This window comes from Bradyrhizobium sp. JR4.3 (assembly GCF_040547695.1).
Lineage (GTDB): Bacteria > Pseudomonadota > Alphaproteobacteria > Rhizobiales > Xanthobacteraceae > Bradyrhizobium > Bradyrhizobium canariense.
This window is the reverse complement of record NZ_JBEPQF010000013.1, coordinates 1-113,431: the sequence shown is the minus strand read 5'-3', so window position 1 is coordinate 113,431 and position 113,431 is coordinate 1. Positions and strand designations below refer to the sequence as shown.

Sequence of the window (113,431 nt, the reverse complement as noted above, 5' to 3'; positions counted from 1 at the left end):
CGTTATTGCAACGGAGATTGGCTCGCTGCGCGTGTCCATCGCACTGATTCGTCAAGCACAGGCGGGCGACGCACTGTTGCCGGACGTCATTCCCCTTGCCAGCGGCGAGGTCATCCTCACAGCGGACAGGTTATGGGCTCCGGCACAGGTCACCGGTGACACACTGGTCCTGCGGGGGCCGTTCCGCCTGCAACCCCACCCTCTAAAGCGGGCACATATGATGACAAAACGCCAAGCGCAGCAACTGATCCCTCCCTCAGAAGCCGACATCGACAGTGTTGAGATCACGCTTGTGTTCGAATGCGGCCGCTGGTCTATCCCGTTGGGCACGTTGAGAAGCATCAACGAAGGGCATGTGTTCGAACTTGGTCGCCGCTTTGACAGCCCGGTCGACATTCTTGCCAATGGCCAATTGATCGGCTGCGGCGATGTCGTTCGGGTCGGTGAAGGACTGGCCATCAGGTTGCGTGGCAGGTTGGCGGTCAATGATTGACTTTCCACCAAGTATCGTTGCGCTTCTTGCGGTCACGGTGGGCCTCGGCCTTCTGGCTTTGGCAGTCGTCACAACAACGGCGTTCATAAAGGTTTCCGTCGTTCTCTTCCTGGTTCGCAACGCGCTCGGCACCCAATCCATACCCCCGAACATCGTTCTGTATGGCGCTGCATTGATCCTCACCGTATTCATTAGCGCGCCAGTGTTTGAGCAGACCTACAACCGCGTCACCGAGCGGCAACTTCGCTACGAAACGCTCGATGACTGGGTGACCGCCGCCAAGGAAGGCAGCGAACCACTACGCGCTCATCTGAAGAAATTCACCAACGAGGAGCAGCGTACATTCTTCCTGTCGTCGACAGAACGGGTCTGGTCTGAGGAGATGCGCGGCAACGTTACGGCTAATGATTTTGCTATTCTTGTACCCTCGTTTCTGATCTCGGAGTTAAAGCGTGCGTTTGAAATCGGCTTCCTTCTTTATCTTCCATTCATCACGATCGATCTGATTGTAACGACGATCTTGATGGCCATGGGCATGTCCATGGTCTCACCAACACTAATATCTGTTCCTTTCAAGCTCTTTCTATTCGTCACGATCGATGGCTGGTCGCTGCTCATGCACGGATTAGTTTTAAGTTACGCAACGCCAGGAGGTTAAGGTGGACGAAGCCAACATACTCACTCACCTCAGCCGATCGCTTGTCCTATTCATGATCTGGGTTCTGCCACCGCTCCTCTCAGCCCTCGTGGCCGGACTTGGCGTTGGCATCATCCAGGCGGCAACGCAGGTCCAGGATCAAACCTTACCGCTCACCGTGAAGCTCGCCGTCGTCGTCGCCGTGCTAGTTCTATTTTCTCCAGTGCTGAGCGCCCCGCTTATTGAACAAGCCCAGCATATTTTCGCTGAGTTCCCCACTCTTACAGCGAAGTATTAGCGAGTGGAAGGCAGGGCAAAGTCTCTGCGATAGTACCGCCATCTGCCGTCGATGGGGGCGAACCCAGCCGATTATTTGCGGCATTCTCGACTTCTAACATCAGGGCAGGGCGAGCGGGCCTGTTCCATTGGCCGAAGCAAGCGACTAGCAGATCTCAAATGCATGGTTTGTCACCCACCGAGACGCAAACACTGATCCAGACTGCTATGGACTTCGTTGTTGCGGCCGGCCTAGGTGCAGCCCGCACTCTAGGCATCACCTTAGTGCTTCCCGTATTTACGCGACTGCACATTAGCGGGATGATCCGCGGTAGCTTGGCGCTCGTGATCGGACTGCCATGCTTGGCGCATATCAAGGATGGCCTGCAGACGCTAGATCCAGGCACCCGTACGATCGTCGTCGCGTTCATTGGTCTCAAGGAGATATTCATCGGCCTGCTGATCGGCATCTTGCTCGGTATACCACTATGGAGCATCCAGGCGGTTGGTGAGATCATAGACACCCAGCGAGGTGTTTCGAGCCAGGTGGACGATCCTGCGACCCACAGCCAAGTCTCGGCGACAGGTCTTTTTCTCGGGACCGCTGCGGTTACGATTTTCGTTGTGTCTGGAGGTCTGCAAACGATGGTCAGATGCCTCTATGAGAGTTATCTGATCTGGCCCATATATCAGCTACTTCCTACGCTGACGCTGCAAGGGGCAACGGAATTTGTAGCGCTCCTCGACCATATCATGCATACGACCCTGCTGGTTTCTGGGCCTGTCACGGCCCTACTGCTCCTGATCGAGATATCCCTTATGTTGCTCGGGCGCTTTGCGCCACAAATCAAGCTCAACGATCACTGCCTAACCATCAAGAATGTCGCTTTTGGCATCATCATGATCAGTTACACCGTCTATCTCATCGAATACATGGGCGCGGAGATCATCCAGTTCAACGGCGTGCTGGAGTGGCTTGCGAAGTTCTTGAAATGAACGGCGCGAGCGAGGAGAAGAAGCTTCCACCAACCCCCAAGAAGCTACGGGACGCGCGTAAGAAAGGACAGAGTCCGCGCAGCGCCGACTTTGTCACCGGCGTCAGCGTTTGCGCAGGTTTCGGCTGCCTATACGTTAGAGCGGGCCAGATTGAAAACGGCTGGCAAGAATCGGTACGGCTGGTCAATAAGCTGCAGGCGCAGCCCTTCAATAGTGCGGTCCGGCAGGCGCTGGTCGGATTGATCGAAATTTCTATTGCGGCAGTTGCCCCAATCATCGGAGCGGTGGTGATTGCGGCTATCTTGGCCAGTGTCCTGGCTAGCGGCGGGCCGACATTTTCTATGGAGCCGTTGCAACCAGGCCTTGAGAAGTTGGATCCCGTCAAGGGGCTGAAAAAGATTATCTCTCAGCGATCACTTGTGGAGCTCGGCAAGTCACTAATCAAAGTATTGCTTCTCGGTGGAACCCTTCTTCTTGTTGTGGTCGCAAGTTGGAAAGCGCTTGTGTACTTGCCCGTCTGCGGTTTGGCTTGCTTCGGGTTTGTCTTTAACCAGCTCAAAGTTCTGATCGAGATTGCGGCCGGCGCTTTTCTGATCGGCGGTTTGATTGATCTACTACTTCAGCGCTGGCTGTTCTTGCGCGATATGCGCATGACGCAGAGCGAAGCGAAGCGCGAGTCCAAGGAACAGGAGGGCAATCCTCACATCAAGAATGAACACCGTCGGCACCGGCGCGAGTCGGCGAACGAGTCGCCGCTCGGTACTCATCGGGCCACATTGATCCTGACCGGCCCCGCAATGTTGATTGGGCTGCGCTATGTTCGTGGTGAGACTGGTGTTCCGGTCTTGGTCTGTCGCGGTGAGGGCGAACTTGCTTCACGTTTGCTTGGTCAGGCGCGGGCGCTGCATCTCAGCATTGTCCAGGACGATATGTTGACGCGTCAGCTGATCCGAAAGGCAGCGTTGGGGAAGGCCGTTCCGATCGACTGCTTCGAGAGGGTTGCAAAAGCGCTCTTTGCCGTAGGCCTGGTCTAGCTTCGCGCGCAGGCCCCAAATTGCACTACCGGATCTGCAAACGGCGCGATCACGAAGGAAAGCGAACATTGTTTGTAGGGTCGTCTGCTTGTCGCTGACCGACTGACCAGAATATCAGCCAACATAGCGCCGTATGCTGCTTAGGATTGATGAGCCGCTCATGAACCTTCCGATAGAACTCTGTTCTGAGTTCCATGTTCCAAGTTTCCGTGGTCAGTCGGCGTGATGGTCCTGCGGGCCGGAGAGGGGAGTACCGCACGATCGCCACTGGTTGGCACGACAGCTTCATTGCCCAGCAAGTCGCCGGGATCGTTGACCATGACTCCCAGGTTGTTCTGGATGGAGCAGCCAAGCGTTGGATTGAAAGAATTGTCGTCTACCGAAGGGCCAACGATCGAAAGCGGTGGACAGATGGCAGGATGTGCTTCGTAGATAGTCGCCTCGATCCTTACCCCGAAATGGGCAGGCAGACTGATGACGGAATCGGAGAGGCGGATATTCCAAGGGGTAACACCCATCGCGCGGGCATCATGGGCCACCTGCGCAATCAGCCTGGGCGAGCCCGTGACATCGAGATGGACTGCATCCCACCGACCGCGACTGGCGCTCGCAATGAAGTCCCGCAGACGAGATCTCTCGACGCGACGAACGCCCTGTAGCAGCAAGACGCTTGTCTTCTGCTCTATCCGGATCGTTCGTTCAGCGCGCCCAGAATAGATCGCAGAACCGTTTGTGCATCCACCTACGCTCGCCGAAATAGCGATCAAGCAATACAGATGTCGCAAGCTCATACGCTATCCTCATTCGATGATAAAGTTGGCGCCGCCATTAGCGCCTGGTTGTGCCTTGGGAGCATCACGGCCTCGCGGCGAACTTGCCAACGTGTTTGTTAAAGTGCGCCCGGCATCCGAGGGTGGTCCGATGCGGTCAGTGGGCGCGCTCATCTTGCCAGGAGTCGATCCTGGTCGCACGATGTAGGGCGTGACAATAATTACCAGCTCCGTCTCGTCCTTCTGAAATGAGGAAGAACGAAACAGCGCACCCAGGATCGGCACATCGCTCAACCAAGGAAAACGGCCAATGTCGGTGCTGAAATTGCGCCGGATAAGCCCTCCGATTGCAAAGCTTTGACCGCTGGCAAGCTCGACGACCGTACTGGCACGCCGCGTGGAAAGACCGGGTATAGACGTTCCATTGACGCTGACTTCGCCTACTTTCGACAGCTCGCTAACCTCAGGCTTCACGTGAAGATTGATCTGGTTGTTGCTGAGAACCGTCGGGACGAACTCTAGGCTAATCCCAAATTGGCGGAATTGGACTGAGACCTGCCGATTGTCCTGCATGACCGGAATCGGGAATTCGCCGCCTGCCAGGAAACTTGCTGATTCGCCGGACATGGCGGTAAGGTTTGGTTCAGCCAGTACATACGCGAGGTTCTCGTTAGCGAGTACGTCTAGAACAGCACTGACGTTCGCACCGCCAATGCCGTATCCGACGCTTGCCGAGCCGGCTCCACGGGTGGCGCTGGCACCACCAGCTTTGCCACTTTTAAAGCCGAAAACGAAAGGGCCGGTTTGACCCGAGGCAGAGAGGTTAATGCCAAGCTCCTTCATGGCGGTGCGCGAAACCTCGGCGACTCGCACACTAAGATTGACCTGAAGTGAACCGGCAACCTGGATCTTGTTGACGACCAGCGCATCCGCACCGAGAAACTGCTCCGTGATCTTCTTGGCGCTGTCGACGAGATCGGGATTTGGTGCTGTTCCGCTAAGAATCGCGCCGCGCGGCGTATAGCTAACTTGGATCGGATAGTCCCCGAGCTGCGCCTTCAGCGCGGCACGCAGATCCTCTATAGGTTGGGTGACGACAACGCGAAGCTCGGCTAGCGCCTCGCCATTATCGTTCAAAGCGAACAAGCTGGTCCGCCCCGAGTGTTTTCCAAACACGAAGATGGTTGTGTTTGACGGCGCCTGATAGTCCGCGATCGTCGGGTCGGCAACAAAGATGCTCGCAGCTGGCGCTGGGAGATGAATTGTTTTGCCCTGCGAGGAGGAAAGATTCAGAGTTCCCTGAAGGCTATCAGCAGTCGCGCGTGGCGTCCCCACAGTACCACCCCGCTTTACCTGAGCTGTGGCGGCAAAAGGAGCTAGTAGAGCGACCATGCATAGCGCATAAAAAATGCAGGGAAGCGCGGCAGATGTGACGGCGCTCGGCCCTCCGCGGCTGCCATGATGAGTGTTAGGGGCGAACTTCAAGGGAGCCTTCGCTTTCAGGTTCAATCGATTGCGCAGCGGGGACCTGCGCCAGTTCAAGTGCATAACCGACGCCGCGCACAGTTGTGATCCGTAGCGTCGCGCCGGACCGGCTCAAATGTGTGCGTAAGCGGTAAATCCCAACTTCTAGGGCGTTGGTCGAGACCTCGTCGTCGAACGCATAGAGGCCCTCCTCCAGTGACGCTCGTGGTACGGTGCGGCCAGCGCGGCTGAGCAGATGTTCAAGAATGCACAGTTCGCGCCGGGCGATCCTTAGTTGCCGATCATCAATTGAAGCTTGCCGGCCGATAGAATCGAAATGTAGATTTCCGAACGTAAGGACGGGCGCTGTCATTTGCGGCGATCGTCGCAAAATGGCTCGCATACGAGCGACGAGTTCATCGATAGATACTGGCTTGGGCAGGAAATCGTCCGCGCCGCCGTTGAAGATCGCGATTCGCCTGCCCAGATCGTTCAACTTGCTCACTATTATGGCGGGTATCGAACATCCCTCGCGTCTCAACTGCTTCAGCCAGTCCAAGCCATCTCCATCGGGCAAAACCAGTTCGAGCAAGACAATTTGATAGCTGGCGCAAGCAAGGGCAGTCTCCGCCTCGTCAAGAATGCGGACGACATCCACGGCAAAACCGCAAACCAACAGCGCTTCCTTTACAGCGCGCGCAAAATCCGCATCACGATCAACCACGAGAATTCGCATTCTATCGCCCTTCGCACATCTGTCCCAAAAGCCGAGCGCATTACGGCCGTAAATGAGGTCTGGCCGATCTCAAGAGCTCGCCTTTCGTCTGACCGTCCGAAGCCCGGACCAATAGCGGAGATCATGGTCGCCACCGACGAGTGTCACCCGAGCTTGTTCAGCCTGTTGGCGACTGCGGCGTCTCGCCCGGGGTCGCACACATTGTCGGCGACGCTCAAGATGCCCTTCCGGCTGGAAGAGCGCCTGAATCGTTTCTGGACATCGAGGGCCATAGCAGAACGCTGGCGCATCCGTATGCCCGCAGTTACCGCGGTCATTGACCCGCTGAGGACATTATCGATACTGCCGCTCTCCGAGCCTGAAGCAAAAGCGCACGAGACAATGGCAGGATTTCTGCCTGAATAGACACGAGGATTCGGCATTTGAAGCTCCCAAAATCGATTGGTTTGCGTCGGTCTTGCTGTGCTCTCGATCTGATGCACCGCCAAGTGACCCCAATGCAAGTTGCCTGAAGGTAGATTGGGCCTCTGAAGGCCAATGAGCCAATAGATACTGGTGCGAACGACCGATCTGGCTCGGACGGGAGGAAGCCTCCCTCCCGACCCGATGAGATAAACTAGCGAGTTCCAGCAGTCGCTTTATTCAGTCATGTCTGACGTCCCCGATGCAGCAGTCAGGCTGTTGTCCAGAAATGTGGCCGTGGAAACAATAGGAAGTGAATCAGTAATCGATTCGGCCGCATGTTGGCTTTGTCATCCATCTGGTTTGAGCGGTTGCGGCGCGTGCAATTCATCTCTCGGCGCAAACGGCATGGTATCGAAGTTGCGCTAGGCGCGGCAGGGGCGGACGGAGACAGTCCGCCTTGCTCTCGGTCCGCCCGGAGTTTCCGGTTGCAACTGGGCAGCGGCGAATCGTACGCCCTGTTGCACAAGAGATCTTTCCGACAGGCCCTCGGCAGGAGGGATGCTCGCAAAGCGTCACGCAGTCGAGCGGCGCGATGTTATAGCCTTCAGACATTCGCTATTATTGCCTAACTGTCAGCAAGGGTTGAGGCGACCGATGCCGCGACTGGTCGCAAAGCCTACACTCTGACGTTAGGTGCGATTCAAGTGGCTTTGACAGTGATTGATCGAATACCAACTCCCTTGCGGGGGCACCGAACTGCGACGAGCCAACCCGGGCGAGTCCATCGACTGGCACACGGTGGTCGACCTAGTCAGCTCGTGCTCCAAAACTACGCCCCGCGCACGAGCAATCAGGCAACATCTTTCTTTGCGTTTTGGGCAAGCCATTGCGTGCTCGACAGTGCGATAGATCGATTCGGCTCAGACGTCGCAGTTAACAGCCACACTATAGCCCGTTGGGTATCCACGTCTTGCTGCCGCCAACTGGTCCTTGAGTTGGCCTGCGACGGACTGACGAACGCTTTGCGCATGATTTTCCTGGATGCTCCTTCCAACAGCGATTGCACTGTCGGCCTTCAGGGTAAAATCAACAAATCCATTTTTTTATGGACCGCATCCAACTGCCGAATAGATTATGGAGCGGCGCATCGCGCATGCTGAGGGTCACGAACGAAGCGATCCATAAACATGAGCCGACTATTTCAAAGACATTTGCGAACCTCGCACATCAGAAACAACAAATGTAGGTCGGGCTGACCGGTGCTCTGATGTGTTCAAAGCATGCGAAATAGAACTCGAGCGATCGCGATAGAGCTGATCGGGGGCAAGAGGCGACATATTCAGCTTTGTCATCAAGCTCTGATGCGCGGGTTGATAATAGCAGCTTGAACTGTGGCGTCTCATGCATGGCTTCGCCGGGGAGGTCGGTTTCCGGTAATTTCGGCAACGTCGGCGCGATATCCCCGCTCGTCCTTCTCGATCAACACGGCTTTAAACAACTCGAACTCCTTTTCACGATTTTCTTCTGGGTCTGCCCTTCGGCCCGTCCGGACGCGGCAGGCCGGCGATAAAGCCGACGATGAAAGTATCGAGCGGAAGCCGTTCTTGACGAGGCGGGCCCACATCACTGCTCCCTTCCAGCCGATCCAGAAGAACTCCGCCAACCCATCGCAGTCCGCGCCCGCGCCGATCTCGCCGGCATCGCGTGCGAGTTCTTCATCTGCCGCTCTCTTCGGCGATCGGGCTGGTGGGAATTCTCTGCTCGATTGCTTAATTCTCTATGCTGCCGATGCTTGATGCTTAGCGCCATCTCCCTGCGAGTAGCGCCATATGGCAGGAGCGCGATCGCGAGCGCTACCGCTGCATCGCTATTGGCCGGTACTGCATTCAGGAAATCCGCCGGACCGCCACCCGCTTACGTAGCCACTCAACTGCCACAGCGTTCATGCTCGCCAATTGCCAGCGGGTTCGATAAAATGCGCGCCCACTGGCGATGCGGACAACCCCTGGCGAACGGTGAATTGTCTACGTGGTAGAAGCCGGCTGGGCCGGAGGAACTCCAGCCCAGCCAACTCGACTCAACCACCGCATAGAGTTCAGGTCTAGCGCGTAAGCTTAACGAAGCCTCCTTGTTCTAGCTCGGCGTTATAAAGCTTGTTGTCGAGCGAAATGATTGTTGGGTGGTCTGCGGTAGGCATGAGCCCATGTTCCCGCAGCTTTTCAATAAGCGCCAACGGGGCCCATTGCTCCGGGGGGGGCACACCATCATGCCGGGTCTCAACGAAAAACGCTCCGAAATCTGGCGCGCCCGTCGACCCGAGTCGCGGCATTTGAGCTTCCGGTGGGTTATGAATGAGGCGTACGCCGCTCTCAGACGCATCCCATGCGGCCATATAGAGATGACCCCGGATCTCGTAGCTCATCGTCGGCTGCTCCGAGTCGGGCAGGAGACCGTGGTGGGTCAGTTTCTCGATCATTCGGAGCGGAGCGGCTTGGGAGCCGTGCGAAAATATTTCGGGAACGGCCCATGAGACATCATATACCGTGTTGTCTGGCTCGGCAGATGAGGATGGCCCGGCTTCATTGATCACTCGACTAAATAGGTCATGATCTTCTTGGGTCCACTCGTAGGCACTTGGGGACCATCCTGGAGACCCAGCACCGTCGATCCGGTTGAAATCCATACAGCTCTCCTATTGGTTTCAGAACGTGGGCTCAAATCCGCCAGAGCTTTCCCTTGGCTTGTCACCAGTTGCCCCATCGGCGGCAACCGCCGTCAAGAGACCACGTTCTCATCTTAGGGAGCCTAGCTGTCAGTAAGCTGACCAGTTTCGGGACACAGCTGTACCCGCGCCCGCGTTCCCAATTCAAATGCGATGCCTCGAACGCCACCCTCGTTGAGGGGCTCTTTACCTTTATCGCTCCCTTGTGACTCGACACCGCGCCTGTCGCGGTCGGGCTGCCTTGAAGAAAGATGTCGTTTTGGCGGGCCATCCTGTTTCTGCATACTGACGCGGGGGAATTCCAAGGCTCCTCGGCGGATTTCCTGTCTATCTTCTGGACTCCGGGAATGAGATCAATAGAGCGGCTCGATTGGGTTCGGCGATGTTGACACGACGGGTGGTGGAATTGCCCTAATCATCATTCCTGACGGTCGCATTTAACAGAAACAGCTCCGCGAGATAATGATAAAGTGCTGTCAGCTCGACCGGTGGGGCAAAAGCCTGCGCCATCAGTGCCGTCGAGGCGTTTGTTGGTCTCGATGTACTGCGCCGACGCGCAGACATTGCCCTTGGTCCGGCGGGGCAGCGCAACGTTGCTGGCGAAGAAGGTAGCCAATGCCTCCGGCGTCATCGGCACATCGCTTTGGACAACTCGGTGAGGCAAGGACGAGATAGGGAATAAGGCTGCGGGCACGCTACCTAAGGCCGAGGCCAATGAGGATCGTCTCCGCGTCGTTCGCATTGAGCGGGGTCGTCTTCATCGGTCATCTCCGGCCTCACCACGTTCCTGGCATTACGTGATCGACAACGGCGTGTCACCCGCCATCTCAAGCAGATCGAGCACCCAGCCATTGGCAATTCTTATCCACCCGCGCCACAGCGTGTCGTGCCCCGATCCGACCGCCGACTCTTCGAGATCCTTCTTCGGCACGTAAGTCGACAGGCCAGCTTCGGGCTAGCGGCAATCTTCACTTTCATAAGATCAACTCTGGTCGGAAGGACATTTCCCGCAGGACTGCGAGCGACCAGCGCGCAAGCGCGCCACGATGCCGAACAGCGCGCGCAAGAGCTGATCGATCTCCAATCCTGGTTTCACACGCATTCGAAAAGCGGACCGTGCTCCACAGGCTCGTCGCCGGCACATTCATCGCGCAGCACATGCGATGCTTCCATTGAGCCGGAGCTGCAACCTGACTCGAGCCTATGCCAATTCCGAATCTATATCGCTCGCGTGTGACATCAGGAGCACGCCCGCGTGTGGCGGGCGCTCCCATTGCAGTGCTACTTTCGCCCCGGTGCATGCGGCTAAGAAGTTGGCCACTTTCGGGCCAAGCCGCACCCGGTGCGACTCCCGCTAGTCGGTCCCCGGGCCTAATTTTAGCCGGTCGAAGTACCAACCAAACTCATCCGGAGACGAATCCGTTTCGATGTATTCTTCGCCCGAATTTTCCTCGAAGCTTCCTTCGTTTTCGTCATCGCTACTCTCAGCTTTGGAGAGATATAGCCGAGGCTTGTCCGCCCGCTGCCATTTTCCCTGCTCGTTCAGCGTCCACTTGTCGGGGTGCTGCGTGGGGTCAAGCACATATTGATTGTCACCCACGTGAACAAAACCCATCTGCTGTAGACGGGCCTTCGCCTCATCCGAGGCAGGACGCGACATGACCAACGTCCGTTTGCCATCAAGCCGAAGTTGATGTTCCAGCAGAATATCGCCTGCGTTCTCGACGAGCGGATGAGTAACCCGGAGACCGACAACGGACGAAATGTGTTTTCGCCCAGGAAAGTGCTGGTTCCACGCCTCTCCTCCCATGCGACGTCGCCCTTCGGTTTTTAGAAGCCCGACACTCTTGTCACCCAACTGATAGCTGAAATATCGCGCCTGGTCCGAATCCTCTACGTTGGATGCGAGTCTGGCGACCATCGCTGTGCGCCCAGCTTTTTTCGGACACGCAATCCGAGTACTCTTGCGGACTATCGACTGCGTGCTTGAGGTCGCGACCATAGAAATTCCCGAGTTCTCGCCTGAATGCCCCCCTGTCAATCTCATCGATGGGAGGTTCGGAAACGAGGGAGTACGGCCTTGTCGCCCCCGAGGACGAACCAGCCGCCGCGTCTGCAAGCGGTTGCGTAAAACTGCCGGCATCTGCTGATAACTCCGATTCATCGACCTCGCTCGCGCTTGGAAATTGGCTGGATGAACCAGTGATTCTGCTATACATGCGGTAGCTCTCCTATCGTAAAAGTTGGACCGTACTGGCCTACGCGAGACCTGCGGACGGTGATAGGCGCGAGAGCTGACAAAAGGCTGACGCACAGGGGGCCCTCACCCTCGCCCCACGGTGCTCACGCTTTGCAAGGCGAGGTGCAACTCATTTCCCCGCGGCTGGCCTTTCCAAGCTTACGCTGTGTGCCCCGAAAGGGCGTGTGTCACCAGTGGAGGAAGAATCCACGCGGATAATTGTAGATAGGTCTGGTAGCTGACGAGCAGGGTGGCTGGGTAACTGGTTGCACTGAAGCCTCGTGACAAAGGTCGCCTTGGGCAGCTGAGCAAGCCAGCGGGCCATAACATGAGTGAAGCCTGAGCAGGCCTCGAAAGTGAAGATGCGGATGCCGACCCGCCAGCGTAGCGGGGAAGGCAGCACGGGTGGGCACCCACCTGATCCGCCGGGGTAATGGGCATGGCACGCTGGCAGGGTGATGCAAACAACGGGGTCAACCCGTTTAGGCGAGGATAGCCGCTCAACGTCGCGAAAGGCGGTGGCCTCGGGAGTCGGACGGGGTCATAGTAGCGAGGAAGCCGGGAAAGAGCTATCGCCGAAAGTTGGTGACGGCGGGAATCGGGAAGGCGGCATATCGTGGGGGTGCTTAACGCCTCCACTTCTCCACCAAAGGAGCGATATGCCGTGCCACAGGATAACGTTATCAAGCTGATTCAGCCAGGATTCTTCGACGATCAACTCACCGAAATCCTACGCAATGGAGCGCGTGCGCTGCTTGCCAAGGTGGTCGAGGCCGAGGTCGCGGACTTCCTCGACAGGCATGCAGATCTGGAGACTGGGGACGGCGAGCAGCGGGTGGTCCGCCACGGCACCTGCCGCAGCCCGAAGTGATGACCCGTATCGGTCCGGTCGCCGTCCGCCAGCCGCGTGTGCGTGATCGCGAAGCCGCCGCCACCAATCCGGGCCGAATCCGGTTCTCTCCGTCGATCCTGCCGCCATACATGCGCCGCTCGAAATCGATTGAGAAGCTGCTGCCGATCCTGTACCTGAAGGGTATCTCGACCGGCGACTTCTCGGAAGCGCTGGCTGCGCTGCTCGGCAAGGATGCTGCCGGGTTGTCGGCCTCCGCCATCGGTCGCCTGAAGGACGGTTGGCTCGATGAACACACCGCGTGGCAGAAGCGCGATCTGTCGGCGAAGCGCTACGTCTACATCTGGGCCGACGGCATCCATCTCGAACCCGCCTCGAGGACGAAAAGTAGTGCATCCTGGTGCTGATCGGCGCGACGGCCGGTAGGCCGCAAGGAACTGGTCGGCTTCACCGATGGATGAGTCAAGGCTAGTCCTCAAGGGTTTGGCCCTGTCGCCCTCCCGAATCCGCCAGGTTTGCTGAACAGCCTGTCACGACTCCGTCCCACTGCGCCGCGCTCGTTTTCCCGGTCCTCTCGCTCGGAAGATGCGGGAGGGAGCCATCGCCGCGCTGAATGTGTCCCCTCAAAGAGATCCATACTCCTTATGGGACCGACCAGATCACTCAGTCTGCGATGAGACGTTATCGTGTTTAAGACGCTTAGTTTTTCGATAAGCTGACGGGAGCTATCGCCGGAAATTGGGGACGGCGGGAATCGCAACGGCGGCACATCGTGGTGGTGAGGGGCGCATTGCGCCACCTGAAATGTTCCTGAATGCTAGGCCGTTGCCTCACGAAATTATCTCCCCGGTGGGATGGGACTGCGGGGCGATAACGAGGCAACTGGGTATGTGACTCGAAGAGACAGCCGCTGTGGGGCTGCGCTAAAGTGAGGCGAGCCCCGCGGAGAACGCGCGCATTCTTGACGAGTTTGTGGTTGTGACGGGCTTCCATCGAAAGCATGCAATGCGCTTACTCCGAGGCGAAACGGGGCATCGGTTCGTCGCCCCGGTCGCCGGATTTGTCACGGGCCGTGGAAAACTGCCCCCTCAGCGTCACGAGGAATTGCTCCTCCTCGGATAGCCGAGGAGAGAGTGAATGAACGAGGAATGAATCACGGAAGGCTCGTCGTGGATTGATCCTGAAGCGGATTGCGCGGCAGCTGGGCTGCCGCGCCATCACACGGTGAAGGACGACGTGGTGGCCGGCGGGGTAAAGGCGTTCAAGTGCCCGAGCGAAGCGGCTCGATGGTCTCGAAGGTTGGCTGCGCGAGCTTGACGCCACCGTGTTTGAACGGTGGTGCTAGCGCGTCGGCGCAGCCAACAACGTCTCCGGTCAAGGTGTCGAGCATCATTCTGCCCGGTTTCATCGACCCCCCAGCCGCGATGGCTGCCCGGCAGGAATTCAACCGGTATAATGGCAGGATTCCGCGGAATACGACCGCTTGCTGAACAAACCGCAGTATGCGGCCATGCCAATCATGGCCTGCGAAGCGGAGATCAAGGCTTGCCGGTGGAGCGACGTCCTCGATCAGGCGAGGGCGATCCTCGAGCAGGCATCTAGGATGTAACCGGTGTGAGGTCCAACGTTTGCGGTGATCAGCGGGCGCGCGTAGCGGATCGGCATCTAGTGCTGGCGGATGGCCTCGACGGGCGGCGGAATATCGGCGTAGGCGCGCCGCGTCTCGCGGCCGCTTTGTGGTGCTCCGAGCAGCGGCTGTCCCTGATCGTCGGCACAGTGCAGCAGAATAGGCAGAAGCAGGCCGTGATTGACAGTTGCTGGCGTCCAGCAATGGCGCCAACGCCGACAGTTTGAGCCGCATCGCGGCATAGAAATCCTGACAACAAGGACGCGGATCGACGTTGCCATTGGCTTTGCGGCGGTGCATCGGCTCGAACTGGCGATGCGTGGTCGAAAGGATTTGGCTGATCTGGTTATGGCGCAGCGCAACGGCGGAGATCGCGGCGAACTCCGGGGTGCCACCGTGGTTGAAAGCATCGGCATCAATGGAGCAGCGGCCAGATCCAATCGAGCGGGCTCATGACATCGGTCCGGCCACGATCGCGGCGACGTGACCGTCGAGCATGGGAAGACTTGTGGCGGCAGGATGCTGATCGACGCGAGCCCGGAGCCATCGTTCGAGCAACGCAATCGACATCGCGACGGCGGTCATCGACGATGCTTTATGGCGAGTGGGCTTACGCAGCGGCCTGCGCAGCGCGCTGGCGGGCCGCCTTGCAGTTCCAGGCGAGCAGCCCGTGCAGCCGATGGTTCTTGGTTCCCGCGGAGGCGATGGGCTCCAGCACGTCAGTCAGGTAGACCTGCGGGTCGAGCTCATAGAGCTTTGCTGTGTTCACGATCGACTCCAGGGCCGCCCAGCTCTCGACGCCACCTTCGCTGCAAAGGGCGTGCGTGCCCGAGAGAATGAGGATGAGCGGCTGCGTGCCATAGCTGCGAAGCTGCGAGTGCTTGCGTCCTGGTATTGACTACCACAAAAACACGCGTTCGTACACCTCCCAAGCCTGGTAGGAGAGCTTCGCTCGCTTTGCCATTATTCTTCATCGACAGGAGCCGAACCAAGGTCGACCCAACTTCGAGCAACATGATTTCAGAGCTCTCGAACCCGAGCCATGGACTTGCGACATACATTGTTAGTGCGCCGCCCAAGCTCGTTGTGTTTCGAGCGAGCTTCCCAGCGAACTCTAAGAACGCACTCAGCTGAGCAAGCAAAATTGCAGGCCAATGTCCGCGAGACAACCATGATACCATTTTCGGCAGAGAACGCTTGCGAGAGTGCTGATATCCCGCTGAGGCGCCTTGATGTAAGCGAGCCCAAGCGCTTTAAGGATGATACCGTTTGGCCTTGTTTCGAGCGGCTGCGAAGGGAAGATCCCGTCCATTATTGCGAAGACAGCCCATACGGACCATATTGGTCGATAACAAAATACCGCGACATCATAGCCGTGGACTCAAATCACACAACATTCTCATCAGAGCGAAGCGTCACAATTGTCGACCCGCCGGAGAAGTATTGGACCCCCAGTTTCATCAAAATGAGTCCTCCTCTCCATGCTCAGCAGCGTAAGACTATCAGTCCGATAGCGGCATCGGAGAACCTGGCGAATCTTGAAGGCTTGATCCGCTCGCGGGTTCAGAAGATCTTGGACGCTTTGCCGCGCAATGATACCTTCAACTGGGTCGACAGGGTCTCGATCGAGTTGACGACCCAAATGCTGGCCACGCTGTTCGATTTTCCATTTCAGGATCGACGGTTGCTGACCTACTGGTCGGACGTAGCTGCCTTGACGCCACAAATGGGCGACCAGATCGACAGCTGGGAAAAGCGAAAGGTGGTGCTGTCGGAGTGCCTGGACTATTTCACACGACTCTGGAGCGAACGGGTCAATTGCGAGCCGCGCGCTGACCTGATCTCGATGATGGCGCATTCGCCGGCGACGCGAAACATGGAGCCGCGCGAGTTCCTGGGGAACCTCATTCTGCTGATTGTTGGAGGCAACGATACTACGCGCAACTCAATCAGTGGTGGCGTCTTGTTCATGAGCCAAAATCCGTCCGAACTGCGAAAACTCCGAGATGATGCTTCGCTACTGCCCGGTGCGGTATCCGAGATTATACGATACCAAACGCCTATCGCGCACATGCGCCGGACGGCTGTGGACGATTTGGCGATAGGCCACAAGCAAATCAGGCGAGGCGATAAAGTTGTGATGTGGTATATCTCTGGCAACCGAGACGACGAAGTCATTGCGAACCCCAACAGCTTCATCATTGATCGAGAAAATGTACGACAACATCTCTCATTTGGATTTGGGATTCACCGTTGCGTGGGTAGGCATCTCGCAGAGCTGCAGCTGAAAATCCTGTGGGAGGAGATGCTGAACCGATCTCTGGAGGTAAAGGTGGTCGGCGAACCGGAGCGAGTTGAATCTAATTTTGTGCACGGTTATTCCGCACTGCCGGTGCAGATTCCAGGTTAGTCTCGGTTGCCAGCGACATTCAACACTGGTCGTGCGGAACCGGCGGTTAGGATCACGGCCTGGTGGAGACCAGTTGTCTGGGTAAGTTGCCCGGCGTTGCGTTACTGGCTTGTGGTTTTTTCGAAGAGTGCGGACAGGGCCAAGCGTCATTATCCGGTCCAAGACCCTGGCCGGCCGTTCCGATACGTCACGCCGCCGCTTGTCGCATCGTTGTTACTGGAGAGCGGGTAAGTCGAGCGCTGCCAACGGTGAAGCTGATCGCGGCGGGCGGGATCTGCGACGGCGTCGACCTCGCCAAGGCCATCCGCCTGGCCGCGGACATTGCCGGGCAAGGCGGCCGGCGTGCTGCGCGGCGACGGTGTTCACCGCGCGGTTGTCGCGCATTTCGAGATCGTCATCGGCCACTTGGCCGTCGCCTGCTTCTGCACCGGCTCGGCTGATCTGGCGGCCTTGCGTCAGGCGCGGTTGTTGCCCTTGGCGCATCTGCCCGCCGGTTGATGCCGACGTCGCCCGCACGTGGCGGCAGGCGCCTAGCAGGCTGCTGAAATATCTACGCTAAAGATAGACTGCTAATCCACCTTGGCGAAACGGTTCGATGCGCGGGAGCGACTGTTCATGGAGCAGCTGTTCACGATGAAGCGGTTGGAGGATTTCGTTCCAGCCCATCATCCACTGCACCCGATGTTCGGCTGTCAAGATCCGGGGCCGATCTTCGAAGATGTCTTCGGCAAAGCGCTCGCACCGGCCTTGCAGATCCAAATGCCGCGAACGCACATCTCAACAAGGACAGATCATCATTCGCCTTGGCGCTTCAATCTTGACCAATCTAGCTAGTCGCTGTTTGCCAGTAACTGGACAGTCATTGAGTTGAGCAAGGGGTCGGGGTTGATATAGTGCAGCAATGTACAAGTCGTCCGCGTAACAGGTTCGCGCCATTCGACGGTACGTCCAATTTCAGGGAGGAAAACCTGTGCTTCGGTGAGCAGTGCCGCGGAGCGTGATAGTAACGCAGCCGGTTGCATGGCGGTGTCTTTCGAAATGAGTCTGTTGCAGGGTGGACGGGAAGTTATTGCCTAGGTCAAGAGGATGAACATAGCGCTTGCGCATGGGCAAGTTCGTCCTACCAAAACAGTGCGAAGACCTCGTCTGGCGTGTGACTCAATTCTCCTCAGTGATGAGGAGATCGCAGACCTGACACATCGCCGCTGTTGCGCAACGCGCCCGGAGCGGCTCTCCCAGACCACTGTGGAACGTCAGCCAACGATCGGAGCTGCTGCCGAGAACAGATTCTGGTTGATGTTGCATGCCGAATACCTGCAAATGACGTTTCAACTATCTCGACTTGACGGCCGCTGTTCAACGCATCCAGCACGATCGGGCCGGTGGCGCGGACAAGGCCTAACAATCAAAAGACCTTCAGCTCAAAGCAGACAGCTCAACGGCCAAACCTGCAGAGGATCAAATTTTGGACGCCGGTCCCCGGCTCACGCCCAGATCGGCGCCATGGCCGATTCCCGTGTTTGTGAGCTCGTTCCGGTGATATTCGCCGACAGAAATATCGCGGCGGCGTAGACAGTATAGCTGTTGCCCCCCTGGTTCCACGTCAGTTTCATCTCTCGGAGAGAAATTCCCGTACAAGGTCGCGCCTCTTCCAGAAATACGCGTGCCACGAGCGCCGGGCCATAGCGATTAGGGGTCCTGCGATGCTGGCTGAAATTCCTGCCGTAGATACTGGCGAGGGCCGCGACAACTCGCCGCCCAATACCGGCGTCACAAACGTTTAGGTCCGTGCGATCAAAATCAGATCAGTACGGCACAACATGCCGAGAGCGGTAGAAGGGCTTGCGGCCGCAGCTCGTGCTTAGAACGGATAATTCATTCCTGCGCGCAATGTCTTCAGACGATCTGTGTCGATGCATCTGTTCAACGCAAGTCCGGTTTCTTATTTGATGCTGATCGAGATCAAGAAGTCCATGCGACAACAACTGTAAGGTTGATGAGTTGCAAGCTGGCGTCTGGTCGGTCCTGACGGTTGCTGTGTGGCGACAAGGAACACTCGATTGTAAGGCAGTCTTCGATGCGATCTAGGAGCTCTTTTTTGGGGGCCACAACAATTTCGCTCCTCCCAAGCAGTGCAGTCCATTCGGCAGGAGACAGTCTTGTCTTTCCTGGCTGGTGGGACGCGGGTTCTCTTCGTCGCATTCTTCAACCCTTTTCAGGGCGCGCGCGGTCAATCCGGCTGCGCAGGCCAGGCCGTCCTCGATGCCGCCAGGGTATCTGCTGGAATCATCGTTCTCTCCGCCCTTGTTGTTGTCCTCGATGCCATCGTCGACCGCGCCGAAAACCGGCTCGTGGTCTGGCGGCCCTCGCCTGCCCACGAACCCTGGTAACGCTCTCCCAACAGCCACGGAGGTTCGCATGCACGTTTTGGCACGAATGATGCTGGTCATGGCGCTAACCGCTTGCTGGGTCATTTCGGCGCAAGCCGCCGAGCCCGAGACGGCCAAATTGAGGATCGCCGTGGGGTCACAGATCCTCAACTGTATGCCTCTCGAGCTTGGCGTAAAGCTTGGGTCGTCTCGGGGCGATGGCCTTGACGTTACCGTCGAGAGCTTCCAAGCCGTTGGCTCAAAGACTCTGCAGGCGCTGGTCGGCAGCTCGATGGACGGGACGATCGGCTTCTACGATCACGCCATTCAGATGCAGGCGCAGGGCCGGCGCTCGGAAAACCTCTGGAGCTCGCTACCTCCGACAAAATTTGGACCCAAGTCGTTGCTGCGCGTGCCTGACCTATGTGGGCAGGACAATGGTTGATGACATCGACAAGGCTCTTGACTGGGAGGGCAACCGGCTTGACTGCGCATCATGCGAGCATCTTGCACTGAGCGGAATCGGCGGATGCCGGCTCAAGCACGCCTGCGTCAACGACCGTTGTCCCCGCGGTATCGAGAGGTTCTTCGAGTGCAATCCGGATCTCGCCGACGGCCATCTCAGCCATCCGCATTTTGAGGTAAGGGCAATCGCGGCGAAGTTTGCGAGTGTCTTTCTGCTGCAGTCGCTGATCGATGATCCCAATGAAAAGGTGCAATGGAATGCGATGCTTCGCCTGCCTAGACGCTGCGTGTTGCAACTACGGAAGCATCCGAATCCCGAGCTGAGGAAGCGGGTGGCGAGCCTGCTCGAGGGTGAAGAATTGCTGCCCATGGCCTCAGACGAATATTACTATGTTCGCCTTGTCGTCGCGAGCCGGATCGAGCCTATGCTGCTCCTCCGAATGGTGGACGACGAGGAAGCCGAGGTCCGCCGTGTTGTGGCGCAGCGCATTCCCAACGAATGGTTGCTCCGCATGATCGACGATCGTGAGGCGTCGGTAAGACTGGAGATAGCCCGACGACTACCTATGCAGCTTGTGTCGCTGCTGCTGCATGATCCTGACTGGCGCATCCGCCTCGAGGTCGCAAGCCGTGCGCCAGCGCCTCAGATCTATAGCCTCGTCAATGACCCGTATAGTCTCGTGCGCGAAGTCGCGAGCTCGCGGATTGCAGGAGACCGCCGCTGAGCTCGATACCGCGCCGGCTGACGCCGACGGCCGATTAACCTGCCGCGATATGCCTATTGCCTCGTGCCGAGGATCTTGCGCGGATCGCCGCGGCGTTTTCGGAAGATGTAGAGATCGCCAACGTGCGGATCGCGGTTCAGAATCTCCTGAACTGTAAGAGCCAGGCTTCGTCTGGCGGGACGCATGTCGGTGTGGCCAGCGGCGATCCAAGCCGTGACGCCGCTCGGAATCCGGATCATCGTCGCCGCAGCAGCTCAAGAACTCACTGCAGCGCCTCAACGTCCCCGTCACGGTCAAGTCGAACGCGACAGCCGCCGCCGAAGCTCGATCTCCATGACTCCAGCCCTTGCACGCTGCGCAGGTGGGGAACAGGACGATTGTGGCGCGTCGCTTGAGATCGGACGTGATCTCGACGGGAACGAGAGCTGGCATGGAATCGCCGCCCAGCCGACCCTGGCGCGCTTGTCGACTTCAAGTGAACAGCAGGCTGTGAGCCAGCCCGTGCCGGCGCGCGCGACGCCGCAGACCTTGCGACTTCGACAAGGTGAACCTTCTCATCGTAACTCGCTCGCCATCGTCGTCAACGCTCGGCGCCCAACCCAATGACCTGTTAAATATCGCCCTCCATGCGCAACCGCTCGTGCAAACGAGCAATCTCCGCCGCGCGGTCCGTCAAGGGCAGCGTCGCCTGCGTCGTGGGGCGCCGCGCCGCCGCGGTCCGGCCCACGTCGTTCTCACCCAGCGCTATAACACGGAGTCGCGCAGGCCAAGTTCCCTCCACGATGCGATCGAGTGGCCGCCCGATGCGACCAGATGGATGGCTTGCCGGTTGTAGTCGTCCGGAAACGAGCGGAGTTGACGTGCTTCCATCTGACATCTCGTGGCTCCGAGCCCACTACAGCTGTGCAACAATTCGAGGAGGTTCACTAGGTCAAGGCTCTAAGAGCGTGACTGTATCAAGGACAGGCTCAGCGCAGGTTCTGTTTCGCAGCCTGGCAGCCGGTTGCCCGTCCTCAGGGTAAAGAATCGCGTGTACCCTTTGGGCGCAGGAAACAGCAGCTTCGGGGCCCCTGAATTCGTCGGTTCTCTTCTATCTTCCTGTATCTCCGCAACTAGCCTAGCACTACTTTGGCAGAATGTTGATTTTGTCGCGTTTTATAGGATTCCCGAATCGATTTTTCAATGATTCATGGGTGGTCGGCTCTTGGAGGGCTGACCATGGTTGGATGGGAAGACGAACTTGAACGCTGGCTGATGCCGTTCTTGGACGGGCTGGGTCATAAGACCCGGCAGCGGATGTGTCCTCTGTATGTTGCTGGTTTGATCGGTCCTGGCGATCGCAAGAGCGTTCAGCCGATGGCGGAACGCCTTGCCACGAGCAACTACGACCAGTTGCACCATTTCATTGCGGACGGTGTCTGGGACGCGATGCCGCTGGAGACAGAACTGCTCAACCAGGCGGATCGACTTGTCGGCGGCAGGGATGCGGTGCTGGTTATTGATGACACCTCACTGCCGAAGAAGGGTGAGCGCTCGGTCGGTGTTGCAGCTCAATACGCGTCGGCTCTCGGTAAAACGGCCAATTGCCAAATGCCGGTGTCTTTAACGCTTGCGCGCGGCGAAGTGCCAGTGATGGTCGCGTTACGTCTCTTTCTGCCTGACAGTTGGACAAGCGACGTGTCTCGTTTGAAGCGCGCTCGCGTGCCAGTCGAACACCGAACGCCACGGTCCAAGCCGGAGATTGCTTTGGCCGAGATTGACCGCGCGATGGCAGCCAACGTGCGCTTTGGATGTGTGCTGGCGGATGCAGGATGCGGACTTAGCGCACCGTTTCGACAGGGGCTAACAGAGCGCGGGCTGGTCTGGGCTGTTGGCATCCCGCGGCACCTGAAAGTGTATCCGGTCGATGTGAAGCTCATTTGGCCGATTACCAAAGTCCGCGGAAAACCACGAAAGCACCACGTGCCAGATACCTTATCGACTGCGGCAGAACAAATGCTGGCCAGCGCCAAATGGAAAACCGTGAGTTGGCGTAGCGGGACGAAAGGTCGGCTCAAAGCCCGATTTGCTGCTCTCCGTGTCCGGACTGCCGACGGCCCTCCGCAGCGGATATGGGATAAAGGTCAGCAGCATCTCCCAGGAGACGAAGCCTGGCTCATTGGCGAGCAACGTGCCTCTGGGGAGAAGAAATACTATCTCGCCAATCTTCCGGCGGCGACGGATCTGCGCACGCTGGCCGCAACGATCAAGGCACGGTGGATTTGTGAGCAGGCGCATCAGCAGTTGAAGGAGGAGCTTGGACTTGATCACTTCGAAGGGCGATCATGGCAAGGTCTTCATCGCCACGCCCTGATGACAATGATTGCCTACGCCTTCCTGCAACATCATCGCCTCGCATACGCGGGGCGGAAAAAAAAGAATCAACGGGCCTCCGCCTCAACCAACCATGCCCGCCGTACGTCACGCCATCGTCGATCTCATCCTTCGGCCGCCGTCTCAGCAGTGCCCATATTGCCGAAAGCAAATCCTTGAAAAACAGTGGCGCAAACACATTCTGCCAAAGTAGTGCTAGGGTCCAGACTCAATTGAGCCAATATGCGACGAGAGCAGCGAGATGAACAGCGGCCAAAAAATTACGGGCGAGCTTGTCATATCGCGTGGCGATGCGCCGGAAGTCCTTGAGCCTGCAAAAGCAGCGTTCGATGACATTTCGGCCTTTGTAGGCGCGTTTGTTGAAGCGATGGATGACGACACGGTTGGATTTATTGGGGATTACGGGCTTGGCGACGCGCCGAATGATTTCGCCGCGAAGCTTGTCGCCGTCATACCCTTTGTCGGCGAGGAGCGCGCTCATGGGTAGCGCGAGTGCCACGAGATCGGGAGCCGCAGCGATATCGGCATCCTGGCCTGGAGTCAGATGCAGGACGACCGGCCGGCAGAGCGGATCGCTCAGCGCACGGATTGTTGTCGTACGGCCTCCGCGCGAGCGGCCGATTGCTTGATTGTGCTCCCCCTTTTCCGCCGGAGGCACACCGGTGAGTATTAATCTTGGTCTAGTCGAGCGACAGCACGAAGCCGTCTTCGCCAGGCTTGGCCAGCGCTTCGAAGATTGCGCACCATCGTCCTCGCTTGGCCCAGCGATTGAAGCGATTGTAGTCGTCGTGTCAGGGCCGTATTCAAGTGGACAATCACGCCATCGTGCACCCGATTGCAGCTTGTGAATGATGCCGCTGACGATGCATCGGTCAAGTTGCATTGCGATGGATGACCTGACGGAGCTGCTGCCCCTGGTGGCGGCTGGTATCGACACCCAGTCTTTTGCCTGCCGGTTCATGGAGCGCCCGAGGTGAACTCAGAACTGGATGAAAGTTGGGACAAGTCAGCGATAGCGTATGGACAGCTGCTCCTGGTTGAGTTGGTTCTCCAAGCGGGCATCGAACGGACGATCCTTGATCTGTATCTCTCGATCGGTTTCGAAATCGCCGGCTGGGACCATGTTGTTTGCTATGCGGTATCCGCAAGTGCGAAAGGGGACACGACGCCCGACTCGAAGGCGAGATGGTAGCTTTTGCGGGTATCGAGCCGCAAATTCGCCTCCTCGATCTTGTCTTCTTGAAGGAAGCCTACGCCGCGTACGCGGCCCCAATAGAGGTCGTGAGACGGAAGGACATATCCGCCAGGCTCCGTGATCGTTCCGAGACGCGCAAGAAACTGGACCGGTTAGTCGCGACCGACGGTAGCCGATCGACTTCGCAGCTTGCTCAACAACCGTCGCAACAGCGGCAATCTAACCTAATCTGATCACGCTTTAGTGTGGGCGCTCCAGGAGCCTCATACTGTGCGGTTATGAGTCGCCACTGGCCGCGCCAGATGAGCATCGAATGCGGACGCTACGGTCCTGACGAGAAACTCGGCGCCTTTCCTGACGAACAGTCGCTCGCCGCCGTCCATCGTCACTGCGCCGTCTGCAATGAGGCGATCGAGCCGCGAGCGATCGACAACGGCCGACTTCGGATCACGGCCATGCGATCGAGCGATCTTCGACAGGTCGAGGGCCATGTCACACATCAGTCGCTCGATCAGATCGGCTCGGAAGCGATCGTCACCCGTGAAGGCATACCCCTTGAGGGTGGCGGGCCGGTCCTCGGCGATGCGCGCCAGGTAATCACGGGTTACCACGACATTCTGTGCAAATCCTTGCGGCATCCTGCCGATGGCGCTTGCCCCTAGCCCGATGATCGTTTCGGGGGTGTCGTCGGTGTAACCCTGGAAGTTCCGACGCAGCCGCCCTTCGCGCTTCGCCGTGGCAAGATTGTCGCGGGGGAGGGCGAAGTGGTCGAAACCAATGCGCACGTAGCCCGCGTCGACCAGGGCTTCTGCAATCAATTCCGACTGAAGATGGCGCTCGACTGTTTGGGGGAGGGCGTGTTCGTCGATCTTGCGCTGATGCTTCTTGAAGGAGGGCATATGCACGTAACCGAACACCCACAAGCGATCCGGCCGGAGTTCGATGCATTTGGCGACCGTGTCTAGGCACGATTGCATGGTCTGAAGCGGCAGACCGCAGATAAGATTGAAGTTGAGCCGGCCCACGCCGGCTCGCCGCAGGCGCTCAACGCACGTGGCGGTCTGCTCGAATGTCTGCACGCGGTTGATTGCGCGCTGCACAACAGGATCGAAGCTCTGTACCCCCAGGCTCGCGCGATTGACTCCGCTGTAGCCCAAACCCGCCGCGATCGGCTCGGTCAGGGTACGCGGATCGATCTCCACGGCGATTTCGGCATCGGGCAACACGAAATACGAGAAGCGGAGCGCGCCGATGAGATCGGCGAAGGTTTCGGGCGTCATGATCGTCGGCGTGCCGCCGCCGAAATTTATGTGCGAGATAGGAAGGCGGTGGCCGATAGTTTCCGCGATTAGGTGCGCCTCCGCTCGCAGACCGGATGTATAGACTGCGATGGGGTTGTCTTTCTTGGTGACCGAGGTGTGGCAACCGCAGTACCAGCACATAGACCGGCAGAACGGAACGTGCACATAGATCGAGGCCGGCTGGCGGGGCGGCAGGGATCCGAGCCACATCCGGTAATCAGGTTCGCCGATCGCTGGCGAAAAGTGCGGCGCGGTCGGATAGCTTGTGTAGCGGGGAAGCCTCTCGTGACCGTACGATTGCGCCAGATCCGATCTCATCTGTTTCTCCTTCAACTGCCGGATGGTCTAACGACTTCGCTGAGGAGGCACGTTGCGCTGGCGCAATCCGTTGCTCGTTTTGGGCCTCAACTCCGCCCGCAGCAGTTGGCGCCCCGTTTTGGCAGCTCTGATCCTCTTGGCCGGAAACGGGGCCCGTGGCTTTGATTGGGACAAAAAGGCCGGCCGAAAGACGTTCGACGGCCAAGTCGCGGAGGAGAAACGTCGGCCGGGTGAAAGCGATCAGACGCCGAGATTGTGCAGGCGCTGGCGCTTGCGATCCTGGTTATCCTGGCGCTCGGCATGTCCGTGGTGGACACCATTCATCATGCCGCACGCTTCTTTCGAGGCGGGATCATGCTGCTTACCTTGCTGCTGGTCGGCCGCGTCTTGGAGCAGAACATGCGGCGGCGGAGGCGCGCGGTCGCGGCAATCTCGCCGTGCTGAAAGCGGAGACAGTAGCCAAATTCGTCGGGCCCGTTGAGATCTCGCAGGTGCCGGCGGCGATCCAGCGACATCGTGCTCTTGCGGCCGCCCGGCGAGCGCTGCTCCGTCGACGGCACCGTGATCGACGGGCGCTCTGAGACCGACCAGAGCCTGATCACCGGCGCGGCTCTACGCGCCAGTGGTGCATGCGACCGTGCTCCTCGTGCAGGCAGTGGCCTCGGCACGATATTCGTGTCCAGAGTGCTGCTCAATTCGGGCGACGTGATCGAGCGCCTCACTGAAGTCGATCATCTCATCTTGAACAAGATCGGCACGCTCACGCCGCCGGATCTCGACGTGACGAATGCAGCCGATATTCCCGCTGGCGTATTTGCGCTCGCCGGACGCCTGGCGCTATCGAGCCATCATCCGGTGGCCGCCGCAATAGTGCCGGCCGCCGGCCTCAAACCGCCGATTATCGGTATGGATGAGGAAGCCGGGCAGGGCGTGCGCGTCATGGTCGACGGCGCTGATCTCGGCCTCTGTGCGAGACAATGGGTGCCGAAAGGGCAGTAAGGGAACCGCACAGTGACAGCCCTCTCTTGATGGCGAAATTCGCGACGGCCGCCATCATATGCAGGTTCGGGTCTATTTCGATGATCCGACTCCGGGCAGATTGTTTATCACGCAAATGTCTTGCGCTTCATGGAACGCGGCAGAACGAACTACTTGCGCCTGCTCGGAACGAATCAGCGAGCGCTACTTAAAGAAACCAAGAATGATGCGCCCGGCTTTGCCTTCGTTGTGAGCTCCATGACAATCGATTTTGTACCACCGGCGGTCTTGGACCTTCTTGACTCGTCACAGTTCCGCAAGAGGTGAGGGGCGCGTCGATTGCCTTGCTGCAGGAATGCAGGCGCGGCGACGATCTCCTTCGTCGCGGCGCGGGTACGCGTGGCGTTCGACTCAGCCGGAAAGGCGCCGCGCATTCCGAAGTCGCTGCAGCTCGCTATGGAAAGGCTTCGATGAATCTGCTGCCTCGTTTACGCGTTTCCTTCCAGCGCCCCAATGTAATCAGGTCATTGGCTTCTGTTGCGACATCGTCAAACCAGTGCTCCCTGCGGCACGCTACAAACGTACAACCCCCCGGCCCGGAGCCCTCGTAAGGCAGCCATCGCTATCAGATAAGCGTCAGGGCCCTTGGCCCAGGGAATGCAAATTTCGGAACAGCTACGTTCACTAGGGTCTGTTTGGATTCAGGATTCTCATTCTGGCTTGGTTATGATTCAAGCTTGGGATGGACCGATTCGTTTTGACTGACGCCCAATGGGCGAAGATGGAGCCGCTTTGTCTTGGCAAGCCGGGTGATCCCGGCCGGAGCGGCAATAACAACCGGCTGTTTGTCGAAGCCGTGCTGTGGATTGCCCGCACGGGCAGTCCGTGGCGCGATCTGCCGCGCGCCTTCGGCAACTGGATAACCGTGTACACGCGCTTTCGCGACTGGGCGAAGGCGGGCGTCTGGAAGCGCATGTTTGATGCGGTCTCAGACGAGCCGGACATGGGTACGCCATGGTCGATGCCACCATCGTCAAGGTCCACCGCCACGGACAGGGCGCAAAAGGGGGACGCAAAACCAGGCCATCGGCCGCTCAAAAGGCGGAATGACCACCAAAATCCTGGCACTGACCGACGCGCTCGGCAATCTCGTGCGCTTCGTGCTGCTGCCAGGACAGCGCTTTGACACGGTCGGCGTCCCGCCACTGATCGAAGGGCTGACCTTCGATGCGCTGATTGCAGACAAGGCCTTCGACAGCAACGCCATCATCGCCGACCTCGACGCACGCGGCGCCAAGATCGTCATCTCTCAGCACCCGCGGCGCGCAAAACCTCTCGCCATCGACGCCGAAATCTACAAATGGCGACATCTGATCGAAAACTTCTTCTGCAAGCTCAAGGAATTCAAGCGGATCGCCATGCGAGCCGACAAAACTGACATCAGCTTCGAAGCAATGATCAATCTCACCGCCGCCGTGATAAATTCAAGATGAATCCAAACAGACCCTAGGAAGGTTCCCGAGTAGTTCTAGTCCAAGATAGTGCAGCAATCCTTTTGGGGTGCGGATCATCCAGTCCGACGAGCCCGCCAGCTTTAAAGCTTGCTGACCACCGCGCGCAAACGGTGTGGTCGAGCCGATCCACGCGATGCCGCTGGTTCTAACGGCTGCCGAGGAACGCGACGTGTGGATGCGCCGTGGAATGAAGCCAAAGCTTGCTCGCCCAAATGGCAGCACACGGCCCCAATCCCGTTTCGTCAAGCCAGAACGTCGGGAAAAGACTTTCCGAAGAAGGGCAACTTGTTTCCAAAAACAGGAACGGACTGCGGACGAGAGCCGAAGCGGAGTGGTCGAGCTGATCCATCCCGAGACGATCAAGTGATCCTTTGCGTATGCGAGGAATGGGGGCGACTGGATGCGCGGACTTGCGGCGATGCGAAGGTGCTGGCGTCCGCTCGCGGAGCGACAAGGAAGACGGTCCAGCCGATCATAGGGGTCAGTGAGCAACTGCAAAACGATTGCCACTTCTCGCCGAGAGCACGAGCGGCAATCTAAACTCATTTCGCACAGCCTGATTTCAGCACCTTAGGAGATTGCTCCGAAGAACGACACAGCCGTGTTCGACGCAATGCGTCGTGATCCGATCGGAGAGACGGAATGAGGCCGGCCGACTGGCACGCGCGAGGCGATAAGACGCAACGGTCCTAGATCTCGATGCTAGCTCGCTCGCTTACTGTCCCCAGGAGTGGATCAATGCCGGCGGGTATGTTGTGCCCCGTCAACGGCGAAATCGTCACCCTCTCGCTTCAAGCCAGGAATGTCCGGGTCGTCCCCGAAACAGCCGCTCGGGCGACAACGCCCCAGCCACCGGGTCTATGTCGGCCGTGTGATCGGGGCCGCCTGGTCCAAGCGCTCCAACGAGGGTCGCGATTATCTGGGTCTCAAGCTCGACGATCCGAGCTGCACCGCTCCGATTTTCGCCAACCTCTTCGTCGACGAGGAAGGTGATGGCTTCAGCCTGATCGGGTCCCGCCCCGCCGTCGCAACGGCGACTGACCCGATCCACAATGCCTCGCCCGGCTGGTCCGGGCGGGGCATGACCTTGCTCAGGAGCCGGGCGCGATACATCGCATGGTGTCGCCGCAATTTCAGCAGACGGAGAGGGCGATTTTGTGCTCCTCATCCGGGCAATCCTGAACGCCGGCGTACTGGAGGACGGTCTGATCAGACCGGTGGAAGAACCGCTCAGGGTGGGCCGCTCTCGCCCGTCCTCGGTAATTTCGTGCTCGACGATCTCGACAAGGAGTTGACACGTCGAGGCCATCGGTTCTCCCTGCTATGCAGGGAACTGCAACATCTATGTTCGCAGTCATCGCAGCGACAATGGCAGAACCGGCACAAGCGATTCATGGAGCTTCGCCGCCTCGGCATCGCGAAGTTCCCGCATCGATTGCCGCCGGTTCGCCGGCGGGGCTCTGGCGAATGTCCGGGCACCGGCGGTCCAGCACGCCCTGCGCAACCACTTCTTTGACGCTCGCGGTCTCTCCGAATATTGGTTTCTCGGCCAGCTTAATTCAGTCGAACCGCCGCGGTACGGACCCGTGTATGCCAGGTAGTGTGGGAAGGGTCGCGTCGCGAGACGTCCCGCTATCCCGATCAATTAAAGCGCAATTACGGGCTAACCCGTCGGGGCTCTGGCGGCAGCGTCGCACCACGACTATACGAACTTCGTAGGACGGACGCACTGATTCCCCAAGGGGCATTAGTTACGAGATACCGAGGGCGCCTCGTCGTGCTTGAAGTGTCGCTTTCGGATCTTGTAAATCACCAACCAGATCACGCCGACCGCGATCGGCACGAAGACTGCGGTTAGGAGCGAGGGCTTTACTCGCAGTCCGATATCGTGCGCGCCCTCGGCAAGATAGTTAAACAGACTGACCACGTAATATCCAATCGCCCCGACCGACAATCCTTCGACCGTGCATTGCAGCCGAAGTTGCTGCCTCGTGCGTTCGTTTATAGCCTGCAACAGGTCATGATTCTGTTGTTCGATCTCGACGTCGACACGGGTTCGCAACAGATCGGCGGCACGCGCTAGCTTCACCGACAGAGCTGCCTGGCGATCCTCCACGGTCACGCAGGTTCGCATCGCCGGCGCCATGCGGCGCGCCAGAAACGACGACCAGCTCGGATAGCCCGACACATCAGTACCTTCAATGATGGATAGTCGCGATTGGACCAGCTCGTTATAGGCCCTGCTGGCGCCGAAGCGAAACAGGCTACCGGTCGCGCCTCTTTCGAAGGAGGCGGCCAACGCGGTCAGCTCGGCAAGCAGATGGTTGTTGAATTGCAGCCCCTCACCGCTTTGCATTTTTTCGAGAGCTTCAACAAGACGGCGGTCGATGCGATCAACAGACGGTGCAAGCTCGAGGGCCGCTGACAGGCCAAGCAGCGCCAACGGACGGTAGGTCTCGATTTCCAGGAGCCGTTGCACCAGCGCTCCGAGATCGTGCGACGTCAATCCGAGGTCGCAGACGAGGATTTTCGTGAAGCCGTTTTCGTCCACGTGGAAGTCTGAGGCGGCAACGCCTGCACCGCTCTTTGTGGCAACCATGGCCAGGCTATTCTTGTCAAAAATCTGTTCGGCGCGCTTGGTCGGCGAGGCGCCTTGCTCCACTTCTAACCTGATCGCGACCAGCAATTGACCCGTCTGCCGCAACGCGCGGATCAGCGATCGGACGGTATCATCAACCTTCTCGAATGGGTGAGCGGCAGGACCATTTCCGTTAGTCCAGATCCAGGTGAATGTTGTAAATTCCGAATGCTGCTCCCAACGTAGCATAGCGGGCCCGATGACAATCTGATGATGTTTCGCCAATTGCTCAGGCGGCGGAAGATTGCGCTCCAGGCAGAAATCGATAAATCGGCAGCGATCGCTTGCGGCCGCCTCGCCTTGCGCAAGAACAGCGAAGTGGATCACGCTGAATGGCGAAACAAGCTGCGTGAAAGGGCGCGCGTGCACTTCGCCGAGCACGGCGGCGCGTTGCGGATGCGGCTTGAAGGTTCGCAGATCAAGTTCATCGATCATCTATTCACGCCTCGCTTCAGATTGAGGAAGCAACCGTCAGCCTTGACGCGAGAGGCATTGGCGGTGCTGGAAAACGGTGCGCGCGGCAAGGCGCCGATCAAGTCATGTCGACGACCGATGCCGAGGCCGCCTTCAGATTCGGGAAGAGGTCTTGCGGGAGCAGGATCAGGCCGAGCAGATTGAGGCGGAACAGCCTCGTCCAGGCTTCGACTAACGCCGTCAACGACGTCTGTCGGGTACGGTCCGGTGTCTATGGCGAAATGCCGGCATTGTGGATCAATGCGTGTAGCTGTGCGCCAGCAAGCCGTTCCGCGACCTCGGCAGTTGCGTGCGGCACCGTCCGACGACTGCCTAGATCGACGTGGACATGGTTGTCTGTCTCCGAATCCGACGGACATCGCCCGCCACCAAAGGGTTGCCCCGTGCAAATAAGGATGCGCCGGCGCTCTTCTGCAAACAGCTTTTCGATGACATGACCGATGCCGCGCGAGGGGGCGGCAAGCGGTGGCGTCTTCCGTTGTCCCAGCGGGGTGCAAACAGGCGACCTCCGGTGCGGCAACCGCATTGTCGATTGACAGATCGAGGCCCAAACACGACTCCCATCCTGTTGCCGCCGCTAAACTTTCTGGCGCGGAGAGCCGTTGCAGGATTTGGGCCAGCACTGTAGAAGGAGCGCGCTCGCGTCTTTCTTTGCGCAACGTGGCTTTCCGAGAGAGTCGGAGGCGCGTTTCAGACATGAAGCGCGCTTGTATTCTGACAGAATGCGCACGTGGCGCAGGCCACAGGAAATTGCCTGTTTCGGCAAGATGATCGCCTGCCCGGCCGCTGCCATTGTCTGAGCGGCCACGCTGTGGCCGGATTTGTCGATGCAGAGCCGGGAGAGTGACCGCGCCCGGACCCGCGGAGGAAGGTTTGCCGATGGGCTGATAACGTCACATCGAGTGAGGATGACTGGATCACGGACCCGGAGCGCTCGCCGTCCTCTCTATGACGCACACTTCCATCGAAGTCGCCGTTCGGTGCACTCGATCCGAACAGAGCTGACATCAACGAAACCGCGGCGATAGCGCCGAGAAGCCGGCCCAACGGATTCAGTGGTGATTGGCTCTTTGTGCTGACAGGCGCAGATTTCCGCTAGCGATCACTGTCTCGGCCACACGCTCCGCTCACGAGAGTCCCCGGCCGTAGCTGTGATCCGCCGTTATTTGGTTGATCACTCACCAGGATCGACACGTATCTGGCCGTTCAAGAAAAGCGATTGCGGGCTTTCATGACCGGGCTGGGGGACGATGTCACGGCGGACTGCCGTTTTGAGCTCGTGCCGCCACCAAATTGTCCGACCAAGGGACCGGCGTTGCGCGATCGGCTGCGCGCGGCGTCACAGGCCGGCGTGCAAATCCTGATTATCGGCCGCTTCATAAGATGAGCACGCTGGTGCAGACTGCTGCCATCGATACAACATTCCTGCGCGTCGTGTTCAGCATTCCGCGGCGAGGGTCCTCTCTTCATTTCGCCTCGATCGCTCCGGGCGACTCGTGTTTGGCAGTGTTGGTGCGCTTGTGGGGATGGGGCAATCTATAATGCCCTCATTCGCCAGAAGATCGCGGGTATCAAAAAATCGCGAGGATGTTGCGGTCAAGGGTGACGACGATTTTTCCCGCGTAGAGGTCGGAAAACGAGACGACTTGTGTCTCCGTAAAATCAGAGCCTCCCTCGACGTTCGGAAGCACGGATCTTGGCAACGATGCTTTCCGCGCGGTTCACCTCCTCATTCACCTCAAGCGCCCGGAATTGCCTTGCCATGGCGACAGCCATTCTTTTCATGCCCGATCGCGGCCAGCGATACCGGCCGGCCGGCGACGGGCGCAGGTCGATATCGACCGACAAAACGCGGCAGATCGCGCACGAATAGATTGATCGCAGTCCCGCCTTTGGGAGCAAAATCGTTTAACGCCGCACCGAATGGCAAGGTCTCGATCAGCAGCGCAACCAGAGCTGGTCCCGGTTGCCTGAACAGATTCTCCGGGTTGATAAGTGGAGCTTCTGCCGGGTTAGGCCGCCAAGCGGAATGACTGCTGGTTGAAGATCTCAACCGATCGAGTGGCGCGCCCCGCTAGCGTGCTCGCCAGCAACGCCATCGCCACAAGCATGGACGTGCCGAATTTAGGGTGATGAATCTGGCCGGTTGCCTTTAGGGACCCTACAAGGATTAGCAGGCGGCTAGCTCTTCAAGCTTACGTATCTTAGCGACTTCGTCGCAAAATGCGGGGACATGCCAGACGAACGAGATCGCAGTTGCCGACCTTACCGACGTGAAATCGGCGGGGGATTCAACTACTGCGGCCCCGCCGTTCGATTCCAGCTTGCGAATGGCTTGGAAAGAGGGCGCATCTCAAACGGACCGGCCGATCTTAAAGGGAGGCGAGTTCGTCGTCGCGCTGACGTTGGAATTTGTCGGTCAGCGGGCACCATCCGGCTTCTCGCGCGCCTCCTAGTGGCGCAGCGCGGCTCGCTGATGCGCATTCGCAAGACGATCCTCAGCGGCACGAAGGTCGCGATGCGTGCCTGAAATCCGACGCCGACGCAAACCACGTCAGGTTACACACAGTGGATGCTACTGGGCGTGTGGATGTTCTTCAAAGTTTTGTCATGTAGCTTAACGTGCGTGGACAGCTGGAACGGTGATTGCTATTCGGGCGAAGCGACGACAAGGTCGCGTAACAGTGGAAACAATCATGGCGCTATGCATGGATTCCCCGGCTCCTTCGCTCAAGGTCGAGAACTGGCTTCGTGGCGAGCCCCTCACGAACTTCCAGCCCGGTAAACTGTACATCGTCGAATTTTGGGCAACTTGGTGCGGCCCATGTGTGGCGGCGATGCCTCATCTGATAAAGCTGCAAGCAAAATACAAAGACGAGGGGCTTGAGGTCGTCGGAGTCGCAGCCCGTGAAATAGCACCAACGCCGGATGAGGCCCGCACCAAGTTGGACGCATGGTTGACTGAAAAAGTCCCAAATCTGAACTATCGAATCGGGTTCGATAGTACAGGCGAAATGAACAAGCTTTGGATGGATGCGAGTTCTTCTGTTGGGATTCCGACATCGTTCGTCGTCGACCGCGACGGCCACATTGCCGCTATCGGTCATCCAGCGATCGATATCGACGCCGCCTTGCCGAAAATTATCGACGGCACTTGGCGCAGCAGCTATCAAGCTAAAGCTGCGGATGCGAAACGGATCGCGGCAGTTCAGCGCTTTGCGCGCGAACTCCCAATCCTCGAGACAATTCAACCGGCAATGGAAGCGAAGGAGTGGCCGGCAGCGCTCTCGGCGGTCGAGAAGGGCATTGCCGCCGTGCCGGACAGTCTCCTGTTCCGCGAGATTCATGCGGATCTGTTGCTTCACAAAATGCGCGACACGGCGAACGGCTTCCAGGTCTTACGCCAACAGGTTCGAGATGCGCTTGAGAAACAGTCAGATGCTGTGCGTCGGCTGATCGCCGTGATGGAACAACTCTTTGGTCCGGAGAACGATATGGCCCACCTTCCGCGTGCGGAACGCTTTGCGATCGGCAGGGATGTGTCGGAACATATCCGCAATCCAGGGCAACCCAGCGATGGCCTCAACTTCTATTCTCATGGGGCGCTCGCTCAGTATTACTACGAGAGTGGTGACAAGCAACGCGCGATCGAGGTAATCGAGCGGGAAATGACATGGCTAGCCGATCCGAAAGTGCCGGACGCTATGAAAAAGGATTATATGCCGCAGTTGCTCCAAACCTTGGCCAACTACAGGGGCGAGAAGGTTTGTTGATTTCGCAGGAAGAGTCGGCTGGAGCTCCCAAAGTGAAACCGCAGGAGGAGACATGAAGGGGGATGTTAATCGGAGATGCACGATCGCGGCTATGTAAGCGCCTTCGAAGTCGCGACCAGTAGAATCCTTCAGGGCGATTGCGACATGCAAGTCACAAGGAAAGCCTAGCCATAACGAGCGATGCGACGCCCTGCGGTCCTTCTTTGCTGGGTGTCTAGTTAGTCGTTCATGGAGAACCGTCCAAGCGGTTGATCAAGAATCGATTTCCCGAGCGAGATTGGCTTTGAGATTGCAAGCTTTCGGGCTTTGACTGCACGAAAGCTTGCAATTTCATCTTTGAGGATTCCGTCGAATCGCAAGGCGAGATCCCCTGATTGCATCGGAGGGAGCGACGCAACCAGGGAACGATACGACGGCGCAACCCAAGAATGTGATGCCGATGAGCTGCGCCAGTCCTATGCCAGCGTGGGCAAGTTCGCGCTGATCAAGCACCAGCGCTACGCCCACGCCAAACAGTTCAAGCGCGACAACAGGCCCTTGAAGAAACTCAAGACCTATCTCGGCCACATCATCCGCGACATTGGCCGCAAACTCGGCGGCAACGCCGACTTGCTCGGTGTGGTCGTGTTGGAGCGCATGCTGGCGCGGGCGCGACAAGTGCTTGAGCAGAAGCGGCACCAGCGTGGCCCAAAGCTCTACTCGCTGCACGCGCCGGAGGTGGAGCGATCGGCAAGGGCAAGGCGCACCGGCCTTATGAGAGTTCGGTGTCAAAGTCTCGGTCGCCACCACGCTGGCGCAGGCCCGCGACGGGCAGTTCGTGACCCATGTGAAGGCGCTACCCGGCAACCCCTATGACGCCCACACACTTGCAACCGCATCCCAGAGATGGAAGCGCTGATCGGCAACACTATCGAGCGCGCTCTCCTCGACAAGGGCCATCGCGGCAACCGCCCGATTACAAGTTCAGGTTGTTGTCTCAGGACAGAAGCGGCGGGTGACGCCACAGATCAAGCGCGAGCTGCGACGGCGCTCCGCCGTCGAGCCGGTCATCGGCCACTTCAAATCTGAGCACCGCATCGGCCGCAACCAACTCTGGCATCGCCAAGGCGACGCCATCAGCGCCGTTCTCGCCGCGGTCGGCTGTAACTTCCGCCGCCTGATCTGCTGGCTCAGGCGTTTGTTGTGGCAAATCATCGGCACTCTCGCCAAAACCACGGGACGATCAGCCTGAAAATCAGGATCCCTCACGGCCGACTAGCTATACCGCTGCGCTCACAACGGCCCGCTACTCTCGGCAGATGGGATCCCATCTCATGGAGTAGTCCTATCACCGGATGTTTATAGTCGCCGTCGGCACAAGTTGACAACAGCAGTACTCCAATAGTTCAAAGAAGCCCGAGGCGGCGCGCCTTGATAGCACACTGGATTCGGGTGGTCACTTCCAGCTTTCGCATCGCGTTCTTGAGATGAAAATTGACGGTGTTCTCGCTGACTCTCAATATCACCCCTATTTCCCAGGATGATTTGCCCTCCTCTACCCACTGCAAGCACTGTTTTTCTCGTGCGGACAGCACAACGTCTTGCACATCGACCATGTGTTTCTCCTGGAGCCGGGACGACTGGAACGAGATTAGCAAATGCCGTACCACGCGACGGAGATCGCAAACTCTCCTGCCAAGACAAGCCTTGAGGAGCACCGATCAGCCTGGCAAGCTGCCGATGCAACTGCAGCACCATCGGCTATCGAAGCAATTGCGACATACGTCGTAAACGCGACAGCAGGGGTTGCAACAACGGCACGGGACCTAACCTAGGCCTGGGATAGGTCTCCCCATAGCTGGTAAGCGCCAGCATTATGTCCCGCGCTTGCTCCAGCGCGGCTTTCTGCATGACCCAATGGAAGAGGCGGAGCGGACCCAACGACATCGTCGCGGCTCCAAGCCAGAGGTTGTGGGCATTGCCGATAATGCCGTGGAGGACTGGTTCTGTTCGCGTAAATCGCCCGACGGCTCATTGACACTGGATGAGTTGATAACGGACATCGAACAAAATCAAAGTCATTCACGCTATGCGGACCACGGTGCTGGGCGACACTATTGACTCGAATGTCGCCGCGGGATGCTTGATCCATCTCGTGATCCGCACCGATCGCTTGCATCGCGTGATGTCGGAGGGCGTCAGAGGGGTGCGATCCGTCTTATTTGTACGCCACAGCTATCCAGCGGTCATACCTGCGCTCTATATTTGTTTCTTGCCGGAGAAGCCTACAATCTCATAGCCTCATACCGACTATCGTTCGGGGCGGAGGCATGAGCGGCAAGGGCGAAAAGACTCCGATCCAGGCATTAGGGCCGTCCAAGTAATCGGATAATTCCGCGTACCACGAAGCGCCGTCGCAAGAACCGTGGCATGCCGCCGTCGGCGACGTTGGATATCAATACGCTGCCGGGCAGCTCTAATTTGACGGCATTAGAGGCCGCGGCGGTTATCCGGCGCACGCCCGGCGCGCTGGAGCAGTGGCGGCGGGATCCGAACCACGTGCTGAAATGGCGTTACGTCGGCTGCCGCCCACTCTATCCTGTCGATGCGGTGCGCGACTATCCGTCACCTTCTGAACCCTGATCGGCTCGGTACGTGGCCGGTCAGAAACTCTACAATTTGATTCAGCCACCATCCCTCAAGCCGCTCGAAGAGGCTCTGTCGTGACTGGCGCCTCACGGTGATCAGGGAGCTATCGCCCAAAGTTGGTGACGGCGAGAATCGGGAAGGCGGCATATCGTGGGGGTGCTAGACGCCTCCACTTCTCCACCGAAGGAGCGATATGCCGTGTTCAACGATAACGCATCCAACTGATTCAGCCAGGAATCTTCGACGATCAACTCACGGAAATCTTGAGCAACGGGGCACGTGCCCTTCTCGCCAAGGCGGTCGAAGCCGAGGTTGCAGACTTTCTCGGCCAGCATGCCGATTTGAAGACCGCGGACGGCCACCATCGCGTCGTCCGCCACGGCCACCTGCCGGAGCGCGAGGTGACGACCGGTATCGGTCCGGTCGCCGTCCGCCAGCCGCGTGTACGCGATCGCAAGGCCGGCGCTGCCGATCCTGGCCGCATCCGGTTCTCGCCGTCGATCCTGCCGCCCTACATGCGCCGCTCGAGGTCGATCGAGACGCTGCTGCCGGTCCTTTATCTGAAGGGGATCTCGACCGGCGACTTTTCCGAGGCGCTGGCGGTGCTGCTTGGCAAGCATGCTGCCGGGTTGTCGGCCTCCGCGATCGGCCGCTTGAAGGACGGCTGGCTCGCCGAGCATGCCGCGTGGCAGAAGTGCGATCTGTCGGCCAAGCGTTTCGTCTACATCTGGGCTGATGGCATCCATCTCGAAGCTCGCCTTGACGACGAAAAGCAATGCATCCTCGTGCTGATCGACGCGACGCCGGAAGGCCGCAAGGAACTGGTCGGCTTCACCGATGGTGCCCGGGAGAGCCCGCACGATTGGCGCGATCTGCTGCTCGATCTGAAGCGGCGCGGGCTCGACGTGGCCCCGCAGGTCGTCATCGCCGATGGCGCACTCGGGTTCTGGAAGGCGGCCGGTGAGGTCTGGCCGAAAACGCGCGAGCAGCGCTGCTGGGTGCACAAGACCGCCAACGTACTTGCCAAGCTGCCGAAGAGCCAGCACCGGAAGCCAAACGCGCGCTGCAGGAGATCTGGATGGCCGAAACCAAGGCTACAGCCGAGCTGGTGTTCGACGCCTTCGTCGAGAGCTACACGCTGAAATACGAGAAGGCGGCCGACTGCCTGCGCAAGGATCGGGACACGCTGCTGGCGTTCTACGACTTCCCGGCCGAGCATTGGAAACACCTGCGACCCATCGAAAGCACCTTCGCCACCGTGCGCCACCGCACGCTCCGATCAAAGGGCTGTCTATCCAACAAGACCGCGCTCGCGATGGTCTTCAAACTGGTCGAGGCCGCCCAGAAAAATTGGCGTCGTCTCGATGGCCACAACCAGCTGCCAAAACTCATTCTCGGTGTGGAATTCAACAACGGGATCGAGGTCATCGCCAAGCCGACCGGCCGTCAGCCCAAAACCGCCGCCGCCTGACCGGCCCGGCCTTCACCAAAATTTGGCGATAGCTCGTGATCAGGCGCCGCTTGATGAGTTGCCGAATCTCGTCGATACGCGGTGTATCCGGGAAGATGGTGATGCGAGCATAGAAGTCGCTAGCCTCCTCGGCGCTTAGGTCCGCGAGGTCAGCCTTCACCTTGGCGATCTCTTTCGACCGACTGGCTGCCAGTGCGTGAGACGCACCTTAGCCCTCGCGTCGCCATCGGCATCTGTGTCGGCGAACTGCTCCAAGAAAGAGCCTGTCGCAATAACTGCGGTAGTAACGAGCAGAAAGTATGCGTTGATCCAGCTTTTCCCGTGGACTTGTAATGAGCCAAACAGATACGCACCGATTTCCAGAATCAGTCGAAAGATCCGAGAGACGGTCGCCCTGCGCTTTGCGCTTGAGGAAGCCAGCGATATTCGGCCGTCCGCTTCCACGAACTCGACGTCGTCGTTTCGATCGATGTAGACGACGCAGTCTTCAGGAAGTGCTAGAATTCTCAACAGAGCAAATTTGGGTTGGAAAATGTAGCCAAGATTTCGATGCGGCGTTTTTGGCCGCGCTTCCCTTCCGGCCTCGATTGGCCGCGTTCGCTCTGCGTGAACTGTCGGAAGTGCCGGAGTGGGTCTAGATCGCCGTTCTCATGGATTTCCAATCAGCCGATATCAATAGTTCCGATCGACCGGGATTCGGAGTTCGCATGTTTGAGCGGTTCGTAGAACGTTAGGCGGAAGAAGCCCTTTCGGATATCCCGGTGATCCTGATTGCGTGACCGCGCCGGGCCAGCCGAACCTATATTACATTCGGCGATCAGACGGTCCTGGAGCCGCAGAGTGCAACCCGGCTGGTTTGATCGGGCCTGGACCGAGCCACCATCATCGAGGAGATCCAGCGTGCGCCGGACCTGCTGCTGGCGATACAGAAGACGGTTGACAAGGGTTGCTTGCTCACCGGCTCGGCAAGCGTGCTGACCCTGCCGCGTATCACCCATGGTTGGTCGATCCCGAGTGGATGACGAAGCATCGCTATTCGACAGGTCTGCGCAGCCAGTACGTTTCGGCTGGCTGGCTGGTTCAGCCAACGCGTGGAACTTTCAAGCGCCCGCTTGGCACCCTGACATGGCAGAAATCGGCCATATCGCTTCGGACGTTGCTTGAGCGCCTGTAAATCAGCGTGGAGTTCCGACGCCGATCGGCGAACTAAGTTGTTGATCCAGCAAACGGCGAAGGGTTAAACCTTGGACGCCTGTTCACAAGTGCTCGCGTCGGAGCCGCCCAAGTGCGGTGCTGAGCCATCGAAAACTGCTTGCCAGCGCGCGCTGAACTACCTCGCCGAGATTAACCCGATCGCCCGTGGCGAGGCACTGCTGCATTCCGGCCGATTTCGCAAGGCTCGGTCGTCGACAAGGGGGCCCATGTGCTCGGTATGGGCACGCAGATTGTTCGGGTGAGCAGCTGCTTCGAGCCGGACGAGATTCTTGAGCTGACCGCAAAGCGCGAACGGCATCTCTTTCTTCGCCGCGCTGTGTGGCGCCTGACGGTCGCGGCAGAGGGAGCCGGCTGCCCCGCGCCAGGTCTGAAGACCATCCTCCACGGCGGTCGGGCGATGTAAGTCGCCGACTGCAAGGCGGCGCTCGCCGTGTTGGGGCCGAAGCTCGCGCAGACCTACGGTGCGAGACGCCGATGACAATCACCTATGCCGAGGTCGATGCATGTCGATGCCCCGATCCGCGCCGTGACGAGCACCTGGCATCGGTCGGCATCGCCCCAGAGTGAGGTCGAGGTCTGCACCGTCGATGAGGCGCATCGCCAAGAGTGAGTTTGCAGTCAAAGGCTCAATCATTACCAACAACCACCGTGTCCTGTCCTGTTTCGTGCTGCACGTTAGGGCGCTGCCCCCATAACCCGTACGACGGTCACACCTTGCGGGAGCTCATCGACCGAACCGAGACACTCAACGACTGCGCGATCGAGCGGTCGACGCACGAAATCCCACTGAACCTTCATCTCTGGCCAGAAGCGGCATCTTCGGTGTCATCAAGCGCGAGCTGCGTCGCCGCAGCGCTATCGAAACCATCATCGGACAGCTAAAGGCCCGTGGCTACTCGGCCCCTGCTATTTCAAAGGCCGCTGTGGCTAGCGTCATCCTCTCGGCTGTCGGCTATAAACTTCCGCCGCATCCTCGCCTGGTGCTGGAAGCTCTAGCGCTCCATCCTGATCCTCCTTTGGCGCGCCTTCGCAACCCTGTCGCCCTAATTCCCACTTGCTAACGGACGACTATTTGCCAGCAGGTTTTCCTCGGACGCCAGTAGATCTGCATCCGGTCGCTGACGTCGGCTTATAGTCCGGTGACCTGTTCGAGGAGCAAAAAAAATCGGGCCTTGGGCGGAAGCGGCCACGAGGACCAGGTTTTTAACACGCGGTGGCAGAAAAAATTGCAGTTGTGGCGCTGCTGCTCGAGAAGTGCTCACAGTTTCGTCAGAGAGTTCGCCCCAGGTACAGCAGCCCTCATGTCGAGGACGAAGCGCTCTGGCTTCGGCACAAACGCCCAGTGGGCTGCCAATCCGCCTTCAAATCGTTGGCCGCTTTCGCGTGAGGCCAACGCTGGTCCGTATCGCACGCATCTGAAGGAAGCCAGACCTTGGGCCACCAGCGGCCAAGTGTTAGAGCAAGAGCGGTCCCAAACTGTCGATTGTGGGTATCCAGGGCTTGCGCGCCGTCTGATCGATAGCGGTCCCGACACGCGACATGCCGCTCATCCAGGTCTGCGTCATGATCTTCCGCTCGGTCTATCTGTTCCTTGGGTTCCTGGTCGATATCGCCGGGATCCTATTTAACCCGAGGCGCGGTCATCATTGAACACTGATCAGACCATTGCTGCAGTCGAAGCGCCCGCCGCGCTCGCACCTGCGGCTGTCCGCTCGCAGGCACGATCGGCCCTAGCATCGTCGCCAACTGATGGCGTTCACACGTTCCGTACATCGCCCCTCACGACGTCGGCGCGCCGGTCGACGATGACCCGTTCGCGCGCCTGTGCTCGGCGCTGCCGCTCGGCAGTAATTGCTTCGGCCGCGATCCTCAGCCGCATCGTTGTCGGCGCGCACTCTCAATCGGGATCCTGCGGCGGCAACTTTCCTTGCCGTCCTGATGGGCGGCACACTCGGCATGCTGAACGCGTTTTGTGCCGTCGAACGAACGCGGCGGCGTCGCTCTACTCCAATCGAAGAGATCAACCGTTCGGAGCGGGATTCTGAGCAGCCCGATAGAGCCCATGCGTGTCACGCAACTTCAGCTCCTCACCCCCTAGAAGACTATATGAGTCGCAAGAAGTTGAGCAGAAGCACGTGCCCTTGTTGGGTAAGTATCGATTCAGGATGGAACTGCACACCAATAGTTGGGTGATATCGATGTGCGAGGGCCATAACCTCGCCTTCCTCCGAACGCGCTGTCACCCTGAGATGCGGCGCGCATAACTCATCGACCTCGACAACGAGAGAATGGTAGCGCCCGACGCGAAGTGGGGACGGGAGTTCCTTGAATAGCCCTCGGCTATCATGCGTTACGTAGGAGGATCGACCATGCATAGGGCGACGTGCACGCGCCACTTGACCGCCGAAAACGCTCCCAATGCACTGGTGACCGAGACAGATGCCTAAAATAGGGACTTGACCCGAAAGTTCGCGGACGACGGCGGTGGATATTCCGGCCTCAGCTGGACCGCAGGGACCGGGCGAGATAACTACTGCGCGCGGCCTGAGGCCAACAAGATCGCTAACGTCGACCACGTCGTTCCGGATAATTTCCGTTGCTTCACCAAGCTTGCGGAAATAGCGGGCAATGTTGAAGACGAAGGAGTCGTAGTTGTCGATGATGACAATCAAGATGCACCGGATGTTTCAACACGAAATGCGTCAAAGATTCGCTGTGCCTTTGCGAGTGTCTCCTCGTATTCGGCCTCTGGGTTTGACATCGCCGTGATCCCGCTACCCGCATGAAACACAGCCAGGTCGTCGTCGATCGTGACAGTGCGGATCGCGATATTCGTGTCCATGTGCCCGCTGAAGCTGATAAAGCCAATCGCCCCGCAATAGACGTCTCGCGCCGTCCGCTCTATTTGCGCGATAATTTCCATCGACCGCACCTTTGGCGCCCCGGTAATGGAGCCGCCAGGAAAGCAGGCTCGAAGCAGGGTAATAGCGTCTTGGTCGTCTGCAAGTTCACCCGTAACGATCGATACGAGGTGGTGCACTGAGGCATAGGATTCGAGGCCGCACAGCGCTGGAACCTCGACCGAATGTGGAGTGCAAACGCGCGACAGATCGTTGCGCATGAGGTCGACGATCATAGTGTTCTCGGCACGGTCCTTTTCGGACGCGACTAGAATTTCAGCGCGGCGCTGGTCTTCCTTGGAATCCGCGGAACGCGCGATCGTGCCTTTGATGGGGCGCGTTTCGACCTGTCGTCCCTCGAGCCTCAGGAAACGTTCCGGCGAGCTCGATGCGATGGTGAGCTTGCCATAGCGCAGGAGGGCTGCAAAGGGTGCCGGGTTCAATGACCGCAGCTGGCAGTAAAAGGCAAGAGGATCAAATGAGGTCGACAGGCGGGCGCTGAAGCGCTGCGCAATGTTGGCCTGGAAGACCTCTCCAGCCAGAATCAAGTCGACGACGCGCTGTATCGCCGCAATGTAGCCCTCAGGGCTGAAGTTCGAATGCCATGCAGCAGCTCGGCCGGGTGAGTTGTTCCCCGACGTCTTTGGGCCCGCAAGCAAAGCTGCGGCAAACTCGTCGGCTCGACGGCGTGCGCGCTCGGCGCGACGTGCAGGATCCTGCTCCGGCCATCCGGTAGAAACGACCCAGCATCTCTCGTCATGGTGGTCGTAGCTGATGACCACGTCATAGAAATGGAGGATGGATTGGGGCAAACGCTGACCGGGAATCGTCGGCCCCGACAATCGCTCCAGAGTCCTGTTCAGATCGTAGGCAAGGAAGCCGGCCGCGCCTCCCTGGAACGGCGGGAGATCAGGACGATGCTCTTGCGGATACTTGGCAAGCAGGGTGCGAAGGACTTCCCATGGATCGCCCTCGAGAGCCTCTCCGTTGCAACTCGCTTGTCCGTCCGCGACGATGTAGGTGCTGAACGGGTCGCAAGTCAGATATGAGTAGCGCCCGAGCAACTCATGCCTTGCTGCGCTATCGAAAAACGTGAGGTGTGCTCGATGCGTGAGACATCGCATCGCTGTGACCGGCTCAATCCACTGCAGCTCGCGGACGTGCATGGGACTGTCAGTCACCAACGACCGGTGTGTTGTGAGGTGTGCTCCGATTGTGATCCCGACCCCAATGAGAGCGACGCTCGTCTGGGACCCGCAGGCTCTTGAAATCGATTGTCAGGTTAACCCCCGCCCGTGGACACAGTGCGCCGAGTAACTTGGCTCTTCGCTGCCGTCGGGGCCAAACGCGCATCTGTTGATACATTGTAGTCCGCCGCGAACCGTAGCTCCCGGAGCGGTCGTACCCGCCTGATCGATTCCTGGTACAGATCATGCGCCTTGTAAGCTGCGAGTTCCGTCTCGTTGTCGAACTCACCGTAGACCACAACGTCAACATCGTTGCCGAACCGGTCGGACTTGCGATTGCGAGCAACCTCGAGCCGGCTTGCATGTGGGATTGTGGTGAGTACCGATAGGCCTTCGACGATTTGGTCGATATGGGCCTTATCCTTGGCGGTGAACAAGACGATGTGACGAATCATGGATAGCCGTTAGTAATTTCGGAAGTAGGTCGCATAACTAGCTTAGGATCGAGGCCGCCGCAACGCTCGCCAAAGCGGTAGTGTGACGCCCTTGCGATAGTCCGCAGTTTTCAACGAAGCTCATGCTCAGGAAGCGGGAAGGGCAAGGCGCTCAATCGTTTGAATGTGGCGTGCCAGCAGGTTACAGGCTTGATCAACGTTGCGCGCTCGAAGTGCCTGCAGAATTAGGCGGTGATCCTGGTTGGATCGTGGTCGCCAGCCGACACTTCGCGCCATAGCGAACACTAATCGTGAATTTGCGAGTTGTAGTCCGTCAAGGCTCGCGAGTAGGCGCGGCATCGCGCAGGGCGCCACCAGCGCGTAGTGAAAGGCGCGGTTGGCCGTCTCAAACTCCTGAATGGTCAGGGCATTGTCTGCTTCAATCAGGGCGAGCTCAATCCGTGCCAAATGGGCCGATGTGAGTTTTGCGGCTGCATTGCGCAACGCGACCACTTCGAGCGCAGCACGCATCTCGGCGATCTCCTTCACTGAATTGGTGTCGAGCGGGGCAACCCGCACACCGCGACGGGGCACGGTGACGACAAGATGTCGGGCCTCCAGTTGCCAAAAAGCCTCGCGCACCGGGACGTGACTGGAATTGAATTCCCGCGCGACATGATCCTGCCGGAGTGGGGCGTCTGGCTGCAGCGCGCCGCTGAGGATGCGCTCACCGATTGACTCCGCAATGCGCACCGCAACCGTCGTGTTCTCGTCAGTCATCATAGATTATCTATCATTACCCCTCCGTCGATGATCGGCATAAGCCCGCTCGTTTTGCAGAATTTCTGCAATCCCCGCAGACTTTCGCGGTTTTTGGTCGTCGGCATACGGTTATGTTTCATGTCGAAGAGGCAAAGCAGGCAACGGGCGGCCACATTATAGATAATAGCCGGGATTATCTATAATAAGGAAAGGCGAGACTTATGGTTGCTGCCGTCGGAGCGGAACGGAATGACGGGCCCAACAGCGCGCCGGTCCGCCATGACTGGCAGCGCGCCGAGGCCGAAGCGCTCTATGGCCTGCGGTTTGCCGACCTGATGTTCCAGGCGCAGAGCGTTCATCGGAAGAACTTCGATCCAAGCCACGTCGAAACAGCAAGCCTGCTCAGCATCAAGACCGGCGGCTGTCCGGAAGACTGCGGCTACTGCTCGCAGAGCGCGCATTACGACACCGGCCTGAAAGCCGCCCGCCTGATGGATCGCGCCGAAGTGGTCGCCATCGCCCAGTGCGCCAAGGACGCTGGCGCGACGCGCTTCTGCATGGCCGCGGCCTGGCGCAGTCCGAAAGACCGAGATCTCGATCAGGTCTGCGACATGATCAGCGCTGTTAAAGACCTTGGCATGGAAACCTGCGTCACGCTCGGCATGCTGACCTCGAAGCAGGCCACCCGGCTCTCCGAGGCGGGGCTCGACTTCTACAATCACAACGTCGATACCTCGCCCGAGTTCTACGACAAGATCATCACCACCCGCGCCCTGCAAGATCGCATCGACACACTGGCACACGTGCGCGACGCCGGCATGAAGGTCTGTTGTGGCGGTATCGTCGGCATGGGGGAGTGCGTCGAGGACCGGCTCGGCATGCTCGTGCTACTCGCCAATCTTCCCAGCCATCCGGAAAGCGTGCCGATTAACCTGTGGAACGAGGTCAAGGGCGTGCCGGTCAATGACACCGCGGAGCGTCCCGATCCGATCGCGCTGGTGCGCCTGGTCGCGACCGCCCGGATCATGATGCCTAAGAGTGTCGTGCGGTTGTCCGCTGGACGGCAGTATATGACCGATGAACAGCAGGCGCTGTGCATTTTGGCCGGCGCGAATTCGATCTTCATCGGCGATGTGCTGTTGACCACCAAAAACCCGCGGCGCGACCGCGACGCGAATTTACTGGACCGGCTCGGCGTCACGTCCGGGCTTGCCTGATTGAAGCAGCTCAAGGAGCACGCTGTGCGCAGACTCCGGTTTAGGTGAGAAATGCAGATTGCGTTGATGAAAGGCAAAATCCTTCGCGCTTCGGCGACTGAAGCCGATCTGCACAGTGATGGCTCGATTTCGATTGATCGTGCACTGCTGGATGCGGCAGGATTCCTGATCAACGAACGCGTCGAAATCGACAACATCGAAACCGGAGCGCGCTTCGCTGCCTATGTGGAGGAAGCGCCCGCGGATCTGGCATCATAGATTTGAACGGAGCGGCTGCGTGACTTGCGATGCCCGGAGACAAGATTATTAGCGGCCATCAGAACTTTCGCGAGATCGACCGCTACTTTGCGAGTGAAGAATGAATTCAATCCACAAGGCCAAAGTTGGCGACTATGTCGCGGCCTTGCATGCCCTGAAGGTAGACAACCGGTTGCGTGGCCTCAAGCCGCGCGCGGGCATCGATTTTGCGTCGAACGATTATCTGGCGCTCGCGAGCGCGCCGCGGATGAAAAAGGCTGTTTACGCCGCGCTAGAAGCCGGCACACCGATCGGAGCCGGCGGGTCGCGGCTTCTGCGCGGCAATTGCGACGAACACGAAACTCTCGAAGCAGAAGCGGCTCAGTTCTTTGGGGCGGAGACGGCGCTTTTCCTTGGCGGCGGGTATATCGCAAATTTTGCTGTCCTAACAACGTTGCCACAGCGGAGCGATTTGCTTGTTCTCGATTCTCTGGTGCACGCAAGTATTCATGAAGGCGCGCGAGCTGGCCGGGCCGAGTTTCGGATAAGCGACCATAACGACGCCCAGTCGGTCGAGGACACAATTCGTGACTGGCGGGCCGAGGGCGGAACGGGTCGCGTCTGGATCGTGGCCGAAAGTCTCTACAGCATGGATGGCGATTTCGCCCCGCTCGAAGGCCTGGTTGCGATCGCGGACCGGTACGACGCGTTCCTGATGGTGGATGAGGCTCATGCCACAGGCGTTTACGGAGAGCAGGGACGAGGGCTCACCGCGCCTTATGAGGGACGCGACAATCTCCTGGTCGTTCATACCTGCGGCAAAGCGCTCGGTGCGGCAGGTGCACTTGTCACTGCCTCCGGCGTGCTACGCGACTTTATGGTCAATCGCTGCCGTCCATTTATCTTCGCCACCGCCCCCTCACCGCTGATGGCTGTCGCCGTGCGGGAGGCACTCTTCATCCTGCAACATGAACCTGAGCGGCAGCAGCGTCTGGCCAAGCTGGTCGCGTTCACGCATCGGGAGATGGGTTTGCGCGGTTGGCGAAGTCCTTCGGCCTCGCAAATCGTGCCGTATATCGTTGGCGACAACGCACGAGCGATGCGGCTCGCGTCAAGACTGCAGGCTCGCGGGTTCGATATCCGAGGAATCCGGCCGCCAACCGTGCCGGCGGACACGGCGCGTTTGCGAATTTCACTGACGCTCAACGTTGGGGAGGATGACGTGCGTGCAATGCTCGATGCTCTGTTCGAGGAGACCAGAGGTGAAGCGCGATGAGGCAGCAGATCGTGGTCACAGGCACCGATACGGGAATCGGGAAGACGGTGTTTTCCGCGGGGCTCGCCGATCTCCTCGGCGCGAACTATTGGAAACCGATTCAGGCCGGCCTCGAAGGAGAGACTGATGCCGAGCTCGTCGCGCGACTGGGCAATCTCTCGTCCGATCGCATCGTGCCGGAGCGTTATCGCCTTCAAACGCCCGTTTCGCCTCATCATTCCGCTGAAATTGATGGAATTTGCATTGAGCCAGATTTGCTCGATGTGCCGGACACCGGGGAGCGACCGTTAGTGATTGAGGGCGCTGGCGGCTTGATGGTGCCGCTGAGGGGCGATACACTCTACATTGATGTCTTCGAGCGATGGCGGCTTCCGGTCGTGCTTTGCGCGAGCACGGCACTAGGCACCATCAATCATTCGCTGCTGTCGATAGAGGCTCTGCGAAAGCGCCAGATCCCTATTCTTGGCATTGCCTTCATTGGGGAACCAAATGCTGAGACCCAGATCGCAATTCGGGAGATTGGGCGGGCGCGTTGGTTAGGGCGATTGCCCTGGCTGTCTCCCCTCACAGCAGACACGCTGCAGGCCGCCTTTAAAAGCTCGTTCCGTGCCGATCAATTCAAGCAATGAGGACGAAGCCGAAGTCGCCGATCTGGCATCCGTTCACACAACACGCTCTCCAAGAGGAGATGACAAAGGTTATACGTGCAGATGGCGCCTATCTCCACACCGCTGATGGTCGTCGAATTATCGATGCTATATCATCTTGGTGGGTGGTGACCCACGGCCATTGCCATCCACATATCGTGAGCGCCATCCAGGAACAGGCAGGCAAGCTCAACCAGATCATCTTCGCAGGCTACACCCACGAACCAGCTGAGGAGGTTGCGGCACTGCTTTTGAAAGTTGCGCCCCGTGGACTTGAGCATGTCTTCTTTTCTGATAGTGGCTCGACCAGTGTGGAAGTCGCGTTAAAGATGGCGCTCGGCTACTGGCACAACATCGGGAAGAAGCGGACGCGCATCGTCGTGATGCAACATTCCTACCATGGCGATACGATAGGGGCGATGTCGGTTGGCGCCCGTGGTGTGTTCAACGCGGCGTACAGGCCCCTGCTATTCGACGTTACGTCAATCCCGTTCCCTGGGAGAGGTCATGAACAGGCGACGCTCGATGCGCTCGAGTCTGTATGTCGCAACGAAGTTCCGGCAGCTTTTGTTGTGGAGCCTCTAATATTGGGGTCGGGCGGGATGCTGATGTACCCAGCCTGGGTGCTACGAGAGATGAGGCGGATCTGCGAGGCCTCGGACGTCCTGTTCATTGCCGACGAGGTCATGACAGGCTGGGGTCGCACCGGAACACTATTCGCCTGCGAGCAAGCCAATGTCACCCCCGATATCGCCTGCTATTCGAAGGGCCTCACGGGAGGGGCGCTTCCACTCGCGGTGACACTATGTCGCGCGGATATTTTCGACGCGCACTATTCGAAAGATCGGACACGTACGTTCTTTCATTCAAGTTCATATACGGCAAATCCAGTGGCCTGCGCCGCCGCAAAGGCCAACCTGGATCTCTGGCAAGATCCGGAATCTCGCCAACGCCTGGCGTCGGTCGCGGCGATGCAGGAGCAGGCAATTGAGTCATTCCGTGCCGATCCGCGCTTTGCAAACGTCCGTCGGAGCGGCACGATTACAGCGCTCGATCTGAAAACGAAGGGTGCAGGCTATCTCGCGGGTGTCGGTCCGAAGCTTCAGGCTTTCTTCAAAGACCGAAATCTGCTGCTGCGCCCGCTCGGCAATACGATCTATGTAATGCCACCATATTGCGTCACAGGGGCAGATCTTCATGAAATCTACCTCGGCATCACAGATGCCGCCGATGCGCTAGCTTAAGTGGTCTTGGCGTTCAGCGAGGGAGAATCCAAGGTTCGGCCGTCGGGTTTCTGATTACCACCCTTTGACCGCGTAAAGGCAAAGAGGGTGGTTCTGATTGAGTTGCTGTAGGCACGCCATCATCACTAGCTGAATTCCGTCGAGGAAAGCCGCCCGCGCGCGGGATTCAAGCGTCAACGCGTAACTCATTGCATAAATCAAGATCGAAATATCGTTAGATTTGGTAATCAATACTTGGCTAGCGAAGCACGCCGATGGAGCGTGTCGCCTCGCCAAGGAGGCGCAATTCAGAGCTCAAACTCTTGCGCCCGGTGTCCGTACAAGCCGCGAGACTAGGCATCGCCCGCGCCGCACTTCCCGTGCGGGTGTGGTGTTGCAGCGAAGGAAAGGGGGCTATCCACGTAATCCAGACAGGAGGCGAGAAATGCGCAACAGTTCTCATGGTTCGCACCACGGTTCAGTAAAGTGCTGCGCGGTATGCGGTGGAAGGTTCGGGTTGATCCGCTACTACTGCTGGCGTACGGCCCTTTGCTCCAAGAAATGCGTCGACCGCTTCAAGGCGCGCCGGGAGGCCGACCATCAATGGTTTCGCTGGCTGCGAGCGGCTTAATACATGGCTTAACGGGGCCACGCTATGAAATTTATACTCGTGAATCAAAGGACCCTGCGCGGCGACAGAACCTGCACCGAATGTTCCTGGTCCTTAGGTCCGGGTTACGTGCGAGAGGTGGTAACGCGGAGAGAATATTGCAACTACGATTGCTACCGACGCTGCCACTTAATGGATATCGCCTTCCCGTACCTTACCGCGCGTGCCGGTTCTAATTCCGACACGAAAGGTCTCGTTCCTCTTGGGCTCGCAGCCTTGCTAGGTGCGGCTTCGTTCTGGCTTCAGGTCGGGGCGGCCTCGATGTCATGGATCAGCACAGCCGCGCATGCCGACGAGCCGTCCGCGGCTGAGCGACCTCCCTCGGTTTGAGCTGGGCTGAGTCGCGCGGTGTGCGCCAGCGTGACCCAAAGCCGCTCCGCATGAGGAAGAACGGCTGAGAAGTTCTTATTTGATGACCGCGCGATCATTGGAGGGTTTGATGCGTCTGTCCGTGACCGTGGAGAGGTAATTTCCTTTTTCCGTCTCCCCATTGACAGCTTCCTCTCGCCTTCCCAAGGAAGCGCCGACTCCCAAGCATGCGGGGTGGATCGCGATCTAAGATGAGCCACATTTCAGAGCTGCCTGTTGAACGCGTCACGATTCCACTCCTGCAGCGATGGAAGGAGGAGGGCCGTCGTATCGCGATGACCACCGCTTACGACGCGGTTACGGCACGCATCTCCGATCCGATCAGAGATGTCATCCTTATCGGGGATAGCGTCGGCAACGTCTGTCTTGGATTCGATGATACATTGCCGGTGAGCATGGCGATGATGAACCATCACCTCGAAGCCGTTGTACGCACAAAGCCTCGTGTCTTGCTCGTGGCCGATATGCCCCTTCTTAGCTTCCATCTCAGTCCAGCGGAGACGATTCGTAATGCCGGAGGCTTCCTGCAGCGCGGGGCCGACGCTGTCAAACTCGAGGGGGGTGCCAAGCGTATCGAAATAGTGCGCGCCCTGATCGATTGCGAGATTCCTGTGATGGGCCACCTCGGCCTCACCCCTCAGAGCGTCAATGTCATGGGGGGTTCAAGGTGCAGGGCCGGAACTCCGATGACGCCTTGCGCCTGCTCGATGACGCCCACCATCTACAGGAGGCCGGCTGTTTCGCTCTCGTCCTGGAGGGTATTCCGGCTGAGCTCGCGGCGCGAGCGACCGAATCCCTGAGGATACCGACCATTGGAATCGGTGCGGGTCCTGGCTGCTCAGGCCAGGTGCTCGTCTTTCACGATGTGCTGGGATTGACTGAAGGTCATCGCCCCAAAATTTGTTCGCGCTTATGCCAATGGTTTCCAGTTGTTACAGGAGGCCCTGTCGCGTTGGGCAGCCGATGTCCGCAACGGTACATTCCCGACACCGCAAGAGTCCTGTCGGCTTCCTGAAGGCCTTCGCGACACGGTCGCGAACTGGACACCCTCCAATCCAACCTGATGTAAAGTACAACATGCAAACGATCACGACGGTCGCAGAGCTTCGTCGCGCGCTCGCAGAGGTTCGCAGCGCCGATAAACGCGTCGGACTTGTGCCGACGATGGGCTATCTACACGACGGCCATCTGGCGCTGGTCGAGGCCAGCCGGACGCAATGCGACGTCGCCGTAGTTAGCATTTTCGTCAATCCTACTCAATTCGGGCCCAATGAGGATCTCAGCACCTATCCGCGCGACTTCCTGCGCGATCAAGAGCTGTGTCGCGATGCGGGCGTTGCGATCGTCTTTGCGCCGTATACAGGAGATTTATCCGGCTCAATTTGAGACCTTCGTCGAACCGGGCGAGCTCGCAAAACCAATGTGCGGAGCTTTCAGGCCTGGACATTTTCGTGGGGTGGCGACTGTCGTTGGCAAGCTATTCAACATGGTGCAGCCGAATGTCGCGTTTTTTGGACAAAAGGATTTTCAGCAATGCGCGGTGGTGCGCCGCATGGCAATTGACCTCAACCTTCCAATTGAGATCGTCACCGTGCAAACCGTCCGGGAACCGGACGGACTCGCGATGAGCAGTCGCAACCGCTACCTAAGCGAGGAAGAACGTTGGCGCGCTCTTGCCATCAGCCGTGGGCTGTTCGCCGCAGCGGATAAGTTTCGCTCAGGAGAGCGCGACGTGGAACAGCTGATTGCGATCGCAAAGGAGCAGTTGAATACGGTCGATCGACTGCAGTACCTTGAGCTTGTCGACCCTGATACGCTCAAGCCTTCCGAGAGTCCTCTTCGGCGTACCGCTGCACTATGCGCCGCAGCCTACGTCGGCTCGACGCGTCTAATCGACAACGTGATACTACCGTTGCCAACTCCTTAGCGTTACTCACAACAAAACGACGGAATGAGCTCAGAGATACTGATGTTTGCAATGAATGGGTGTTTTCGTCCACGAACAGTTTTTGAGGGATCGGGCTCGGATTATTCGCGATCTAGCGGACAAGGCAGGCCCTTTCATCAGAAAGAGAGTGCTGGGACCTCGCGGAACGGTATGACAGACGTATTAGCCGCCCATCTCAGGCGATCAAGATGGCGGCCACGGCGATTTCGCCGACCAGCACAATCGCGCCATCGATGCGGTGAAGTCCATCGAAACGTAAGCGCGATCGCGGCTGGACACGCCGCAATCGAACACCGGCACAGGCCGAGAAAACGTGTCATGTGAGCAGCAGAAAGAGAAGGTGGAGACGGCTTGGTGGGGGCGCGGAAGTCGCAGATTTCTTACCCGATCAAACAGACTTGAACCGCGAAACGCGAAATGTGCATTATCTTTCTCACTAGGGACGGGGGAGATCTCCAAATGTTGGATGCCGCTACCACCGCGCTTCTGCGCGCGATCCTGGACGAGGTCTGCGAGAGCCTTTCCCCGCATGATACCGGTGCCCGCACTTACGTCGCCTCGAAGCTTCTGGAAGCCGCCATCAGAGGTGAGACGACGTCCGACCGCCTCAAACAGATCGGCCGCGAAGCCCTTTCCGAAAGACCGACCATGTGGGGGTAGGCGTAGACAACAGACACGATGTTGCCACTCAGTTGAATTTCCAGATCACAGTTCTGAAGATACTGGTGAGCTATCTGGTCGAGGCCGCACCGATGCTGAGCTTAAGCGTGACATGGCCATTTTGGCTGTCTCCTGCCTTGTCCGCGTTGGCCCAAAAAGTTGACGCCATGACCGCACGGAAAACTTGCATTCTGCCGAGCTGGCGCAGATTTTCGTCGATGCGAGGGCCGAGATTAGCGAATTTCGCTTTTAGGAAGCCGATAAATGTTACTGCAAGAGATCCTGATAAGTCGAACCCTGAGAACTGACTGTCTTGTCGGTAGAGCCGATGCGGCTCCTAGTTATCTCTCTCCATACGAACGACTGGAACCATCTGACGAAGCCTGAGTGGAGGTGAGGATGCGCCCCAAGGGACGAATCCGATGAAATGGGAGACCTTCGGATGCCGTACTACTCTTTTGATCTCGTGATTGACGAGGAGTACAAAAATCAAGGCGGCCTCATTCTCGAAAATATCGAGGTTGCCTCCGACCGAGCGGACCAGCTCGCGACCGAACTGTCTATTGTACATCCGGACCTGAAGGCCAAAGGCTGTGCGGTTCGGGTCACCAGCCCCGAGAACGCTGAGATCTATCGCACGCCACTCGATCCGGTCCCGTCATGGATGAGACGTCAGCACTGAGCGTCGGCAGTGGCGGGCGACACTCGAAACGATCGGTTTGGCTTATGGGAGGGGCGATCGCGCGTCCAGGGCGAAGCGCCGTGATGTTCCCAGACAGTCGAACTGTCGAGGTCATCTAAGGGCCATAGCGTCGACAGAATGGGCGCGCGATGGACGAGTAGAGATTCACGCTTACTTGACTTCGTCGCCTGAACTTAAAAAGGGAGCCTCGATGAGGCGACTGGGGCCTGGCCTTGCGTCCTAACAGCGTTCCACGTTTTTTCCGTTAAAAACCGGCTGAAGCCTGCATATCGACCGGCACCTTGTTGGATGCGGAAAAAGGCCGCGCGAACATTACGCGCGGCCAAGTCGGGGAGGAAAACGCTTGAAGGGGTATCGAGATGAGCAGATCGATCACTCATCGAGAGCTCCAAGCTTGTCAGAGAATCACCGTTGCGAGCGCGTCAATCATCTTTGATCCCGCGCTTGAGTGATCGGACAACCGAATTCAGCGCCGCTTGGCGGCGTTTTTCGCGCATGCTTCGCATCTTTTATGCGAAAATGATCAACGTGTCGCACGCTGTGAGCTACTACCGGGCTGTTCTGGCAGTTCGCATCTCATCGGCCTGTAAATTGATTTCACGTTGATAGATCTGCAACGTGTCCTCAAGGCGATATAGCGCGCCTCGGACCGCTTTTGCCCAGCGAGCGTGGCTCCTTATCATCGGCGCAAAGCTCGTCGAAATCTTCGCTCGCCACGACGCTGAGCAATAGTGCTTCACCTACACTGCGAGTTCAGGATTTTGAAATCAATGTAATTTAACTGGCAGGTTGTCATCGACCGAATGAAGTCCTCTCCCGCTTAGCTCATATAGAAAAGCGCCCGTCGCACTCGCAATAACAAGCACTGCGCGGGCATGAACTTACTGAAGGGGTAAAATGAGTAAAATTGCTGCGAGGATTTTCGGGCAATCAAAGGGCTGCCGTGGCTTACGCATTGGATTGCGCGGCCAAATGGCCCTGCTCGGGATTTCCGGGGTCCTCGTCACCGGTGCAATCTGCGCCGCCGCCCTGAATTATGCGAGCCTGGTCCAGCGCGATTCGAATCACAGCAACCAATTCAACGCCAATGTCGCATCATTGTCGCAAAGCTTTCTCGAGTCCCGACAAATCGCGAGCGATTTTCTGCGCAAGCCCAGTGAAGTGTCGATCAAGAAGTATGCGGACAATTATGAGCGGCAGCTCGCAGACTTGAGTCGCCTCGAAGCATTTTTGACGGCTTTGCCCGAGGATGACCCGCTGAAGCAAGCAACCTTCCTGCGGCCGGCGATCAATCTCTATGCAACGCGCTTTCAGAACGTAGTCTCGGCGCAACACAACCTCGGCTTCAATGAAGATGACGGATTCCAGGACAAGCTGCGCAAAGCCGTGCACACCGTCGAACAACGTCTGGCAGAGCTGAACCAGCCTCGGCTGACCATCTTGATGCTGATGATGCGCCGGCACGAGAAAGACTTCATCTTGCGCGGCGAAGACAAATATGGCGATCAACTGGTTGACCGGGCGGCGGAATTCGAAACCGCGCTCGCTCAGTCAAGCCTACCGGCTGAGATGAAATCCCAGATCCTCGAGCTGATTCGCGCATACAAGTCGAGTTTTATGTCGTTCATGGTGACGCAGCAAGCGCTGAGCGACCGGGTCGACGATCTCGCGCAGATCTTCGACCGTATCCGCCCGGCGCTCGTGAAGATCATGTCTGCCGCTGACGCGCGCTCGCGGGCTGCGGAAATGCGAGCTGAAGAAAATCGGCGGAAGCTGATCTGGGTGATCGGGCTTGCAACGATGGTCGTTGGCCTGCTCGCCTTACTGTTCGGCCAACGCATCGCCAAAACGGTCGCTTCGATGACGGCAGCCATGCGCCAGCTCGGCGACGGCCGGTTCGATGTGGTTCTCCCGGGCCTTGGCCGAAAGGATGAGCTTGGCGAGATGGCTGCGGCAGTCGAAATGTTCAAGCTGAGAGCTCGCGAGAGGGCGCAGGCCGAGCTCGACGCAAAGGTCGAACAAGATCGTAAAGCTGCCGAGCAGCGTAAGGCCGATATCGCCCGGCTCGCCGGCGAATTCGAAGCCGCCGTAGGCAAGGTGATCGACACTGTCCCGCGTCCACAAAACTTGAAGTCTCCGCACGCAGCCTTACCAGTTCCGCTGATCACAGCCGGCAACTCTCCATAGAGGTCGCCTCCTCATCGGAGGATGCGTCTGAAAACGTTCAACGTGTCGCAGCCGCGACGGGCGAAATGGCGGCAACCATCGCCGGTGTGGGCCGGCCGGTGGAAGAGGTCGCCAACATGGCGCGCGTAGCGGTTCGCAAGGCCGAACTCAGCGACCAGCGCCTGGTTAATTTAGCGGCTGCGGCGGAGCGAATCGGCAGCGTGGTCCAGCTGATCGCCGCGATCGCGCGGCAAACCAATTTGCTCGCGCTGAATGCGACGATTGAAGCCGCGCGCGCCGGCGATCGCGGCGGAGGTTTCGCGGTTGTCGCCCAGGAAGTGTAATCGCTCGCGACGCAAACCGCGCACGCGACCGTTGAGATCAGCCAGCACATTGGCGGCATTCAGGCCGCGACGACTGAGTCGGTCGTCGCGCTTACCGAAATTGGCGTCATCATCGGCCGCATCTCGGACATCGCCATCACCGTGGTCGATTCGATCGGGGAACAGGAGGCGACCAGCAAGAACATTGCGTTCAATTTGCAGGAAGCGGCGGCCAGGACAACCCAGGTGGCAGCGAGCGCCGGTGAAGTCACCAACCGCGCAAAGGAAACCGGAGGGGCTTCGATGCAGGTGCTGATGTCTGCCGAACTGCTATCTGAGGAAAGCTCTCGGCTGAAGCACGAACTAGACAGCTACCTGGGCAGTGTTCAAGCGGCTTAAATCGGCGTGTCAACGTCGTAAGCTCTCCACGCCTGAAAGTTGACCTTTCTTCCGAAGCCAAGTTGCCCCATCTGCTATCGGATCGGCGGGTAAATGCTAGGAGACCGGGTCTGTTAGAGCTGCAACGCGGAAGCGCTGAGCACTCCTACGGTTCTCATGCGCGGTTTCTTTATCTCCGCCGCGAGACGGCGGAGCGAGCCGTAAACCCGACGCAAAAATGCTTATCCCCCCAACAACAGCAGGAATAATGCGCTGGTCTTGAATATCAATTTAGGTGCTGACCGGTCAAACGGCGCAACGCAGCGGTTGCTGCTCTCTTCTGCGGTGCAATCGAGGGTATTTCCATGCGCAATCATAACCTTGTTTCCGGTAGCTTCCTGGCACTGACCGCGGCCGGCCTCGCGCTGCTCTGCTCGAGCCTACTCGTCTTTGCCTTCGCTTAGCGGCTGCATCCGACGACGAGGAACCGATCGACATCGAGCATATGGAATTATGAGCCGATGGTCTTGCTGCGGTGAAGGTTGCTGAGCGTCGGCATCCAGTAGGCGTTCTGCAGCATTGGCGGCTTCGCGGCAAAGCCGCCGTTTCTAAGCGGTTTCGATCGATATCTTGTCCTCTGGAGGAAGAACGTCGCCTCATGAAGTTGACGGTATTGCCCGTCAGTCGCTGTAATTGCCGATTGCTGGCGCCGTCGGCACAAGCCGACAGTCGTTGGTGAAATCCATCGAAAAGCGGCATCAGAACGCGGAATTCAGGCGTCAGTGCCGCGCCATTGTATGAATCAATATCGCCATATCGGTACTGTGCAGGGCGAACGCGACCATTACACGAGCCGACGTTTGTGGAGAGCGGCAAAGTGCAATGGCGGCGGCCAAGCCAATTCCAATTGGACGAAGCAGAAAATGATCTGGCTGCAGACAATTTGATGCGCTCGGGAGCGACATAGTCCGATCTGAGCGCAGGTCCACCGCGACGGATCAGCTAGTCCGAAATGGAAACGAGGCGGCTGAAGCCATCGGCATGATGATGTAACGCCAGCCATGACGGCAAGACTAACTTGTTCAAGGCCGCAACCAGACACCTGTTCGGGGACGACCTCGATGGCAGAATGGGCCCTGCTGCTTGTGAGCGCCGCGACGGCGGTGCTTGCCGGCATCACGGCTGCGGAGGCGACCGACTGTCCGCGCAAGGACGCACTCGGGACCTCGCGCGTGCTCGCCGTTGACGCCAAGACTCATCCGCGGGTTGGACTGAAGAGCTTTCCCCAAACTCTCCCCTTGGCCGACCACGAGGTCGTGCTGACCTTCGACGACGGGCCCCGGCCGCCGTACACGGAAAAGGTGCTGGCGGCGCTCGCGCAGGAGTGCGTCCGAGCCACGTTCTTCCTGGTCGGCAAGTCGTCAGCCCAATTTCCCGAGCTCGCGCGGCGCGCGGCCGCGCAAGGCCACACCATCGCGCACCACACTTGGTCGCATTCGATGGCGTCGAAGATCAGCTTCGAGAAGGCGAAAGAGGACATCGATCGCGGGATTGCCGCCGACGAAATGGCGCTCCATGGAGTATCGACAATGGCGCCTTCGACGCCGTTCTTCCGCTTCCCCTATTTCGACTCGACCCCTCAGACGCTCGAGCTACTCCAGTCTCGGGGCATCGTCGTGTTCGGAGCGGACCTGTGGGCCAGCGACTGGGAGGAAATGACGCCAGACCAGGAGCTGAAGCTGATCACCAGCCGGCTCAATGCCGAGGGGAAGGGGATCATTCTGTTTCACGACGCCAAAGCACATACCGCCGCGATGATGCCCGCCTTCCTACGGTACCTGCACGACAACGGCTATCACGTCGTTCACGTCGTTCCGACGGCTCCGCTGCAGAGGAATGCCGATACGCATTGATGGCGGAGTGTCACGGCGGCGCAGAGTGGAGCAATCCCGAATCCACTAAGCCGTCGTTCATGTGTGCAAGGATGAAGGCGGAATCGCGCATGAGCCGTTTCGGGCAGGTAGGAACCGCAAAGTGACGTAGATCACTTCAGACGTCTGCATCATCCTTGCCGTTTACGCGCCGGCAGGAGTGGCAGGGGCGCATAGCCGCTCGGTATCTTCGTCGTGCTGCACTTCCTGATTTTGGAATGGAGAAGCCCACCGCTTGTGACCCAAGCGATCTTCCGCTCGAATGCCGCGACCGTCTCACGCTGTAAGCGTGTCCGCAAGCATTAGAAGAGGTCTTCCAAACAAACAGATCGTAAAGTGATGAAAGTGAACGACAAAAACGATCTCGCGCGACACGGCCCGACGAGGCTCTCATAAAGCATTTAACGGCAATGCGATGGCAGGCAGTGAACCCGGCTCATCTGGACGGGACATTCTCTATTCGAGGAACACGCGAGAAGCCGGCCTCAATCGCGAGCTCAACGACCAAGTTACACGCGTTCGTCGGGCGTCCGTGATGTTCTTCATCGCGCGGCAACAAATGGCGCGTCCGATGAGAGATTAGAAAAACTGATTATCTAAACACTACCAAAAACAGTGCGCCTTGGACTCGCGCGTTTCACGATTCTCTGAGAGCATTGATCTCAGGCAATGAAGCCGGTCAGGGACGCTCTCATGGTGCCCACCAACATCTTTGACAGAGTGAGTAATTCAGTTATTGCCGCGGCCCGATGAGCGTTCCTTCTGCGACGCGCGCGGCCATTGCGATGGGACCGTCGAATGTGATTGCTCGGGACTGGATCCGGCAAATCGCTGGTCGGCCTGCCGCTCGAACTTTCTACGAGGGGGGAGAGTAGATCCAGATGCGTGAGTCTTTTCGCAAGCGGTCAGCCTCGCTCCTGTAACGTCCGAGCATGAACACGATGGGGGTGACACGCAGGTCCAAAGAAGGAGAGAGGGCTCCGTGCGACCATTACGATGTTCGACAAATTACGTTCGGCTTTCTGAGATATTTTTGGAGCGGCACGAGGACGCTATCACCTCAATGTGAACTAGAGCGTCATCTCACTTTCAACCGCGCAGTGTATCTGCTTTGAATCGGGTGCTGCGGCAGCCTCCGTCCGCCGCTGGACCAGGTCGTATGTTGGTTAAGCTTGGAAGAGGATATGATATGGTGACCACGCGTGAAGTGTCTATCGATGACGCCACAACGGTGACCCACATGGTTGCTGCCCTACTTGCTGAACTTGAGGGCGGTCAAATGCATGACGAACTAGATACCCAGCTTGTTGTCGACCTCCTGGCGATGAAAGAGCGCGTCTACGGGTTTCTGGCTTTCACGGAGGCACGCCCGGTCGGCCTCATTATGTTATCGGAAGGCGCCGCGCTTTTTGCGCGCGGAACCTACGGCATTATCACCGAACTCTATGTGGTGCCCGATCAGCGATCGTCTGGGGTCGCGATGCGTCTCATTGCGGCCGCGGTGGGCCTGGGGACAGTAAAAGGCTGGGGCCAGCTTGAAGTGGGGGCGCCGAGGCAACCCATGTGGAGCCGTAGCCCCACCTCAGCATTGTACTTGAAGGCCGGTTTTGCAGAGATCGGCCCACGCCTCAAATTGCCGTTGCACGGCTTAGCCAGTCATCGTGCGAAATGTAATGCTGCAGGGCGATCGCGATTATATCCTCGGCGGCAACACGCACTCTGCCGCGGTGTGTCGGATTCATCTTCTGCGAGATTTGCGTGAGCGTCGAATTGCCGGCGCCCGGTTGACCGGCGACGAAGTTTGTAATGCCGGCTTGTCGCGCGCGGTGAGCGATCGGCAATTGTCGGAGGAGATCCTGGCGGACGCGGTCGAGGCGGGGCGGCGCTGAGGCTTGCGAAGGGGCCGTGATGCGTTGGAACCTCCGTTGGCGATGTGTGCAATTTCCTGGTGGCTGCAACGAATCTCCGGCCGGAGCAACACTACGAAACTTGATGTGCACGCACCGGCCGGGTTAGCGTTTCGCGCGGCCTTAGAACTTCCCCAAGTTCGCTTAGTTCGCACTGGATCGCCGCCTGGGTCTCTCAGGCGGCGGTCCGGATCAAAGCCCGTCAGGGGCTCCCTCCATCTCGTCATTTCGTCGCAGGGCGCGGTGCCATTGTCGGCATTGCCGCCTTGGCCATGATGAAACATGATGGGCCTTGGCCGGAGACGACTTGTCTTCGGGAAGGTGGAGATGACGCCGAACGCGCAAAGCGCAGATTCGGCCGGTTGAGGAGCTCTTGACCGCCGACAGCACGCCCTCCGCAATCAGCGGGATGTCCATCGGGCGCTCGCGTAGCGCCGGCATGTGCACCGGGAATGCGGCGAGGCGGTAGTACAGGTCGCGCCGGAAGCGACCGGCCTCGACCTCGGGCTCCAGGTCGCGGTTGGTCGCCACCACGCGAACGTCGACCTTGCGCACGCGCTGCGCGCCGAGCGGCCGGATCTCGCTCTCCTGCAGCACACGCAGTAGCTTGACCTGGAACGCCGGGGAGGTCTCGCCGATCTCGTCGAGGAAGATCGTACCGCCATCGGCGACCTCGAACAGGCCGATACGATCCTGGTAGGCGCCGGTGAAGGCGCCCTTCTTGCAACCGAACAGCTCGCGTTCCAAGAGCTCGTCCGGCAGCGCGCCGCAGTTCTCGACCACGAACGCCTTGTTGGCCCGCGCCGAGCCGTAATGGATCGCGCAGGCCAGAAGCTCCTTGCCGGTGCCGGATTCTCCGGTGACCAGAACCGAGATATCGTAGTCGGCGGCGCGCCTGCCGAGCTCGATCACGGCGTGCATCGGGCTTTCCGTCGAATGCACGATGCGGTCGAAATCGCAGAGCTGCTTGGCCACTCCGCGCTTGACCGAGACGACCTTCTTGATGTGCCCCGAGGTCGCCTTGACGTCGACGCCGGCGGTCTCGGTCTCCTTCTGCAGCCGATAGAGCTGAACCGCCTCCTTGACGGTTTCGGCCAGTTGGTCCGGCTGCCAGGGCTTGGTGATGTATTGATAGATGCCGGCCTCGTTCAGTCCTGCGATGATGTCCTCGGACTCCGAATAGCCGGAAATGATCATCCGCACCGGATCCGGCCTGAGCTCGCGGACGCGCTTCAGGAAGCTCACGCCGGATTCGTGCGGCATCCGCTGGTCGCAGAGGATCGCGTGGACAATCTCGCCCTCCAGCAGCTTCTCCGCATCGGTCGCATTGCCGATGCAGAGCACCTCGAAATCCTCCCTGAGCACGCGCCGCAGCGCTCCTGCGAGCGGACCTCGTCGTCGACGAGGAGAATGGTTCCATGAATGCTCACGATGGCACCGCCATGCCGACAGGCCGATCTGGCGCACGCCGGGACCGGTGACCAGCGATGGTCAGCGGCGTGCGCGACTTCGGCACCTTGTGGATGAAATTGTAGCGCGCGACGTGGTAGCTCGGATCGAAGCCGTAGAAATTCAGCTTCATCCGCCGCAGCTCCTCGTCGCGGTAGGATTGCAGGGGCTTCTCGGCCTCATCGGCGGCGCGCCACTGCCGCTTGGCGGCGAGGCGCATGGCAAAGCCGGCATCCGACGCCATGGTGGCGCCGCGCTGTACGAGGCTTATATCGGCAAGCTCCTCGCCCGATAGCACGCGATCGACGATGCCGAGGCGCCGCGCCTCCGCCACGCCCATCGGGAGCCGGCATTGCGTGATCCGGGTTGCGTTCGCGGCGCCCGCACGGCGCGGCAGCAGATAAGTCCGGTATCCCGAGCCGTAAAGATTGCCCATGTCCTTGTAATGCGGATTGAGGACGATCTGGTCGCTTGCCCAGACCTCGTCGGCGGCAAGACTCAGGAAGACGCCGCCCGCACCCGCATTGCCGCGAATGACCGAGACGACCAGGCGGTCGGTGGTCTCGATGATCGCGCTGGCAAGATCGTCGATCGCATTGATGTTGCGCCAGGACTCATCCGCGGGGCTGTCGGCCGCCTCGATTTCTGCAAGATGAATGCCGTTCGACTAATAATCCCGGCCGTCGGTCAGGAGCAGCACCCTGGTCGGGCGCGCCAGCGCCGCGCGATAGGCCTCGAGCAGGGCCTCACAGTCGGCGGTCGCCATGGCGCCGTTGTAGAAGGAGAACGCGAGCTCGCCGACCTCGCCATGCTCGCGATACCGGATCGGGGCGTAGCCGCAGCCGGGCCGGTGCGGCAGATGCGCCGCCTCGGCCCAAAGAGTTTCGCCGCCGGCAGCTTCAGGCTCTTCGGCGCGAGCTTCCTGACATGCCCGATCCAGACCGCGCCATCGACCGTGGCGCGCGCCAGCGCGCCGTCGCATTGCGCGACGACGGTGCCGGGCACGCCGGAGATGCCGTGCGCCTCATGCGCATCGAACAGCCTGACCTCCTGGAAGGACGGACTGTCGACCAGGCCCGGCATACCGTCGGCGCTGTCAATCTTGCGCAGCACGGTCGCGGTGGTGTCGTGCTGCCAGTCGATCGCCCGGCCCGCCTGGCGGCAAGGTCCGCGCACGCGAATGCGCGGGTCGTCCGTCTCCATCGGCTGCGGGGCAGGCCGTCCGGATTCGATCGCCGCGACGGCTTCGAGCACCGCCGCAACCGCGCAGGACGTCACCTCATTGCGGTAGATGCTGGACTTAGGCGCACGCCGCATCGGGAAGCTGCGGAACGCCCAGACCAGACCGGCGTCGAACTCGCCATCCGCCTGCAAGACCGTGACGCCCCACTCGCTTGCACCGTCCAGAATCGCCCAGTCGAGCGCCGCCGGACCGCGATCGCCGGGCGGACCGGGATGGACGACCAGGCAACGCAGGCTGCGCCAGGCGTCGTTGGGAATCGCCTGCTTCAGGAACGGCGCGATCACAAGGTCCGGCCGATGCAGCGCCACGCTCTCGCGCGTGACCTCGGCATGGATGTCGAGCTCGACCGCGACATTGTGGCCTCGATCCCTGAGCTCGACATGCAGCCGCTGCGTCAGGCTGTTGAAGGAATGCGACAGGAGCAGGATGCGCATGATTTGCCTCAACAGATTCTCGGCAATTGCTCGCCCGACAGCCAGTCGACGATCCGCCCGCCGCCGAAGCTCGTGGCCATCTGCACGAAATGATGATCGTCGGCCACGGCCTCGCCGATGTCGGCGGCGGCGCGGCCAAGCGGATGCGCCCGCATCGCGGCCAGCACTGCAGCAGCATTTTCGGGCGCCACGATCGCGACCAGCTTGCCCTCATTGGCGACATGGAGCGGATCGAGCCCGAGCAGCTCGCACGCTGCCGCGACGCCAGGCTTGACCGGGATCGCCTCCTCGCGAAGATGGAAGCCGAGGTCGGACTGCTGGGCGATCTCGTTCAGCGTGGCGGCAAGCCCGCCGCGGGTGGGATCGCGCATCAGGCGGATGCCGAGGCCGCCGGTTTCGACCATCTTCGCGACGAGATCGTTCAGCGCCGCCGAATCCGAGACGATCTCGGTCTCGAAGGCGAGATTCTGCCGCTTCGACATGATCGCCACGCCGTGATCGCCGAGCGTGCCCGAGATCAGGACGCGATCGCCGACGCGGGCATTCTCCGCCGAGAGATCGAGCCCGTGGGGCACGACCCCAACGCCGGCGGTCGAGATGAACAGGCCATCGGCCTTGCCGCGCTCGACCACCTTGGTGTCGCCGGTGACGATGTGAACGCCGGCGATGCGCGCAGCCTCGCCCATCGATTCCGCGATCATCTTGAGGTCGGCGAAGCGGAAGCCTTCCTCGATGATAAAGCTTGCAGAGAGGTAGAGCGGGCGTGCACCGGCCATGGCGATATCGTTGACGGTGCCGTGCACCGCAAGCGAGCCGATATTGCCGCCGGGGAAGAACAGCGGCGAGACCACATAGCCGTCGGTCGTCATCACCATGCGCCCGGCACCAACGTCGAATGCCGACTGGTCGTTGCCGCGCGCCAGCCATTCATTGCCGAACGCCTCGTGGAACAGACCCGAGATCAACTGCGCCATGGCCCGGCCGCCCGAGCCGTGGGACAGGTCGACGCAGCCGTTCCTGATGTCGAGCTTGCGCTGGTAGGCCTTCATGACACACGCCTTTGCTGGTGGTCGCGGAAGCGGCCATAGGTCCAGTGTGCGGCGCAGGCGCCTTCGGAGGAGACCATGCAGGAGCCCATGGGCGTCTCCGGCGTGCAGACGGTGCCGAACAGCTTGCAGTCGACCGGCTTCTTCACGCCGCGCAGGATGGCGCCGCATTCGCAGGCGGGATTGTCGTCGACGCGCAGCTCGTGCATGTCGAAGCGCACCTCGGCGTCGTATATGGCGTAAGCGCGCTTCAGCTTCAGCCCGCTATAGGGAACCTGTCCGAGCCCCCGCCATTCGAACTGATCGCGCAGCTCGAAAATGTCGGAGACCTCCTCCTTGGCGCGCAGATTGCCGTCGCGGTTCACCGCGCGGCTGTACTGGTTCTCGACCTCGTGCCTATCCTCGTTGACCTGCCGCACCAGCATCAGGATTGCCTGCATCATGTCGAGCGGCTCGAAGCCCGCGATCACCACGGGCCTGCCGAACTCCTCGGCAAAGAACTCGTAAGGGGCCGTGCCGATGATCGTCGAGACATGGGCCGGCCCGACGAAACCGTCGATCTCGACCCGGCCGATGTTGCGGATGTCGGGACTTTCCAGGATGTTCTGCATCGCCGGCGGCGTCAGCACGTGGTTGCAGAACACGGTGAAGTTTTCGAGCTGCTTCTTCTCCGCCAGCCGGATCATGACTGCAGTCGGCGGCGTCGTGGTCTCGAAGCCGATGGCGAAGAACACGACCTCGCGTCCGGGATTGTCCTCGGCGATCCGGATCGCGTCGATGGTGGAATAGACCATGCGGATGTCGGCGCCGCGCGCCTTCGCCCTCAACAGCGATGCGCCCTGCGAGCCGGGAACGCGCATCAGGTCGCCATAGACGCACAGGATGACGTCCGGCCGCTCGGCGAGCCGGATCGCCATGTCGATGCGTCCGCCCGGCAGCACGCACACCGGACAGCCGGGGCCGTGGATCATCCGCACGTTCTTCGGCAGCATGTCCTCGAGGCCGTAACGCGAGATCGCGTGGGTATGGCCGCCGCAGAATTCCATGAAGCGATAGAGCATTTGCGGATCGGCTTCCGCGCGGATCGCTTTCGCAAGCCCGAGCGCGATCTCCTTGTCGCGAAACTCGTCGGCATATTTCATGACGCGGCTCTCTGCCCCTCGGCGCTAAGCTCGCGCAGCAGTTCGAGCGTCCGCATTGCCTCCTCCGGATCGATCTTCGTCAGGGCATAGCCGACATGGATGATCACATAGTCGCCGACGGCGAGATTCTCGATCAAGGCGACCGATATCTCCTTGCTGACGCCGTCGATCGAGACGATCGCCATCTCGTCGGGCAGGAGCCTCGTGACCTCAGCAGGTATCGCGAGACACATCAGGCGGTTCCTTCCAGGCCGTACTGTTCGAATTGGAGCGTGGCGATCCAGGCCTGGCCGAGGCTGAGACCGCCGTCATTGGGCGGCACTTGCCGCGGCAGCAGCGGGAAGAGACCGGCGGCGATACAGCCGCGCTCGATCTCGCAACTGAGGATCGCGTTGAGAAAGCAGCCGCCGCTCAGGGCGACGGTCGTGACGCCGGTCTCGCGCGCCGCACGGGCGATCCAGTCGACGCAGGCAGCGGCGAGCGTGCCATGGAACAGCCCGGCCCCCTCGACCGGATCGATGCCCTCGGCCGCAAGGCGCGCAAGCAACGGAAACAGGGACAGCACCCCATCCTCGATCGTCCAGCCGTCTTTCATGGAGCGCGGCGCGCGAACCCGCGCCTCCAGTTTCATCGCGGCTTCGCCCTCATAGCTCTGCACCTGGCAAAGACCGAGCAGCCCCGCCGCCGCATCGAACAGCCGGCCGGCGCTGGTCGTCACCGGTACGCCCGGCTGGTCGAGCAAGGCATGGAGACGCGCAGCCTGCGGCTGCGCCGCAAACCGGGTCGCGATCGCGTTGCCGCGGGCCAGGTCATGCAATGCGCTTGCAGCCATGCGCCACGGCTCGCGCGCGGCGCGATCGCCGCCCGCCATCTTCATCGGCGCCAGATGGCCGAGCCGCCGGAACTGCGCGCGCTCGCACAGCAGGAGCTCGCCCCCCCAATTGCCGCCGTCGCTGCCCTGGCCGAAGCCGTCGAGCACCAGTGCCAACGCAGATCCCGCGAGGCCATGCTCCGCCATCACGGAGGCGGCATGGGCATGATGGTGCTGGACTGCGATCAGCCGCCGCCCGCTCGCTTCGGCGAAGCGGGTCGAGGCTATGTTCGGGTGCAGATCATGGGCGATAACCGCCGGCTCGACGTCCAGCGTCGACAGCAGGTGGCCAATGGTTTCCTCGAAGACACGGACGCCTTCGGCGGTGTCGAGGTCGCCGACGTGCTGGGAAACGAAGGCCTCGCTGCCGCGCGTGACAGTCACGGTCGACTTCAACGCGCCGCCGACCGCAAGGATCGGCGGCACCGGTCGCGCCAGCCGAACCGGCTCCGGCACGTAGCCGCGGGCACGGCGGCTGAACTGCGTCCGGCCGGCGACGACGGCCGCCACGGAATCGTCGGCGCGGGTGACGATGTCGCGATCATGGCTGACGATGAGGTCGGCGATGCCGGCAAGCCGCAGCTCGGCCTCGCGATTGTCGATCAGAAGCGGCTCGCCGCCGGGATTGGCGCTGGTGGCGACGATCGCCCAGCTCTCGCCGGCGAGCGGATGCGCCGCATCCAGCGCCTCGAAGATCAAATGAAGGAGCGGAGTGACCGGCAGCGCGATGCCGATCCGCGCCAGCTCCGGCGCGATCGCTGGCGAGAGCCGATGGCGCGATGTCATCAGCACGATCGGCCGCGGCGACGTCTCGAGCAAGGCGAGCTCGGCAGCATCGGCGTCGGCGATGCCGGCGACCGCGTCCACCGAGCCGACCATGACGGCAAACGGCTTCTGGTCGCGCTGCTTGCGCTGGCGCAGGCGCTGCACGGCCGCCTCGTCCCGGGCATCGCAGACGAGCTGATAACCGCCGAGCCCCTTGACTGCGACGATCTTGCCTGCGGCGATCGCGGCAGCGATGTCCTCGATACCGTGGCTGAGCCGCGGGCCGCATTGCGGGCAGGCGATCGCTTCAGCATGGAAGCGGCGGCTGTCGGGATCGGCATAGTCGCCCGCACAGGCCTTGCACATCGCAAAGCGCTTCATGGCCGTGGTCGCGCGGTCGTAAGGAAGCCGCTCGGCAATGGTATAGCGCGGACCGCAATGGGTGCAGTTGACGAAGGGGTAGCGATAGAACCGGCTGGCTGGATCGAACAGCTCGCTCAGGCATTTTGGACAGGTCGCGGCATCGGCGCCGATGCGTGTCGACACCCTGCCCTGGTCGCTCGCGCGGATATAAAACCCCTCGCTCGCCACCGCCCCGACCGGCTGCACCGAGATCTCGTCGATCCGGGCGAGCGGCGGCTTTTCCAGCGGCAGTGCCCTGACGAAGTCCGATGCGCGCTCGCCCTCGACCTCGATGACGACGCCTTGGGAATCGTTGGCGACGAAGCCGCCGAGGCGGTAGCGCGTGGCGAGGCCGTAGACATAGGGGCGAAAGCCGACGCCCTGTACCGCGCCGCGCACGTGCAGGCGCAGCCGCCGTCCGTCCCGCGCCGTGGCCTCGCCGCCCATCGTCACTCCGCCGCCGTCATCGCGGCAGGCGTCGTCGCCGCCATCCGCTTGCGGATCCAGGCAAAGAACGCCGCAAAGCCTTCGCCGGTGCGCGCCGACACCGTCAGCACCTCGATCTTCGGGTTGACCCGGCGCGCATAGTCGATGGTCTTCGCCAGATCGAAATCGAGCACGGGCGCGAGATCGATCTTGTTGATCAGCATCAGCGACGAGGCTGCGAACATGTCGGGGTATTTCAGCGGCTTGTCCTCGCCCTCGGTGGTCGAGAACACCACGATCTTGCAGGCCTCGCCGAGATCGAACGCCGCCGGGCAAACCAGGTTGCCGACATTCTCGATGAAAAGCAGGCCGCCGTTCAGCCAGGGCAGCCGGTCATAGGCCTCGCCGACCATGGCGGCGTCGAGGTGACAGCCCTTGCCGGTATTGACCTGGATCGCCGGCACGCCGGTCGTGCGAATGCGCTCGGCATCGTTGGAGGTCTGCTGGTCGCCTTCGATCACGCCGATCGCAAAGCTTGCCTTCAGCTCGGACAGGGCGCGGACCAGCAGCGAGGTCTTGCCGGCGCCGGGGCTGGAGACCAGGTTGAAGGCGAGCACGCCGTCGGCCGCGAAGCGGGTGCGGTTGTCGGCCGCAAGCCGGTCGTTCTTGCCGAGGATGTCGCGCTCGACCTGGATGATGCGGTCGCTGCTCATGCCGGCGATCTTCTGGCCCGCGGGATTGGCGCCGCAGTCGAGCAGCCCGGCCTCATCGGGGGCGTGGTCGTGGGCACCACCGTGGTGATGGTGGTGACCGTGGTCGTGGCCATGACCGCGGTGATGATGATGGTGCTCGCCGTGCCCATGGCCATCGCCGTGATCATGATGATGACCATGCGCATCTTCGATCGATGCCTTGCCGTCGCTGCAGCCGCAGACCGTACACATCAGTCGACCTCCAATTCCCTTACGCGCATCTCTTCGCCGCCCGTCACCTGCAATTGGTAGCCGCCGCAGGACGGGCACGGCTCGTAACGCTGCCCGATCTCAACGGTTTTGGAACAGGCCATGCACCAAGCCGTGCCGGGCGTCTCGACGATCTCGAGCCGCGCGCCTTGCGCGATGGTCCGCGCGGCTACGGCCTCGAAGCAGAATTTCAGCGCCTCCGGCGCGACAGGGCTCAGCGCACCGATCTCCAGACGGACGACGTTCATCTTGGTGAAAGCGCGCTTGCGCGCTTCCTCCTCGACGATACCGACGATGCCTTCGCACAGCGCCATCTCATGCATGGCCGGCCTCGCGAAATTGCAGGCTGAAGCAAACGCAGGGATCGAAGGAGCCGACCAGCGCGCGAACCGCGTCCTGCCCCTGCCGGCCGGTCGCGAGCGTCGCGCCCTTGAGGCTCCTGACCAGCGGTCCGCGGGCGTGAAAATTCCACTCGGTCGGTGCCAGGAACTCGAAGTTGACGACGTGATCCTCGTCGTCCAGTGCGACGGCGTGATGGAGGCGCCCGCGTGCGCATTCGACCGCGGCTGCCCCCTTGCCCGCGCCGAGCCGGTAGCTCGCGACGACGCCTTCATCGAGATCCGCATCGCCACGATCGAGCCAGGCGCAGAGCCGCGCGACCTCGGCAATCCGCGCCTTCAGACGCGCGGCGGAGCCCGCTTCCGCCGCCGAGACCGCTTCACGGCGTGCCCTGCGCGCCCAGACGCCGGTTTCCGGAATCCGGCCGCAGAGGTCCGGCGCATCGGAATAGGCCGCACCGTCCGCCAGCAGACGCGTGACGATGTCTAAATCGTCCGCCACCGTCAGGAAGGATGGATCGGCCTCGGGCTCTGACACCAGCTTGCCGTGGCATCCCGCGAGGGAGGCGGCGAGCGGGCTGCCCGGCGCGAGCGTCTCGTCTTCTTCGCCGGCGATCCCCATCGCGCCGAGCGCGGCCTTGATCTGCACCACCGCGTCGCGATGCAAGGCCGGCGGGACGGCCTCGTCCGCGCCCCCAAGCAGCGCGCTTGCCTGCATTACGGCGCGCACCGCCAGAGCGTTTGTGCCGTCGAGCGCGAGACGTCCGACGAACAGGCCGCGCAGCAGTTCGGTCAGCCGCTCGACGACGACTGCGGTGACGCGGCGCCGCACCGTTGCGGGAGCCGGCTCCCGTCCTTGCGCGGCTTCCACCGCCGACTGGAACGCCACGTGATGGGCGATCGAGCACAGCGAGAACAGACGCGGCAGCACCGGAAGCAGCGAAGCCGCGGGCTTTCCCGCAAACAGCCGCGTCAGCGGCGGCCGGTTGCGCGGCTTGATCGCGACGTCGGCGATCGTGGCGCCGGACAACAGCACCGTAATATCGATCTCGTTGCGAAACGAGAGACTCATCCATGCCGCTCCGTCAAGGCACGCTGCAGGAAGTTACGCCGATCGATCGGGCTTGTCGCGGGCTCGCGGCGGCGAACCGCCTCCTCGCTGTCCGCCGGCAGCATCAATTCGGCAAGCGCGGCTTCGGCCGTCGCTCGCGCGGCATCCATGTCGGCGAATTGGAACATCGGCGAGAACAGCGAGCAGCTCGCGATCCGGCCGATCCGGGCGACCTTGCTGAGGGTGAATTCGATATCGCCCGCGGGAAAACGCATTCGCACGGTCGCGCCCGAGGTGGCTGGCGTCACCGCGCCCGCCGGCATCGCCACGTTCATGAACCACGACGTGACCATGATGCCGACGATCGTGCCGTTGAAGGGACGGAAACCGACCGCCTCGACGCCGAGCGCATCGTTGTAGATGGCTAGATCGCGCATCGCGCGCTCGCCGATCTCGCGGTAGCTTGCGGCCAGAAGCTCGCCCCACGCCGCGGCGTCGGCGTCGCCGGCAGGACCTGACGCACTCGCTGGTGCGCTGCCTGTCATGTTTCGATCGCCATGAACTTGGATTTTGGCGCGTCGCAATTCGGGCAGTGCCACTCCTCCGGCAGCGCCGCGAACGGCGTGCCCGGCGCGATCTGCGCTACCTCATCGCCATCCGCCGGATCGTAGACGGTCCAGCAGATGCCGCATTCCAGCCGCGTGACGTCGGCGACGTCCTGGCGCACGCCAATATTCTCGAAGGCGCTCATTTGAAGTAGGCCTCGATGATTTCCTGCAGCCGCTCGGCGGAATCCCCGAAATCCTCGTCCGCTGCCAGCGCAACCGTCGGCACGCCGCCGACTTCGAGCGTATCGAGAATGATAGTGTCCATGGCGTTGAAGAACTGCACCGACCAGACATTGCAGATGCCGGTGGAGAGCACCCGGCAGGTGCCATAGCCGCGCGACACCAGCTGGATCGGTCCGTTCCGGATCGTGTCCTGCAGGAAGCTCATGTCGACCGGGCTCATCGGCAGCAGCGTGAAATTGATGATCTGCGAGCGAATGCCGGGCCGCCAGGCCTGTGCCCACTCGCGGATTTCGGCGAGCACCGGCAGCACGTTCATGGCGCCCTCCGGCACCTGCCCGATCTCGAAATCGGCGGAGGTCAGGTCGGCAGCCGCACGCTTGACAATCTCGGGAACCGCGCCAATCTCGAGATATTCGGAAGTGGCGTCGGTCTTGAGCCGCACACGCCAAATTCCCGCCAGCACCGATTCCTGGATCTGCGCCAGCGATCCGTCCGGCAGCGCGACGACGCCGGCGACCTCGCCTTCGCCGAGCACGTCGGCCACCAGCTTGCTCTCGAGATCGTTGAGATTGGCCAGCCGAAACAGTCTTGTCGGCGCGTTCGCCTTTTGATCCGCGATGGCATCCGCGATCCTCGAGAGCAGCGCGACCGCGTTCGGGCAGCTCTTTGCAAGCTCCGCACTGTTGAGCGTTGCAAGCTTTGCGAGCGCGCCGGCCGCCGTCAGGCTGCCCTTCGCTGCATTGAGACTCTCGTCGCCGATCGGAAACACGTTGACTGGTTGCTCGGCGCCTTCGGGCGCATCCCAGAAGCCGGCCTTCATAGCCCGACCTCTTGTGCGCGATGCTGGGGAACGATGGTGACGGCGACTGCGGCGCCTTGCCCGCGCGGCCGGTCGATCAGCTTGGTGATGCGGTCGGCATAGACCGACCAGTCCTGGATCTTGGCGATCAACCCCAGCGTCTTGCCGTTAGCGACGAAGATCAGCGTCGGCTGCACCCGCACCTCGAAGCGCTCGCCGAGCACACGCTCAGCGTCGCGTGCGATGATCGCACCGCGCAGCCGATTGCCGAACGCTGCGACAAGCTCGGGCAGCACCACGGCGACATCGATTGCCTCCGGAAAGCGGTTGGGATCGCCAGCCGACAGCAGCACCGCGACCGCACCGGCCTCGTCCGCTCCGCCAAGAAAATGATCGACCGTCGCAGCTTCGACCTCGGGCAGACCACTCCGCGCCAGATCATGCTTTCCCACCTGGAATTCCATCGAACCTCTCCTGACAAGCTTGTGTTTTTGGCGAACCAGAGGTCAGCAAGCCACGTGCCAGGATCGGTTATCACATGTTCGGATTTATCTCATTGATCCAGATCATGTATTTCTTGGCGCCGAGTGTAAGCCAAGCTTCAATGGAAAGATACTTGCCATATCTGGTGAGAGCTGTCTTTGCAGGTAGAAATCGACCTTCCAGGCGCACAGCGGCCGCCGAGGAAGGCCGGTCACTGATGTCGTCAACGCATCAAACGGGAGAAGCAGCGGCGATCCTAGTCGGACCGCAGGTGCTCGGGTAGTTGCGGCTCGCGGTCGATGAGGTCGGCGAAGAAGCGGTCGCAATCCTCGCCGTCGAGCGCCGCGCTGAGACCTTCGATCGCATTCGCGATCAGGCGTGCCTCGTCCTCGTCCAGCAGCCGGATCGCGGTGTCGATATAGACCAGCACCTTGGCGCCGACCGGAGGATTCGAGAGCAGCAGCACAGAGACGGGGCGCTGCTCGCCGCGATACGCGCACAGCGCCGAGATCCCGTCGGTCTCGACAATCGTCATGGGCAGGCCGAGGCACATGGGCAAGTCTCCGGCAGTGTGGCCGATCAGGCCGGCCGCGTCTCGTAATGGAGATGATCGATGTCATTGGCGAGCAGCCGCTCGATATCTGCCAATGGCTCGGCGCGTTGGCTCACCGTGAGGCCCCATTCGGCCAGGATGGCGCAAGCGAGATTGATCGCCGGCGCGATCTGGTCGCGCACCGGCGGCGTCAGCGGCCCGCCCCAGTCTTCGAGATCGAGCGGCTGGCAGCCGATCAGCACCAGATGTTTCGGGCAACGGCCGAGCAGGTCGGCCGCGCTGATGACTTCCTGGAAGCCGGTCTGGTGCAGGCTCATCTTCTTGGCGCCGGTGAAACGCGGCACCTCGTCGTCACGCACAAGCTTCAACTGGCCGGGCTCGAGGCCATAGTCGATCGCGTCGAACACGATCAGGCGGTCCGCCTCTTCCAGATAGTTGACGAGATAGAGCCCCTGCGTGCCGCCATCGAGAATGGTGACATTGTCGGGTACGGCGTAGCGGCGGTGGAATTCCTCGACCGCCCGGACGCCGAACCCTTCGTCGGCCCACAGGATATTGCCGATGCCGAGCACCAGGATGCGATCGTCTTGCGAGAATATCGGCTTCACTTGGCGTTCCCGTTTCAGTCGCGGAATCGCCGTTCGCCCGAGATCATCGAGGAGATGATGCTCTGGCGCGACATGATGTCTTCGCGGATCGCGGTGTAGATGTGCACCATCACGAACACGACCAGCGCCCACATGCCGAGATGATGCCAGGTGTGCACGTCCTGGCTGTTCGGCCAGATCGCAAACACCCAGCCGAACAGCTTATGCTGCCAGCTATCGATGCCGGTGCCTTCCGAATAGAGCGCAAACCCGGTGATGATCATGAAGGCCACGAACAGCGTGAATCCCGTGAACATCGCAATCTGCGCCAGAGGATTGTGGCCGACATACATCTTGGGCTCGCGCTCCAGGAACGCGTACCAGCGGATTTCGTGCAGCACTTCCTTCCAGAACTGCTTGCGGTGAAACGGGATGTAGAAGATCTGCCGAGAGTGGTGGTTGCCGACGAAAGCCCACAGGATGCGCGTGAGGAAGAATACCGCAAGCACCTGCCCCGCGGCGAAATGGGCGAAGCGGATGTAGCCCATCACGAAATTGTCGGACGCCTCGCCCGCGACCGTCGGCAACGGCGTTCCGATCAGATAGCCGGTCACCATAAGCCCGATAATCGAGAACGCGTTCACCCAGTGACAGATCCGTACCGGCGCTTCGTAGACATAGACGCTGGGACGACCCACCGCACGTTCTCCAGAAGCATAGGCTGCGATCGCCGCGAGGTCGGGCCTGGCGTCCGAGGCAGGAGCAACTGCATCCATCATGATCCTCTCCTACCTGACCTTGACCTTGGCGAGCTCCCGGCCGTCCGGGCTCATGACGTGCGTCGAACAGGCCAGGCACGGATCGAAGGAATGGATGGTGCGCAGGATCTCCAGCGGCTGCTCGGGATTGACCATCGGCGTGTTCATCAGCGACGCCTCGAAGGCGCCAATATTTCCCTTGGGGTCGCGCGGCGAGCCGTTCCAAGTCGTCGGCACCACGCACTGGTAGTTGTCGATCTTGCTGTCCTTGATCTTGACCCAGTGCGCGAGCGCGCCGCGCGGCGCCTCGGTGAAGCCGACTCCCTTGGCCTCCTTCGGCCAGCTTTCCGGCTTCCACTTGTCGACATTGGCGGTCGAGCTGTCGCCGGCCTTGATGTTGGCGACGAGCTTGTCCTGGAAGTAGCGCATCTGGCGCCCGGCCCAGACGGACTCGAGCGCACGCGCCGCCGTGCGGCCGAGCGTCGAGAACAGCGCCGACATCGGCAGGTTCAGATCCCGAAGGAACTTGTCGACGGGATCCTTGAACTCCGCCTTGTTCTGCGCGTAGCCGACGACCCAGCGCGCCAGCGGGCCGACCTCCATGGCGTGACCGCGCCAGCGCGGCGCCTTGATCCAGGAGTACTTGCCGCCTTCGTCGAGCTGCTCGATCGCCGTCTTGGTGCCCTTCGCGTTGGGTCCCAGCACGTAATTCGGCTCGGTGACGCCGTCCCAGGGATGAAGTCCCTTGGTCTCGTCGGGATATTTGTACCAGGAGTGCACCACGAACTCCTGGATCTCGTCGGGATTGGCGTGGTCGACCGGAAGCACCTTGGACAGGTTGCCGTTGATAATGGCGCCGCGCGGCAGCTTCAGGCTCTTGGCGGAATAGTCGTTGGCATGTTCTGGCACATCGCCATACGAGAGCACGCTCTGGCTCGAAAGGCCGCCGCCATAGAGCCAATCCTTATAGAATGAGCCGATCGCCGCCACGTCGGGGAGATAGACCATTTCGTTGAACTCGATCAGACGGTCGATGATCGAGGAGATCAGGTTCAGCCGTTCCATGTTGATGGCGCCGACAGCGCCGGTGCCGTCGACATTGATCGGACAGGGCACGCCGCCGACGAGCCAGTTAGGATGCGGGTTCTTGCCGCCGAAGATGGTGTGAATCTTGACGATCTCCTTCTGGAAATCAAGCGCCTCCAGATAATGCGCCACCGCCATCAGATTGGCTTCGGGCGGCAGCTTGTAGGCCTTGCTGCCCCAATAGCCATTCTTGAACGGACCGAGCTGCCCGGACTCGACGAACTTCTTCAGCCGGGTCTGCAGATCCTTGAAGTAGCCGGGCGACGACAGCGGCCAGCTCGAGATCGACTGCGCTAGCGTCGAGGTCGCCCGCGGATCGGCCGAAAGCGCGGAAACGACGTCGACCCAGTCCAGCGCGTGAAGGTGATAAAAATGGACGACGTGGTCGTGCACCTGCAGGGCAAGCTGCATCAGGTTGCGGATCGAATTAGCGTTCTGCGGGATGGTGATCCCGAGCGCGTTCTCGACCGCGCGCACCGAGGTCAGCGCGTGCGTGCCGGTGCAGACGCCGCAGATCCGTTCGGTGAACGCCCAGGCGTCGCGCGGATCGCGGTTTTTCAGGATCACCTCGATGCCGCGCCACATCGTGCCAGTGGAGACCGCGTTGCGGATGACGTTGTCGGCGTCGACATTGACCTCGACCCGCATGTGACCTTCGATACGTGTCACGGGGTCCACGACGATGCGCTTGCCGGAATTGTCGAGATTGAAGCCGTTGGGAGTCTGGATACCCATGATTGTCCTGCCCTGCTGTGTCTTTTCGATCAGCTATTGTGGTCGGCGTCATCGCGCTTGGTCGCGAGCCGCTTGACAGCGGTCACAGCCGCATGCACGGCCACCGCGGCGCCGACGGCGCCGGCCGCCACCATGCCGATCTGATCGGCATTCTTCTCGATGCCAAACTGCTTAATGTTGGTGAGACGGTCGTAGAACGAGCCCTTGTCCCAGAAGCCGTCCTCCGAGCAGCCGATACAGCCGTGACCCGACTGGATCGGGAAGGACACGCCGCCGTTCCAGCGCACGGTCGAGCAGGCGTTGTAGGTGGTCGGCCCCTTGCAGCCCATCTTGTAGAGGCAATAGCCCTTGCGCGCGGCCTCGTCGTCCCACTCCTCGACGAACTGCCCCGCGTCGAAATGCGGGCGCCGGTAGCACTTGTCATGAATGCGCTGCGAGTAGAACATCTTCGGTCGGCCCTGGCGATCGAGCTCGGGCAGCTTGCCGAAGGTGGTGATGAAGGTGACGACGCCGGTCATCACCTCGGCGATCGGGGGGCATCCCGGCACCTTGATGATGGGCTTGTTGGTGATCACCTTGTCGATCGGAGTTGCCCGTGTCGGATTGGGCTTTGCCGCCTGCACGCAGCCCCAGGAGGCGCAGGCGCCCCAGGCGATGATTGCCATCGCGTCCTCGGCCATCATCTTCAGCTTCTCGACGAACGGCTTGCCGCCGTCGATGCAGAACATCCCGCCTTCGTTCAGCGGCGGATTGCCTTCCACCGCGAGGATATACTGGCCTTTGTGCTTGGCGCGGGTCTCCTCGAGGATGACTTCGGCCTGGTGGCCCGCAGCCGCCATGATGGTGTCGTCGTAGTCGAGCGAGATCATCGACAGCACCGCATCCTTGACCAGCGGATGCGCGGAGCGGATGAAGCTCTCCGAACAGCAGGTGCATTCGAGGCCGTGCATCCAGATCACGGGCACGCGCGGCTTAGTCTCGAGCGCGTTCGCGATGCGGCTCGCCGCCAGCGGTCCGAGGCCGAGGCTGGTCGCCGTCAGGCTGCAGAATTTATGAAAGCACCGACGTGTGATGCCTTGCCGCCTGATCACGCTGTAAAACGTTTCCGTCGCCGCGCCCATGAATCCTCCCGCCTTCGGCTTTGACTTTTCGATGACACAAACGGTAGCAAGAAGCAGGCCAACAGCCTGGAGATATTCAAAAGTGGAGAGATTCCATGACGTTGCGAATTTGAACCACTTTCATGAACGGTACGCGAGGACGCTGCCAACACGAGAAGCGGAAACAATTCGATTTGCAGCCGGCAACGAAGTTTCCGGTCCATGCGTGGTGCACGCCATGCTGGGATCGAACGAGCGCACGATGTGCTGGATCGCAACCGCACGCGGGCCGGCGTCGCCGACATCAGTGCCGACCAGCGCCTGCTCCAGCGGGCCGCCGACGTCGAAGGAATCGCGCGGCGAGAAATTCCAGGTGGTCGGCGCGATGATCTGGTAGCGCTCGATCTTGCCGTCGCGCACCGCCATCCAGTGCCCGAGACTGCCGCGGACGGCCTCGACAACCCGACATAGCTTCCGTCGGGGAGCTCGCGCGATTTGTCGCAGAACGGCTCCGACAGCCGCAGCGCGCGCGTCACTGCTCCATGGCAAGCGCGATGGGCGCGGTCTCGATCAGCCGCGCGATCACGCGGCTGCGCACGTTGGTGCCGTCCCGCGCGACCGGATCCGTGATCAGTGCCTGGCCCGCCACCGTCTGGCGCGCGATCGCACCGACCTCCATCGGCTGGCCCAGACAGCCGCGGCGCCTTGCACCAACTATAGGCCGCCGGCTTGTCGGGATCTGGGACTGTGCTGCTATGGGCGGGATCCGCAAAGGAATTCCGCATCAGGCATGCGAGACGTCCTCGGTGATCTGCGTCAGCGGCAGCGGTTCGACGATTGCGCGCTGGCTGAACAGGCCGCGCGGAAACAATTCGCCATCGGCACCATGATAGGCGCCGTAGCTCATCATCGGCCCCGTGCCCCGACCGAGCCCGGTCAATGCCAGACTGTCCGCAAGCCGCAGGAAATGCGCGAAGTCGCCGCGGCCATTGCGCCAGCCGTCCAGCTCGTCGGCGGTTGCGATCGCCAGCATGTTCTCCAACGAATCCGCGAAGACGATACCTCGAGGAAACCCCGAAACGCCGTCGTGATCGACAAGAGCCGGATCCGGACTGAGCTGCCGAGCTGCTTCCTCGAGCACCAGACGGATCACAGCGTAGGAAAGCGCTCGCACCGGCCTTGCAGATCCAAATGGTCCGTAATTATCGGACAATCGGCGTGATGAAATCCGTCGAAAGGAGCGCTCGAACGCGGAATTTAAGCGTCAAAGCGGAACGCGTTGCATTTATCAATATCGACATCTCGTTACTGTACAGCATCGAACGCAACACACGAGCCGATTGTTGCGTAGTCCCAATTAGCGGTGCTCGCTGCCTCCTGCCAAGCTTGGTATACGTCTGCGAAAATTTACTCACCAATAGGTCTCTGTTCAATTGGGAGTTCGCCTTGGGACGTTTCTACTTTCACCTACGTGCCGGCGACGAGATTACGCTCGATGAGGAAGGAACGGAGCTACCAGATTTATCTGCGGCTGAGGGTGAGGCCGTATTAGCCGCGCGCGAGCTTCTAGCCGAAGCGATCAAGAGTGGTACGCCAGACGTGTCGGAGGTTTTGGTCATCGCAGATGAAGTGGGGCGACCGCTCAGTACCGTACCCCTTGCAACCGTTCTGCCGAGGCTCTTAAAGAAGTAGGGTGCCTCAGTTCGTGATCTGAGCATCATCCCGACGGTATTGCCGGTCCCGAGCATCCTTATTGCAGACTTATCGGCTTGCCATACGGCAGCGCCGCTATCCAAACTGCTGGATGGTGGTCCGACCGGCAGCAGCGTCACTCGAGCGAGCGCTGGATCGCGCGCAGGCCTATTTCTTCAGGCGAACGCCCCTTCAATCTCCGATTCGTGATGGCCCGCTTTCGCTTCTAGGTACCTCCGCACGACGCGTGGAAGCAGGTCTTCCTTTTAAGGTCGCACGATCAGCCTTGTATCTTGTCTATCCGCCCCGCATTCCCGCGGACACGGCTGCGCAATCAACGACGTGTAGGCGTCTCGCACCCTTTCACGGGCGCCGGATTAGCCAGGGCTGAAGATCAAATAGAGCAGGATCGCGGCTACGACGACTGTCCAGCCGATCGACGTGGCGAGAGCCCATACTTGCGGCGGCATCGGACGGCCTCTCCCGATGAAGCTAACGAAGAGGTCGCTGGCGCTGGACAGCGATCTCTTGGACCCGCTTCAAAGAGTCTTCGAGATGAAAGCCCTTACCCAGGGTCCACCACTATCAAACGCCGGACTCGCCACCCTGTGAAGTCAAAAACTTTTCAGAGGCCATGGAACAATCGTGACGTTGCGAGCGCGACACACCTAGTAAGCTAGGCCAGCACCCGTGGAGGGCTCGTCCTCGGGCCGAAGCCAACCAATTTGGTATAGAAATGAGTGACAGTGCACGGCGCGCAAGCCGGCGGCTGAATTGTGGGCTATTTCACAATGCTGATATTTAAAGTGAGCTAGATAAGCGTTCGCCAAGGGCCAAATATCGATTTGCCGGGCAGCAGATGGAACGCAAGCTATCATCATTGGAGCGGCAGGCTGCCGACGCTCTCCGTCGTGCAAGAAGGTTACCTATTGGCGCGGACCGCAACGACTTACGGCAACTTGCCCGAGGGCTTCTTTGGCTGCACCGCAATGGCATGGATGCGTTGATGAACGAACGTAGTGGCAATTGGTTAGAAAAGCCGGGGCTAACTGCCGCAGCGCAATGACAGGATGGACCAAACGCCGACATGAGACCGTCGGCTTGAAATGATTGAGTCCAAACTGAGGCGCGCTTGCGAAGCCGCAATTGGGATGGTCAAATTGAAAATGAAAAGCGCGAGCGCAGCCGAGTTTTATCCGTCCCAAGCGATGAAGGCCATCTCCGGTCACGCGTGATACTGCGCGAGTATCCTCTACGGTTAACCTATTCGGGACCACCACCTGCGTAGTTTTGTGAGCGAAAACGTGAATTGACTTGGATCAATATTGCCTCCTGCTTAAGTGCACTAGCGTTGTGTCGACTTCGAGGAGGTTCCAATGCGCACTGTAGCTTTGACTATTCTGATGATGAGTATGGTTTTGGCAGCAGGGCAAGCCTCGGCTCAGACCTATGATTTTTCGCCTGCGCCTGCAGGGCCGGATAGCTACTGCTTGCAAGGGCGCATATGGGGCTATCCCGGCAATTGCCAATTCTCCAGCTACGCCCAATGCATGGCCACTGCGAGCGGTACTAACGCCTATTGCGGGGTCAATCCCCAGTATGCGTTCGCGCGCCAGCGGCGCGGCGCCAATCGGGACCGATACTGAGCGGCAGTCACGCGGTATCGTAGCACGGTGCTGTCGGCGCAATAGCGGAGGAGCTCGCGAGGGATTCAGCGCAAACGCCAGATTGTGCTGTGCGATTGGCGCGCGCGCGAAGGACGGCATCGATCTTCGCAAAGTCCGTGGTGAACCGGACCTTGCCGAGCGCAGACGCAGTGTCCTTGCGCCCATAACGGAACACTTTCTGGATGAGCTGCAAAACGTTCAATCCGCGTCTCGTTGCACTGCCGCGGTCGAGCTCGGGGTCGTGTTCCCAGAAGCCGTCCGGGTCGAAAAAGATCATGGGCGTGAAATCGGCAGCCGTCTTTGTCCTACTAGTCTGTTCCGCATCCTCGAACACCTCGCGGAGAGTGCCGCCACACCTTGCGCGTAGACGGTACCGGTGCGCGATTGGGTAGCAGCGCCTCTTCCGGATGCTATTGTGGAATGACTTGGCATACGTGGTCGCAAGGGGGGAGGCGCGCCGGCGTTACAGTCGCATCGAAATCAAGTAGCAGCGATCAAAGCTTGTACGTCAAACGGGGCGAAGCAGCTGTCGAGGGACGGTCCTACAGTGTCGCACGTCACGCGCGCTTCTTCGGCTTCGTCTTCTGCTGCATATAGGACCGCAGCACCACGTTGACGGCGCTGATAGCCTTCGCCCTCGCGCTTGAAGAACTCGAGCACGTCGTCATCGACGCGAATGGAAATCGCCTTCTTCTTCGGCGGAATCAGGAGCACGGCATCCGACCAATCGACGTCCATGAACTCCTGCCAGTCGGATCATTCTTGCTCGCCGCTTCGATCTCCTCGTCGGTCGGCGCATCAACACGCCTCCAGTCAGTCTTGCCTTCCGGCGATCCCCCCATTTTCGTCGCACGATCGATTGGATCAAACCATCTCTGCCAGGCGACCTATGCAATCGCCCGAACCAAATTGGAGAAGAGGCTCGCCGGCCGCCTCAGGCCGTAATGATCGCGCAGCGTTGTGCCCCTATAATCGTGACGGAACAGGCCGCGCTTGCGCAGAATGGGCACGACCTGCTCGGCGAAGATGTCGAAGCCGCCGGGCAGCCAGGGCGGCATGACGTTGAAACCGTCGGCCGCGCCATTCTCGAACCAGCTCTGAATGCTGTCGGCGATCTTCTCCGGCGGTCCGGCAATCACCCAATGGCCGCGGGCGCCAGCCAGGCGCTGCACGAGCTGGCGAATCGTCGGCTTCTCGCGATCAACGATGTCGATGACCAGCTTGAATCGGCTGGCCACCCCGCGGGCGCCCTCGGTATCGATCAGATGACGAGGAAAGGGGCCATCGAGGTCAAACCCGGAGAGGTCGAGACCGATCATCTGGCGCAGCTGGCTCAGCGAATACTCGGGCTGGATCAGCTCGTTGAACTCGTCCTGCAGCCGATCGGCCTCGATCTGCGTGCTGGCGATGAAGGGACTGATGCCGGGCAAAATCTTGATCTGATCGGGACTGCGGTCGAAGGCGCGCGCCTGACGCTTGACGTCGGCATAGAATTCCTGGGCGGTCGCTAGTGTCTGATGCGCGGTGAAGATCGCCTCGGCGAAACGCGCCGCAAAGGCACGTCCGTCGTCGGAAGAGCCGGCCTGGACATAGACCGGTCGTCCCTGCGGCGTCCTTGAGATGTTGAGCGGCCCACGCACGCGGAAATGCTTTCCGATGTGATTGATTGCGTGGATCTTGCCGGTGTCGGCGAAAACACCCGATCTGGGGTCGTTGACGAGCGCGTCGTCTTCCCAGCTGTCCCAAAGCCGCGTAATGACGTCGAGATACTCCCGCGCCCGCTCGTAGCGTTCATGATGAGGAGGATGCTCTGGCAAGCCAAAGTTCTGCGCGGCCTGCGGCGTGCTCGTTGTCACGATGTTCCAGCCGGCCCGGCCGCTACTGATGTGATCCAGTGAGGCGAACAGCCGCGCCAAGTTGTAGGGCTCGGTGTAGGTCGTCGATGCCGTGGCAATCAGGCCGATCCGGTGGGTGGCGGAGGCGATCGCGGTGAGCAGGGTGATCGGCTCGAGCCGAAACCGCTGCGCATATCGGACATTGTCCGCCAGCGCCGGACCATCGGCGAAGAAGACCGCGTCAAATTTGTGCGCTTCAGCGCGCTGCGCCAGCTCCTGATAGTAGGTGACGTCGAGGATGCGATTAACTTCCGAACTCCGGTGGCGCCAGGCCGCCTCGTGATGGCCGTCTGGATAGATGAAGAAGTTGAGGGAAAGCTGCCGTCGTTGGCTCATTTGTGAGATCCGCGTGCATTGGGAGCTGTAGCAAACGAGACTCTACGTCTGCAGTCACGTTGATGTCGATGAAATGAATTTGCATTGTTTAGTTGGATGCAAGCACGAAGCTTGCGAGCAGAACGCCAATCAAAGACGAGGGAGGTCGTCACGACGAGAAACGGCGGGGGTTGTAACGATTTTATCGCGTCTCTTGACGAGAAGTGCGTTGCGTCGCGTCAAATTGCGCTCCTCTTGCGACCGGGCGGGCAGTCATCATTATGAATCTTTCAGTGTCAGCATCGACGGCGAAGCGTTCGTTTGCCTATCGCGGAAAACAAAGCTGGTTTCGTTTCATTGACTGACGATCGATCGCTCGTACCATTCAAGGCCTCAACGCGAGGTCGTTTCATCATGCTCCAATCCGATCCCACTGACCGATGTCCCGGCTCGGGCCGTCTGCCGGAGCACGTTGCGGCCGAGTAGGGCCCCTAGCCTGAAATGATTTCATTTATCTCCGCCGTCGTTTCCGCGACCGGCGCATGGCGGAGCTTTGTCCAGGGGATCGCAGTGACGAGAGCACGACCATGAGCAACACGACAACAATCGATAACGTCATTCCGCGCGCCGACATCGTCAAGCGTGCGGCCAGGCTCGGCGCCGAGATCAGGAACATCAAACTGTCGGGCGATCTTTCGGACGAGACCATCCGTGCCATCAATCAGGTGCTGCTCGAGCAGAAGGTCATCTTCTTCCGAGACCAGGGACATCTAGACGATGCGGAGCAGGAGCGCTTTGCCATCAGGCTCGGCAAGCTGGTGCCCCATCCGACGGTCGGCGCGATCAAGGGCACGTCGTCGATCCTGGAACTGGATTCTGGCCGCGGCGGTGGCCGCGCCGACCAATGGCATACCGACGTCACGTTCGTCGACGCCTATCCGAAAATCTCGGTGCTGCGCGGCGTGGTGATTCCGCCCTACGGCGGCGATACCGTCTGGTCGAACACGGCGGCAGCTTATCTCGATCTGCCGGCGCCGCTACGCAAGCTCGCTGACGAGCTGTGGGCCGTGCACAGCAACGCCTATGACTATGCCGTGAAGACGCAGGCAACCGAGGCGGACAAGAAGCACTTCGACGAGGTGTTCACCGGAACGATCTATGAGACCGAGCATCCGGTGGTGCGCGTCCATCCCGAGACCGGCGAGCGCACGCTCGTGCTTGGAAATTTCGTGCAGCGCTTCGTCGGCCTGCCGAAATACGACGGCCAGAAGCTGTTCGACCTGTTCCAGTCGCATATCACGGCGCCGGAAAACACCGTGCGCTGGAGCTGGGAGGCCGGCGACGTTGCGATCTGGGACAATCGCGCCACGCAACATTACGCGGTCAACGACTATGGCGACCAGCACCGCGTTGTGCGCCGCGCCACCATCGATGGCGATGTACCGCTCAGCGTCGACGGTCGCCGCAGCGTAACGCGCGTCAAGACATCCAAGCCCCAGACCGCCAAAGCCGCTTGATATGGATTAGCTCACGAGAGTCACAATGATGAACGCTATACTTCGATTGCTTCGCGCAGGGCGCGCCCGATTGGGACGTGCCACCCGCATGACGTTGCGGGTTTTGTTGGCCGGCGCCGTGGCGCTCGGCCTCACGGCTCCGGCATTCGCCGAGCCGCCGCTCGAGAAGACCGACATCCGCTACCAGGGATCGGCTGGGCAGGTGACGTTTATCGAGCTGGCCGAGGACCTCGGTTATCTCGCGCCGCTCAAGCTCAAATGGGTCGGCAACACCATCAGCGGGCCGCAGGACATCCAGACCGTCGTCACCGGCGATATCGACATCGGCGGCGCGTTCTATGGGGCGATCCTCAAGTTGATCGCGGCGAAGGCCCCAGTCAAGGCGGTGGTCGGCTACTACGGCTCCGATGCCAACACCTATTATGGCTACTTCGTGAAGGACGACAGCCCGATCAAGACCGCGCGTGACCTGATTGGCAAGAAGGTGGCGGTCAACACGCTGGGCGCACATTTGGAATTCGTGCTCCGCGAATATCTGGCTAGGTCCGGCCTCAGCGCTGGTGAGGCCAGGCAGGTCACGTTGGTGGCGATCCCGCCAGTCAGCGGCGAGCAAGCGTTGCGCCAGGGCCAGGTCGAAGTGAGCGCGTTGAGCGGCGTCTTGCGCGACAAGGCGCTTGAGCGCGGCGGCATCCGTTCGCTTTTTAATGACACCGATCTGTTCGGCCAGTTCACCGGGGGGGCCTATGTACTGCGGGACAAATTCATCAAGGATAATCCCAATGCCTCGCGCAAGCTGGTGGAGGGGATTTCGCAGGCGATCCAATGGGCGCAGACCACACCTCCGGAAGAGGTCAGGGCCCGGTTCGACAAGATCATCGCTGAGCGCAAGCGCAATGAGGATGTCTCCTTGATTAAGTACTGGAAGAGCACGGGCGTTGCGTCCAAGGGCGGCGTGATCTCGGACAGCGAAATCCAGGTGTGGATCGACTGGCTGGTGAAGGACGGCCTGTTCAAGCCGGGTCAGGTCAAGGCTTCCGACACCTACACCAATGCGTTCAACTATTTCCGTCCCGGAAGGACGGCGGAGGCCCGATGACCACTGTGAAGATCCGTTTCGAGCATGTCCGCAAGGAGTTCGTCGTGCGCGGCGAGGGCGGCGGACCAGGCCGCCATTTCACCGCTCTGGAGGACATCACGCTGGATGTTCGCTCCGGCGAATTCCTCGCCCTGGTTGGCCCAAGCGGCTGCGGGAAATCCACCTTGCTCGATCTGCTGGGCGGGCTCTCGCTGCCGACCAGCGGCCGGATTCTGCTCGAGGGCCGACCGATTGCAGGACCTGGTCGCGACCGCGGCATCGTGTTCCAGCAGTATGCGCTGTTTCCTTGGCGCACCGCCGAACAGAATGTCGAGTTCGGTCTCGATATCGCAGGGCTCAAGCCCAAGCAGCGGCGCGACATCGCGCGGCGTTTCCTCGACCTGGTTGGGCTCTCCGGCTTTGCCGACCGCTATCCTCATGAGCTCTCCGGCGGCATGAAGCAGCGTGTCGCGATCGCGCGAAGCCTCGCCTATGATCCCGAGGTGCTGCTGATGGACGAGCCGTTCGCCGCGCTCGACGCCCAGACGCGCGAGACGCTGCAGGGTGAGCTGCTGCGGATCTGGCGCGCGACCGGCAAGACGATCGTCTTCATCACCCACGGTATCGACGAGGCCATCGTGCTCGGCCAGCGGGTGGCAGTGATGACCTCGCGCCCGGGCCGGATCAAGCAGGTGTTCGACATTCCGGATGTGCTCCGCAGCGACGATGACGACGTACGTTCGCTGCCCGAGTTCGGCCGCGTGCGTCACGAGGTTTGGAGTCTGTTGCGCGAGGAAGTCTTGAAAGCCCAGCAGGGACAGTTGGCCGGCGCCATTGGCACGCAGCGTGCCGCCCGCAAAGTGGAAGAGGTTGCTCATGTCTAGTCTCGAAATGTTGATATTGCTGGAGGTTGCGCGCTGGCGCCGAGAGCCGCTCACCAGCGTGGAACGCCCGGCATCGCCGGTGCTGGACCGGATCCGAGCCGCGGCCCGCGGGCTGGCTGCCTTCGGGCACCGCTCATTGCTGTTGATTGCCCTGTTGGCTGCGTGGGAGGCGGTTCCGAGGCTCGGGCTGATCGATCCCGTGTTCCTGCCACCCTTCTCGGAGGTCATCGCTGCGGGCTGGCAGCTTGTGCAAACCGGCGAGCTCTACGATGACGTCTCCGCCAGCTTGCTGCGCGCTTTGAGCGGATTTCTGATTTCGGTCGCGTTGATCGTTCCGCTCGGCGTGGCCGTCGGTTGGTATGCGCGACTTGGCAATCTCGTGAACCAGTTCATCGAGATCTGCCGCAACACGGCGCCGCTTGCGCTGCTGCCGGTGTTCATCCTGTTGCTCGGAATCGGCGAGCTGTCGAAGATCACGATGGTAATCTATAGCTGCGCCTGGCCACTCCTGCTCAACACCGTTGCCGCGGTGAAGCAGGTCGATCCGCTGCTGATCAAGTCGGCGCGCACCATGGGGGCGACCCCGCAGCAGTTATTCCGCAAGGTGATCCTGCCGGCAGCACTTCCCACCATCTTTGTCGGGATACGCCTCGCCAGCGCGTCAGCCATGCTGGTGCTGGTGGCGTCCGAAATGGTCGGCGCCAAGGCCGGCCTCGGCTACCTCATCATCAACAGCCAGTACAGCTTCCTGATTCCGCAGATGTATTTCGGCATTCTCAGCATCACCGTCATCGGGCTGGCGTTCAATGCCATTGTGGAGGCACTGGAGCGGCGCTTCATGCGGTGGAAAGCGCCAGTGACGGCATGAGATTTGGGATCAGGCGCCGCTCGGAACGTTCCGCGCGGTGGCCTGCCTCACCATGCTGGTCGACGGCACGTCACGGATCAGCCAGACATCCGATGGTCGATCCGCGGCCGATCGTGATTCGGCCAAGGATCGTCTCGCCGACGTAGATCACGACGCCGTCGTCTAGGATCGGGTGGCGGGTGTCGCCCCCTGATCACCTTGCCCTTGTCGTCCGTCGGAAAGTCGCGCCTCGAGGGTGACCGCCTGATAGATGAAGACAATTATCCCCCTATAATGGCCGATCACGACCCGGGTGCGTAATCGGTGAAGAAGCCGGAGCCGATGCCGGCGCCGGGGTCCATATCGATGCCGATCCAGTTCAATTTGACACGTACGCGCTATGTCAGCACTCCATGACATTCGAGGATGTCATCGAGCGCTGACATTTCGTGTTGTCAACGAACGCAGACTTATGGGAAAAGTAAGCGAACGTTGACATTTGGAAATCCCATGCTCTTACGCACCCCGGCCGAACTCGGCGCCATCCTTCGCGACCGGCGCAAGAAGCTCAAACTCGATCAATCGACGTTTGCCAAGAGCATTGGCGTCAGCCGCCAATGGGTGATCGAGGTCGAGCACGGTCACGCGCGCGCTGAGCTCGGGCTGATCCTTCGCGCTCTTGACGCCCTGGACATTCGCCTGGATGCGAGCACCGACCAAGCGCCCGCCAGCGGGGTCATCAGGCAAGCCGTCGATATCAATGCCATCGTGGCCAAGGCCACGAAGAAAAAGGCATGACCAGCGAACTTGTTGCTCTGCTGGATGGTCGCGAAATCGGCCGCGTGCGCAATGACGCCCGCGGCCGGCTCACCTTTGTCTATGACAAAGACTGGCGCTAGGCCGAAGGAGCCTATCCGCTGTCGCTGTCCAAGCCGCTCGCGGCCGAAGAGCACGGTCCTTCCGCCGTGCAGGCTTTCCTCTGGGGACTCCTGCCCGACAACGAACGCGTGCTCGAACGATGGGCTCGAAGATTTCAGGTGTCCGCACGCAACGTGTTTGCTCTTATCTCTTACGTCGGCGAGGATTGCGCGGGTGCCATTCAGTTCGTCACGCCTGATCGGCTGGACGCCTTGCGAAGCGACGCCGAGGACAAGGTCGATTGGCTCGACGACACGGCGATCGCCAAACGTCTACAAATCTTACGCGAGGATCACGCCGCATGGCGGTTGCCGCGCGATACCGGACAATTCAGCCTTGCGGGTGCCCAACCCAAAACCGCCTTGCTTCTGCAAAAGGGCAAATGGGGAATTCCCTCTGGGCGCATTCCGACGACGCATATCCTCAAAACCGCCGACCGGCCATTTCGATGGACACGCGGAAAATGAACATATCTGCCTCATGCTTGCGCGTAATCTCGGTCTGCCCGTCGCCGACACCGAGGTGATAAATTTCGGATAGGAAATCGCCATCGTCATCGAGCGCTACCACCGGCAGTTCAGTGGGAACGAGATCGTCCGTGTCCACCAGGAAGATATCTGCCAGGCGCTCGGCATCCTGCCGACCATGAAGTATCAAAACGATGGCGGACCAAGCCCTGCCGATGTGATCGAGCTTTTGCGCACCTACTCCACGGATCGTGTCGCCGACGTTGACACGTTTGTCGACGCGCTAGGCTTCAATTGGCTGATTGCGGGTACAAATGCTCATGCCAAGAATTATTTACTGCTGCTGGCCGGAGGCCCTCACGTACGACTCGCGCCGCTCTACGATATCGCCAGCATTCTTCCCTACGATGACGTCGATCTGCAGAAAATCAAGCTCGCGATGAAAATCGGCGGTGATTACAAGCTCAGCCAGATTAGTTTACGCGATTGGCAGAAGTTCGCGCGCGAAACGCGCCTCGATCCTGACAAGGTGATCGCCGGACTAATTTCCATGGCCGAGCAGCTTCCGGACATTGTAGCCGCCGTACGGAAGCAAGCGCAGAAAGACGGATTGGACAATGCCATCATCGGGCGTCTCGCCGAGCACCTGATCGCAAGAGCCGGGCAATGCCGTCGACTGCTCGGTGAGGCATAGTTTCCGGCGATGGCCGCCAGCAGCATCATGCTGATCGGCAGCATGGTGCCGATCAGCATGATCGACATTCGTTGTCGACGCCAATGATGATCATCATCGGCAGCACCAACATCAGCACCACCGTGATCGGCCGATATCGATGTCGACGTCGACGATGTCAGTGGGTGTCGCTCCGTGGCAGCCGCGTAGTCGCTGCGGGTAGCATCACCTTACGACATGGCTCCGGCAGACACGATTTCTCCTCTGCGGGCTTTTCTAATTCGCTGTTTGGCACGGGCCCCAAATCAATGACGTTTAGGCGTCTCGCACCCTTTGGGGAGCGCCGGATTAGCCAGGTCCGAAGATCAAATAGAGCAGGATCACGGCCGTGACGACTGTCCAGCCGATCGACGTAGCGACAGCCCATACTTGCATCGGCATCGGATGGCCTCTCGCGATGAAGCTAGCGAAGAGGCCGCTGGCGCTGGACAGCGACCTCTTGGACCCGCCTCAAAATGTCTTCGAGATAAATGTCTCCCGGGTCCGCCACAATCAAACGCCGGACCCCCCTGTGAAGTCAAAAACGATTCGAAGGCCAATGGAACAATTGTGACGTTGCAAGAACGGCACACCTAACAAGCCAGGCCCAGCATAGTGGAGAGTTCTAACTCGGGCGGAAGCCAACCAATCTGGCAGGGACAATGAGTGATGGTTCCTGGCGCATAAGGGAATGAATTGTGGGCTATTTCACAATACTGATATTTGAAACGGGATAGACAAGCATTCGCCAAGGTCAAATATCGATTTCAGGCAGCAGTTGGAACGCAACCTATCATCTTTGGAGCAGCAGGCTCTCCGTCGTGCAAGAAGGTTACCTATTGGCGCGGACCGCAACGACTTGCGGCAACTCGCCCGAGGACTTCTGTGGCTGCACCGCAACGGCATGGATGCGTTGATGAACGAACGTAGCGGCAATCGGTTAGAAAAGTCAGTGCTATCATAGCTTGGAGCCTTGAGGATGCGGCCCTCGCGAGCATTCGGGCGTTAGTTCTCGCTCGGGCGGCATTTGGTCAACGCTTCCTCCGTAACTCGCGGGCGCAGCTTGATCCTTCCGCATTCGCCGAAGTCACGTAATCGCACTTCGGTCCGGCGGCGCAGACCACGCTCGCTAGTTTGGCCGCACGGTATTGCACAGTGTACCGGCATTCACTTGTGAGGCCGCCGCTGGAATCATGTGAACGTCGTGCAGGTAGACGAATGGGTTCGAACGAACATCAACATTGGGGGAAGAAATGGCTTATGCATTCAAGCTTCCGGAATCGCAAGACACCATCGAGCGTCAGCGCGTAACTCTTTTGGAGGAGTACTGGCACATCCTTCTAGGCCACAAGCTCACGAAGATTGCCCGGGTAGCCGAAGCATATGGCAGAACATACGATAAATCAGAAGAACACGATGCCTACTATTTGGCCTCGGCGGTACTACTGCCGAGGGGAGCAGTAGTCGAAGCGGTGAGCAAAAAATATTCTTCGGATGAGATTGCGCAGTCATTTGGTACGTCCGCTGAATTGGTCGAGTATCCAGGCGCGGGACCAGAAGGGTTTCACAGTGGTGGCCCAGTTCGACCATGATCCAGCGGCGGCCCATCTAGTGCGCAACGGCGCCGGTGGTTCCTGACCAGCGAAGGAATCGAGGACAATGTCGCCCGGCGCCGTAGCTATACGAAGCACTCGTTCGATCAGCCGTTCTGGTTTCGGTGTGTCGAATGCTGCTTCGTCGGGGAACCGAGCGCGAAGTTCGTTTTTTGAGGTCCGGTTGCTACCGACCTCCTCCTTTTTCCAGAGCGTGCGGGGCACAAGCGCGCCCACCTCGGTGAGGTATTTCTTGATGCTGGGCCGAGCTTCGCCCTTCGGACCCACCAGATGCGTCCGTCAGCATCCAACGCCTGAAGTTTTTCTTCCGACGTACGCCAAAACCTGCCCGGCGGCGGGGAGAACGTCCGGCCGCTCGGCCCGACTATCGAGTAGAATCGCCTTGGAATAGGGCTTGTTGGCGTAGGGATCACCGGGAAGCCAGTCGCCACGATGATCGCCGTCAGGATTGCTGTAGATCGAGTTCGACTCGGCCGTTCGGGGCAGCCTGTTCGGCTTCCATTCCGTGCGATTGGGGCATGGCCTCAACCGCCAGCCGCCGGTAATCACCCTTCATGCATGCAAGGCCTGTCCTTGCATTCTCTCCAGCCGATGTTACCGCACGTGCTGCAGAATCGCTGGCGCTCGAAAGCGAGCTTGGTCTCAGCCGCGAGCTCGAGCGAAGGTCTCGCCTGCAAAGCGAAAGGCCAACCGACGGCTGGCAGCCAATGCCTATCTCAAGGTCATCAAGTGACCTGGGGGATACCCCTAAAGATCTAGGGCAGCACGTAGTGCGGACCGGCGCCAATCTCACGCGCAGAGTTTGTCCTGCAAATACAAATCCTTCAGACTGCAACGGTGCAACGATGGCAAGTAACGAAGAAAATTTTTCTCCTGATTGGGCCGCCATCCGTCGGCGTTATGAGGGAGAGCATTGCTCGATCAGGAAGTTAGCGCGGGACTTTCACACGACAGACACCACGATACACAGACGTGCGAAGCGCGAGGGATGGACTCACTTCGCCCAGCCGCACCCATCCGCTTCGCCGGTGCAACGGTTGGGGCAACGACGTGAGAAATCGGCCGCACGATCTGGGAATTTGAGCCTCGGCGCGACGCCCTAATCTCGAGGCTGTATCGCCTCGACGCCAGAGGAAGCGATTCTCTCCGACCTGCCGATTGCGATGGCTCTCCTGTGGTTTCACACCCCATTCGACCAGATCGCGGCGGCCATCCAGATGACCGAGGGCGAACTCGAGGAAGTGTTCGGTTCGGCAATCATGGACTTCTGCAAGGATGGTCCAAAGCCTCAGAAGGCGTAAACGTTGGCCAAGACCGGAGCCCAACGTCAGCAGGAACGGCGCGAGCGCAAGGGGCGCGGCAAACGGCTAGTGCCTGTCGAAGTCGGCGCCGGCGAGATCGTGCTAGACCGCGGGATGATCGCTGACGCGCTCGTCGATGCCAATCTTCTGCCAGAGTGGTCAACCGAAGATTCAGAGGCGGTCAGAAACGCCTTCGCAGATGCGCTTCACCGTCACGCGCGACGGATTTCTCAGACCAACTTTGCTAGGTGAGGCCATCAACAGGATGGTGGTCGTGTATGAGTCTAGCGTGCGCGTCCTTCGCGCGCAGCGGCACGAGAGTCCTTGCATCGGCCTTGGCTAGCCGAAGTGTCTCCCTGAGAACGAGGACCTCCTCGTATTGCTCCGCAATATGCATGATGGCTAGGCGCCGGATCCGGTCGTTGAGGAGTTCGACGCGCGCAGCAATGGTCGTGCTTTTGAATGACATGTGAAACTCCCCACAACGCCGCTGGAAGGATGTCAATGCTTCGCGCGATCGCGCCTGTCGGAAATAACTTACGTTAGTTTATTGCCATTTTTCCTTGTTCCGATTTCGGACCGGGACAGGTGGCAAAGTGGTCTCCGGTCAGCCACCCTGCGGCTGCCGTGCCCCTAAGGAGTAGACCGGCGTCTGGCGGGGCCAATAGTTTCGCCTTCTTGGCTTCTTCAAGTTCAAGCGCTTTTTGGGCGCTGAGAGCGGTGATTTCCGCTAATCGGCGAGTTCGTCGTTCGCGCTCAACGTACCAGTCGACGAACAGCATTTCGATCAGATCGATCAACATCTGGGCTTCACCAGGATCGATCTCGACGATCAGATCGACGTCCTTCTCCATGTGCGCGCCAATGTTGCCGACACTGCGTACAGCATCGATTGCGTCGACACTTTCGTGAGTGACACCTTTGGCTGCGGTGTGGTCGTCAAGTTGCCTTCTAAGGTCCTTGATCTCGTCTATGAGCCTCGATTTCGCGATGCCGCAGTAGTCGCGGATCATTCCCTGTAGGCATCTCCGCGCAAGAGTGGCACTAGCTTTTGGACTCAAATCTCGAATGGCGCATGCTTCGAAGTAGTCGTCCCGGAGCGCTTTTGGAATGTAGTCGGGTTGTGGCTTCGATGCGCCCTGTGGTTTGAGGTGATAGGTCTCAATAACATTGTTCGACCTAAAGTCGGAGTGCATGTCCTCGCCAGTTGTCAAATGCGCATTTACACTAAGGTCGCGGCAGTCCGGGTTGGTGCAAGCCGTGACCATGATATAGAAACCAAGGTTTCCATATTTATTGTTGTCCTGGCCAAGATAAACATCCCGAGTGCGACGCTGGCCAGCGGTTAAGGTTTGCGGCCGGTTGCAGTGTGGGCAGGTCCAGTTCTTTGGCTCATCCGCCATTGCTTAGTCCTCGATGCCGCTCGCATCAAAATGGGAAAGGATCCTGAGTACCAGACGGACTGGACGAAATTCAAGCGCAGGCGCCCCCAGCAACAACACGGAAAAACCAGGTCTGATGAGACTCTACCGCTCATAGGTGCGGCCGCCCGTGCTGATGCCGTACAGGGTCGCTGAGTAGGGAAGCCGAGCAAGAATTGTGGCGTTCTTCGCTATCGCTCCTGCTGTGATCCCCCGGCACAGCAGCGTAACACCTGCGCTATTTCGTGCGCAGAACGCGTCTGGGCTATCGATAAAGGCCAGCCCTTTTGCGCTGCTCCAAGGTTTGCGCAGCAAAATGACGGTGCGGCCTTCCGGAAGCGCACCGATCGGTTGAACGACAAAGATCGATATGAATTGTGCTCCAATGATCAGCGCAACGATCGCAACCAGAACAGATAGCCATGCTTTCATAAGGCCGCCTCAAAAACCGCTAGGGAGCTCATTTGCCCGCCTTCATTGAGCTCGACTTAGATGTCGTCCAACGGCAAGTCTCTGCAATCCGATTCCTTGCGGCTGTAACGTCATTCAAGAGGAACGTGCTGTCGCTGGATCTGCCTTGAAAACCAGTCGCTCTGATGAACAGCTTGCCTTGATCCGGGAGCAATTTCATGAAGTCACGGGCGTTAGGAACAAAGATCGCCCTGCCATTCGTGCTGCCGAGACCAGCCACACTGGCTGGTGAATCTCCGTTGATCCGGATTAGAAGGTCGTAGCGGTTTCCCGTGCCAGAAATAACGAGATCGGGCGGGATAAAGACGGCCTCGGATTTGTTCTCCCAGCATCTCAGGATCAGCAACGCTTCCCCGGCTTCGCCCTGGAGCATTGCAACGAGCTGATCGCTGTCATCAATCGGGGATTTGCTCCCGCGGAACGTCCACTTATCTTTGACCGGGTTGGGCTCGGTGCTTGAGTCTTGATCCTCAGCTTGTTTCCCGATCGTATCGAAGCACTTCAGTCTGTCTGCGTCGCTCGGGATCTTCTTGCAGACCGCGAATGCCAACGGCTCGAATTGAGCTTCCGCCGTCGGCGACCACGCGGCCGATAGCCAGAGCGCCATCAAGCCGGCTGCAATTATCGCCCTCATTCTGATTCCCCCATCCCTCAACCCAAATTCAACCGCAACCGAAGGGAGAGCGCAAGCCGTAATGCATCGAGACGGGTTGGGCTTTAGTGGAGGGGCGCAAGCTAAGAAGCGGAGTGAGCGAGAGCCATGGTGGTAAACGATGCATCACGTGCGCTGGAAGACGGCAGCCGGGAAGCACAGGGGATTGTTCTCTGTTCGGCTATCTTGAAGGACGGCTTTGTCATGACGATACTTTTCGGCCGCCCGGCGCAGCCTCCGCTTCTGCTCGGTTCGTGTTTGCAGCATCATGTTGGGGAATAGCTCGCGGATGGTATCTAGATCAGCACCAGGCGCTAGCTTGTCCTCATTGAGCGAGAACCACCAAAGTTGAAATACCTGTACAGGGAGTGGCAAGCGAGCCGTAACAGAAAAATAGTCCCACCAGCCGATGAATAGTGCTGCGTCGTTTACCGTATCGTTGAATGCTGCCAGCAGCTCGTCATCTTCCCTGCGCAGACCCTCCTTCGTGCTCAGATGTTTGAACGCATTCCAATATTGCCGTTGAAGACGGCGAATTTTTCCGGTGTCTAGCCGCGGGTAGGTCTCCAGTATGTGAGTCGAGAAGGTGCGAATGTTCTCCGAAGCAGCTATCGCCTCAATCAATTCACCGCCGCCACAAGCCAGACATTGCACCGCGACGGGATCGCGATCCTTGATAACAGGTCGAGAGCGGTGCCAAGCTGATGCCTTGCGACATTCAACTTTGTGAGTGCATTCGGTGTCGACTGCATCATTTTTCCGTCTCTATTGGGCGCGCTCCGGCTGCTGGAGGGGCGTCATCGCCCGCCACAGGGGCAAGCGATTGGCAATGTGCTCCCCCATCTGCATGACGGCGAATGCAATCGAGTTAAATTCGGCAGCCGAAAACGAGAGCCGATCACCAACTGCAAACTCCCTAGTTTGTAACTCAAGTCGAATCATTATTGCCGCGTGTGTCTGTCCTTCGTCAGGCTCGATAATGGAGCCGGCACCAACTTCGACTTCGCCGCCGTCGCGGATGTAGAAGATCTTAATTCGGGGGAAACTCAGTTTGAATGTCTGCGCACCCTTACAGTCTTCAGCACCGACGATGCCGCCGCGGTGCTCAAGGCAATTGCGGGCCTGCTGAAGCGATATGCGGAAGGGAATTCAAGCTGCACGATCAACCGCTTGTTGGCTGTCGCTAACAAGTCTTCAAATCCCGCATGTTGAGCTTTTAATTTGAGACGGGCCGTGAGGCTGTCGATCTGTTCTTGTGTTTCCGGCTGCTTATCCAGCAGTGCAAGATAGACATAGGCCTGCTCGAGCGTTTCTTTCGCTCCGCGTACTACGTCGTGGAAGCCGCGCGCCAAGATCCAAGCTTCATAGGCGGCTTTCCGTTCGCCGGCGCTTAGCTCAGGCGCCTTGAAATTAATAAAGTTCGTCCCTTGCGGGGCCTTTGACAGGTCAGTGCCTGCCATGGCAGCGAATGCGAAGTCGACCATTTCTGTGGAGCGAACCACAGCTATTTGAACTGGTTGTCTGATAGCATTTCGATTCAAAACCAATTGAGGCATCTCGCCTTCCAGCGATTCTGGGCAATCTAATCAAACCTGCGGGAGCATACCGCTAGGGAATGCAATCGGCAGCGCTTCCATCCAAGCGCAACCAAAGCGGGCGCGCAAGCCGCAGGGCAACAAAGTCAACCAAATTCCTAGAGCCGAATTTACCTTGGCGTAGCTGGGCGCTTCTGCGGCAGGTTAAGCCAGCCACACGGAGCGCTCGGTATATGCCCGCCTTTCTCGTTCGGCTCATCAAGAACAAAGACTTCGTCGGGATTTTCACTGCTGACGACGAGATCGATCTCGAGTTGGCCGTCGACGAGTGCACCGACGTACCATACTGCGAGTACCCCGAGCTGCCTGATGGCGGGATCATGTGGGAAAGCCCCGCTAAGCCTGTGCCGCTCGATAGAGGCGACCCGGAAGACGACGAGGCACCGGTCGAAGAATTCCTATGGGGAGGAGCGTCACTGAGTGAGCGCTGGTGGTCAATCGCTTATGGATTTGAGGAGGTCGAATGGATTCCCTTCGTCGAGGGAGGGCCGGCCCCTGAGAGCGATCCGCAAGTTGATCCTGCCGTGAGGCGACCAATGGGGCCCGCGCGAATTATCCCAATAAAGGGACGAAAGAGAAGTTAGGATTTTTACGTTTTCAATCTGAGCCTTCCGGGTTTCCGAGGTCGATCAATTCGTCCAGGACGTGATCTAGACTGCCCGCGTCCCGATCCAGCTCGACCAAGAAGGCGCCGTAGAACTCATTGTGATGGATTCGTCCAAAGCGCTGGTCCTCATAGATCTCTCTTTCCGCAGGCCGCGCTAGGCGCAAGCGCATGATCCCGTAATTGTCACACAGAGGGGCTCCGCCAGACTTGAGGGCCGAGAGTTTCGTGCGCAATTCCTCGCCGTTAAAGATCGCTTCTGCTGCCGCATGGGTTCTCGAAGCAAATGCAAAAACAGGACGCCGGTCGACCTCAACCGCGAAAACGGACAAGGATAACGCTTCTCTCATTTCTTGATCTTCAGACCGATCTCAACAAGCCGGCGGATGGCTTCGGACCGACGGGGAGTGCCCGATTGTCTAGCTGCCCAAGCGTCAACGCTCTCTCGCATTTCAGCGGAGAGGCGAATCGCCGTCACAGGATCCTGGCCAGTGGCCGGACGGCCCGGGCGTTTACGTACTACGTTTTTCGACTGGAGCACGATAAATGTACTACGCTAATTTCGCTTGAATAACAAGCGGCCCGCCGCGATTGCTCGAACAACCGTGACGGGCCTGGCCCAAACTATGAGGTTAGTCATGGCTCAGGTTGATTCTGAGAATATCACAGCTTTGCGAGCGCGCCGCGCTGGTGCGATTTCCCAACATGTCGGTCACAAGCCAGCTCGGGCATTAGAAGCGCCAGACGCCGCGCCTAGCCCGGCGTGGCAACATGCCATCATCCGACTGGCGAATGCCACCGAACGGGTGGCCAATCAAATTTCGACCGTTTTGGAGCAGCCGCTGGGCTCTGGCGAGTACGTTCGGGGATTGCGGGATCTCGTTCGCGACGCGATCGACACGCTTGATCAGCTCGACGGCAACCCCCGACCTCGAGGATGACGGAAGCGTTGAGCCATCTCTGGGCTCGCACGAGGCCGAATCCGGAGCCGCGGTGTACTTGCCCTGCTGGGCTCCAAGGGCCGGCTATGACGTCGAAGAGCAATCCGATCATGAAGCGGTCACGGCATGAGCAGCCCCGTAATAATTGCCCGCAGAGGCTTCCTTCCGCGCTGCGGCGGTACTGGCCGGCGCCAGCGTCGCAGCGGCCATCCCCCTGACGGCCGCCCTTGCGGCTCCTGAAGAGCATCCCGCGCTGCTCGATGCCGGCCGGCGCCTCGATGGGCTGGTCGACGCCTTCACAGCGGCGCAACCCAAGCTGGCGGCGGCCAAGGACTTGGCGAGGTCGCTCGTGCCGGACGTGCCGGAGGAGATCGTCTGCCACTCCCACTTCTGGGGCGGCTGCGCCTATGAGGTGCGGGACGTGGACGACACGCCACTATCGAGTGGGGTTGTCGTTGATGCGGACGGCAAGGCGCGGCCGGCGCGGCCGACGATGATCATCCACTCGACCGGATTGAGGAAACTCATCAAGGACGGGCAGATACGCTGCGACGGCCGGACGGGCTTCGGCAAACAGGTTAAGCGAATCATCGCGGCAGCCGAACGATATGACGGCGACCGGGCGGCGGCCATCGAGCGATCAGGACTGCGAGACGCCCAAGAGGCGCTCTATTCGGCCTATCGGGCGATTGATGACCTTGCCCGCGAGGTTGCGGCCATCGAGCCGAAAACCGGTGCCGGTGCGGTCGTGTTGGCGCGGGTCCTGTGTGCCTAGGTCAGCACCGAGGACTACAGCGGCAACCGGCACCATGGCGTGTTGATCCTCGGGAAGCCGCTGGCAGAGGCCGTTGCACGCCTCGCTTGCCCTTTGTGCAGCCACGTTAACGAGACCGTCGCGGCGTTATGCAGCCCCCGTCGCCGGAATGACTGCAGATCGCACGCCTTAGGTCGGTTTCGCGGGCAAGCTTTCCTCCAATTGCCTTGCCGAGGCGGCACGCCTCGGATCACAAAGTTGAGAGTCACGCTTCCGGTCCAGCGCCTCGGCCTCTCCGCGGTGTTAGTTTCCGTTCTCCAGCTCCGCGCGTGAATTCGACCCGCAAGCCCGCTCTGGCGCAGCCGCTTGGCCTCCTTGCGTGCAAGCTCTGGTGTCCAAGGGGCGCCGTGATGACCGATGGTGACGAAGCCCTGCCGACCGAACACTCGGTACTTGAGAACGTATGTCGCTTTTATCGCGTTGACGTTTACGGCGGGAAGCGGCACGCCTTGATTATCCGCATGGGGCAATACCGGATACATCAAAAGCATGTCTAAAGTCTGGACGTATACGCGTCGTACGATGCTGTTGGGCTGGAGCTTCTTGGGTAGCGCGTTGTTCGGGCGCGTTACGCTGCCTAAACCCAATCGGCCGCCGCGCAAGGTTGCCATGGTGTTGAAGACGGCCGACTCGTCCTTCGTCGTTGGGTGCACACAAGACGGCATTACCTCGTTGCGTTATCGGAACGATGCGCATGACACGGATTATGTCCTGCCTGGAGCCGTGCTGGGGGCGGCTCACGCTAGAGTTCGGCGTGCCGGATCCGAGTGGCATACGCTTCGAACCGGCGTTGATGCAACGAAGCCGATGCATAGCGCGGCCCTTGAACTAGCAGCCCGCGATGCCGGCGTCCTTCTCACGACCCGCCTCGCAGTCGACGAGGCTGGATTGACGTGGGAGATCATGCTGCGGAACGACGGCATGGCGAGCGTGGAGGTTGGCGACCTCTATTTGCCTATGCCGATGAACACCGAATTTCCGGCAGGGCAACCGGCGTCGGTGGCTGTTTTGAAGCACAGCTTCGTCTCGCAGCATGGCTCGCACATCTTCTGGATTCGCGGCAACAGCAGCGGTCCCTTCCTTATGCTCTTACCGGAAGCGGACACGTCACTGGAATATTGGAATGTCCACAAGGATTCGGCCGAAGCCAGTGGGACATGGTGCGCCTACATCTTGGGCGGGGCGGCCGCCGGCGAGGCAGTCGCGGGCGGGACTCGCTGGCGACAGCCGACCCATTCCCTGTCCCTGTCGCCGGCCCAGGAACGGCATTACCGTCTCCGCTTCCAGTGGGTTGCGGATTATGAGGCGGCGCGCAGGGCTATCGCGGACGCCGGTCTGGTGGACGTGGAGGTAATGCCGGGGATGACGGTTCCCAACGACCTGTACGTCGACATCGCGCTCGCGTCCTCCATTCCGGTGGAGCGAATCGAAGCGGAATTTACCGGCGACACGGTGGTGCAACGGTTGCCGGATCGGGCTGGCAGGCGACTATGGCGGGTCCGGTTTTCGCGATTGGGCGAGAACCGGCTGACTCTGCACCAGCCGGGTGCGCGCCAGACGTTTCTTGAATTCTTCGTTACCGAACCCGTCGAGACGATGATGAAGAAGCGCGCAGCTTTCATCGTGAAGCGGCAGCATCGTGACCCGTCCAAATGGTACGACGGTTTGTTCGGCGAGTGGAACATGGAGACGCAGGTCCTGCTTGGGCCGGACAATTACGACCGGATCAAGGGCGGGCGCATCTACGAGGTGACGTGCGACGATCCCGGGCTGAGCAAGCCCGCTTACCTCGCGACCAAGAATGCCGAGCATCCTGATGCGGCGGAAGTGGCGGCGCTGGACCGGTATATTGATACGTTCGTCTGGGGCGGGCTGCAACGTACCACACAGGAGGCATACGCCTACAGCCTGTACGGCATACCCGATTGGAAGCAGAACCGGGAAAGCAGCGATCCCGGCCCCAAGGGCCGCCTGCATATCTGGCGGCCTTATGACTATCCGCACATCTTCGCGATGTATTTGGCCATGCACCGCATCGCGCGTGACCATCCCGCGATACCCACCCGCCAGAGCGCAAGAGATTATTTGGTACGCGCCTACGGTACGGCGCTGGCCATGTTCACGGTGCCGATGCGCGTGGTGATGTGGTCCGCCTACTGCACCGGCTTCTACAACGAATGTGTCATCCCAGAACTTCTTTCGGCGCTCACGACGGCGGGCTTGATGCGCGAGGCGGCGACGCTGGAGGCGCACTGGGCGCGTAAGGTGCGCGCCTTCGTCGATCCGAAGGCTGACCTGTTCGGGTCGGAATATCCGTTCGATTCCACAGGCTTCGAATCAACGCAGGCACTGGCGCGCTCGGCCCTTGACGACCCTGTCGCCATGGGGGTTTCGAAGGCGGCAGCCCGTGCCTTCGCGGAGCGTCAGATCGCTGCAAACCTGTTCTGCCGTGGCTGGCTGGAACCTGCTTATTACTACCTGGGCAGCGATTATCGCGCGACTGCGGGCGACGCATATACGCTGACCTACATGGCGCAGATGGGCGGCTGGGCGCTGCTTGATCACGCGCTGAACGATGCAGACGACCCGCATCCGCTCCTTCGTCTGGGCTATGCGTCACAACTCAGCGCGTGGGCCTTGCTGAACAGCGGCCCCGCGTCAGCCGGTCATGGCTATTGGTATCCGGGTGAGGAGAATGACGGCGCGGCCGGTGGCGGCTTCGAGCCGGCGCCGAGCGGGACCACATGGCTCGGTCAGCCGCATCACCGTGGAACGTGGTATTACTCGTGCGAGATCGACCTGGGATTTTGTGGGGCGGTCCGCGCTGCTGCGACGATCGTTGCCGACGATCCCATCTTTGGGCAGGTTTGTCACGGCGGCATTATGGAGACGTTCGCTCAGACCCTGCGTATCTGGCCACGTGATGGCGTGCGGCGACGGCTCAACGTGCGGCTCCAGTTTCTCCGATTGGACCTGGTGCTGCTTGACGCCCGTTTCCGGGCGGATGGACCGATCATTCTGAATATGGAGGAGGGGTGGATCAGCCTTACGCCTGAGCCCTTTGCCCCATCTGCATCGGGAGTGATGATCGAATTGCGGTACGATGATGGGAGGAAGCGCAAGGAAGTCGTCGACATCACGGACAGCCAGATCGTCATCCGCTTGCCTGCGGCGCACTTACCGCGGATTCAAGTTCGCTAGTGTTGCCGATTATCGGGTGCGATCGGCACTTATGGCCTGCTGTTCCATGCGGCTTCCGAGGCGATGACGATCATCGCCGCAAACCCCGGGCATCTCGGCGCACGTAGTCGTGCACCGCATCGACAGGATAGAGTGGGCCGCCGTCGACGTAATGCCATTTCAGCGCGTGGTTCGGATCCCACCGCGACTGCTCCAGCGCGCCGGGCGTGCGCCGGATAACCGCCGCGGCCTCTATGCCGTCAAATTAGAACTGCCCGGCAGCGTATCGATATCGAAGTCGCGGGCGGCGGCATGCCACGGTTCTTGCGACGGCGCTTCGTGGCACGCGGAATTATCCGATTACTTGGACGGCCCTAATGCCTCGATCGGAGTCTTTTCGCCCTTGCCGCTCATGCCTGCGCCCCGAACGATAGTCGGTATGAGGCTATGAGATTGTAGGCTTCTCCGGCAAGAAAGAAACATAGAGCGCAGGTATGGCTGCTGGATAGCTGTGGCGTACAAATAGGACGGATCGCAACCCTTTCTGACGCCCTCCGACATCACGCGATGCAAGTGATCGGTGCGGATCACGAGTGGATCAAGCATCGCGCGGCGACATTCGAGTCAATAGTGTCGCCCCGCGCCGTGGTGTTAACGACTTTGATCTTGTTCGATGTCCCTTATCAACTCATCCAGTGTCAACGAGTCGTCGAGCGATTTACGCGAACAGAACCAGTCCTCCACGGCATGATCGGCAATGCCCACAACCCCTGCCTTGGAGCCGCGACGATGTAGCTCGGTCCGATCCGCCTCTTTCGTGGGGTCATGCAGAAAGCCGCGCTGGAACAAGCGCGGGACATAATGCTGGCGCTTACCAGCCATGAGGAGACCTATCCCATGCCTAGGTTAGGTCCCGGACGTCAAGTGTGCCGTTGTTGCAACCACTGCTGTCGCGTTTACGACCTATGTCGCAATCGCTTCGATAGCCCATGGTGCTGCAGTTGGATCGGCAGCTTGCCAGGCTGATCGGTGCTCCTCAAGGCTTGTCTTGGCAGGAGAGTTTGCGATCTCCGTCGCGTGGTACGGCATTTGCTAATCTCGTTCCAGTCGTCCCGGCTCCAGGAGAAACACATGGTCGATGTGCAAGACGTTGTGCTGTCCGCACGAGAAAGACAGTGCTTGCAGTGGGTAGAGGAGGGCAAATCATCCTGGGAAATAGGGGTGATATTGAGAGTCAGCGAGAACACCGTCAATTTTCATCTCAAGAACGCGATGCGAAAGCTGGAAGTGACCACCCGAATCCAGTGTGCTATCAAGGCGCGCCGCCTCGGGCTTATTTGAACTATTGGAGTGCTGCTGCTGTCAACTTGCGCCGACGGCGACGTATAAACATCCGGTGCTAGGACTACTCCATAAGATGGGATCGCATCTGCCGAAAGTAGCGGGCCGTTGTGAGCGCAGCGGTATAGTTAGTCGGCCGTGAAGAATCCTGATTTGCAGGCTGATTAGAACCGTGGTTTGGTTTGCCACAACAAGAGCCTGAGCCAGCAGATTGGGCGGCGGAAGTTCTAGCCGACGGCGGCGAGAACGGCGTTGATGGCGTCACCTTGGCGATGCCAGAGGTAGGTGTGGCCGATGCGGTGCTCGAATTTGAGATGGCCGATGACCGGCTCGACGGCGGAGCGCCGTCGCAGCTCGCGCTTGCTCTGTGGTCACCCGCCGCTTCTGTCCTGAGATGAACACCCTGAACTTGTAATCGGGCGGGGCTTGGCCGCGATGGCCCTTGTCGAGGAGAGCGCGCTCGATAGTGTTGCCGATCAGCGCTTCCATCTTTGGGATGACGGTTGCAAGTTTGCGGGCATCATAGGGATTGCCGGGCAGCGCCTTCACATGGGTCACGAACTGCCCGCCGCGGGCCGGCGCCAGCGTGGTGGCGACCGAGACCTTGACGCCGATCTCGTAAGGCCGGTGCGCCTTGCCCTTGCCGATGCACTCCACCTCCGGCACGTGCAGCGAGTAGAGCTTCGGGCCACGCTGGTGCCGCTTCTGCTCAAGCACATGTCGCGCCCGCGCCAGCATGCGTTCCAACACAACCCCACCGAGCAGCAGTGTTGCCGCCGAGTTTGCGGCCTATGTCGCGAATGATGCGGCCGAGAGGCCTTGAGTTTCTTCAAGGCTCTGTTGTCGCGCTTGAACTGTTTGGCGTGGGCGTAGCGCTGGTGCTTGATCAGCGCGAACTTGCCCACCCTGGCATAGGACTGGCGCAGCTTGACACCATGTCGCTTTGCCAGCCGGACCGTCGCGGGCGCGGTTCAGCAGGCTGGCATCGGCATCACATTCTTGGGTTGCACTGTCGTATTGACGGTGACCCTAGGATCGGCCGGATTGATCGCCTCGGTCTTACTGGCCACCACAAGGCTTTCCTGCAGCAAGGCCTGCAACTTCTCCTCGCCCATCCGCTGTCGCCAGCGCGTCAGCGAAGAGCGATCGAACACCAACCGGTGCTGGAAGAACTCCTCGCCGCAGAAGAACTGGTAATAGGGGGTCTCCACCCAGCGCTTGCACAACGCCTCGTCGGAGAGGTCGTAGGTGTGCTTGAGGTTCGCGAGTCCCGCCATCGGCCGGGAAGGCAATGGCGGCCGGCCGGCTTGTCTTCATAGACCGCTCCGAACCGCTGCTCCAGGAACTACCAGTCTAAGTCTGTGCCAGCGTCACCAGTGGGTGGCCGACGTCGATGATCGCGTTCAGCCGGTGAGCGCAGGAGATCGCTTGTCGCTCTCTCGTCGTTCTTTGGTTGCATCGCTCCCTCCGATGCGATCACGGAATCACGCCTTGCGATTCGACGGAATCCTCAAAGATGAAATTGCAAGCTTTTGGGCAGTCAAAGCCCGAAAGCTTGCAATCTCAAAGCCAATCTCGCCCGGGAAATCGATTCTTGATCAACCGCTTGGACGGTTCTTCACGAACGACTAACCAGACAGCCAGCAAAGACGGGCCGCAGGGCGTCGCATCACTCGTTGTGGGCTAGGTTTTCCTTGTGACCTGCGTGTCATGAATGATTCTGCTGGCCGCAAGCGCTTCGAAGGCGCTTCATAGCCCCGATCGTGCATCTTCGATTAACATCCTCCTTCATGTCTCCTCCTTTCCGCCGCATTTTTGAGCTCCAGGAGACTTTTCCTGCGAAATCGAACAAGACCCGCCGCAACAAACCTTCTCGCCTCTGTAGTTGGCCAAGGTTTGGAGCAACTGCGGCATATAATGCTTTTTCATAGCGTCCGGCACTTTCGAATCGTCTAGCCATGTCATTGCCCGCTCGATCAGCTCGGTCGCGCGGTGCTTGTCACCACTCTCGTAGTAATACTGAGCGAGCCCCCTATAAGAATAGAAATCGAGGCCAGCGCTGGCTTGCCCAGGATTGAGGATATGTTCCGACACCTCCCTGCCGATCGCAAAGCGCTCCGCACGCGGAAGGTAGGCCCTATCGTTCTCCGGATCATAGAGTTGCCTCATCACGATATTCAGCCCACATACAGCCTCTAACCGTTTCTCAATCGCGTCTCGAACCAGTTGGCGCAAGACCTGGAAGCCGGTCGCCGTGTCGCGCATTTTGTGAAGCAACAGATCCGCATGAATGTCGCGGAACTCGAGATTGTCCGGCATCGCGGCAATGCCCTCTTCGACCGCTGAGAGCGCTGCCGGCCAATCCTTTGCTTCCATCGCCGGTTGAATTGTCCGGCGGATTGAGCGTTCGCGCGCCTCGCGTTGGCTTTCGGCAATCCGCTTCGCTTCGGCGGCTTTAGCTTCATAGCTGGTGCGCCACGTGCCGTTGATAATTTTCGGCAAGACGTCGTCGATTTGGCTCGGACGACCGATAAAGCCAATGTGGCCGTCGCGGTCGACGACGAACGATCTCGGAATCCAACGAGAAGAGCTGGCATTCATCCAAAGCTTGTTCATTTCGCCTGTACTGTCGAACCCGATTCGATAGTTCAGATTTGAGAACTTTTCAGTCAACCATGCGTCCAACTTGGTGCGAGCCTCATCCGCCGTTGGTGCTTGTTCACTAGCTGCGACTCCGATGACCTCAAGCCCTTCGTCTTTGTATTTTGCTTGCAGCTTTATCAGATGAGGCATCGCCACCACACATGGGCCGCACCAAGTTGCCCAAAATTCGACGATGTACAGTTTACCGGGCTGGAAGTTCGTGAGGGGCTCGCCACGCAACCAGTTCTCGACTTTGAGCGAAGGAGCCGGGGACTCCGTGCCTAGCACCATGATTATCTCCAAAGTTACCTGTTGCGCGACCTTGTCGCTTCGCCTGAATTAGCAATCACCGTGCCAGGCTGTCCGCGCGCACTAAGCACATGACAAAGCTTTGAAAAACATCCACACGCCCAGTAAGGTCCCCTGTAGGTAACCTGACATGCTTTGCGTCGGCGTCGGATTTCGGGCACGCATCGCGCCCTTCGTGCCGCCAGGAGAGCGGCGCCGGCTCGAAAAATCCACTACGAACGCGGTGTGCGGGTCGACCGGCCCGTTCAGCACGACCTCGATCCGATAGGAATGACCGTGCATCCGATGACAGCGATGTGTCTGCGGGAGGTTTGGAAGTCGGTGCGCTGCCTCGAACTTAAATAAAGCCCGGCGGATAGTTTGCCCACTCGGCCAGATGGATGTGACGGGTACTCTGTCGGTGGTCAGGACGGCTGGCGTCCCAGTCGCAGTTGAACCACCCGAGGTCGTATCCCGCGTTGCAGAACACGGTGCTGCCCCGGGGCCGGTGGATGATAGGCTTGACCCAGCGGCCGACGGCCGACCGCATCAACGAGCCGTCGCCGACGATGCCAGCCGACGCAGCGGTCGAGCGTCTCGACGGTCTGCCGGATGTCGCCGGTGATGATCCCGTCGAGATCGATGTCGGACGGCGAGCCATCGCTCGATCCGAACGGCCGCCACACGTGGTGATGGAGGGCAAGAACATGAGTGACGGCATAGTCGACGTCAAGTGCGCGCGCCGAGACCGGAGGCGAGACCATTGCGGGTCGAAGTGATCGTGACGAGCCGCGAGGAGGGCCGTGCATCCCCGCGTTCGCTACTCGCTGCTGAAATCCCCCGGCCTCAGTCAGCTTGTCGCGCATCGTCAGCATGGTGCCCGGGTCGTTACCGAACGCCGTGAGCTTCGCGCATCCGTGCCTGATGTTGCCCTTGGCCGTGATCATGGAGTCCATGGCCGCGCGTCCTCCAGCGATATCTGGGTCGATCACAAAAGTTATGCACAGCGAAAGCTTTCGCGCGCATCGCCAGACCTGTTCCTGGTAGTTACGGCGGCGACCGCAGCACGCGTCAGGTCTCTTGGCACGCCTTTCGCGCTGGTACGAGAGGAACTTCCGTCCGGGCTTGGTCCTGGACTTCCTCGGACTCACCAGAACCTCCAGGTTGATTTCCCGGGCTTCGTGTTGTGCATTCGCGTCACAGCCTCGTACTGCGGCTGCGGCTCGGTCAGGTAGCCGTTCGCCTCGTAGTAGTCAGACAGCGACGCGAGGAACGTAGCGGTGCTCAGGTCGGTCTGCGCTCGGTCCGTGCCTTGAGATAGGTTCCGATGTTGCCATCGTATATCTTCTAGGGCTCGGTCTTCGGCCTCCGCTTGCTAGGCGGAGTTCGGTAGTCAGACGAGGCGGGGGAGCCGTAGGACTTGGGCGCCGGAGCCGCGAAGCCGGACACGACATCCTCCCACGTCTTGCCTGCGGAGCGTATCAGCTTGTTGGCCATGCGCATGGCGGCAATGGCCTCGCCGTCGTGGTTGGACTCCGTGAGCCTCAGAATCTTGAGCAGGCGCTCGCGGTGTATTATCATCCCCTCTTCCCCTCTTCTCCTCTTCGATGGCCATCACGAGCCACGTCCTGATCTGCGCTAGGCTCCTGTGACCGACACCCGGAAGAAGCAGCATGTCCCGGTCGGACATCGCCCCCATTGTCTTCAGTTCGACTAGCTCGATCGCGAGATGGCGCATGATGGCGTGACCGCCGCGCATCTGCCACATGAGCACCGGGCCGAAGAAACGGAAGCACGACAGTCGGCGCGCCGATAATCGGAATCGACAAGTGCAGAGGCCCCGAGCGGTCAGTGACCAGACGACAGGCGGCGCGAAATGCGCGCGCAGATCGAGGAGGCGCTGTCGGCAACGCACAAGAAGATAGCGAGTATCTTCATCTGATGCCGGATGTTTGTGGGCTTGCACCTGAGTCTCCATTTCGAATGAGCCAGGCAGTACGCGACGGCCTGCCGCGTCTGGTCGACCTCGTCGGGGCCCGGTCCCGGCCGGCGTGCGGGTCGGCGACCATCCCGTGCAAGCGCTTGATGAATCTCATGCAGACGCTGGAGCGTCCACTACAAGATCCCGTAGATGCCAAAGCCAACTTAAGGCCCTGGGGTCCCGCCCTGTTCCCCCGCCGATCATCATCGAGGAAGCAGAAGTCAACGCAAACGACGAGAGGCCAACAAGGGGCAGAGCGGCACAATATGACCGGCAGAACCTAGGTGGCCACGCCACGCACACCTCAATCGGGGTCCTCGCTATTCTGTTAACAGACGGTTACGATAGACGAGAGGCGTATGCCTACGGAAAATCGAGTTGGCAAAAATCAGCTTGTGAAAAGCGTCAACCGGTCGACGCGATCACGGCAATCGACCGGCGCAGACGAACTTACCCGCGGTCGTGCAAGATCGGACTCGGAGAGGGTTGCGCTGAGTACGCGATTCAGCGAATTTGGAATAGCTCGCGACACGTTCATCCATGAATGAGCCGGACACGGAATTCGCCATCACAGCGAGCGCAACGTGATGCCCAAGAAAAACAGCACTCGATTTATCGGACCCGCATCTCTCGGCGTTATCCTGCGGCTCGCCCTTCGATCTGTAGTTGGGCTATCGATTCATGCGCTACAGCAGCTCGTCAACGCGATCTTTGTTGGCGCACTTGGCGCGCAGGCGATCGCAGCTGTCAGCATGACCTTGCCGATCGTCGTCCTGCTCGCGGCAGCCGGACAGGGGATCGGGGTTGGAACAGCGTCGTTCATATCTCGTCATCTCGGCGCTCGTGAGTACTTAGAGGCGAGTCGAGGCGCAAGTACAGCACTCGCGCTCACAGTCCCGATCGGCCTAGCTACCGTCGCTCTGCTTCAGGACATAGTCCCAATCTGGTTCGCCAAATTAATCGCGTAGGCGGTACGGATGTCTTCCGCCCCCGTCAAAGCACCCTGGATGGGCACCTGCCGTTCCTGGACGCGCAGTGGTCAGGCGGCTGTCGCAACGGTGCCGAACTCTGGCGCCGTTTGAAGGGACCAGGCTTTATGGGATCGCTGCGCGTGGTGGCGGAATGGGCGACGCGACGGCGGCGTGCCGAGACTATCAGCCATCAACAATTGCAGAAGGTCCCGGCCGCCAGGACGATAGCGCAGTTGATGACGACGAAGCGCGACCACCTAACCAAGGCCGAGACCGTCACGGTTGCCGCTATTGAACAAAGCGTTCCTATGCTGGCCGATGCCCACGCTCTCGTTGGCCACTTCCACGCGATGATCCGAAAGAAGGCCGAGATGGAGCTCGAACCTTGGATTGAGGAATCCAAGCGGAGCCTCATTGCCTCGTTCGCGAATGGCATTGCCAACGATAAGGGCGCGGTGCACGCGGCTATCACGCAACCATGGTCCAATGGCCAAGTGGAAGCTCAGATCACCAAGCTCAAGCTGGTCAAACGGCAAATGTACGGACGCGCTAAGCTCGATCTCCTTCAGGCTAGGCTGATTGGCGCGCCATAAAAACAATCTCGATCATCGAATATGCGTCAGAGCCAAAATTGGACGCCGATGAGGGGTCAAATTTGCAAACGATGACGTAATTGCGGTCGGCGCTCGTGGCAGACAACCTTCGTTATCGTTGAGCCCTCGCAATCAAATGATTCGAAGGAGCTCACCCATGAAGCAGTACGTCGGGCTGGACGTCTCACAGAGAGAAACCGCTGTGTGCGTTGTCAACGAGACTGGTCAAGTAATCTTCGAAGGGAAAGCCAAGTCTAATCCTGGTGCCTTGACTGACCTGCTTAACAAACATGCGCCTCATGCCGAGCGTGTCGGCTTCGAGACCGGTGCGATGGCGAGTTGGCTATGGCATGAACTCCGCAGGGTTGAGCTTCCGGTGGTCTGCATCGACGCTCGGCATGCGCACGCAGCTTTGTCGGTCCGAATGAACAAGAGCATCAGAATGATGCGAGGGCTTGCCGAACTGGTGCGGGTTGGATGGTATCGAGAGGTAAAAGTCAAAAGTGAGGAAAGCCAGAAGATCCGAGCGATCCTTGTCGCCAGATCTCGGCTAGTGTCCATGCGCCGAGACATCGAGAACCAGATTCGCAGTTTGATCAAGGAATGTGGATTGCTGTTCCCTCGCGCGATCGGCCAACAATTCCGCAACCAGGTCAGCGAACTCTTTGGCGTCGATCATTTGCTTCTTAGCGTGATATCGCCGCTGCTCTCGATCCATGAGAACGTTTGTCAACAACAAGGTAAGTTCGACAACGAGGTCCGCCGGTTGGCAAAGCTGGACGAGACGACGCGTCGCCTGATGACGGTCCCGGGGGTCGGTGTCGTGACGGCCCTAACGTTCCGCCACACGATCGATGACCCCTCGCGCTTCCGATCGGCTTCGACGGTCGGCGCCTACCTCGGCCTTACGCCGAGGCGCAGCCAATCCGGCGAAACCGACACCAACGGAAAGATATCTCGATGGGGCGACCGGCTTCTCCGAACTTACTTGTTCGAGGCCGCCACTGTCCTTCTTTATCGAACCAAAAAGTGGTGTTCCCTAAAGGCCTGGGGCATAAAGCTCGCTAAGCGGATCGGCATGAAGAAGGCAAAGGTCGCCATCGCCCGAAAGATCGCCGTGATTCTCCACTGCATCTGGGTCGATGGCACGTCGTTCGACTGGGGCCAGCCGAAGCCAATCTGATATTTGCTCGCAAGTTCCTGGTCCGGTCCGCCGGACTGGCGATGTCCCGCTGGGACGGTGGTCGTGGTGACCTCGGTCAATCGGCTGGTGGCGGTTCGCCCGCACTCCGCTGCAAACGTTGAGGCGCCCGATCCGGACATCATCATGAGGCGCTCGCGACCTCGGAAAGGACCATGACCCCAGCTACGACATCAACCCAACCCGACGAAGCCGCCAACGACATCGATTGCCAAGCCCGCTAGGCAATCGTCTCGCCATCCGCGATCGCTCCGTCTCCGCAACCTGACCAGCTCCGACGGAGCAATCGCTACCGGCGTGTCACTGGAGAGAGGAAGAATGGTAGCTTGACAACAAACCGCAATTAAAGGGCCGATTGACATTCGGGGGTGTCGTCGGTGTAACCCTGGAAGTTCCGACGCAGCCGCCCTTCGCGCTTCGCCGCGGCAAGATTGTCGCGGGGGAGGGCGAAGTGGTCGAAACCAATGCGCACGTAGCCCGCGTCGACCAGGGCTTCTGGAATCAATTCCGACTGAAGATGGCGCTCGACTGTTTGGGGGAGGGCGTGTTCGTCGATCTTGCGCTGATGCTTCTTGAAGGAGGGCATATGCACGTAACCGAACACCCACAAGCGATCCGGCCGGAGTTCGATGCATTTGGCGACCGTGTCTAGGCACGATTGCATGGTCTGAAGCGGCTCGGCGAAGGTCTCGGGCGCCATGATCGTCGGCGTGCCGCCGCCGAAATGGATGTGCGAGATAGGAAGGCGGTGGCCGATAGTTTCGGCGATTAGGTGCGCCTCCGCTCGCAGGCCCGATTGAGCCTTTGGCGACAACGCTATGCCGATCATGGCCTTGAAGGGCTGCAAGACAAGCCGCGGCCCGGCAAGCAGCCAATCTATACGAAGGCCACAGACGAGCGGATACTGAAGCAGCTGGACAAGCCAGCACCGCAAGGGTTTGCACGCTGGACCGGACCGCTGCTGGCCGAGGCGCTGGGCGATGTTGACGTCCAATATGTGTGGCGGTTCCTGCGCAACCACAAGATCGACCTTGTTGTTCGCAAATCCTGGTGCGAGAGCAACGACCCGAACTTTACGGCCAAAGCCGCCGATGTTGTCGGCCTCTACGTTGCCCCGCCCCAGAAGGCTATGGCGCTCTGCGTGAACGAAAAGCCTTCGATTCAGGCCTTGGAGCGAGCGCAAGGTTATCTGAAGTTGCCCAATGGCCGCGCCTCGACCGGTCAGAGCCACGACTACAAGCGGCATGGCACGACAACGCTGTTTGCAGCGCTCGAGGTTGCGACCGGAAAGATCATCGCGAGCATTCAAAACGGCGGCGCCGTGTCGAGTTCCTCGACTTCATGGAGACCGCGGCATTTCCGGGCCGCCAGCTTCGCGTCATCCTCGACAATCTCAATACCGATAAGAAGAACGAGCACTGGCTCAAAGCCCACCCCAATGTGGAATTTCATTTTACGCCGACAAGCGCGTCCTGGCTCAATCAGGTCGGGGTATGGTTCTCGGTCCTGCAGGGGCAGTCTCTCAGCGGCGCTTCCTTCACAAGCCTTAAGCAGCTCCAGAGCACATCGATGCCTATATCGACGCATACAACGAAAAAGCTGAGTCCTTCGTCTGGACCAGGAAAAGAGTTCGGCAGCGCAGATTCAGAGGCCGCCGTATCACTCAGCTATGATTCCGGGTACTAGCACTACTTTGGCAGAGTTTAAGCTGCGCGGGATTCCCAAATCAGTTTTTTTGTGACTCATGGGTTGTCGGCTTGTGGAGGGGCCGACCATG

General features: G+C 59.8%; 104 protein-coding genes and 22 pseudogenes (1 of these 126 cut by a window edge). 63 read left to right on the top strand and 63 right to left on the bottom strand.

The genetic code is table 11. From position 1 onward, the window contains the following. The 5 genes from sctQ to ABIB91_RS21585 all read left to right on the top strand — a co-directional run. Positions 1–493: the 3' end of a type III secretion system cytoplasmic ring protein SctQ gene (gene sctQ / locus ABIB91_RS21605; protein WP_354165843.1), read on the top strand. It extends 515 nt beyond the left edge of the window; the window shows 493 of its 1,008 coding nt (coding positions 516–1,008); its start codon lies beyond the left edge, outside the window; its stop codon occupies positions 491–493. Then, positions 486–1,151: a type III secretion system export apparatus subunit SctR gene (gene sctR / locus ABIB91_RS21600; protein ID WP_354129250.1), complete on the top strand. Its 666-nt coding sequence runs from the start codon at positions 486–488 to the stop codon at positions 1,149–1,151. The genes sctQ and sctR overlap by 8 nt, the downstream gene beginning before the upstream one ends. Before the next feature lies 1 nt (position 1,152). Next, positions 1,153–1,428: an EscS/YscS/HrcS family type III secretion system export apparatus protein gene (locus ABIB91_RS21595; RefSeq protein WP_275173712.1), complete on the top strand. Its 276-nt coding sequence runs from the start codon at positions 1,153–1,155 to the stop codon at positions 1,426–1,428. A 158-nt stretch (positions 1,429–1,586) separates the two neighbouring features. Beyond that, a complete protein-coding gene (gene sctT, locus ABIB91_RS21590) occupies positions 1,587–2,402 on the top strand; it encodes a type III secretion system export apparatus subunit SctT (protein ID WP_354165547.1) in 816 nt (271 codons plus the stop codon). Further along, entirely contained in the window at positions 2,399–3,436 is a 1,038-nt protein-coding gene (locus tag ABIB91_RS21585; protein ID WP_354165554.1) for an EscU/YscU/HrcU family type III secretion system export apparatus switch protein, read from the top strand. The genes sctT and ABIB91_RS21585 overlap by 4 nt, the downstream gene beginning before the upstream one ends. A 158-nt stretch (positions 3,437–3,594) precedes the next feature. Here ABIB91_RS21585 and ABIB91_RS21580 read toward each other — a convergent pair whose 3' ends face one another. Genes ABIB91_RS21580 through ABIB91_RS21570 form a run of 3 tightly spaced genes read right to left on the bottom strand, consistent with a single transcriptional unit; the run spans position 3,595 to position 6,406 of the window. Then, entirely contained in the window at positions 3,595–4,227 is a 633-nt protein-coding gene (locus tag ABIB91_RS21580) for a CpaD family pilus assembly lipoprotein (protein WP_280096088.1), read from the bottom strand. Between the two features lie 9 nt (positions 4,228–4,236). Then, positions 4,237–5,691, bottom strand: a complete 1,455-nt coding sequence (locus tag ABIB91_RS21575) for a type II and III secretion system protein family protein (RefSeq protein ID WP_502917006.1) — start codon at positions 5,689–5,691, stop codon at positions 4,237–4,239. Continuing rightward, positions 5,675–6,406 carry a response regulator gene (locus ABIB91_RS21570; protein WP_354165566.1) on the bottom strand — a complete coding sequence of 244 codons (732 nt, stop codon included), beginning with the start codon at positions 6,404–6,406 and terminating at the stop codon, positions 5,675–5,677. Before ABIB91_RS21570 ends, ABIB91_RS21575 begins: the two co-directional genes overlap by 17 nt. Positions 6,407–6,529: 123 nt before the next feature. Between ABIB91_RS21570 and ABIB91_RS21565 the strand changes: the two genes are divergently transcribed. Then, positions 6,530–6,811, top strand: a complete 282-nt coding sequence (locus ABIB91_RS21565) for a hypothetical protein (protein WP_354165569.1) — start codon at positions 6,530–6,532, stop codon at positions 6,809–6,811. 1,399 nt (positions 6,812–8,210) lie between these two features. Here the strand turns inward: ABIB91_RS21565 and ABIB91_RS21560 are convergent. The 7 genes and pseudogenes from ABIB91_RS21560 to ABIB91_RS41735 form a co-directional block, all read right to left on the bottom strand. Further along, positions 8,211–8,474 carry a hypothetical protein gene (locus ABIB91_RS21560; RefSeq protein ID WP_354165574.1) on the bottom strand — a complete coding sequence of 88 codons (264 nt, stop codon included), beginning with the start codon at positions 8,472–8,474 and terminating at the stop codon, positions 8,211–8,213. Between the two features lie 53 nt (positions 8,475–8,527). Then, a pseudogene (locus ABIB91_RS21555) lies at positions 8,528–8,650 on the bottom strand (IS6 family transposase); the annotation flags it as partial. A 262-nt stretch (positions 8,651–8,912) separates the two neighbouring features. Continuing rightward, positions 8,913–9,494, bottom strand: a complete 582-nt coding sequence (locus ABIB91_RS21550; protein WP_354129257.1) for a hypothetical protein — start codon at positions 9,492–9,494, stop codon at positions 8,913–8,915. A gap of 457 nt (positions 9,495–9,951) precedes the next feature. After that, the gene (locus ABIB91_RS21545; protein WP_354165583.1) at positions 9,952–10,164 is read right to left on the bottom strand and encodes a hypothetical protein; all 213 of its coding nucleotides are present in this window, start codon (positions 10,162–10,164) and stop codon (positions 9,952–9,954) included. A 162-nt stretch (positions 10,165–10,326) separates the two neighbouring features. Further along, positions 10,327–10,476, bottom strand: a complete 150-nt coding sequence (gene nifT / locus ABIB91_RS21540; protein WP_354129294.1) for a putative nitrogen fixation protein NifT — start codon at positions 10,474–10,476, stop codon at positions 10,327–10,329. 411 nt (positions 10,477–10,887) lie between these two features. Next, positions 10,888–11,454, bottom strand: coding sequence for a host specificity protein (locus tag ABIB91_RS21535; protein ID WP_354165590.1), 567 nt, complete (start codon positions 11,452–11,454; stop codon positions 10,888–10,890). Next, positions 11,384–11,752 carry a hypothetical protein gene (locus ABIB91_RS41735; RefSeq protein WP_502917005.1) on the bottom strand — a complete coding sequence of 123 codons (369 nt, stop codon included), beginning with the start codon at positions 11,750–11,752 and terminating at the stop codon, positions 11,384–11,386. The genes ABIB91_RS21535 and ABIB91_RS41735 overlap by 71 nt, the downstream gene beginning before the upstream one ends. A 684-nt stretch (positions 11,753–12,436) precedes the next feature. On the opposite strand from ABIB91_RS41735, the pseudogene ABIB91_RS21530 reads away from it, so the two are divergent. Beyond that, positions 12,437–13,080: pseudogene (locus ABIB91_RS21530) on the top strand (transposase); the annotation flags it as partial. Between the two features lie 803 nt (positions 13,081–13,883). Here the strand turns inward: ABIB91_RS21530 and ABIB91_RS21525 are convergent. Continuing rightward, a complete protein-coding gene (locus tag ABIB91_RS21525) occupies positions 13,884–14,015 on the bottom strand; it encodes a hypothetical protein (protein ID WP_354165599.1) in 132 nt (43 codons plus the stop codon). Between the two features lie 414 nt (positions 14,016–14,429). Here ABIB91_RS21525 and ABIB91_RS21520 point away from each other — a divergent pair, with 414 nt between their 5' ends. Continuing rightward, positions 14,430–14,705: a hypothetical protein gene (locus ABIB91_RS21520; RefSeq protein ID WP_354165606.1), complete on the top strand. Its 276-nt coding sequence runs from the start codon at positions 14,430–14,432 to the stop codon at positions 14,703–14,705. A gap of 154 nt (positions 14,706–14,859) precedes the next feature. On the opposite strand, the gene ABIB91_RS21515 is transcribed toward ABIB91_RS21520, so the two are convergent. Beyond that, complete coding sequence (locus tag ABIB91_RS21515; protein ID WP_354165613.1) at positions 14,860–15,018, bottom strand: transposase domain-containing protein; 159 nt, start codon at positions 15,016–15,018, stop codon at positions 14,860–14,862. Between the two features lie 402 nt (positions 15,019–15,420). Here ABIB91_RS21515 and ABIB91_RS21510 point away from each other — a divergent pair, with 402 nt between their 5' ends. From ABIB91_RS21510 to ABIB91_RS21485, 6 genes and pseudogenes are all read left to right on the top strand, one after another. Continuing rightward, complete coding sequence (locus ABIB91_RS21510) at positions 15,421–16,659, top strand: cytochrome P450 (protein ID WP_354165636.1); 1,239 nt, start codon at positions 15,421–15,423, stop codon at positions 16,657–16,659. Between the two features lie 221 nt (positions 16,660–16,880). Then, positions 16,881–17,157 (top strand): annotated as a pseudogene (locus tag ABIB91_RS21505) (type 2 isopentenyl-diphosphate Delta-isomerase); the annotation flags it as partial. 117 nt (positions 17,158–17,274) lie between these two features. Further along, entirely contained in the window at positions 17,275–17,493 is a 219-nt protein-coding gene (locus tag ABIB91_RS21500) for a hypothetical protein (protein ID WP_354129295.1), read from the top strand. Between the two features lie 1,325 nt (positions 17,494–18,818). After that, positions 18,819–19,049: a hypothetical protein gene (locus ABIB91_RS21495; protein WP_354129268.1), complete on the top strand. Its 231-nt coding sequence runs from the start codon at positions 18,819–18,821 to the stop codon at positions 19,047–19,049. A gap of 28 nt (positions 19,050–19,077) precedes the next feature. Further along, positions 19,078–19,473, top strand: a complete 396-nt coding sequence (locus ABIB91_RS21490) for a type 2 periplasmic-binding domain-containing protein (protein WP_279686275.1) — start codon at positions 19,078–19,080, stop codon at positions 19,471–19,473. Then, positions 19,466–20,218, top strand: a complete 753-nt coding sequence (locus ABIB91_RS21485) for a 4Fe4S-binding leucine-rich repeat protein (RefSeq protein WP_354165653.1) — start codon at positions 19,466–19,468, stop codon at positions 20,216–20,218. Before ABIB91_RS21490 ends, ABIB91_RS21485 begins: the two co-directional genes overlap by 8 nt. A gap of 53 nt (positions 20,219–20,271) precedes the next feature. On the opposite strand, the gene tnpB is transcribed toward ABIB91_RS21485, so the two are convergent. Continuing rightward, entirely contained in the window at positions 20,272–20,457 is a 186-nt protein-coding gene (tnpB, locus tag ABIB91_RS21480) for an IS66 family insertion sequence element accessory protein TnpB (RefSeq protein ID WP_354165656.1), read from the bottom strand. 943 nt (positions 20,458–21,400) lie between these two features. On the opposite strand from tnpB, the gene ABIB91_RS21475 reads away from it, so the two are divergent. Continuing rightward, positions 21,401–22,750: an IS701 family transposase gene (locus ABIB91_RS21475; RefSeq protein ID WP_354165659.1), complete on the top strand. Its 1,350-nt coding sequence runs from the start codon at positions 21,401–21,403 to the stop codon at positions 22,748–22,750. A 49-nt stretch (positions 22,751–22,799) separates the two neighbouring features. Here the strand turns inward: ABIB91_RS21475 and ABIB91_RS21470 are convergent. Next, positions 22,800–23,552, bottom strand: a pseudogene (locus ABIB91_RS21470) (IS5 family transposase). Between the two features lie 12 nt (positions 23,553–23,564). Between ABIB91_RS21470 and ABIB91_RS21465 the strand changes: the two are divergent. Continuing rightward, positions 23,565–23,783: a hypothetical protein gene (locus ABIB91_RS21465; protein WP_354165662.1), complete on the top strand. Its 219-nt coding sequence runs from the start codon at positions 23,565–23,567 to the stop codon at positions 23,781–23,783. A 266-nt stretch (positions 23,784–24,049) separates the two neighbouring features. Here the strand turns inward: ABIB91_RS21465 and hemN are convergent, their stop codons facing one another. Continuing rightward, positions 24,050–25,405, bottom strand: coding sequence for an oxygen-independent coproporphyrinogen III oxidase (hemN, locus tag ABIB91_RS21460; protein WP_354165665.1), 1,356 nt, complete (start codon positions 25,403–25,405; stop codon positions 24,050–24,052). A gap of 270 nt (positions 25,406–25,675) precedes the next feature. On the opposite strand from hemN, the pseudogene ABIB91_RS21455 reads away from it, so the two are divergent. The 4 genes and pseudogenes from ABIB91_RS21455 to ABIB91_RS41730 all read left to right on the top strand — a co-directional run. Continuing rightward, positions 25,676–26,371, top strand: a pseudogene (locus ABIB91_RS21455) (P-type ATPase actuator domain-containing protein); the annotation flags it as partial. Between the two features lie 91 nt (positions 26,372–26,462). After that, positions 26,463–26,857, top strand: a pseudogene (locus ABIB91_RS21450) (hotdog domain-containing protein). A gap of 268 nt (positions 26,858–27,125) precedes the next feature. Next, positions 27,126–27,876 (top strand): annotated as a pseudogene (locus ABIB91_RS21445) (IS5 family transposase). A gap of 823 nt (positions 27,877–28,699) precedes the next feature. Beyond that, on the top strand, positions 28,700–29,413 hold the full coding sequence (locus ABIB91_RS41730) for a DUF736 domain-containing protein (protein ID WP_502917004.1): 714 nt from the start codon (positions 28,700–28,702) through the stop codon (positions 29,411–29,413). Between the two features lie 231 nt (positions 29,414–29,644). On the opposite strand, the gene ABIB91_RS21435 is transcribed toward ABIB91_RS41730, so the two are convergent. The 3 genes and pseudogenes from ABIB91_RS21435 to ABIB91_RS41725 form a co-directional block, all read right to left on the bottom strand. Next, positions 29,645–30,970 carry a DUF3422 family protein gene (locus ABIB91_RS21435; RefSeq protein ID WP_354165668.1) on the bottom strand — a complete coding sequence of 442 codons (1,326 nt, stop codon included), beginning with the start codon at positions 30,968–30,970 and terminating at the stop codon, positions 29,645–29,647. A 97-nt stretch (positions 30,971–31,067) separates the two neighbouring features. Continuing rightward, positions 31,068–31,193, bottom strand: a complete 126-nt coding sequence (locus ABIB91_RS21430) for a hypothetical protein (protein WP_354165671.1) — start codon at positions 31,191–31,193, stop codon at positions 31,068–31,070. 1,356 nt (positions 31,194–32,549) lie between these two features. Further along, positions 32,550–32,987, bottom strand: a pseudogene (locus ABIB91_RS41725) (nucleotidyl transferase AbiEii/AbiGii toxin family protein); the annotation flags it as partial. Between the two features lie 718 nt (positions 32,988–33,705). Here ABIB91_RS41725 and ABIB91_RS21420 point away from each other — a divergent pair. Both ABIB91_RS21420 and ABIB91_RS21415 read left to right on the top strand, forming a co-directional pair. Then, on the top strand, positions 33,706–34,782 hold the full coding sequence (locus ABIB91_RS21420; RefSeq protein ID WP_354165674.1) for a TlpA disulfide reductase family protein: 1,077 nt from the start codon (positions 33,706–33,708) through the stop codon (positions 34,780–34,782). Between the two features lie 444 nt (positions 34,783–35,226). Next, positions 35,227–36,013, top strand: a pseudogene (locus ABIB91_RS21415) (transposase family protein); the annotation flags it as partial. 154 nt (positions 36,014–36,167) lie between these two features. Here ABIB91_RS21415 and ABIB91_RS21410 read toward each other — a convergent pair. Continuing rightward, positions 36,168–36,377, bottom strand: a complete 210-nt coding sequence (locus ABIB91_RS21410) for a helix-turn-helix domain-containing protein (RefSeq protein WP_279686281.1) — start codon at positions 36,375–36,377, stop codon at positions 36,168–36,170. 814 nt (positions 36,378–37,191) lie between these two features. Between ABIB91_RS21410 and ABIB91_RS21405 the strand changes: the two genes are divergently transcribed. The 5 genes and pseudogenes from ABIB91_RS21405 to ABIB91_RS21385 form a co-directional block, all read left to right on the top strand. Next, the gene (locus ABIB91_RS21405; RefSeq protein ID WP_354165678.1) at positions 37,192–37,404 is read left to right on the top strand and encodes a hypothetical protein; all 213 of its coding nucleotides are present in this window, start codon (positions 37,192–37,194) and stop codon (positions 37,402–37,404) included. 221 nt (positions 37,405–37,625) lie between these two features. After that, positions 37,626–38,881 (top strand): annotated as a pseudogene (locus ABIB91_RS21400) (IS256 family transposase). Between the two features lie 755 nt (positions 38,882–39,636). Further along, a pseudogene (locus tag ABIB91_RS21395) lies at positions 39,637–39,873 on the top strand (ATP-binding protein); the annotation flags it as partial. Next, positions 39,828–40,055 (top strand): AbiEi antitoxin N-terminal domain-containing protein, encoded by a 228-nt coding sequence (locus tag ABIB91_RS21390; RefSeq protein ID WP_354253283.1) that lies wholly within the window; start codon positions 39,828–39,830, stop codon positions 40,053–40,055. The pseudogene ABIB91_RS21395 and the gene ABIB91_RS21390, both read left to right, overlap by 46 nt. A 601-nt stretch (positions 40,056–40,656) precedes the next feature. Continuing rightward, positions 40,657–41,077: pseudogene (locus ABIB91_RS21385) on the top strand (IS5/IS1182 family transposase); the annotation flags it as partial. Positions 41,078–42,198: 1,121 nt separating this feature from the next. Here the strand turns inward: ABIB91_RS21385 and ABIB91_RS21380 are convergent. The 4 genes from ABIB91_RS21380 to ABIB91_RS21365 form a co-directional block, all read right to left on the bottom strand. Further along, the gene (locus tag ABIB91_RS21380; RefSeq protein ID WP_354165684.1) at positions 42,199–42,768 is read right to left on the bottom strand and encodes an anthranilate synthase component II; all 570 of its coding nucleotides are present in this window, start codon (positions 42,766–42,768) and stop codon (positions 42,199–42,201) included. Beyond that, the gene (gene pabB, locus ABIB91_RS21375; RefSeq protein ID WP_354165687.1) at positions 42,765–44,162 is read right to left on the bottom strand and encodes an aminodeoxychorismate synthase component I; all 1,398 of its coding nucleotides are present in this window, start codon (positions 44,160–44,162) and stop codon (positions 42,765–42,767) included. Before pabB ends, ABIB91_RS21380 begins: the two co-directional genes overlap by 4 nt. A gap of 116 nt (positions 44,163–44,278) precedes the next feature. After that, positions 44,279–44,638, bottom strand: coding sequence for a Dabb family protein (locus ABIB91_RS21370; RefSeq protein WP_279686287.1), 360 nt, complete (start codon positions 44,636–44,638; stop codon positions 44,279–44,281). A 126-nt stretch (positions 44,639–44,764) separates the two neighbouring features. Next, positions 44,765–45,397 carry a GntR family transcriptional regulator gene (locus tag ABIB91_RS21365; protein WP_462804362.1) on the bottom strand — a complete coding sequence of 211 codons (633 nt, stop codon included), beginning with the start codon at positions 45,395–45,397 and terminating at the stop codon, positions 44,765–44,767. A 203-nt stretch (positions 45,398–45,600) separates the two neighbouring features. Here ABIB91_RS21365 and bioB point away from each other — a divergent pair, with 203 nt between their 5' ends. From bioB to ABIB91_RS21290, 15 genes and pseudogenes are all read left to right on the top strand, one after another. Then, complete coding sequence (gene bioB, locus ABIB91_RS21360; RefSeq protein ID WP_354165690.1) at positions 45,601–46,596, top strand: biotin synthase BioB; 996 nt, start codon at positions 45,601–45,603, stop codon at positions 46,594–46,596. 51 nt (positions 46,597–46,647) lie between these two features. After that, a pseudogene (locus ABIB91_RS21355) lies at positions 46,648–46,874 on the top strand (aspartate 1-decarboxylase); the annotation flags it as partial. An 80-nt stretch (positions 46,875–46,954) separates the two neighbouring features. Further along, positions 46,955–48,109, top strand: a complete 1,155-nt coding sequence (locus ABIB91_RS21350) for an 8-amino-7-oxononanoate synthase (RefSeq protein ID WP_279686290.1) — start codon at positions 46,955–46,957, stop codon at positions 48,107–48,109. Next, on the top strand, positions 48,106–48,738 hold the full coding sequence (gene bioD / locus ABIB91_RS21345) for a dethiobiotin synthase (protein WP_279686291.1): 633 nt from the start codon (positions 48,106–48,108) through the stop codon (positions 48,736–48,738). Before ABIB91_RS21350 ends, bioD begins: the two co-directional genes overlap by 4 nt. After that, a complete protein-coding gene (locus ABIB91_RS21340) occupies positions 48,735–50,000 on the top strand; it encodes an adenosylmethionine--8-amino-7-oxononanoate transaminase (RefSeq protein ID WP_279686292.1) in 1,266 nt (421 codons plus the stop codon). The genes bioD and ABIB91_RS21340 overlap by 4 nt, the downstream gene beginning before the upstream one ends. A 1,185-nt stretch (positions 50,001–51,185) precedes the next feature. After that, positions 51,186–52,033, top strand: a pseudogene (gene panB, locus ABIB91_RS21335) (3-methyl-2-oxobutanoate hydroxymethyltransferase). A 62-nt stretch (positions 52,034–52,095) separates the two neighbouring features. Continuing rightward, positions 52,096–52,945 (top strand): annotated as a pseudogene (gene panC / locus ABIB91_RS21330) (pantoate--beta-alanine ligase). A 480-nt stretch (positions 52,946–53,425) separates the two neighbouring features. Next, positions 53,426–53,626: a hypothetical protein gene (locus tag ABIB91_RS21325; RefSeq protein WP_279686293.1), complete on the top strand. Its 201-nt coding sequence runs from the start codon at positions 53,426–53,428 to the stop codon at positions 53,624–53,626. Between the two features lie 442 nt (positions 53,627–54,068). Beyond that, complete coding sequence (locus tag ABIB91_RS21320; protein ID WP_279686294.1) at positions 54,069–54,308, top strand: hypothetical protein; 240 nt, start codon at positions 54,069–54,071, stop codon at positions 54,306–54,308. Positions 54,309–55,226: 918 nt separating this feature from the next. Further along, complete coding sequence (locus ABIB91_RS21315) at positions 55,227–56,516, top strand: HAMP domain-containing protein (RefSeq protein ID WP_354165696.1); 1,290 nt, start codon at positions 55,227–55,229, stop codon at positions 56,514–56,516. 65 nt (positions 56,517–56,581) lie between these two features. Continuing rightward, positions 56,582–56,839, top strand: coding sequence for a methyl-accepting chemotaxis protein (locus ABIB91_RS21310; protein ID WP_354165699.1), 258 nt, complete (start codon positions 56,582–56,584; stop codon positions 56,837–56,839). Positions 56,840–56,980: 141 nt separating this feature from the next. Next, on the top strand, positions 56,981–57,217 hold the full coding sequence (locus tag ABIB91_RS21305; RefSeq protein ID WP_354165701.1) for a hypothetical protein: 237 nt from the start codon (positions 56,981–56,983) through the stop codon (positions 57,215–57,217). Positions 57,218–58,317: 1,100 nt separating this feature from the next. Then, positions 58,318–59,109: a polysaccharide deacetylase family protein gene (locus tag ABIB91_RS21300; RefSeq protein ID WP_279686296.1), complete on the top strand. Its 792-nt coding sequence runs from the start codon at positions 58,318–58,320 to the stop codon at positions 59,107–59,109. 1,177 nt (positions 59,110–60,286) lie between these two features. After that, positions 60,287–60,889, top strand: coding sequence for a GNAT family N-acetyltransferase (locus ABIB91_RS21295; protein ID WP_354253282.1), 603 nt, complete (start codon positions 60,287–60,289; stop codon positions 60,887–60,889). After that, positions 60,801–61,016: a hypothetical protein gene (locus ABIB91_RS21290; protein ID WP_354165899.1), complete on the top strand. Its 216-nt coding sequence runs from the start codon at positions 60,801–60,803 to the stop codon at positions 61,014–61,016. The genes ABIB91_RS21295 and ABIB91_RS21290 overlap by 89 nt, the downstream gene beginning before the upstream one ends. Positions 61,017–61,365: 349 nt before the next feature. Here ABIB91_RS21290 and ABIB91_RS21285 read toward each other — a convergent pair. The 22 genes and pseudogenes from ABIB91_RS21285 to ABIB91_RS21180 form a co-directional block, all read right to left on the bottom strand. Continuing rightward, positions 61,366–62,464, bottom strand: a pseudogene (locus ABIB91_RS21285) (sigma-54-dependent transcriptional regulator); the annotation flags it as partial. Continuing rightward, positions 62,461–63,018: an enoyl-CoA hydratase/isomerase family protein gene (locus ABIB91_RS21280; protein WP_354253288.1), complete on the bottom strand. Its 558-nt coding sequence runs from the start codon at positions 63,016–63,018 to the stop codon at positions 62,461–62,463. The gene ABIB91_RS21280 and the pseudogene ABIB91_RS21285, both read right to left, overlap by 4 nt. A 152-nt stretch (positions 63,019–63,170) precedes the next feature. Further along, positions 63,171–64,160: a formyltransferase family protein gene (locus ABIB91_RS21275; protein WP_354165704.1), complete on the bottom strand. Its 990-nt coding sequence runs from the start codon at positions 64,158–64,160 to the stop codon at positions 63,171–63,173. Between the two features lie 8 nt (positions 64,161–64,168). Continuing rightward, positions 64,169–65,209 carry a hydrogenase expression/formation protein HypE gene (gene hypE / locus ABIB91_RS21270; protein WP_354165707.1) on the bottom strand — a complete coding sequence of 347 codons (1,041 nt, stop codon included), beginning with the start codon at positions 65,207–65,209 and terminating at the stop codon, positions 64,169–64,171. Beyond that, positions 65,206–66,348 carry a hydrogenase formation protein HypD gene (hypD, locus tag ABIB91_RS21265; RefSeq protein WP_354165710.1) on the bottom strand — a complete coding sequence of 381 codons (1,143 nt, stop codon included), beginning with the start codon at positions 66,346–66,348 and terminating at the stop codon, positions 65,206–65,208. Before hypD ends, hypE begins: the two co-directional genes overlap by 4 nt. Continuing rightward, entirely contained in the window at positions 66,345–66,581 is a 237-nt protein-coding gene (locus ABIB91_RS21260) for a HypC/HybG/HupF family hydrogenase formation chaperone (RefSeq protein WP_279686301.1), read from the bottom strand. The genes hypD and ABIB91_RS21260 overlap by 4 nt, the downstream gene beginning before the upstream one ends. After that, positions 66,581–68,833, bottom strand: coding sequence for a carbamoyltransferase HypF (gene hypF / locus ABIB91_RS21255; RefSeq protein WP_354165713.1), 2,253 nt, complete (start codon positions 68,831–68,833; stop codon positions 66,581–66,583). The genes ABIB91_RS21260 and hypF overlap by 1 nt, the downstream gene beginning before the upstream one ends. 2 nt (positions 68,834–68,835) lie before the next feature. Continuing rightward, the gene (gene hypB / locus ABIB91_RS21250; protein ID WP_354129129.1) at positions 68,836–69,756 is read right to left on the bottom strand and encodes a hydrogenase nickel incorporation protein HypB; all 921 of its coding nucleotides are present in this window, start codon (positions 69,754–69,756) and stop codon (positions 68,836–68,838) included. Then, a complete protein-coding gene (gene hypA, locus ABIB91_RS21245; RefSeq protein ID WP_354165716.1) occupies positions 69,756–70,097 on the bottom strand; it encodes a hydrogenase maturation nickel metallochaperone HypA in 342 nt (113 codons plus the stop codon). Before hypA ends, hypB begins: the two co-directional genes overlap by 1 nt. Next, a complete protein-coding gene (locus ABIB91_RS21240) occupies positions 70,090–71,184 on the bottom strand; it encodes a nickel-dependent hydrogenase large subunit (RefSeq protein WP_354165719.1) in 1,095 nt (364 codons plus the stop codon). Before ABIB91_RS21240 ends, hypA begins: the two co-directional genes overlap by 8 nt. Then, positions 71,181–71,708 carry a [NiFe]-hydrogenase assembly chaperone HybE gene (gene hybE, locus ABIB91_RS21235; protein WP_354165722.1) on the bottom strand — a complete coding sequence of 176 codons (528 nt, stop codon included), beginning with the start codon at positions 71,706–71,708 and terminating at the stop codon, positions 71,181–71,183. Before hybE ends, ABIB91_RS21240 begins: the two co-directional genes overlap by 4 nt. Further along, a complete protein-coding gene (locus ABIB91_RS21230) occupies positions 71,705–71,914 on the bottom strand; it encodes a rubredoxin (protein ID WP_148756122.1) in 210 nt (69 codons plus the stop codon). The genes hybE and ABIB91_RS21230 overlap by 4 nt, the downstream gene beginning before the upstream one ends. Beyond that, positions 71,911–72,774: a hydrogenase expression/formation protein gene (locus tag ABIB91_RS21225; RefSeq protein ID WP_354165727.1), complete on the bottom strand. Its 864-nt coding sequence runs from the start codon at positions 72,772–72,774 to the stop codon at positions 71,911–71,913. Before ABIB91_RS21225 ends, ABIB91_RS21230 begins: the two co-directional genes overlap by 4 nt. Then, a complete protein-coding gene (locus ABIB91_RS21220) occupies positions 72,771–73,217 on the bottom strand; it encodes a thioredoxin domain-containing protein (protein WP_354165730.1) in 447 nt (148 codons plus the stop codon). Before ABIB91_RS21220 ends, ABIB91_RS21225 begins: the two co-directional genes overlap by 4 nt. 275 nt (positions 73,218–73,492) lie before the next feature. Then, complete coding sequence (locus ABIB91_RS21215; protein WP_148744597.1) at positions 73,493–73,789, bottom strand: HypC/HybG/HupF family hydrogenase formation chaperone; 297 nt, start codon at positions 73,787–73,789, stop codon at positions 73,493–73,495. A gap of 26 nt (positions 73,790–73,815) precedes the next feature. Continuing rightward, positions 73,816–74,397 (bottom strand): HyaD/HybD family hydrogenase maturation endopeptidase, encoded by a 582-nt coding sequence (locus ABIB91_RS21210; RefSeq protein ID WP_502917003.1) that lies wholly within the window; start codon positions 74,395–74,397, stop codon positions 73,816–73,818. Positions 74,398–74,411: 14 nt separating this feature from the next. Then, entirely contained in the window at positions 74,412–75,152 is a 741-nt protein-coding gene (gene cybH, locus ABIB91_RS21205; RefSeq protein ID WP_502917010.1) for a Ni/Fe-hydrogenase, b-type cytochrome subunit, read from the bottom strand. 12 nt (positions 75,153–75,164) lie between these two features. Next, positions 75,165–76,955 carry a nickel-dependent hydrogenase large subunit gene (locus ABIB91_RS21200; RefSeq protein ID WP_354165734.1) on the bottom strand — a complete coding sequence of 597 codons (1,791 nt, stop codon included), beginning with the start codon at positions 76,953–76,955 and terminating at the stop codon, positions 75,165–75,167. 29 nt (positions 76,956–76,984) lie between these two features. Next, on the bottom strand, positions 76,985–78,076 hold the full coding sequence (locus ABIB91_RS21195; protein WP_354165737.1) for a hydrogenase small subunit: 1,092 nt from the start codon (positions 78,074–78,076) through the stop codon (positions 76,985–76,987). 120 nt (positions 78,077–78,196) lie between these two features. Then, entirely contained in the window at positions 78,197–78,604 is a 408-nt protein-coding gene (locus tag ABIB91_RS21190) for a nickel-dependent hydrogenase large subunit (protein WP_354165740.1), read from the bottom strand. Then, complete coding sequence (locus ABIB91_RS21185; protein ID WP_354165743.1) at positions 78,588–78,734, bottom strand: hypothetical protein; 147 nt, start codon at positions 78,732–78,734, stop codon at positions 78,588–78,590. The genes ABIB91_RS21190 and ABIB91_RS21185 overlap by 17 nt, the downstream gene beginning before the upstream one ends. Positions 78,735–78,839: 105 nt before the next feature. Further along, positions 78,840–79,229, bottom strand: coding sequence for a hypothetical protein (locus tag ABIB91_RS21180; protein WP_354165746.1), 390 nt, complete (start codon positions 79,227–79,229; stop codon positions 78,840–78,842). Positions 79,230–79,501: 272 nt separating this feature from the next. Here ABIB91_RS21180 and ABIB91_RS21175 point away from each other — a divergent pair, with 272 nt between their 5' ends. After that, complete coding sequence (locus ABIB91_RS21175; protein WP_279692847.1) at positions 79,502–79,747, top strand: DUF6894 family protein; 246 nt, start codon at positions 79,502–79,504, stop codon at positions 79,745–79,747. 1,376 nt (positions 79,748–81,123) lie between these two features. Further along, positions 81,124–81,393 (top strand): DUF3551 domain-containing protein, encoded by a 270-nt coding sequence (locus ABIB91_RS21170; protein WP_502917002.1) that lies wholly within the window; start codon positions 81,124–81,126, stop codon positions 81,391–81,393. Between the two features lie 7 nt (positions 81,394–81,400). Here the strand turns inward: ABIB91_RS21170 and ABIB91_RS21165 are convergent, their stop codons facing one another. From ABIB91_RS21165 to ABIB91_RS21155, 3 genes are all read right to left on the bottom strand, one after another. After that, entirely contained in the window at positions 81,401–81,691 is a 291-nt protein-coding gene (locus ABIB91_RS21165; RefSeq protein ID WP_354236319.1) for a hypothetical protein, read from the bottom strand. 203 nt (positions 81,692–81,894) lie between these two features. Further along, positions 81,895–82,152, bottom strand: coding sequence for a BrnA antitoxin family protein (locus tag ABIB91_RS21160; RefSeq protein WP_354129138.1), 258 nt, complete (start codon positions 82,150–82,152; stop codon positions 81,895–81,897). 149 nt (positions 82,153–82,301) lie between these two features. Further along, positions 82,302–83,645: an LLM class flavin-dependent oxidoreductase gene (locus ABIB91_RS21155; RefSeq protein WP_354129139.1), complete on the bottom strand. Its 1,344-nt coding sequence runs from the start codon at positions 83,643–83,645 to the stop codon at positions 82,302–82,304. Between the two features lie 566 nt (positions 83,646–84,211). On the opposite strand from ABIB91_RS21155, the gene ABIB91_RS21150 reads away from it, so the two are divergent. From ABIB91_RS21150 to ABIB91_RS21115, 8 genes are all read left to right on the top strand, one after another. Beyond that, entirely contained in the window at positions 84,212–85,141 is a 930-nt protein-coding gene (locus ABIB91_RS21150) for a TauD/TfdA dioxygenase family protein (RefSeq protein WP_354165751.1), read from the top strand. Positions 85,142–85,229: 88 nt separating this feature from the next. Further along, positions 85,230–86,237, top strand: coding sequence for an ABC transporter substrate-binding protein (locus ABIB91_RS21145; RefSeq protein WP_354129141.1), 1,008 nt, complete (start codon positions 85,230–85,232; stop codon positions 86,235–86,237). Then, positions 86,234–87,100, top strand: coding sequence for an ABC transporter ATP-binding protein (locus ABIB91_RS21140; RefSeq protein WP_354129142.1), 867 nt, complete (start codon positions 86,234–86,236; stop codon positions 87,098–87,100). The genes ABIB91_RS21145 and ABIB91_RS21140 overlap by 4 nt, the downstream gene beginning before the upstream one ends. Next, a complete protein-coding gene (locus ABIB91_RS21135; RefSeq protein WP_354129143.1) occupies positions 87,093–87,968 on the top strand; it encodes an ABC transporter permease in 876 nt (291 codons plus the stop codon). Before ABIB91_RS21140 ends, ABIB91_RS21135 begins: the two co-directional genes overlap by 8 nt. Before the next feature lie 489 nt (positions 87,969–88,457). After that, positions 88,458–88,745 carry a helix-turn-helix domain-containing protein gene (locus tag ABIB91_RS21130; protein ID WP_354129144.1) on the top strand — a complete coding sequence of 96 codons (288 nt, stop codon included), beginning with the start codon at positions 88,458–88,460 and terminating at the stop codon, positions 88,743–88,745. Positions 88,746–88,912: 167 nt separating this feature from the next. Further along, a complete protein-coding gene (locus ABIB91_RS21125; protein WP_354129145.1) occupies positions 88,913–89,332 on the top strand; it encodes a HipA N-terminal domain-containing protein in 420 nt (139 codons plus the stop codon). Between the two features lie 76 nt (positions 89,333–89,408). Then, positions 89,409–90,026: a HipA domain-containing protein gene (locus tag ABIB91_RS21120; protein ID WP_354253287.1), complete on the top strand. Its 618-nt coding sequence runs from the start codon at positions 89,409–89,411 to the stop codon at positions 90,024–90,026. A 1,271-nt stretch (positions 90,027–91,297) separates the two neighbouring features. Beyond that, entirely contained in the window at positions 91,298–91,636 is a 339-nt protein-coding gene (locus ABIB91_RS21115) for an ImmA/IrrE family metallo-endopeptidase (protein ID WP_354165756.1), read from the top strand. On the opposite strand, the gene ABIB91_RS21110 is transcribed toward ABIB91_RS21115, so the two are convergent. Next, positions 91,553–91,861 (bottom strand): DNA methyltransferase, encoded by a 309-nt coding sequence (locus ABIB91_RS21110; RefSeq protein ID WP_354253286.1) that lies wholly within the window; start codon positions 91,859–91,861, stop codon positions 91,553–91,555. The genes ABIB91_RS21115 and ABIB91_RS21110 overlap by 84 nt on opposite strands. A 959-nt stretch (positions 91,862–92,820) precedes the next feature. On the opposite strand from ABIB91_RS21110, the gene ABIB91_RS21105 reads away from it, so the two are divergent. Beyond that, complete coding sequence (locus ABIB91_RS21105) at positions 92,821–92,958, top strand: hypothetical protein (protein ID WP_354129147.1); 138 nt, start codon at positions 92,821–92,823, stop codon at positions 92,956–92,958. 3 nt (positions 92,959–92,961) lie between these two features. Next, entirely contained in the window at positions 92,962–93,210 is a 249-nt protein-coding gene (locus tag ABIB91_RS21100; RefSeq protein WP_354129148.1) for a hypothetical protein, read from the top strand. Here ABIB91_RS21100 and ABIB91_RS21095 read toward each other — a convergent pair. The 6 genes from ABIB91_RS21095 to ABIB91_RS21070 form a co-directional block, all read right to left on the bottom strand. Beyond that, complete coding sequence (locus ABIB91_RS21095) at positions 93,203–93,427, bottom strand: hypothetical protein (protein ID WP_354129149.1); 225 nt, start codon at positions 93,425–93,427, stop codon at positions 93,203–93,205. The genes ABIB91_RS21100 and ABIB91_RS21095 overlap by 8 nt on opposite strands. Positions 93,428–93,500: 73 nt before the next feature. After that, on the bottom strand, positions 93,501–94,361 hold the full coding sequence (locus ABIB91_RS21090) for a DUF4145 domain-containing protein (RefSeq protein ID WP_354165764.1): 861 nt from the start codon (positions 94,359–94,361) through the stop codon (positions 93,501–93,503). A gap of 123 nt (positions 94,362–94,484) precedes the next feature. Next, entirely contained in the window at positions 94,485–94,811 is a 327-nt protein-coding gene (locus tag ABIB91_RS21085) for a hypothetical protein (RefSeq protein ID WP_354129151.1), read from the bottom strand. A 28-nt stretch (positions 94,812–94,839) separates the two neighbouring features. Beyond that, on the bottom strand, positions 94,840–95,484 hold the full coding sequence (locus tag ABIB91_RS21080; RefSeq protein ID WP_354165767.1) for a hypothetical protein: 645 nt from the start codon (positions 95,482–95,484) through the stop codon (positions 94,840–94,842). Positions 95,485–95,628: 144 nt separating this feature from the next. Then, positions 95,629–96,126, bottom strand: a complete 498-nt coding sequence (locus ABIB91_RS21075; protein ID WP_354165770.1) for a hypothetical protein — start codon at positions 96,124–96,126, stop codon at positions 95,629–95,631. Between the two features lie 422 nt (positions 96,127–96,548). Continuing rightward, on the bottom strand, positions 96,549–97,058 hold the full coding sequence (locus tag ABIB91_RS21070; RefSeq protein ID WP_354129153.1) for a hypothetical protein: 510 nt from the start codon (positions 97,056–97,058) through the stop codon (positions 96,549–96,551). 212 nt (positions 97,059–97,270) lie between these two features. On the opposite strand from ABIB91_RS21070, the gene ABIB91_RS21065 reads away from it, so the two are divergent. Continuing rightward, positions 97,271–97,681: a hypothetical protein gene (locus ABIB91_RS21065; protein WP_354129154.1), complete on the top strand. Its 411-nt coding sequence runs from the start codon at positions 97,271–97,273 to the stop codon at positions 97,679–97,681. Between the two features lie 13 nt (positions 97,682–97,694). Here ABIB91_RS21065 and ABIB91_RS21060 read toward each other — a convergent pair whose 3' ends face one another. Then, entirely contained in the window at positions 97,695–98,033 is a 339-nt protein-coding gene (locus tag ABIB91_RS21060) for a hypothetical protein (RefSeq protein ID WP_354129155.1), read from the bottom strand. Between the two features lie 306 nt (positions 98,034–98,339). Between ABIB91_RS21060 and ABIB91_RS21055 the strand changes: the two genes are divergently transcribed. From ABIB91_RS21055 to ABIB91_RS21045, 3 genes are all read left to right on the top strand, one after another. After that, complete coding sequence (locus tag ABIB91_RS21055) at positions 98,340–98,642, top strand: hypothetical protein (RefSeq protein ID WP_354129156.1); 303 nt, start codon at positions 98,340–98,342, stop codon at positions 98,640–98,642. Between the two features lie 145 nt (positions 98,643–98,787). Further along, on the top strand, positions 98,788–99,417 hold the full coding sequence (locus ABIB91_RS21050; RefSeq protein WP_354165775.1) for a hypothetical protein: 630 nt from the start codon (positions 98,788–98,790) through the stop codon (positions 99,415–99,417). A gap of 528 nt (positions 99,418–99,945) precedes the next feature. Further along, positions 99,946–102,657 carry a DUF5695 domain-containing protein gene (locus ABIB91_RS21045; protein ID WP_354165778.1) on the top strand — a complete coding sequence of 904 codons (2,712 nt, stop codon included), beginning with the start codon at positions 99,946–99,948 and terminating at the stop codon, positions 102,655–102,657. A gap of 630 nt (positions 102,658–103,287) precedes the next feature. Here the strand turns inward: ABIB91_RS21045 and ABIB91_RS21040 are convergent. Further along, a complete protein-coding gene (locus ABIB91_RS21040; protein ID WP_354129159.1) occupies positions 103,288–103,518 on the bottom strand; it encodes a hypothetical protein in 231 nt (76 codons plus the stop codon). A gap of 267 nt (positions 103,519–103,785) precedes the next feature. Here ABIB91_RS21040 and ABIB91_RS21035 point away from each other — a divergent pair. Continuing rightward, positions 103,786–103,977: pseudogene (locus ABIB91_RS21035) on the top strand (response regulator transcription factor); the annotation flags it as partial. A 230-nt stretch (positions 103,978–104,207) separates the two neighbouring features. On the opposite strand, the pseudogene ABIB91_RS21030 reads toward ABIB91_RS21035, so the two are convergent. From ABIB91_RS21030 to ABIB91_RS21010, 5 genes and pseudogenes are all read right to left on the bottom strand, one after another. Further along, positions 104,208–105,436: pseudogene (locus ABIB91_RS21030) on the bottom strand (IS5 family transposase); the annotation flags it as partial. 329 nt (positions 105,437–105,765) lie between these two features. Further along, complete coding sequence (locus ABIB91_RS21025; RefSeq protein ID WP_354165782.1) at positions 105,766–106,911, bottom strand: TlpA disulfide reductase family protein; 1,146 nt, start codon at positions 106,909–106,911, stop codon at positions 105,766–105,768. Positions 106,912–107,133: 222 nt separating this feature from the next. Next, positions 107,134–107,286 (bottom strand): annotated as a pseudogene (locus tag ABIB91_RS21020) (6-pyruvoyl trahydropterin synthase family protein); the annotation flags it as partial. Positions 107,287–107,333: 47 nt separating this feature from the next. Next, positions 107,334–107,855, bottom strand: a complete 522-nt coding sequence (locus ABIB91_RS21015; RefSeq protein ID WP_354165785.1) for a hypothetical protein — start codon at positions 107,853–107,855, stop codon at positions 107,334–107,336. Positions 107,856–108,255: 400 nt separating this feature from the next. Further along, positions 108,256–108,489 carry a hypothetical protein gene (locus tag ABIB91_RS21010; protein WP_354129162.1) on the bottom strand — a complete coding sequence of 78 codons (234 nt, stop codon included), beginning with the start codon at positions 108,487–108,489 and terminating at the stop codon, positions 108,256–108,258. Positions 108,490–109,476: 987 nt separating this feature from the next. On the opposite strand from ABIB91_RS21010, the gene ABIB91_RS21005 reads away from it, so the two are divergent. The 3 genes and pseudogenes from ABIB91_RS21005 to ABIB91_RS20995 all read left to right on the top strand — a co-directional run bounded on the left by ABIB91_RS21005 (position 109,477) and on the right by ABIB91_RS20995 (position 111,636). Beyond that, the gene (locus ABIB91_RS21005) at positions 109,477–109,857 is read left to right on the top strand and encodes an MATE family efflux transporter (RefSeq protein WP_354165795.1); all 381 of its coding nucleotides are present in this window, start codon (positions 109,477–109,479) and stop codon (positions 109,855–109,857) included. Continuing rightward, a pseudogene (locus ABIB91_RS21000) lies at positions 109,815–110,453 on the top strand (ISL3 family transposase); the annotation flags it as partial. The gene ABIB91_RS21005 and the pseudogene ABIB91_RS21000, both read left to right, overlap by 43 nt. Before the next feature lie 157 nt (positions 110,454–110,610). Next, a complete protein-coding gene (locus ABIB91_RS20995) occupies positions 110,611–111,636 on the top strand; it encodes an IS110 family RNA-guided transposase (RefSeq protein ID WP_354165802.1) in 1,026 nt (341 codons plus the stop codon). A 388-nt stretch (positions 111,637–112,024) separates the two neighbouring features. Here the strand turns inward: ABIB91_RS20995 and ABIB91_RS20990 are convergent. Continuing rightward, positions 112,025–112,453: pseudogene (locus ABIB91_RS20990) on the bottom strand (hypothetical protein); the annotation flags it as partial. Between ABIB91_RS20990 and ABIB91_RS20985 the strand changes: the two are divergent. Continuing rightward, positions 112,451–113,327 (top strand): annotated as a pseudogene (locus ABIB91_RS20985) (IS630 family transposase); the annotation flags it as partial. The pseudogenes ABIB91_RS20990 and ABIB91_RS20985 overlap by 3 nt on opposite strands. Positions 113,328–113,431 lie beyond the last annotated feature (104 nt).

Excerpts from the sequence above, each read along its gene's own strand:
- ABIB91_RS21040 (WP_354129159.1), bottom strand. The coding sequence starts at position 103,518 with ATGGCTGGTAAGCGCCAGCATTATGTCCCGCGCTTGTTCCAGCGCGGC.
- ABIB91_RS21545 (WP_354165583.1), bottom strand. The coding sequence starts at position 10,164 with ATGACGCCGGAGGCATTGGCTACCTTCTTCGCCAGCAACGTTGCGCTG.
- ABIB91_RS21410 (WP_279686281.1), bottom strand. The coding sequence starts at position 36,377 with ATGGTCGATGTGCAAGACGTTGTGCTGTCCGCACGAGAAAAACAGTGC.
- hypE (WP_354165707.1), bottom strand. The coding sequence starts at position 65,209 with ATGAAGGCCTACCAGCGCAAGCTCGACATCAGGAACGGCTGCGTCGAC.
- hypD (WP_354165710.1), bottom strand. The coding sequence starts at position 66,348 with ATGAAATATGCCGACGAGTTTCGCGACAAGGAGATCGCGCTCGGGCTT.
- ABIB91_RS21320 (WP_279686294.1), top strand. The coding sequence starts at position 54,069 with ATGCCGTACTACTCTTTTGATCTCGTGATTGACGAGGAGTACAAAAAT.
- ABIB91_RS21475 (WP_354165659.1), top strand. The coding sequence starts at position 21,401 with ATGATTCATGGGTGGTCGGCTCTTGGAGGGCTGACCATGGTTGGATGG.
- ABIB91_RS21090 (WP_354165764.1), bottom strand. The coding sequence starts at position 94,361 with ATGGCGGATGAGCCAAAGAACTGGACCTGCCCACACTGCAACCGGCCG.
- hemN (WP_354165665.1), bottom strand. The coding sequence starts at position 25,405 with ATGAGATCGGATCTGGCGCAATCGTACGGTCACGAGAGGCTTCCCCGC.
- ABIB91_RS21160 (WP_354129138.1), bottom strand. The coding sequence starts at position 82,152 with ATGGACGTCGATTGGTCGGATGCCGTGCTCCTGATTCCGCCGAAGAAG.
- ABIB91_RS21065 (WP_354129154.1), top strand. The coding sequence starts at position 97,271 with ATGCCCGCCTTTCTCGTTCGGCTCATCAAGAACAAAGACTTCGTCGGG.
- ABIB91_RS21150 (WP_354165751.1), top strand. The coding sequence starts at position 84,212 with ATGAGCAACACGACAACAATCGATAACGTCATTCCGCGCGCCGACATC.
- hypA (WP_354165716.1), bottom strand. The coding sequence starts at position 70,097 with ATGCATGAGATGGCGCTGTGCGAAGGCATCGTCGGTATCGTCGAGGAG.
- ABIB91_RS21165 (WP_354236319.1), bottom strand. The coding sequence starts at position 81,691 with ATGATCTTTTTCGACCCGGACGGCTTCTGGGAACACGACCCCGAGCTC.
- cybH (WP_502917010.1), bottom strand. The coding sequence starts at position 75,152 with ATGGATGCAGTTGCTCCTGCCTCGGACGCCAGGCCCGACCTCGCGGCG.
- ABIB91_RS21535 (WP_354165590.1), bottom strand. The coding sequence starts at position 11,454 with ATGGTCGCCAGACTCGCATCCAACGTAGAGGATTCGGACCAGGCGCGA.
- ABIB91_RS21290 (WP_354165899.1), top strand. The coding sequence starts at position 60,801 with ATGCTGCAGGGCGATCGCGATTATATCCTCGGCGGCAACACGCACTCT.
- ABIB91_RS21220 (WP_354165730.1), bottom strand. The coding sequence starts at position 73,217 with ATGGAATTCCAGGTGGGAAAGCATGATCTGGCGCGGAGTGGTCTGCCC.
- ABIB91_RS21340 (WP_279686292.1), top strand. The coding sequence starts at position 48,735 with ATGAGGACGAAGCCGAAGTCGCCGATCTGGCATCCGTTCACACAACAC.
- ABIB91_RS21055 (WP_354129156.1), top strand. The coding sequence starts at position 98,340 with ATGGCTCAGGTTGATTCTGAGAATATCACAGCTTTGCGAGCGCGCCGC.
- ABIB91_RS21550 (WP_354129257.1), bottom strand. The coding sequence starts at position 9,494 with ATGGATTTCAACCGGATCGACGGTGCTGGGTCTCCAGGATGGTCCCCA.
- ABIB91_RS21240 (WP_354165719.1), bottom strand. The coding sequence starts at position 71,184 with ATGAGTCTCTCGTTTCGCAACGAGATCGATATTACGGTGCTGTTGTCC.
- ABIB91_RS21135 (WP_354129143.1), top strand. The coding sequence starts at position 87,093 with ATGTCTAGTCTCGAAATGTTGATATTGCTGGAGGTTGCGCGCTGGCGC.
- ABIB91_RS21485 (WP_354165653.1), top strand. The coding sequence starts at position 19,466 with ATGGTTGATGACATCGACAAGGCTCTTGACTGGGAGGGCAACCGGCTT.
- ABIB91_RS21300 (WP_279686296.1), top strand. The coding sequence starts at position 58,318 with ATGGCAGAATGGGCCCTGCTGCTTGTGAGCGCCGCGACGGCGGTGCTT.
- ABIB91_RS21510 (WP_354165636.1), top strand. The coding sequence starts at position 15,421 with ATGATACCATTTTCGGCAGAGAACGCTTGCGAGAGTGCTGATATCCCG.
- ABIB91_RS21195 (WP_354165737.1), bottom strand. The coding sequence starts at position 78,076 with ATGGGCGCGGCGACGGAAACGTTTTACAGCGTGATCAGGCGGCAAGGC.
- ABIB91_RS21435 (WP_354165668.1), bottom strand. The coding sequence starts at position 30,970 with ATGATCGATGAACTTGATCTGCGAACCTTCAAGCCGCATCCGCAACGC.
- ABIB91_RS21405 (WP_354165678.1), top strand. The coding sequence starts at position 37,192 with ATGCCGCCGTCGGCGACGTTGGATATCAATACGCTGCCGGGCAGCTCT.
- ABIB91_RS21295 (WP_354253282.1), top strand. The coding sequence starts at position 60,287 with ATGTTGGTTAAGCTTGGAAGAGGATATGATATGGTGACCACGCGTGAA.
- ABIB91_RS21565 (WP_354165569.1), top strand. The coding sequence starts at position 6,530 with ATGGTCGCCACCGACGAGTGTCACCCGAGCTTGTTCAGCCTGTTGGCG.
- ABIB91_RS21070 (WP_354129153.1), bottom strand. The coding sequence starts at position 97,058 with ATGCCTCAATTGGTTTTGAATCGAAATGCTATCAGACAACCAGTTCAA.
- ABIB91_RS21225 (WP_354165727.1), bottom strand. The coding sequence starts at position 72,774 with ATGAAGGCCGGCTTCTGGGATGCGCCCGAAGGCGCCGAGCAACCAGTC.
- ABIB91_RS21315 (WP_354165696.1), top strand. The coding sequence starts at position 55,227 with ATGAGTAAAATTGCTGCGAGGATTTTCGGGCAATCAAAGGGCTGCCGT.
- ABIB91_RS21145 (WP_354129141.1), top strand. The coding sequence starts at position 85,230 with ATGACGTTGCGGGTTTTGTTGGCCGGCGCCGTGGCGCTCGGCCTCACG.
- bioB (WP_354165690.1), top strand. The coding sequence starts at position 45,601 with ATGGTTGCTGCCGTCGGAGCGGAACGGAATGACGGGCCCAACAGCGCG.
- ABIB91_RS21115 (WP_354165756.1), top strand. The coding sequence starts at position 91,298 with ATGGCTTATGCATTCAAGCTTCCGGAATCGCAAGACACCATCGAGCGT.
- ABIB91_RS21585 (WP_354165554.1), top strand. The coding sequence starts at position 2,399 with ATGAACGGCGCGAGCGAGGAGAAGAAGCTTCCACCAACCCCCAAGAAG.
- pabB (WP_354165687.1), bottom strand. The coding sequence starts at position 44,162 with ATGCACGTCCGCGAGCTGCAGTGGATTGAGCCGGTCACAGCGATGCGA.
- ABIB91_RS21525 (WP_354165599.1), bottom strand. The coding sequence starts at position 14,015 with ATGATGCTCGACACCTTGACCGGAGACGTTGTTGGCTGCGCCGACGCG.
- ABIB91_RS21490 (WP_279686275.1), top strand. The coding sequence starts at position 19,078 with ATGCACGTTTTGGCACGAATGATGCTGGTCATGGCGCTAACCGCTTGC.
- ABIB91_RS21500 (WP_354129295.1), top strand. The coding sequence starts at position 17,275 with ATGGAGCAGCTGTTCACGATGAAGCGGTTGGAGGATTTCGTTCCAGCC.
- sctR (WP_354129250.1), top strand. The coding sequence starts at position 486 with ATGATTGACTTTCCACCAAGTATCGTTGCGCTTCTTGCGGTCACGGTG.
- ABIB91_RS21580 (WP_280096088.1), bottom strand. The coding sequence starts at position 4,227 with ATGAGCTTGCGACATCTGTATTGCTTGATCGCTATTTCGGCGAGCGTA.
- ABIB91_RS41735 (WP_502917005.1), bottom strand. The coding sequence starts at position 11,752 with ATGTATAGCAGAATCACTGGTTCATCCAGCCAATTTCCAAGCGCGAGC.
- ABIB91_RS21010 (WP_354129162.1), bottom strand. The coding sequence starts at position 108,489 with ATGATAATACACCGCGAGCGCCTGCTCAAGATTCTGAGGCTCACGGAG.
- ABIB91_RS41730 (WP_502917004.1), top strand. The coding sequence starts at position 28,700 with ATGTCCGGGTCGTCCCCGAAACAGCCGCTCGGGCGACAACGCCCCAGC.
- ABIB91_RS21015 (WP_354165785.1), bottom strand. The coding sequence starts at position 107,855 with ATGATCACGGCCAAGGGCAACATCAGGCACGGATGCGCGAAGCTCACG.
- ABIB91_RS21325 (WP_279686293.1), top strand. The coding sequence starts at position 53,426 with ATGTTGGATGCCGCTACCACCGCGCTTCTGCGCGCGATCCTGGACGAG.
- ABIB91_RS21350 (WP_279686290.1), top strand. The coding sequence starts at position 46,955 with ATGAATTCAATCCACAAGGCCAAAGTTGGCGACTATGTCGCGGCCTTG.
- hypB (WP_354129129.1), bottom strand. The coding sequence starts at position 69,756 with ATGTGTACGGTCTGCGGCTGCAGCGACGGCAAGGCATCGATCGAAGAT.
- hypF (WP_354165713.1), bottom strand. The coding sequence starts at position 68,833 with ATGGGCGGCGAGGCCACGGCGCGGGACGGACGGCGGCTGCGCCTGCAC.
- ABIB91_RS21045 (WP_354165778.1), top strand. The coding sequence starts at position 99,946 with ATGTCTAAAGTCTGGACGTATACGCGTCGTACGATGCTGTTGGGCTGG.
- ABIB91_RS21185 (WP_354165743.1), bottom strand. The coding sequence starts at position 78,734 with ATGGAGGTCGGTGCGATCGCGCGCCAGACGGTGGCGGGCCAGGCACTG.
- ABIB91_RS21105 (WP_354129147.1), top strand. The coding sequence starts at position 92,821 with ATGGCTCTCCTGTGGTTTCACACCCCATTCGACCAGATCGCGGCGGCC.
- ABIB91_RS21365 (WP_462804362.1), bottom strand. The coding sequence starts at position 45,397 with ATGACTGACGAGAACACGACGGTTGCGGTGCGCATTGCGGAGTCAATC.
- tnpB (WP_354165656.1), bottom strand. The coding sequence starts at position 20,457 with ATGATCCGGATTCCGAGCGGCGTCACGGCTTGGATCGCCGCTGGCCAC.
- ABIB91_RS21215 (WP_148744597.1), bottom strand. The coding sequence starts at position 73,789 with ATGTGCCTCGGCCTGCCCATGACGATTGTCGAGACCGACGGGATCTCG.
- ABIB91_RS21080 (WP_354165767.1), bottom strand. The coding sequence starts at position 95,484 with ATGAGGGCGATAATTGCAGCCGGCTTGATGGCGCTCTGGCTATCGGCC.
- ABIB91_RS21570 (WP_354165566.1), bottom strand. The coding sequence starts at position 6,406 with ATGCGAATTCTCGTGGTTGATCGTGATGCGGATTTTGCGCGCGCTGTA.
- ABIB91_RS21005 (WP_354165795.1), top strand. The coding sequence starts at position 109,477 with ATGCCCAAGAAAAACAGCACTCGATTTATCGGACCCGCATCTCTCGGC.
- ABIB91_RS21260 (WP_279686301.1), bottom strand. The coding sequence starts at position 66,581 with ATGTGTCTCGCGATACCTGCTGAGGTCACGAGGCTCCTGCCCGACGAG.
- ABIB91_RS21095 (WP_354129149.1), bottom strand. The coding sequence starts at position 93,427 with ATGTCATTCAAAAGCACGACCATTGCTGCGCGCGTCGAACTCCTCAAC.
- ABIB91_RS21420 (WP_354165674.1), top strand. The coding sequence starts at position 33,706 with ATGGCGCTATGCATGGATTCCCCGGCTCCTTCGCTCAAGGTCGAGAAC.
- ABIB91_RS21275 (WP_354165704.1), bottom strand. The coding sequence starts at position 64,160 with ATGCGCATCCTGCTCCTGTCGCATTCCTTCAACAGCCTGACGCAGCGG.
- ABIB91_RS21140 (WP_354129142.1), top strand. The coding sequence starts at position 86,234 with ATGACCACTGTGAAGATCCGTTTCGAGCATGTCCGCAAGGAGTTCGTC.
- ABIB91_RS21170 (WP_502917002.1), top strand. The coding sequence starts at position 81,124 with ATGCGCACTGTAGCTTTGACTATTCTGATGATGAGTATGGTTTTGGCA.
- ABIB91_RS21025 (WP_354165782.1), bottom strand. The coding sequence starts at position 106,911 with ATGGTGCTAGGCACGGAGTCCCCGGCTCCTTCGCTCAAAGTCGAGAAC.
- ABIB91_RS21130 (WP_354129144.1), top strand. The coding sequence starts at position 88,458 with ATGCTCTTACGCACCCCGGCCGAACTCGGCGCCATCCTTCGCGACCGG.
- ABIB91_RS21310 (WP_354165699.1), top strand. The coding sequence starts at position 56,582 with ATGGCGGCAACCATCGCCGGTGTGGGCCGGCCGGTGGAAGAGGTCGCC.
- hybE (WP_354165722.1), bottom strand. The coding sequence starts at position 71,708 with ATGACAGGCAGCGCACCAGCGAGTGCGTCAGGTCCTGCCGGCGACGCC.
- ABIB91_RS21155 (WP_354129139.1), bottom strand. The coding sequence starts at position 83,645 with ATGAGCCAACGACGGCAGCTTTCCCTCAACTTCTTCATCTATCCAGAC.
- ABIB91_RS21230 (WP_148756122.1), bottom strand. The coding sequence starts at position 71,914 with ATGAGCGCCTTCGAGAATATTGGCGTGCGCCAGGACGTCGCCGACGTC.
- ABIB91_RS21085 (WP_354129151.1), bottom strand. The coding sequence starts at position 94,811 with ATGAAAGCATGGCTATCTGTTCTGGTTGCGATCGTTGCGCTGATCATT.
- ABIB91_RS21370 (WP_279686287.1), bottom strand. The coding sequence starts at position 44,638 with ATGATTCGTCACATCGTCTTGTTCACCGCCAAGGATAAGGCCCATATC.
- bioD (WP_279686291.1), top strand. The coding sequence starts at position 48,106 with ATGAGGCAGCAGATCGTGGTCACAGGCACCGATACGGGAATCGGGAAG.
- ABIB91_RS21200 (WP_354165734.1), bottom strand. The coding sequence starts at position 76,955 with ATGGGTATCCAGACTCCCAACGGCTTCAATCTCGACAATTCCGGCAAG.
- sctT (WP_354165547.1), top strand. The coding sequence starts at position 1,587 with ATGCATGGTTTGTCACCCACCGAGACGCAAACACTGATCCAGACTGCT.
- ABIB91_RS20995 (WP_354165802.1), top strand. The coding sequence starts at position 110,611 with ATGAAGCAGTACGTCGGGCTGGACGTCTCACAGAGAGAAACCGCTGTG.